The sequence below is a fragment of the Streptomyces capitiformicae genome, from assembly GCF_002214185.1.
Taxonomy (GTDB): Bacteria; Actinomycetota; Actinomycetes; order Streptomycetales; family Streptomycetaceae; genus Streptomyces; species Streptomyces capitiformicae.
The window spans coordinates 10,843,628-10,958,970 of record NZ_CP022161.1 but is presented as its reverse complement, the minus strand read 5'-3'; the positions used below and the strand labels follow the sequence as shown (position 1 = coordinate 10,958,970).

At 69.7% G+C, this 115,343-nt stretch carries 50 protein-coding genes, 1 tRNA gene, 40 pseudogenes and 3 other annotated features (1 of these 94 cut by a window edge); of the genes and pseudogenes, 50 read left to right on the top strand and 41 right to left on the bottom strand.

The window, feature by feature from the left end; all coding sequences use genetic code 11:
- Positions 1-9: 9 nt before the first annotated feature.
- Entirely contained in the window at positions 10-408 is a 399-nt protein-coding gene (locus CES90_RS48950) for a hypothetical protein (protein WP_208921823.1), read from the bottom strand.
- A pseudogene (locus CES90_RS48945) lies at positions 405-848 on the bottom strand (IS5/IS1182 family transposase); the annotation flags it as partial. The pseudogene CES90_RS48945 and the gene CES90_RS48950, both read right to left, overlap by 4 nt.
- Positions 849-1,000: 152 nt before the next feature.
- On the opposite strand from CES90_RS48945, the gene CES90_RS48940 reads away from it, so the two are divergent.
- Positions 1,001-1,270 (top strand): hypothetical protein, encoded by a 270-nt coding sequence (locus CES90_RS48940; protein ID WP_189782928.1) that lies wholly within the window; start codon positions 1,001-1,003, stop codon positions 1,268-1,270.
- Here the strand turns inward: CES90_RS48940 and CES90_RS48935 are convergent.
- The 4 genes and pseudogenes from CES90_RS48935 to CES90_RS48920 all read right to left on the bottom strand — a co-directional run.
- Positions 1,265-1,759 (bottom strand): annotated as a pseudogene (locus tag CES90_RS48935) (oxidoreductase C-terminal domain-containing protein); the annotation flags it as partial. The gene CES90_RS48940 and the pseudogene CES90_RS48935 overlap by 6 nt on opposite strands.
- Positions 1,760-2,102: 343 nt before the next feature.
- Positions 2,103-2,744 (bottom strand): annotated as a pseudogene (locus CES90_RS48930) (DUF418 domain-containing protein); the annotation flags it as partial.
- A complete protein-coding gene (locus CES90_RS48925; RefSeq protein ID WP_208921821.1) occupies positions 2,705-3,700 on the bottom strand; it encodes a hypothetical protein in 996 nt (331 codons plus the stop codon). The gene CES90_RS48925 and the pseudogene CES90_RS48930, both read right to left, overlap by 40 nt.
- A 40-nt stretch (positions 3,701-3,740) precedes the next feature.
- Positions 3,741-4,736 (bottom strand): annotated as a pseudogene (locus CES90_RS48920) (zinc-dependent alcohol dehydrogenase); the annotation flags it as partial.
- Positions 4,737-4,760: 24 nt separating this feature from the next.
- Here CES90_RS48920 and CES90_RS52400 point away from each other — a divergent pair.
- Positions 4,761-5,714 (top strand): annotated as a pseudogene (locus CES90_RS52400) (L-serine ammonia-lyase); the annotation flags it as partial.
- Positions 5,715-5,771: 57 nt separating this feature from the next.
- Positions 5,772-5,845, top strand: a tRNA-Pro gene (locus tag CES90_RS48910).
- Positions 5,846-5,944: 99 nt separating this feature from the next.
- Here the strand turns inward: CES90_RS48910 and CES90_RS48905 are convergent.
- Positions 5,945-6,799: pseudogene (locus CES90_RS48905) on the bottom strand (tyrosine-type recombinase/integrase); the annotation flags it as partial.
- A 71-nt stretch (positions 6,800-6,870) separates the two neighbouring features.
- Between CES90_RS48905 and CES90_RS48900 the strand changes: the two are divergent.
- Positions 6,871-7,862: pseudogene (locus tag CES90_RS48900) on the top strand (IS5 family transposase).
- Between the two features lie 9 nt (positions 7,863-7,871).
- On the opposite strand, the gene CES90_RS48895 reads toward CES90_RS48900, so the two are convergent.
- Complete coding sequence (locus CES90_RS48895; protein WP_332836421.1) at positions 7,872-8,933, bottom strand: flavodoxin domain-containing protein; 1,062 nt, start codon at positions 8,931-8,933, stop codon at positions 7,872-7,874.
- 34 nt (positions 8,934-8,967) lie between these two features.
- On the opposite strand from CES90_RS48895, the gene CES90_RS48890 reads away from it, so the two are divergent.
- The gene (locus CES90_RS48890; RefSeq protein ID WP_332836420.1) at positions 8,968-10,113 is read left to right on the top strand and encodes a flavodoxin domain-containing protein; all 1,146 of its coding nucleotides are present in this window, start codon (positions 8,968-8,970) and stop codon (positions 10,111-10,113) included.
- 11 nt (positions 10,114-10,124) lie between these two features.
- Here the strand turns inward: CES90_RS48890 and CES90_RS48885 are convergent.
- From CES90_RS48885 to CES90_RS48875, 3 genes and pseudogenes are all read right to left on the bottom strand, one after another.
- Positions 10,125-11,008: pseudogene (locus CES90_RS48885) on the bottom strand (IS982 family transposase).
- A gap of 62 nt (positions 11,009-11,070) precedes the next feature.
- On the bottom strand, positions 11,071-12,171 hold the full coding sequence (locus CES90_RS48880; RefSeq protein ID WP_208921819.1) for a polyketide synthase dehydratase domain-containing protein: 1,101 nt from the start codon (positions 12,169-12,171) through the stop codon (positions 11,071-11,073).
- Between the two features lie 175 nt (positions 12,172-12,346).
- Positions 12,347-13,491, bottom strand: a pseudogene (locus CES90_RS48875) (IS3 family transposase).
- Here CES90_RS48875 and CES90_RS48870 point away from each other — a divergent pair.
- Together CES90_RS48870 and CES90_RS52395 are read left to right on the top strand one after the other, a co-directional pair.
- Positions 13,490-15,016: a flavin monoamine oxidase family protein gene (locus CES90_RS48870; RefSeq protein WP_408646670.1), complete on the top strand. Its 1,527-nt coding sequence runs from the start codon at positions 13,490-13,492 to the stop codon at positions 15,014-15,016. The pseudogene CES90_RS48875 and the gene CES90_RS48870 sit on opposite strands and share 2 nt — an antisense overlap.
- Positions 14,943-16,100: pseudogene (locus CES90_RS52395) on the top strand (SDR family NAD(P)-dependent oxidoreductase); the annotation flags it as partial. The gene CES90_RS48870 and the pseudogene CES90_RS52395, both read left to right, overlap by 74 nt.
- A 47-nt stretch (positions 16,101-16,147) precedes the next feature.
- On the opposite strand, the pseudogene CES90_RS51150 reads toward CES90_RS52395, so the two are convergent.
- Together CES90_RS51150 and CES90_RS51145 are read right to left on the bottom strand one after the other, a co-directional pair.
- Positions 16,148-17,473: pseudogene (locus tag CES90_RS51150) on the bottom strand (beta-ketoacyl synthase N-terminal-like domain-containing protein); the annotation flags it as partial.
- Positions 17,452-18,690 (bottom strand): annotated as a pseudogene (locus CES90_RS51145) (cytochrome P450); the annotation flags it as partial. The pseudogenes CES90_RS51150 and CES90_RS51145, both read right to left, overlap by 22 nt.
- A gap of 171 nt (positions 18,691-18,861) precedes the next feature.
- Here CES90_RS51145 and CES90_RS48860 point away from each other — a divergent pair.
- Both CES90_RS48860 and CES90_RS48855 read left to right on the top strand, forming a co-directional pair.
- Entirely contained in the window at positions 18,862-19,170 is a 309-nt protein-coding gene (locus CES90_RS48860) for a transposase (protein WP_179436216.1), read from the top strand.
- Positions 19,167-20,084 carry an IS3 family transposase gene (locus CES90_RS48855; RefSeq protein ID WP_208921817.1) on the top strand — a complete coding sequence of 306 codons (918 nt, stop codon included), beginning with the start codon at positions 19,167-19,169 and terminating at the stop codon, positions 20,082-20,084. The genes CES90_RS48860 and CES90_RS48855 overlap by 4 nt, the downstream gene beginning before the upstream one ends.
- Before the next feature lie 30 nt (positions 20,085-20,114).
- On the opposite strand, the pseudogene CES90_RS48850 reads toward CES90_RS48855, so the two are convergent.
- Positions 20,115-21,458, bottom strand: a pseudogene (locus CES90_RS48850) (maltotransferase domain-containing protein); the annotation flags it as partial.
- Between CES90_RS48850 and CES90_RS48845 the strand changes: the two are divergent.
- Complete coding sequence (locus tag CES90_RS48845; RefSeq protein WP_332836446.1) at positions 21,400-22,860, top strand: beta-ketoacyl reductase; 1,461 nt, start codon at positions 21,400-21,402, stop codon at positions 22,858-22,860. The pseudogene CES90_RS48850 and the gene CES90_RS48845 sit on opposite strands and share 59 nt — an antisense overlap.
- Here CES90_RS48845 and CES90_RS48840 read toward each other — a convergent pair.
- Together CES90_RS48840 and CES90_RS48835 are read right to left on the bottom strand one after the other, a co-directional pair.
- A pseudogene (locus tag CES90_RS48840) lies at positions 22,821-24,062 on the bottom strand (IS3 family transposase). The gene CES90_RS48845 and the pseudogene CES90_RS48840 overlap by 40 nt on opposite strands.
- 158 nt (positions 24,063-24,220) lie before the next feature.
- Positions 24,221-24,402: a sequence feature (23S ribosomal RNA rRNA prediction is too short), on the bottom strand.
- A 58-nt stretch (positions 24,403-24,460) separates the two neighbouring features.
- Positions 24,461-25,322, bottom strand: a sequence feature (23S ribosomal RNA rRNA prediction is too short).
- A 131-nt stretch (positions 25,323-25,453) separates the two neighbouring features.
- Positions 25,454-25,561, bottom strand: a sequence feature (23S ribosomal RNA rRNA prediction is too short).
- Between the two features lies 1 nt (position 25,562).
- Positions 25,563-26,867, bottom strand: a pseudogene (locus CES90_RS48835) (family 43 glycosylhydrolase); the annotation flags it as partial.
- A 284-nt stretch (positions 26,868-27,151) separates the two neighbouring features.
- On the opposite strand from CES90_RS48835, the gene CES90_RS48830 reads away from it, so the two are divergent.
- Positions 27,152-28,354, top strand: a complete 1,203-nt coding sequence (locus tag CES90_RS48830; RefSeq protein WP_208921813.1) for an IS110 family RNA-guided transposase — start codon at positions 27,152-27,154, stop codon at positions 28,352-28,354.
- 382 nt (positions 28,355-28,736) lie between these two features.
- Here CES90_RS48830 and CES90_RS51140 read toward each other — a convergent pair.
- Positions 28,737-29,531 (bottom strand): annotated as a pseudogene (locus CES90_RS51140) (polyketide synthase dehydratase domain-containing protein); the annotation flags it as partial.
- A gap of 417 nt (positions 29,532-29,948) precedes the next feature.
- Positions 29,949-31,187: an IS110 family RNA-guided transposase gene (locus CES90_RS48825; protein WP_208921811.1), complete on the bottom strand. Its 1,239-nt coding sequence runs from the start codon at positions 31,185-31,187 to the stop codon at positions 29,949-29,951.
- Positions 31,188-31,539: 352 nt separating this feature from the next.
- On the opposite strand from CES90_RS48825, the pseudogene CES90_RS48820 reads away from it, so the two are divergent.
- Positions 31,540-32,103, top strand: a pseudogene (locus CES90_RS48820) (RICIN domain-containing protein); the annotation flags it as partial.
- A 281-nt stretch (positions 32,104-32,384) separates the two neighbouring features.
- Positions 32,385-33,167: pseudogene (locus tag CES90_RS48815) on the top strand (heparan-alpha-glucosaminide N-acetyltransferase domain-containing protein); the annotation flags it as partial.
- Between the two features lie 118 nt (positions 33,168-33,285).
- Here the strand turns inward: CES90_RS48815 and CES90_RS48810 are convergent.
- Both CES90_RS48810 and CES90_RS51135 read right to left on the bottom strand, forming a co-directional pair.
- Positions 33,286-34,257, bottom strand: a complete 972-nt coding sequence (locus CES90_RS48810) for a D-alanyl-D-alanine carboxypeptidase family protein (RefSeq protein WP_189788812.1) — start codon at positions 34,255-34,257, stop codon at positions 33,286-33,288.
- A gap of 143 nt (positions 34,258-34,400) precedes the next feature.
- Entirely contained in the window at positions 34,401-34,766 is a 366-nt protein-coding gene (locus CES90_RS51135) for a hypothetical protein (protein ID WP_232791410.1), read from the bottom strand.
- Between the two features lie 68 nt (positions 34,767-34,834).
- On the opposite strand from CES90_RS51135, the pseudogene CES90_RS48800 reads away from it, so the two are divergent.
- The 4 genes and pseudogenes from CES90_RS48800 to CES90_RS48785 form a co-directional block, all read left to right on the top strand.
- Positions 34,835-36,523 (top strand): annotated as a pseudogene (locus CES90_RS48800) (beta-ketoacyl synthase N-terminal-like domain-containing protein); the annotation flags it as partial.
- A gap of 35 nt (positions 36,524-36,558) precedes the next feature.
- Positions 36,559-36,678: an RICIN domain-containing protein gene (locus tag CES90_RS48795; RefSeq protein WP_274757665.1), complete on the top strand. Its 120-nt coding sequence runs from the start codon at positions 36,559-36,561 to the stop codon at positions 36,676-36,678.
- Positions 36,679-36,707: 29 nt separating this feature from the next.
- The gene (locus CES90_RS48790) at positions 36,708-38,399 is read left to right on the top strand and encodes a ThuA domain-containing protein (RefSeq protein WP_232791409.1); all 1,692 of its coding nucleotides are present in this window, start codon (positions 36,708-36,710) and stop codon (positions 38,397-38,399) included.
- A gap of 74 nt (positions 38,400-38,473) precedes the next feature.
- The gene (locus tag CES90_RS48785; RefSeq protein WP_189788810.1) at positions 38,474-39,430 is read left to right on the top strand and encodes an AraC-like ligand-binding domain-containing protein; all 957 of its coding nucleotides are present in this window, start codon (positions 38,474-38,476) and stop codon (positions 39,428-39,430) included.
- 396 nt (positions 39,431-39,826) lie between these two features.
- Here the strand turns inward: CES90_RS48785 and CES90_RS48780 are convergent, their stop codons facing one another.
- The 3 genes and pseudogenes from CES90_RS48780 to CES90_RS48770 form a co-directional block, all read right to left on the bottom strand.
- The gene (locus CES90_RS48780) at positions 39,827-41,722 is read right to left on the bottom strand and encodes a condensation domain-containing protein (protein WP_408646669.1); all 1,896 of its coding nucleotides are present in this window, start codon (positions 41,720-41,722) and stop codon (positions 39,827-39,829) included.
- 1 nt (position 41,723) lies between these two features.
- Positions 41,724-42,983 (bottom strand): annotated as a pseudogene (locus CES90_RS48775) (reverse transcriptase/maturase family protein); the annotation flags it as partial.
- A gap of 535 nt (positions 42,984-43,518) precedes the next feature.
- A pseudogene (locus CES90_RS48770) lies at positions 43,519-45,354 on the bottom strand (vitamin B12 dependent-methionine synthase activation domain-containing protein); the annotation flags it as partial.
- Positions 45,355-46,027: 673 nt separating this feature from the next.
- On the opposite strand from CES90_RS48770, the pseudogene CES90_RS48765 reads away from it, so the two are divergent.
- The 4 genes and pseudogenes from CES90_RS48765 to CES90_RS48750 all read left to right on the top strand — a co-directional run.
- A pseudogene (locus CES90_RS48765) lies at positions 46,028-46,846 on the top strand (S8 family serine peptidase); the annotation flags it as partial.
- Positions 46,756-47,073, top strand: a complete 318-nt coding sequence (locus CES90_RS48760) for a protein-arginine deiminase family protein (protein WP_189788765.1) — start codon at positions 46,756-46,758, stop codon at positions 47,071-47,073. The pseudogene CES90_RS48765 and the gene CES90_RS48760, both read left to right, overlap by 91 nt.
- A 309-nt stretch (positions 47,074-47,382) precedes the next feature.
- Positions 47,383-47,841: an acyl carrier protein gene (locus tag CES90_RS48755; protein WP_208921805.1), complete on the top strand. Its 459-nt coding sequence runs from the start codon at positions 47,383-47,385 to the stop codon at positions 47,839-47,841.
- A 69-nt stretch (positions 47,842-47,910) separates the two neighbouring features.
- A pseudogene (locus CES90_RS48750) lies at positions 47,911-49,089 on the top strand (beta-ketoacyl synthase N-terminal-like domain-containing protein); the annotation flags it as partial.
- 161 nt (positions 49,090-49,250) lie between these two features.
- On the opposite strand, the pseudogene CES90_RS52560 reads toward CES90_RS48750, so the two are convergent.
- From CES90_RS52560 to CES90_RS48730, 4 genes and pseudogenes are all read right to left on the bottom strand, one after another.
- Positions 49,251-49,412: pseudogene (locus CES90_RS52560) on the bottom strand (hypothetical protein); the annotation flags it as partial.
- A gap of 93 nt (positions 49,413-49,505) precedes the next feature.
- Positions 49,506-50,873, bottom strand: a pseudogene (locus tag CES90_RS51130) (acyltransferase domain-containing protein); the annotation flags it as partial.
- A 23-nt stretch (positions 50,874-50,896) separates the two neighbouring features.
- Positions 50,897-51,703: pseudogene (locus CES90_RS52390) on the bottom strand (ABC transporter permease); the annotation flags it as partial.
- 3 nt (positions 51,704-51,706) lie between these two features.
- Positions 51,707-52,711, bottom strand: coding sequence for an ABC transporter ATP-binding protein (locus CES90_RS48730; RefSeq protein ID WP_208921988.1), 1,005 nt, complete (start codon positions 52,709-52,711; stop codon positions 51,707-51,709).
- Positions 52,712-52,848: 137 nt separating this feature from the next.
- On the opposite strand from CES90_RS48730, the pseudogene CES90_RS48725 reads away from it, so the two are divergent.
- Positions 52,849-53,061 (top strand): annotated as a pseudogene (locus CES90_RS48725) (Tn3 family transposase); the annotation flags it as partial.
- Between the two features lie 176 nt (positions 53,062-53,237).
- Here CES90_RS48725 and CES90_RS48720 read toward each other — a convergent pair.
- Entirely contained in the window at positions 53,238-53,756 is a 519-nt protein-coding gene (locus tag CES90_RS48720) for a hypothetical protein (protein WP_189788809.1), read from the bottom strand.
- 910 nt (positions 53,757-54,666) lie between these two features.
- Positions 54,667-56,367: pseudogene (locus CES90_RS48715) on the bottom strand (type I polyketide synthase); the annotation flags it as partial.
- Between the two features lie 353 nt (positions 56,368-56,720).
- Here CES90_RS48715 and CES90_RS51125 point away from each other — a divergent pair.
- Positions 56,721-56,966: pseudogene (locus CES90_RS51125) on the top strand (aldo/keto reductase); the annotation flags it as partial.
- On the top strand, positions 56,957-57,679 hold the full coding sequence (locus tag CES90_RS48710) for a FadR/GntR family transcriptional regulator (RefSeq protein WP_208921801.1): 723 nt from the start codon (positions 56,957-56,959) through the stop codon (positions 57,677-57,679). The pseudogene CES90_RS51125 and the gene CES90_RS48710, both read left to right, overlap by 10 nt.
- A 64-nt stretch (positions 57,680-57,743) precedes the next feature.
- On the opposite strand, the gene CES90_RS48705 is transcribed toward CES90_RS48710, so the two are convergent.
- The gene (locus tag CES90_RS48705) at positions 57,744-58,352 is read right to left on the bottom strand and encodes a hypothetical protein (protein ID WP_408646668.1); all 609 of its coding nucleotides are present in this window, start codon (positions 58,350-58,352) and stop codon (positions 57,744-57,746) included.
- Between the two features lie 719 nt (positions 58,353-59,071).
- Positions 59,072-59,329 (bottom strand): transposase, encoded by a 258-nt coding sequence (locus CES90_RS48700; RefSeq protein ID WP_189788006.1) that lies wholly within the window; start codon positions 59,327-59,329, stop codon positions 59,072-59,074.
- A 776-nt stretch (positions 59,330-60,105) separates the two neighbouring features.
- Here CES90_RS48700 and CES90_RS48695 point away from each other — a divergent pair.
- The 4 genes and pseudogenes from CES90_RS48695 to CES90_RS48680 form a co-directional block, all read left to right on the top strand.
- A pseudogene (locus CES90_RS48695) lies at positions 60,106-60,336 on the top strand (transposase); the annotation flags it as partial.
- A gap of 149 nt (positions 60,337-60,485) precedes the next feature.
- The gene (locus CES90_RS48690) at positions 60,486-60,632 is read left to right on the top strand and encodes a hypothetical protein (RefSeq protein ID WP_189788005.1); all 147 of its coding nucleotides are present in this window, start codon (positions 60,486-60,488) and stop codon (positions 60,630-60,632) included.
- Between the two features lie 63 nt (positions 60,633-60,695).
- Entirely contained in the window at positions 60,696-60,821 is a 126-nt protein-coding gene (locus CES90_RS51540; RefSeq protein WP_268257072.1) for a hypothetical protein, read from the top strand.
- Positions 60,822-61,849: 1,028 nt separating this feature from the next.
- On the top strand, positions 61,850-62,203 hold the full coding sequence (locus tag CES90_RS48680) for a cupin domain-containing protein (RefSeq protein WP_189785488.1): 354 nt from the start codon (positions 61,850-61,852) through the stop codon (positions 62,201-62,203).
- Between the two features lie 1,758 nt (positions 62,204-63,961).
- On the opposite strand, the gene CES90_RS48675 is transcribed toward CES90_RS48680, so the two are convergent.
- The 4 genes and pseudogenes from CES90_RS48675 to CES90_RS52385 form a co-directional block, all read right to left on the bottom strand.
- The gene (locus tag CES90_RS48675) at positions 63,962-64,282 is read right to left on the bottom strand and encodes a hypothetical protein (RefSeq protein ID WP_189788803.1); all 321 of its coding nucleotides are present in this window, start codon (positions 64,280-64,282) and stop codon (positions 63,962-63,964) included.
- A gap of 36 nt (positions 64,283-64,318) precedes the next feature.
- Positions 64,319-64,558, bottom strand: a pseudogene (locus CES90_RS48670) (IS701 family transposase); the annotation flags it as partial.
- Positions 64,559-64,587: 29 nt separating this feature from the next.
- Complete coding sequence (locus tag CES90_RS48665; RefSeq protein WP_189788804.1) at positions 64,588-65,298, bottom strand: AAA family ATPase; 711 nt, start codon at positions 65,296-65,298, stop codon at positions 64,588-64,590.
- Between the two features lie 459 nt (positions 65,299-65,757).
- Positions 65,758-65,844 (bottom strand): peptidoglycan-binding domain-containing protein, encoded by an 87-nt coding sequence (locus CES90_RS52385; protein ID WP_208921919.1) that lies wholly within the window; start codon positions 65,842-65,844, stop codon positions 65,758-65,760.
- 9 nt (positions 65,845-65,853) lie between these two features.
- Between CES90_RS52385 and CES90_RS48655 the strand changes: the two are divergent.
- Positions 65,854-68,373 (top strand): annotated as a pseudogene (locus CES90_RS48655) (type I polyketide synthase); the annotation flags it as partial.
- Here the strand turns inward: CES90_RS48655 and CES90_RS51120 are convergent.
- Positions 68,372-70,918, bottom strand: a pseudogene (locus tag CES90_RS51120) (type I polyketide synthase); the annotation flags it as partial. The pseudogenes CES90_RS48655 and CES90_RS51120 overlap by 2 nt on opposite strands.
- 170 nt (positions 70,919-71,088) lie before the next feature.
- Between CES90_RS51120 and CES90_RS48650 the strand changes: the two are divergent.
- The 16 genes and pseudogenes from CES90_RS48650 to CES90_RS51535 form a co-directional block, all read left to right on the top strand.
- Positions 71,089-71,851 (top strand): annotated as a pseudogene (locus tag CES90_RS48650) (Mu transposase domain-containing protein); the annotation flags it as partial.
- 608 nt (positions 71,852-72,459) lie between these two features.
- Positions 72,460-73,284 (top strand): annotated as a pseudogene (locus CES90_RS52380) (cutinase family protein); the annotation flags it as partial.
- Positions 73,285-73,880: 596 nt separating this feature from the next.
- Positions 73,881-74,372, top strand: coding sequence for a hypothetical protein (locus CES90_RS48640; RefSeq protein ID WP_189780461.1), 492 nt, complete (start codon positions 73,881-73,883; stop codon positions 74,370-74,372).
- Between the two features lie 6 nt (positions 74,373-74,378).
- Positions 74,379-77,690, top strand: a complete 3,312-nt coding sequence (locus CES90_RS48635) for an SDR family NAD(P)-dependent oxidoreductase (RefSeq protein ID WP_208921795.1) — start codon at positions 74,379-74,381, stop codon at positions 77,688-77,690.
- 37 nt (positions 77,691-77,727) lie between these two features.
- Positions 77,728-83,190, top strand: coding sequence for an SDR family NAD(P)-dependent oxidoreductase (locus CES90_RS48630; RefSeq protein WP_208921793.1), 5,463 nt, complete (start codon positions 77,728-77,730; stop codon positions 83,188-83,190).
- A gap of 300 nt (positions 83,191-83,490) precedes the next feature.
- Positions 83,491-83,718, top strand: a complete 228-nt coding sequence (locus CES90_RS48625; RefSeq protein WP_189781031.1) for a helix-turn-helix domain-containing protein — start codon at positions 83,491-83,493, stop codon at positions 83,716-83,718.
- Between the two features lie 82 nt (positions 83,719-83,800).
- A complete protein-coding gene (locus CES90_RS48620) occupies positions 83,801-85,087 on the top strand; it encodes a tyrosine-type recombinase/integrase (RefSeq protein ID WP_189781032.1) in 1,287 nt (428 codons plus the stop codon).
- A 136-nt stretch (positions 85,088-85,223) separates the two neighbouring features.
- Positions 85,224-85,703 (top strand): acyl carrier protein, encoded by a 480-nt coding sequence (locus CES90_RS48615; RefSeq protein ID WP_208921791.1) that lies wholly within the window; start codon positions 85,224-85,226, stop codon positions 85,701-85,703.
- A gap of 135 nt (positions 85,704-85,838) precedes the next feature.
- A pseudogene (locus tag CES90_RS48610) lies at positions 85,839-91,775 on the top strand (type I polyketide synthase); the annotation flags it as partial.
- Between the two features lie 137 nt (positions 91,776-91,912).
- Complete coding sequence (locus CES90_RS51115; RefSeq protein WP_232791408.1) at positions 91,913-94,183, top strand: SDR family NAD(P)-dependent oxidoreductase; 2,271 nt, start codon at positions 91,913-91,915, stop codon at positions 94,181-94,183.
- 145 nt (positions 94,184-94,328) lie between these two features.
- A pseudogene (locus tag CES90_RS48605) lies at positions 94,329-95,159 on the top strand (beta-ketoacyl synthase N-terminal-like domain-containing protein); the annotation flags it as partial.
- Positions 95,160-95,164: 5 nt separating this feature from the next.
- Positions 95,165-96,208 carry a zinc-dependent alcohol dehydrogenase gene (locus tag CES90_RS48600; RefSeq protein ID WP_208921785.1) on the top strand — a complete coding sequence of 348 codons (1,044 nt, stop codon included), beginning with the start codon at positions 95,165-95,167 and terminating at the stop codon, positions 96,206-96,208.
- The gene (locus CES90_RS48595) at positions 96,205-96,966 is read left to right on the top strand and encodes an SDR family oxidoreductase (protein WP_189786881.1); all 762 of its coding nucleotides are present in this window, start codon (positions 96,205-96,207) and stop codon (positions 96,964-96,966) included. Before CES90_RS48600 ends, CES90_RS48595 begins: the two co-directional genes overlap by 4 nt.
- Entirely contained in the window at positions 96,963-97,595 is a 633-nt protein-coding gene (locus CES90_RS48590) for a bifunctional 4-hydroxy-2-oxoglutarate aldolase/2-dehydro-3-deoxy-phosphogluconate aldolase (protein ID WP_189786880.1), read from the top strand. The genes CES90_RS48595 and CES90_RS48590 overlap by 4 nt, the downstream gene beginning before the upstream one ends.
- The gene (locus tag CES90_RS48585) at positions 97,592-98,629 is read left to right on the top strand and encodes a sugar kinase (protein ID WP_208921783.1); all 1,038 of its coding nucleotides are present in this window, start codon (positions 97,592-97,594) and stop codon (positions 98,627-98,629) included. Before CES90_RS48590 ends, CES90_RS48585 begins: the two co-directional genes overlap by 4 nt.
- 12 nt (positions 98,630-98,641) lie before the next feature.
- Positions 98,642-102,193 (top strand): annotated as a pseudogene (locus CES90_RS51535) (SDR family NAD(P)-dependent oxidoreductase); the annotation flags it as partial.
- Here CES90_RS51535 and CES90_RS51530 read toward each other — a convergent pair.
- Positions 102,084-105,650, bottom strand: a complete 3,567-nt coding sequence (locus CES90_RS51530; protein WP_408646654.1) for an SDR family NAD(P)-dependent oxidoreductase — start codon at positions 105,648-105,650, stop codon at positions 102,084-102,086. The pseudogene CES90_RS51535 and the gene CES90_RS51530 sit on opposite strands and share 110 nt — an antisense overlap.
- A gap of 526 nt (positions 105,651-106,176) precedes the next feature.
- Entirely contained in the window at positions 106,177-107,184 is a 1,008-nt protein-coding gene (locus tag CES90_RS48570; protein WP_189788798.1) for a stage II sporulation protein M, read from the bottom strand.
- Positions 107,185-107,322: 138 nt separating this feature from the next.
- Between CES90_RS48570 and CES90_RS48565 the strand changes: the two genes are divergently transcribed.
- Entirely contained in the window at positions 107,323-108,423 is a 1,101-nt protein-coding gene (locus CES90_RS48565) for an RDD family protein (RefSeq protein WP_189788797.1), read from the top strand.
- Between the two features lie 35 nt (positions 108,424-108,458).
- On the opposite strand, the gene CES90_RS48560 is transcribed toward CES90_RS48565, so the two are convergent.
- Both CES90_RS48560 and CES90_RS52375 read right to left on the bottom strand, forming a co-directional pair.
- Complete coding sequence (locus CES90_RS48560) at positions 108,459-109,073, bottom strand: hypothetical protein (protein WP_189788796.1); 615 nt, start codon at positions 109,071-109,073, stop codon at positions 108,459-108,461.
- Between the two features lie 230 nt (positions 109,074-109,303).
- Positions 109,304-109,387: pseudogene (locus CES90_RS52375) on the bottom strand (adenosylhomocysteinase); the annotation flags it as partial.
- Between the two features lie 336 nt (positions 109,388-109,723).
- On the opposite strand from CES90_RS52375, the gene CES90_RS48550 reads away from it, so the two are divergent.
- The 3 genes from CES90_RS48550 to CES90_RS48540 all read left to right on the top strand — a co-directional run bounded on the left by CES90_RS48550 (position 109,724) and on the right by CES90_RS48540 (position 112,467).
- Complete coding sequence (locus tag CES90_RS48550; protein ID WP_189784323.1) at positions 109,724-109,939, top strand: hypothetical protein; 216 nt, start codon at positions 109,724-109,726, stop codon at positions 109,937-109,939.
- A 113-nt stretch (positions 109,940-110,052) separates the two neighbouring features.
- A complete protein-coding gene (locus CES90_RS48545) occupies positions 110,053-111,840 on the top strand; it encodes an ABC transporter ATP-binding protein (protein ID WP_189784324.1) in 1,788 nt (595 codons plus the stop codon).
- A 99-nt stretch (positions 111,841-111,939) separates the two neighbouring features.
- Positions 111,940-112,467 (top strand): hypothetical protein, encoded by a 528-nt coding sequence (locus CES90_RS48540; protein WP_189784325.1) that lies wholly within the window; start codon positions 111,940-111,942, stop codon positions 112,465-112,467.
- Between the two features lie 404 nt (positions 112,468-112,871).
- On the opposite strand, the pseudogene CES90_RS48535 reads toward CES90_RS48540, so the two are convergent.
- Positions 112,872-113,093: pseudogene (locus CES90_RS48535) on the bottom strand (ATP-binding protein); the annotation flags it as partial.
- Between the two features lie 96 nt (positions 113,094-113,189).
- Here CES90_RS48535 and CES90_RS48530 point away from each other — a divergent pair.
- Positions 113,190-115,343: the 5' portion of an SDR family NAD(P)-dependent oxidoreductase gene (locus tag CES90_RS48530; RefSeq protein WP_208921781.1), read on the top strand. Its footprint extends 159 nt past the window's final position; only the first 2,154 of its 2,313 coding nucleotides appear in the window; its start codon is at positions 113,190-113,192; the stop codon falls past the right edge of the window.

Genomic DNA, 115,343 nt, shown 5'->3' with positions numbered 1-115,343 from the left:
TTCCGTCGGCTATTGCTTCCGGGCGAAGTTGCCGGTGTCGGCCTCGGAGAGGATCCCGAGTTTGACCAGGCGTTTCAGCTTGGCGCGGGTGCCTTCGACGTTCTTCGGCAGCAGTTCGTGGCCGAGGGCTTCGCAGACGTCCTTGGCCCGCAGCGGCCCGGTCGCGTGGTGGAGGACGGCGAGGATGCGGGGGTAGTCCGGGTGCTCGGGCAGCTCTGGCGGGGATGCGGGGAGCCGGTCGGCGAGGCCGGTGACGGTCTTGCGTGTGATCGCGAGGTGTTCCAGGTGCGTCTCGGCCTCCCGCAACCGGGTCTGCAGGCCGTCGATCTGTGCGCGGAGGTCGTCGGCCAGGGCCCGGGCGGCGTCTGCCTGGAGGTCCAGGGCATCGAGCAGGGGCTGGATGTTCACGCTGCCGCCGCCGGTTCTTCGCGCCAGGTGGGGGCGTTCGCGCCGGTGAGGCGTCGGGTCATGACGTGGGTCATCGCCCAGTAGACGCGGGAGGCGGAGGAGGAGGGGCGGTGCTCGTAGTCGCGGACCAGACGCCGGTGCAGTATCAGGATCCCGTAGGTCTGCTCGGCCCTCCACCGCTTCGGCTGCGGCACGAACCCCTTGTCCTGCGGGTTGCGTGCGACGATCTCGACGTCGATCCCCAGGCCGGCGCCGTGCAGGACGACCTGGTTCTTGAAGCCCTGGTCGACCAGGGCTTTGCGGACGGTGCCGCCGGCGTGCTCGGCGACCTGGTCCAGCAGGAGGATGCCCGCGGCGTTGTCGTGGGTGTTCGCCGCGAGGACGACGACCGCGATGACCAGGCCGAGGACGTCCACGGCCAGGCCCCGCTTGCGCCGCGAGATACGGCTGGACGCCTACGCCGAGCGTTTCGGGTTCGGGCACCAGGAACGGCGACGGTGCCCAGGCGCCGTCGAGGCGCTGGCGCAGCACGAACCACTCCCCCATTCGCCGAACCCATGGCAGATGTCCGCTGTCCGGCGCGGCGGTGTGCATGGCCGCGGCACCCCAGCCGAATGTGCAGATCTGCACCGAATCGGGATCGTCGAACTGCGCTGCTGCCGTTGATATTGAGCGCCAGGTAATCCTGGCCGAGGCGCAGTGCGTCCGGGGCCTGGTGAGGCTGGTGACAGCCGGCCAGGAACGCACCTGCGATGCCCGGCTGGTAGTACGCCTGCCGAGCGGTGGTGAAATCGACGACGCGCATAAAACTCTGCTGCTCATCGACTCGGTGACGAGCCCTTCGCCCCGTCGGCTTCTATAGAGCCGGTTCGGCAGATCGGGTTGTGCCGATGGCGTCCTGCCAGCGGGCGCGCAGGGCGATGGATTGCCGCCAGGCCAGGGTGCTCTTGGGTGGCATGCCGATGGACAGGACGCCGGTGAGGCGGTCGCCGGTGCGGTAGATGGCGGTGAACTTGCGTTCTTTAAGGCTTCCTTCGGCGATCCGCATCTCGTCGTGGCCGCGCAGGTAGCCGTAGGCGCGGATCTTCAGGTCGTACTGGTCGGACCAGAAGTAGGGGACGGGTGCGAACGGCCGCTGGGCGCCCAGGAGGTTGCGGGCGGCGGCCATGCCCTGCTCGGCGGCGTTCGTGCGGTGCTCGATCCGCATCGACGTGTCGAAGAGCGGGTTGTGCCAGCGGGCCACGTCACCTGCGCCGTAGACACCGGGTGCGGCGGCGCAGAACTCGTCGCAGACCAGCCCGTCTTCGAGGGTGAGGCCGCTGCCGGTCAGCCATTCGGTGTTGGGCCGGGAAGCCGCCGGTGGCCGCTTTCGCCTGGAGCCGCACGAAGCCGACGTTCCGGGCGGGCCATTCGACCACCTTGAGGGTCTGGTTGTCGGCCCAGGTGCCGGAGGCGACCTGGGTGAAGTTCGTGCCGTCGGTGCTGGTGGAGATGAGAAGGCGTCTTGGAGGTGGCGCAGCCGCTCGGCAGTGAGATCGAGGGCTCCATGTCGGGCGGGACTTCTTCAGGGCCCGCAGTGCGCCCTGTCGAGGGCCGACAAGGGCTCGGAGTCGGAGTCTGGGAAGGGTATGAGGAACTGCTCGGGCATGGCGGTGCCGGGGTGGAGCGAGGGGGCGTCCCACCCCGGCCGGGTCTCATCGGATGTGCTTCGCCGGCTTGGTGGCGGCGTTGAGGAGGTATTCCAGGGGGCCTCGGCGGAAGAAGCGGGACCAGATCGCGGCGAACACGATCGCGCCCAGGATGTAGGTGAGTACGGGTATCCAGGAGCCTGGGGTGTCGGTGCCGGGGGCCGCGGGCAGCAGGGACTGGGCGAGGAAGTGGCCGACGTAGGCGGTCAGGGACATGGTGCCCACGGCGATGACCGGCTTCGCCAGGCGGCGCAGTCGCGGCAGGCGGTCAATGAGCACCGTCGCGCCCACGATCACGAGGATCGCGACGCCCACGCTGCCGATGATGTCGAACGTGGTCCCGCTGTGCGGCCCGGCCTTCAGCAGGAACGACGCGGACATCTCGGGGAACGACCCCCCGTCCGGGGACATCGAACCGCTGGCGGGGGGCATCGCCCCGGAGCTGCCGGACGACGACCCGTCTTCCGCGAGGCTCCTCAACGCGCCCGATCCGGCGAGCAGCAGGGACATGCCGTAGGCGGCCGCGGTGAGGGAGGCGCCGAGCGCGGCCAGGCGCTTCTGAACGGTGCCGGAGGACAGGTCGAGGCGGCCCAGGGCCATGCCCGCGATCACGAACGACATCCACGTGAGCGCCGGGTAGAAGCCGGTCCGGCATCACCCAGAGCCTGCACAACCACCAACGCACCCACCGACGGCACAAACCCAGCGTCATCCCCCAACGCCAGCAGGGACACCACACCCACCGGACCGTCCGCCAACTCCCGCAGCTGGACAGCCAGTTCAGCCCGGTCAAGGCCACCCACGTTCACCTCGACCGGCACAACCTCCGCACCAGCCGCACTCAGAGCAGCCAACACCTCACGGATGTCGTTCCGCTCACCGCGACCGGACGGGACCACGACCAGCCAACGCCCCGACAACCCCAGACCCGCACCCGACCCGGCCCCCACCGGACGCCACACCGCCCGATAACGCCAGCCCTCCACCTCAGACCGCTCACGCCGCCCCCGGCGCCACAACGCCAAAGCCGGCACCACCTCACCCAACGAGGCATCACCCGACACCTCCAAAACCCGCGACAACTCCTCCGCATCACCCCGCTCAACCACATCCCAAAAACCGGCATCCGGCCCGAAGTCGGTGGCGGCACTCTTGCTGCCCGCTACCGCGGCAGGCCAGTAACGCTCGTGCTGGAAGGCGTAGGTGGGCAGGGGAACCTGGCGAGGTGAGGTGCCGGGCAGTGTCTTCGTCCAGTCCACCGGGGTTCCCTGGACGAACAGTTCGGCCAGCGCACGCAGCGCGGTCGTCGTCTGGTCCTGCTCCCGCCGCTGCAACGGCACCACAGCGGCCCCGTCGTCCAGGCACCGTGCGGCCATCGGACTCAGCGCGGCATCCGGCCCCACCTCGAGGAACGCCGACACGCCCTGTCCGGCCAGGCACTGCACCGCATCAGCGAACCGGACCGCCTCCCGCACCTGACGCACCCAGTACTCCGGCGTGCAGAACTCCGCACCCGCCACACCACCCGACAGCGTCGACACCACCGTGTACCGCGCCGGAGCGAACGACACCCCCTCCACAACCCGCCGGAACTCCTCCAGCATCGGCTCCATCAACACCGAATGAAACGCATGACTCACCGGCCATCACATCACCGCCGCCCTCCAGGGCCTCAAAAGCGGCCGGCGCCTGCGTGAGCGGCACGACCTTGCTGATCAGCCGCTCGGTGGGGATCGTGCCGTCCGCGACCAAGGCCACGGCGCGCTCGAAGTCGGACCGGTCGTACAACCGGGCACCGACGAGGGTGAGTTCGCGCCAGAAGAAACGGTGCAGGTTCACCTCACGGGGCCGGGGGTGGATGGCGACCAGACACAGCCGGCCGCGCACGCCCAGCACATCGACCGCCGTGTCCACACCACCCGCCGCGCCGGACACCTCGAAGGCGACGTCCGCCCCCGCGCCCCCGGTCCACTCCCCGACCAGCCCCGGTACGTCGGCCGCCATCGGGTCCCAGGCCGTCAGTCCCAGCTCCCCGGCGAGCAGCCGACGGTGGGCGCTCAGCTCCACCACCCGGACCTTCGCACCCGCAGCCCGCGCGACCAACGCGATCAGAATGCCGACCGGGCCGCCGCCGACCACAACCACCTTCTCGCCCTCGGCGACCTCGGCCCGGCCCACGTCGTGCACGGCGACCGCCGTCGGCTCGACGAGCGCGGCCCGGTCCAGGGACAGCGACTCGGGCAGCCGGATGAGCGTCGAGGCGGGCACGGTCCAGCGCTGCTGCATCGCGCCCGGGGAGTCGATCCCGATGAAGTCCAGCTGCTGGCAGATGTGCTGGTGGCCGGCTCGGCAGGCCGGGCAGGTGCCGTCCCAGCGCAGCGGCATCACGGTCACCGCGTCCCCGGCCTCCCAGCCCTCCACGCCAGGGCCGACCCGCACGACACGGCCGGACATCTCGTGCCCCAGGACAGCGGGCGTATGGACCCGGGCGTCCATGTCACCGTGGAAGATGTGCAGATCGGTGCCACAGATACCGACAAAGGCGGGAGCCAGCTCCACCTCACCCGGACCGGGCCGCGCACTGAGTACGGCAGCCGTGTCCAAGGTACGAGCGGCTGTGTAACGGACGGCGAGTGTCATCGTGTTTTCGACTTCGACAAGGATCTGGTCCTGCACCGCCGCAAGACCCTGCCGTACCACGCCAACGGGATGACCGTGTGGGCGTACGACGCGACGGGGACGGAACTGCTGACGAAGACCTACTACTCCGTCGGCGGCGGCTTCGTCGTGGACGAGGACGCGGTCGGCGCGGACCGCATCAAACTCGACGACACGGCCCTGAAGTACCCCTTCCGCACCGGCGACGAGCTGCTCCGCCTCACCAAGGAGACCGGCCTGTCGATCTCCGCGCTGATGCTGGAGAACGAACGCGCCTGGCGCACCGAGGAGGAGATCCGCTCCGGCCTCCTCGACATCTGGCGGGTGATGCAGGCCTGCGTCTCACGCGGCATGTCCCGCGAGGGCATCCTGCCCGGCGGCCTGCGCGTCCGCCGCCGCGCCGCCGTATCCGCCCGCCAACTCCGCGCCGAGGGCGACCCGCTGGCCCGCTCCATGGAGTGGATCACGCTCTACGCGATGGCCGTGAACGAGGAGAACGCGGCGGGCGGCCGTGTGGTGACCGCCCCCACCAACGGCGCGGCCGGCATCATCCCCGCCGTCCTGCACTACTACATCAACTTCGTCCCCGGCGCGGACGAGGACGGAGTGGTCCGCTTCCTGCTGGCCGCCGGCGCCATCGGCATGCTCTTCAAGGAGAACGCCTCCATCTCCGGCGCCGAGGTCGGCTGCCAGGGCGAGGTCGGCTCCGCCTGCTCCATGGCCGCCGGCGCCCTCGCCGAAGTCCTCGGCGGCAGCCCCGAACAGGTCGAGAACGCCGCCGAGATCGGCATGGAACACAACCTCGGCCTCACCTGCGACCCCGTCGGCGGCCTCGTCCAGATCCCCTGCATCGAACGCAACGGCATGGCCGCCGTCAAAGCCGTCACCGCCGCCCGCATGGCCATGCGCGGCGACGGCACCCACAAGGTCTCCCTCGACAAGGTCATCAAGACCATGAAGGACACCGGCGCCGACATGAGCGTGAAGTACAAGGAAACCGCCCGCGGCGGGCTGCAACGGGACGTGGCGCAGCTTGGTAGCGCACTTGACTGGGGGTCAAGGGGTCGCAGGTTCAAATCCTGTCGTCCCGACTCGTATGAGTCGCAGGTCAGGGCCGGTTTCGGAGGCATCCGAAACCGGCCCTTGATCATTCTTGGGGACCAGTTGGGGACCGGCGTCCTTGAGCGGGGTCAGCGGGTCATGACGATCGGGCTCGGTAGGGAGCGCGGTGCGCGCAGCACGCTGAGGTGGGCGGAGAGCGCTGCGCCGGCGGCCGTGATTTTGTGTACGTGCGGGTGCGGGTAGCGTTGGGTGGTGGTCAGTGAGCCGTGGCCGGGGATCCTGCGGAGGACGTGCACTTGGACTCCGGCGTCGGCGAACCAGGTCAGTCCGGTGTGCCGGAGGTCGTGGCGGCGCAGGTGCTCGTAGCCGAGTCTGGTGACCACGTCGTCCCAGTGTGTGGCGTCGCGCAGGACGGCGGTGGAGATGCGTCCGCCGCGCGGGCCGGTGAACAGGCGGGCGTCGGGATCGGGGCCGGCGGACAGGATGCGCTGGGCGACGAGGGGGCGGATCTCCTCGACGATGGGAATCTTGCGGGCTCGCTTGCCCTTGGTGCCCTTGGTGCCCTTGTCGGTCAGCCCGCCGGGCGTGAATGTGGTCTGACGCCGCACGGTGCAGATCCACTGGCTGGTGTCGATGTCGCCGACGCGGCATCCCGAGACCTCGCCGATCCGGGCGGCGGTGCAGGCGGCGAAGGGGACGGCATCTCCCCAGCCGCGGTAGTGGTCGTGGGAGGCGGCCACGGGTGCGTCGGCCAGAGCGAGGAGGGTCTCCCAGTCGGGCAGGGGCAGCGTGCGTGGGTCGAGGAGTTCGTCCTCGGCCTGCTTGTAGAGTTTCTGCCGGCCGGTCACCCGGGCGGGGTTGACCTTGATGATGCCGTCACGGACGGCTTGCTCCATGGCGCGGACCAGGACGGCGATGGTGTTCTTCACCGTCGAGCGGCTGTGCTCGTCGGCGATCCGGTTCTGCACGGTGCGGTCGACGACGCATTGGTGCTAGAGCCTGTCTTCAGTTGTGATCAAACCCGGGATGAGTGCCGGTCCGGTAGGACTGTGGTGTGACGCGTGCGCAACTCACTGACGATGAGTGGGAGTTCATCGGGCCGTTCGTGCCGGTGGGCAGGTTCGGCCCGTACCCCGAGCGGCTGCGGGAGCAGTTCGAGGGGGTGATCTGGCGGTTCCGCACCGGCAGCCAGTGGCGGGAGATGCCCGAGCGGTTCGGCGCCTGGCAGACGGTCTACAACCGCTTCATGAGGTGGCGAGACGCGGGTGTCTTCGAGGCCCTCCTGGAAGAGGCGATTGCCGAGGCCGCCCGCAGGGGTGAGATCGACATGTCCCTGGTCAGCGTGGACTCCACCACGGCACGGGCTCATCATGACGCGGCCGGCATGCGGGTCAGCGAGGAGACTCTGGCTGCGCTCGAGGAGGCAGCATCGCAAAAGGGGGAGCGTCCGAGGAACAAGACGGGCAGGACGGCGAAAGCGATCCGATCGGCGCCGAACGCCGACGCATCCGCCGCAGGCGGCGGGCCCGTCTGAAGGCCGCCCTGCTCGGCCGGTCTCGTGGCGGACTGACCAGCAAGATCCATCTGGCCGCCGACCGGCGCTGCCGGCCGATGGCGCTCCTGCTGACCGCCGGGCAGGCCGCCGACAGCCCCCAATTCTTCGCGGTGCTGAGCAAGGTACGGGTCCGCCTGCCCGTCGGCCGTCCCCGTACCCGGCCCGCCGCCGTCGCCTGCGATAAGGCCTACTCGTCCCGTGCCAACCGCGCGCACCTGCGCAAACGCCGCATCAAAGCGGTCATCCCGGAGAAGAAGGACCAGGCCGCCAACCGCAGGAAGAAGGGCAGCCGGGGCGGCAGGCCCGTCACTCACGACACGGACCTCTACCGCGGCCGCAACACGGTCGAGCGGGCCATCAACAGGTTGAAGGACTGGCGCGGCATCGCAACCCGCTACGACAAAACGCCCGAGAGCTACCTCGCCGGACTCCATCTCCGCGCAGCAACCATCTGGATCGGCAGCCTCTGCAAGCCTGTTGATCACAACTGAAGACAGGCCCTAGAGTTCGACGAAGTCGGTGAGCAGGCGGCGCAGGGTCAGCGGACGGTCGACGGGCAGGGCGCCCCGGCTGCGGCGGCGGGCACGGAGCCGGACCGTGCGGTCCAGGTCGAGGGAGAAGCGGTCGGCCACGCGCTGGACGAGGTCGTGCGGGTTGCTCGGGAGGACGGCGATGTGGTCTCCGGTGCGGTAGGTGACGCCCTCGGGCAGCCGCAGCTTGAGGAAGCGCTTGGAGCGGCCCAGCTCATGCTCCATGTCGGCCAGTTCGTAGGCGTCGAGGACCTCCATCGGCTGCACGCCGTGGCGTGCCGCGAGCTCGCCGATGACCGAGTCGGTGGTGTCCTGAAGCTCGTACAGGCCCGTCTCCTGGTCGGCGGCCGGCTCGGTCTCCTGTATGTCTGCGGCGGTCCCGTACTGCTCCAGCAGGGCGGTCCACAACTCGCCGGTCCAGCGGTCGACGGTGCCGGCGAAGTCACCGGCGGCGTCCGCGGCGCCGCGCTCCAGCAGTGAGGTGGCGCCCGCGGCGGTGAGCCGCTCGTCGATGAGGGTGGGGACGCGCTGGTAGGTGGCGGCCCAGTTGCGGTCGCCGACACCGAGTACGGCGTACTGCAGGCCGTCGAGCGCGCCGGGCTCCAGGCCCTCCAGCCAGGTGACGAACTCCGTGGCGTCGTCGGTGGGGCGGCCGTTGTAGGAGGCGGCCACGATCACCACCGGCCCGCCACCCGCGGAAAGCTTGCCCACGGCGTCGTTGAGGGACGCAACAGACGGGGTGAACCCGCGCTCGTCGCCGTCCTCGGCCAGGTCGCCGGCGATGCCCGCGCAGGTGCCCAGGTTGGAGCCGTGCAGCAGGGTCAGCGCGGTCCCCGTGGCACGCCGGACAGCGGGCCGGTCCTGGCCGGCGGGGGCGTTGCCCGCGACGAGGGCCGCGGCGGTGGGCAGGCGGCGCTCGCCGCTGGTGCGCCGGGCGAGGTTCAGGGTGAACTCGTCGGGCTTGATGGTGAGGGACTGCTTGATCTTCAGCTGGTAGTTGGTGTGGTCGATCAGGCGGTAACGGTGGATCACCAGCGCGAGGACCAGCGCGCTGGTCCTCGCGCTGGTGATCCACCGTTACCGCCTGATCGACCACACCAACTACCAGCTGAAGATCAAGCAGTCCCTCACCCTCAAGCCCGACGAGTTCACCCTGAACCTCGCCCGGCGCACCAGCGGCGAGCGCCGCCTGCCCACCGCCGCGGCCCTCGCCGCGGGCAACGCCCCCGCCGGCCAGGACCGGCCCGCTGTCCGGCGCGCCACCGGGACCGCGCTGACCCTGCTGCACGGCTCCAACCTGGGCACCTGCGCCGGCATCGCCCGCGACCTGGCCTCGGACGGCGACGAGCGCGGGTTCACCCCGTCTGTTGCGTCCCTCAACGACGCCGTGGACAAGCTTTCCGCGGATGGCGGGCCGGTGGTGATCGTGGCCGCCTCCTACAACGGCCGCCCCACCGACGACGCCACGGACTTCGTCGCCTGGCTGGAGGGCCTGGAGCCCGGCGCGCTCGACGGCCTCGAGTACGCCGTACTCGGTGTCGGCGACCGCAACTGGGCCGCCACCTACCAGCGCGTCCCCACCCTCATCGACGAGCGGCTCACCGCCGCGGGCGCCACCTCACTGCTGGAGCGCGGCGCCGCGGACGCCGCCGGTGACTTCGCCGGCACCGTCGACCGCTGGACCGGCGACCTGTGGACCGCCCTGCTGGAGCGGTACGGGGCCGCCGGGGAAGCGACCGCCGCGGAGTCGGAGGACGACCGGGAAGCGGGACTGTACGAGCTTGAGGACGCGACCGACTCGGTCATCGGCGGCCTCGCGGCACGGCACGGCGTCCAGCCCATGGAGGTGCTCGACGCGCACGAACTGGTCGACATGAACCACGGGTTGGGCCGCTCCAAGCGGTTCCTGAGGCTGCGGCTGCCCGAGGGCGTCACCTACCGCACCGGAGACCACATCGCCGTCCTGCCGAGCAACCCGCACGACCTCGTCCAGCGGGTGGCCGACCGCTTCGGCCTCGACCTGGACCGCACGGTCCGGCTGCGTGCCCGCCGCCGCAGCCGGGGCGCCCTGCCCGTCGACCGTCCGCTGACCCTGCGCCGCCTGCTCACCGACTTCGTCGAACTACGACGGCTTCACCTGTCCGGGCCTTGGCACACCACACCCAACGACCCGAAAGCCCCAAAGTCACCGGTATTGCGGCTAGATGAATGAGTCCGATGTTCTCAGTGGTCGTAGGCGATGAGGGATCGTTTGATCTTGGCGCCGGTGGTCCAGTTGTGCCAGATGCCAGCGGCGAGGGCGAGGAGTCGTTGTCCGGTGCGGGCGAAGACTCCGGCCGGAGTTCTGCCGCCGTGTTGTTCCAGGCTGAGCTGGCCTTTGAGGGTGTCGAAGACAGCCTCGATCCACTGGCGGACGTGGGCCAGGCGACCGTGCCGGACCGGCTCGTCTTTGCGGTCCGGCCGCACCAGGTGGACGCCCAGGCGCTCGGTGAGGAACGCTTCGAACTCCCGCCCGGCGAAGCCCTTGTCCGCGAGGATCACCTGCCCGCTGCGGATGAGGTGGTGGTCGCGTTCCAGCAGCGCGGTCATCACCTCCCGCTCGCCCAGTTTCGGGTGGGCCAGGCACCAGGACACGGGCATGCCCTCGGCCGTGGTGAGGAGGTAGAGCCGGAATCCCCAGAAGAAGCGGGAGTGGCTTCGGCAGTAGCCGTATCCGGCGTGGCCGGCCAGGTCGGAGCGTTTGACGGTCTCGCGGGAGGCGGCGCAGGGCAGCGGAGTGGAGTCGATCAGCCGCAGGTCGTCGTTCCACGTCGGCACCTGCCTGGCCAGAGCTTCGATCACGCGGCTGATCAGCGGTCCGGCGGCGTTGAGGCGCTTGTTGTAGGCGGACTGCTGGGGCAGGTAGCGAAAGAGGTGTCCCAGCCGGGCGTGGGCGAAGCGAATCCAGTGCCGGGCCGAGGGGAAGCCCAGCAGCACTTGTGCGACCGCGAGGCACAGCAGTTCGGCGTCCGTCAGTTTCGGGGGTCGCCGATCCGGCGGCGGGGGGCCACATGGTCGTCGATGAACACGTACAGTGCCGCAAGAAGGGCGTCCAGGCTGGTAGTCACACACGAGCCAACGGGCGCCCTTCGCCATGGTCGCGGCCAGCACAAACATCGGACTCATTCATCTAGTAGGGCTCCGTTAGGTGTGCGTATCGGTCCTGTCTGAGGGCACTCGGGGGATGTGGATGCACATGAAGTAGAGCGGGCTCGGTGGTGGCGACGGCTCCGGAGGTGAGGACGAGCAGGGGGGTCTTCTCGAGCCGGTCGTCGGCCAGCCACCCGCGCACCAGGTCCAGGGCCCGCCGGGTCGCGGAGTGCGTGGCGGTGACCGTGTCGTCCCCGGCGGCGGGCCAGGACAGCAGCGCGGCGTCGGCACCGGCGCCGACGGCGGCCTCGGCGGCCGTGGCGATGTCCTCCGGAGCGTCCAGCACCGTCCAGGTGGACGGCTCGTCCGGCTCACGGAGGTCGGCCGGCAACCAGTCCAGGCGGAACAGCGCGTCGCGCGGGATTCCACCGGGAACCGCTGCGAACCGCTCGCCCGGCACCTCCTCGAAGGTGACCGAGGCGACTGATGCCACCGCGTCGCCGACGGCATCGGCGAGGTCGAGCCGGAAGGACCGCTCCCCGGTCCGCGTGGCCCGCACCCGGACGACGGTGGCCCCCGTGGCATGGAGCCGCACCCCACGCCATTGGGCGGCGACCGGAACGGTGTCCGTGCCCACGGCGCCGGGCAGGCCGGACACCGCCGCATCGAGCAGCGCGGGATGCAGCCCGTACCCGGCTGCCTCCCCGAGGAGCCCGTCGGGGAGCCGGACCTCGGCGGTGTGCTCGGCCGCCGCGCCCTCGTCGGCCCGAACGTCCGACGGACCGTCTTCGGCGTCGTACAGGCCCTCGGCGTGCGGGGCCCACGAGGCTTGGGGCTCGTCCGACCGGGCGTACAGGGCCAGCGGACGACGCCCGGACTCGTCGGGCGCGCCGACCCGCAGCTGGAGCAGGACCTCGCCCTCCTCGGGCAGGACCAGCGGACCCGTCACATCGAGCTGCGCCACCGCGCGTGCGCCGACGAGATCCCCGGCCTGGACCACCGCCTCCACGACGGCCGCCGCGGGCAGCACCGGCACGCCCAGGACCCGGTGGTCGGCAAGCCAGGCATGGGTACGCAGGGACACCCGGCCCGAGAACAGCACCTCGTCGGTACCGGCCAGAGCTACGGCCGTCCCCAGCAACGGATGGCCGCTGTCATCCCCGTGAGCATCCGCCGGGAGGGCCTCGAGCCAGTAGCGCTGGTGTTGGAAGGGGTAGGTGGGCAGGTCGGTGGTGGTGGTGGCGTTCGGGTAGAGGGATGCGGGGTCGTGGAGGCTCCGGACTGTCCCGAGTTGCGTGGAGTCGAGTTGCCTGGTTTCAGGCTACCGGCGGGGTGCGGAGTTCGTACTCCACCGGACTGAGCATGCCCAGCGCGGAATGCCTGCGCTGTCGGTTGTGGAAGATTTCCAGGTACTCAAAGAGTGCGGTGGACAGCTCCAGACGCGTTCGCCACCGTCTGCGGTTGAGCAGTTCAACCTGGACCCGGGCCCAGAAGGACTCCATCATCGCGTTGTCCACGCAGTCCCCGATGGAGCCCATCGAGGGCAGCAGGCCGGAGGCCCTCGCGCGCTGGGTGAACGCCCAGGACCCGAACTGCACTCCGTGGTCGGAATGGATGATGGTGCCACCCGGCCGCGGGGAGCGGTTGCCGATGGCCATGGCCAGGGCGTTGGTGGTCAGGGCCGCAGTGGGCGAGGCGTCGATCGACCAGCCCACCACGCGTCGGGAGAACGTGTCCAGGACGACCGCGCAGTACACCCTTCCTTCCAGAGTGGGGTGCTCGGTGATGTCCGTGACCCATAACTGGTCGCGGGCGTGACGGGTGAAGTTGCGCTCCACCAGGTCGGTGACGGACGGGGTCACGTGCTTGGCGCGGTGGCGCCGGTTGCCGGGCAGGCCGTGCAGGCCGGCGCGCTGCATCAGCAGTTCCACGGTGCCGTGGCTGACATGGATGCTCAGGCCCAGACGGAGCTCGGCGTGCACCCGGCGGGAGCCGTAGGTACCGCGGGAGGCGGTGTGGATGCCCACGATGGCCTCGGTCAGCCACGCGTGCTTGACCAGCCGGTTCGACGGCGGACGGTCCCGCCAGGCGTAGTACCCGGACTCGGCGACATGCAGCACCCGGCAGGCCAGCTGCACCGGAAGGTGCTCACGGGCCATCACGCGGATGGCTTCGAACCGTCTTTTGGGGACGTCACCTCACCCAGCAGTTCGGCAGCCCGCCGGTGGATGGCCACCTCAGCCTCCAGCTCGGCGATACGCTTGCGGGCCGCAGCGAGCTCGGACAGGTCGCTGCTGTTCGTGCCGGGCAACTGCCCCGTATCGATGAGGTACTGGCGACGCCAGACATAGATCGTCTGGTCGCTGATGCCCAGGAGCCGGGCGACCTCAGCGACCTTCCTTCCGGATGCGACGAGATCGAGAACCTTGCGGCGGAATTCGGGCGGATATCTGCGGGGCATCACGGCCTCCGGAAGCTGCTGGATCGTCAATTGTCCAGCAATCCGACTCCATCAGACCCAGGGCAGACCACTCGTCGCGGCGGGCAAGTCGGTGGCCGTGCTGGAGGCCCGTGACCGGGTGGGCGGCCGGCTGCTCAACCACGACCTCGGCGACGGTCAGGTGACCGAGATCGGCGGGCAGTATGTGGGTCCGACCCAGGACCACATCCTGGCGCTGGCCAAGGAGGTCGGCGTGGAGACCTACCAGGCTGCCATTCCCGGCGAGGCCGTCTACGTCAACGACGGCAAGGCCAAGCGGTTCACGGGGCACACCCCGCCGGACCTGCTCGCGCTGCCGGACATGGGTATTGCGCTGGCCCGGGTCGGCCAGGCCGCGGCCAAGGTGGACCCGGCCGCACCGTGGAAGGCGGCGAACGCCCGTGAGCTGGACGCCATGACCTATGAGACCTGGCTGCGCAAGGCCGAGATCACCGGTGACGCCGTCGACATGATCAGCCTTTTCCTGAACTCCGCCTACGGCGGCGAGGCCCGCGACGCGTCCGCCCTGTTCAGCCTCTGGTACGTCTCGACGTTCGGCAACGAGACCCACCCCGGCACCATGGAGCGCGGCACCGGAACGACCGGTGGCGCCCAGGACAGCCGGTTCGTCGGCGGTTCACAGCTGGTCGCCCAGCGTCTCGCCGAGGAACTCGACGGCCGTGTCCACCTGTCGGCGCCGGTGCGGCGCATCAGCCAGGATGCCACTGGTGTCACCGTGGTCTCCGACGCCGGTGACTGGCGGGCCGAGCGGGTGATCGTCGCCGTGCCGCCGCTGGTGGCCTCGCGGATCGTGTGGGACCCGCTGCTGCCCGCCCAGCAGGACCAGCTTTTCCAGCGGCTGCCGTTCGGCACCCTCATGAAGTGTGTCGCCGTCTACGACAAGCCGTTCTGGCGCCAGGACGGGCTGTCCGGGATGGGCCTGCTGCGCGGCGGCTCGCCCATCCGCGAGATGTTCGACAACACCCCGCCCGACGGCGGGCCGGGCGTCCTGATGGGCTTCCTCGGCGGCCGGGAATGGCGCAAGTGGGCCCACCGCCCGGCCGCCGAGCGCCGCGGCGCGGTGCTGCGCTGCTTCGCCCAGGTCGTCGGGGACCGTGCCTTCGACACCGTCGAATACGTCGAGCAGGACTGGACCGCCGAGCAGTGGACCCAGGGCGGCCCCACCTCCGTCGCCGCCCCCGGCGTGCTCACCGACTTCGGCCAGTGGAGGGACCGCCCCCACCACCGCGTGCACTGGGCGGGCGCCGAGTTCTCCCCCTACTGGAACGGCTACATGGACGGCGCGGTCCGCTCCGGCCGCCACACCGCCACCGAACTCCTCCGGTGTCGTGGTGCCGTTGCAGCGACGCGAGCAGGACCAGACCGTGACCGCGCTGCGTGCGCTGGCCGAACTGTTCGTCCAGGGAACCCCGGTGGACTGGACGAAGACACTGCCCGGCGTATCGCCTCGCCAGGTTCCCCTTCCGACGTACGCCTTCCAGCGTGAGCGTTACTGGCTGCCGAGTTCGGCGCGGCACGGCTCCGGGGACGGCGTGCTGGATGCCGGTTTTTGGGATGTGGTTGAGCGGGGTGATGCGGAGGAGTTGTCGCGGGTTTTGGAGGTGTCGGGTGATGCCTCATTGGGTGAAATGGTGCCGGCTTTGGCGTCGTGGCGCCGAGGGCAGCGTGAGCGGTCTGAGGTGGAGGGCTGGCGTTATCGGGCGGTGTGGCGTCCGGTGGGGGCCGGGTCGGGTGCGGGTCTGGGTTTGTCGGGCCGGTGGCTGGTTGTGGTCCCGTCGGGTGGCGGTGAGCGGAATGTTATCTGTGAGGTGTTGGCGGCCCTGAGTGCGGCCGGCGCGGAGGTTGTGCCGGTCGAGGTGGGTGCCGACGCCGACCGGAACACCCTGGCTGGGCGACTGCGCGAGGTGGCCGAGGAGGTGGTCGGGGCGGTCTCCCTGCTGGCGTTGGGGGACGGTGAGGAGGAGGCGGCTGTTGCGGCGCCGGTGACCGATGCTCTCGTCCTTGTGCAGGCTTTGGGTGATGCCGGGGTTGGTGCTCCGTTGTGGTGTGTGACGCGGGGTGCGGTGTCGGTTGGGGGTGTTGAGCAGGTCGTTTCGGTGGCTCAGGCTGGTGTGTGGGGTTTGGGGCGGGTTGTCGGTCTGGAGCAGCCGGGGCGCTGGGGTGGGCTGCTGGACCTGCCGGACGTGGTGGATGCGGCTGCGGTGGAGCGGCTTGTCGCTGTCCTTGCGGGTGGGTTCCCGGCGGAGGACCAGGTGGCGGTGCGTGCTGCTGGTGTGTTCGTGCGGCGGATGGTGCCTGCTCCGGTACAGGCCAAGGCGGCGTCTTCTGGTGCGTGGCGCGCTGGTGGCACGGTGCTGGTGACGGGTGGTACCGGTGGGCTGGGTGCTGAGGTGGCGCGTTGGCTTGCGGGTGAGGGTGTGGGGCGTCTGCTGCTGGTGAGCCGGCGGGGTGTGGAGGCTCCGGGGGCGGCTGAACTTCTCGCTGAGCTGGCGGAGTTGGGTTGCGCGGCGAGTGCGGTGGCGTGTGATGTGTCGGATCGTGCGGCATTGGCGGGGGTGTTGGCGGGGGTTCCGGCGGAGTTTCCGTTGTGTGGTGTGGTGCATGCGGCGGGGGTGCTGGATGACGGTGTGGAACCCAGCCACAACGGCCGGTCCGCGGGCCGCTCCTTGCCGTACGTCGCCAGCAACGCCTGCGCCTCGATCGGATCCCCGAGTGGGGTGCCGGTGCCATGTGCCTCGACCGCGTCCACCTCGGCCGCCGTCAGCCCCGCCGAGACGAGCGCCTGACGGATCACCCGCTGCTGCGACGGACCGTTCGGAGCCGTGAGCCCGTTGCTCGCGCCGTCCTGGTTGACCGCACTGCCCCGCACCACTGCCAGGACCTGGTGGCCTCGCTCCCGCGCCAGGGACAGCGGCTCCACCAGCAGTACGCCCACGCCCTCCGCCAGTCCGAATCCGTCGGATTCGGTGGAGAACGCCTTGCAGCGGCCGTCGACCGACAGTCCGCGCTGCCTGGAGAAGCCGGTGAACCCGGCAGGCGTAGCCATCACCGTGACCCCACCGGCCAGGGCAAGGTCACATTCCCCGGCTCGTACCGCCTGGATCGCGAGGTGCAGGGCGACCAGCGAGGACGAGCACGCCGTGTCCACCGTCACCGCCGGCCCCTCCAGGCCCAGGGTGTAGGCCACCCGGCCGGAGATGATCGAAGTGACGCTGCCCGTCAGGGCGTAGCCCTCCAGTTCCGGCGACTGCCAGACAGCGTCGTAGCCCTGGTTCCAGGCTCCGGCGAAGACGCCGGTCTGGCTGCCGCGCAGCGAGGCCGGATCGATCCCCGCGCTCTCCAGCGCCTCCCAGCAGGTCTCCAGCAGCAGCCGCTGCTGCGGGTCCATGGCGAGCGCCTCGCGCGGCGAGATACCGAAGAAGCCCGCATCGAATCCGCCGGCATCGGCGAGAAACCCGCCCTGCCGGGTGTACGTCGTACCGCTGCGCTCCGGATCCGGGTCGTACAGCCCGTCCAGGTCCCAGCCACGGTCGACCGGGAAACCTGAGACCGCGTCACCGCCCGCAGCCATCAGGTTCCACAGCTCCTCCGGGGAACCGACGCCGCCCGGGAACCGGCAGGCCATCCCGACGATCGCCACCGGTTCGTCGGTCGACGCGGCGAGGGCAACCCGGGGCTTCGGCGCCGGGGCCACACCTATCAGTTCGGAATGCAGGTATACGGCAAGGGCGTTGGGGGTGGGGTAGTCGAAGACGAGGGTGGGCGGGAGACGGAGTCCGGTGACGGTGTTGAGCCGGTTGCGGAGGTCCACCGCCGCCAGCGAATCGAAGCCGAGCTCGTTGAACGCCTGGTCGGGGCGGACGGCGTCGGGGGTGGTGTGGCCCAGGACGGTCGCGGCGTTAGAGCGCACCAGTCCGGTCAGCACACTGCGTGCCTCGTTCTGAACGGCTTGAACAGGTGGACCGGGCGCTCCTCCTCGCGCTCGGGCAGGAACCGGTCGGGGTCGAACAGCTCGACGTTCTCGCCCCAGGCGGGGTCGCGGTGCAGCTGCGGGATGAGGATCTGGATCGACTCGCCCTTGCGCACGGCGTACTTGCCGCCGATGACCGTGTCCTCCAGCGGCTCCACCGCGAAGGCGGGCGCCGTCGGCCACAGCCGCAGGCTCTCGTTGAGTACCTGGCGGATGTACGTCAGCTTGCCGATGTCCCCGTAGTCGGGCTCGGGGGCGTCCGAGTCCCCCCACAGTGCGTCGACCTCGGCCTGGGCGCGGGCGAGGACCTCGGGGTGCTTGGTCAGGTAGTAAAGGGCGAAGGACAGGGCGCCACTGGTGGTCTCGTGGCCGGCGATGAGGAACGTGATCGCCTGGTAGCGGATGTTGATGTCGTCCAGGGGCTCGCCCGTCACCGCGTCACGGGTGTGCAGCATCCGCCCGAGCAGGTCGTCGGTGCTGGTGTCGCCGGACGCCCGGCGCTGCCGGATCACGTCGTCGACCAGGCCCTCCATCAAGGCCACGTCCTCGCGGAACTGCTCCGCCTCCTTCCACTTGAACAACTCCGCGCCGGGAATGGACTCCCCCTTGTCCTGGGCGAAGCCGAGCGCCCGTGACAGGGCGGTGATGAAGGGGTGCGGCTCGTCGCGGCTGAAGGACTCGAAGTCGTAGCCGAAGCCGCACAGGCCGATCGTGTCGAGGGTCAGCCGTGTCATGTCATCGGCGACGTTCACAGCCTCCGCACCGGCAGCCTGGTCCCACTTCCCGATCAGCTCACGGGCGACCTGAAGCATCGTCGCGTGGTAACCGCGCATCGCGCCCAGGGAGAACGCCGGCATCAGCACGTCGTGCGCCTTGCGCCAGTTGGGCTCGTCGTTGTACGCGGTGAACAGCCCGTCCCCGCCGATGCCCCGGAGGATCACGAGATCGGGGTGCACGTTCTTGCGGAACCGGCTCTCGTCCGCCAGCTCGGTGACCAGGTCGAGGCCGGAGGCGAAGTTGATCTCATTGCCGAAGACGCGGAGCTTGAACAGCGGCCCCAGCTCCTTGGCCTCCTTCATCACGTAGAGCAGGCCGTCGGCGCCACTGGGGATGTCGAACGCGTGGCCGACCAGGGGCAGGGCGGGACGCTGGGGAATCGGTTCGGTTCCACGCAGGGCCTCGTGAGTCATGAGCTTGCCTTTCGTTCCGGCGCAGGCTGTCGCTGGCCAGAACCATACACACGACATTGTCACTCGACAATGTCGCTCGATTGTGACGAGTGACACAGTCGATGAGGTTCCCCCGAGATGCGGAGGATGGTGACAGAGGGTCAGATGGGACTCATGAGAGGACCTATGACCATGGCTGCGCCCAGAAAGTACTCGTTGGAGTTGCGTGAGCGAGCGGTGCGGATGTACCGCACCTCCGATCCAAAGCCGCAGATCAAGAAGCTGGCCGTCGATCTCGGCGTGCACCCCGAGGCCCTGCGCGGCTGGATCCGGCAGGCCGAGGCCGACGCCGGCGAGCGCGACGACCGGCTGACCACCGACGAACGCGCCGAGCTCGCGGCGCTGCGCAAGGAGAACGTCCAGCTCAAGCGGGCGAATGAGGTCCTTCGGACGGCCTCGGCTTTTTTCGCGGCCCAGCTCGACCCGACCCGGCCCAGGTGACGGCGCTCCTCGACGAGCACCCGCACCTGGGGGTCGAGCCCGTACTGCGGGAACTGTCCGTCCCCTCCTCCACCTACTACCGGTGGCGCCGTGCCGAGCGTGAGCCGTGCGAACGCGTGCGCCGGGACGCGGAACTCACCGAGCAGATCAAGGAGATCCACGCCGACTCGGGTGGTGTCTACGGCTCGCCGCGCGTGCATGCCGTGCTCAAGCGCGAGGGCGTCCACGTGGGCCGCAAGCGGGTCGAGCGACTGATGCGGGAGGCCGCGATCGAGGGGATCAGCCCGCGCCGGAAGGGCTTCACACGCCGGGACCCCAAGGCCACCCTGGCCCCGGACATGGTCCAGCGCGACTTCACCGCGAGTGCGCCGAACCGGCTGTGGGTCACCGACCTGACGATGATCGCGACCGGCGAGGGCCCGCTGTGGCTCTCGGCGATCCGGGACGCGTTCTCCCGCCGGGTGGTGGCCTGGGAGACCTCCGCCCGTGCGGACGCCGACCTGGTGCTGTCCACGCTCGAGTACGCCCTCGCCTCCCGCGAGGTCGAGCCCGGACAGCTCATTCATCACGCGGATCACGGCTGTCAATATACGTCGATCAAGCTCACAACTCGCCTGCTGCGAGCGGGAGTTCAGGCATCCATGGGCTCGGTCGGAGACTCGTACGACAACGCCCTCGCGGAGAACCTGTGGATGATCACCAAGACGGAGTGCATCCGCGGCCGCGTCTTCGCCACCCGGGCCGAGGCGAACCTCGCGCTGTTCGAGTACATCGACGGCTTCTATAACACCCGGCGCATCCAGAAACGGCTCGGCTACCTCAGTCCGATCGAGTTCGAGGAGAAGCACTACGCCGACCAGGCAACGGCCGAACGAACGAACCTGAAACCCCGTCAACCCGCCCTGACCAGCTGATCAGCGCCTCCCGCACACCGGGGGAACCTCAGGGGCGATCGTTCGGCCGTCGCGTTCGGCCGCGTCCCAGTCGCGGGGGCGGAGTTGGTACTTCTCCGAGTCGAGGTACTCCTCGCTGCCCGGCTTGAGCGGGGTGTTCTCGCACAACTCGTAGCCGGAGTACACGCCCCAGGTCGGCGAGAGGGTCGCGGCCAGGACCGCGCGGAGTTCGAAGGCGGGGCGGCCGCCGTGCTGGAGGAAGGCGTGCAGGATGTCGGGGGTGTTGACGAAGAAGTTCGGCCGCATGTACGCCGCCGCCTCACCGGCCAGCTCGGTGGCGTACTCGGTGAGTTCGGCCTTGGTGTTGCGCCAGGTGAAGTAGGTGTAGGACTGCTGGAACCCGGCCGCGGCCAGGGTGTGCATCATCGCCGGGCGGGTGAAGGCCTCGGCCAGGAAGATCACGTCCGGGTCGGTGCGGTTGATGTCCGCGATCACCTGTTCCCAGAACACCACCGGTTTGGTGTGCGGGTTGTCGACCCGGAAGATCCGCACCCCGTGCTCCATCCAGTACCTGAGCACACGGGTGGTCTCGGCGATCAGGCCGGGCATGTCCGCGTCGAAGGCGATGGGATAGATGTCCTGGTACTTCTTCGGCGGGTTCTCCGCGTACGCGATCGTGCCGTCCGGGCGGTGGTGGAACCACTCCGGGTGCTTGTGCACCCAGGGGTGGTCCGGGGAGCACTGCAACGCGAAGTCCAGCGCCACCTCCAGCCCCACCGCCCGTGCCTCGGCCACGAAATGGTCGAAGTCCTCGATGGTGCCCAGATCGGGGTGGACGGCGTCGTGGCCGCCCTCGGCAGAACCGATCGCCCAGGGCACACCGACATCGTCGGGGGTGGGCGAGAGGGTGTTGTTACGGCCCTTGCGGAAGGTGGTCCCGATCGGATGGATGGGCGGCAGATAGACCACGTCGAAGCCCATCCCGGCGATCGCGGGCAGACGGCGGGCGGCGGTGCGGAAGGTCCCGTGGGGCTGCTCGGGGGTGCCCTCGGAACGCGGGAAGAACTCATACCAGGAACCGAACAGCGCCCGCTCACGCTCCACCAGCAACGGCAGCGGATCGCTGGACGTGACCAACTCCCGCAACGGATGGCGGGCCAGCACCTCATCCACCTCCGGCGTCAACGCCCCCGCCAGACGCGCCGCCACCGGCAGAGCATCGTCCCGCAGCCGCTCCGCAGCCGCCAACAGGGCACCCCGCGAAGCACCCTCGGGCACTCCCGCGGCGGCGCGCGCGTACAAGTCGGCGCCCTCCTCCAGGACCAGCTCGGTGTCGATGCCGGCCGGGATCTTGATCTGGGCGTGGTGCCGCCAGGTGGCCACCGGGTCGCCCCAGTCCGGGCGTTGGCTGGTGGTTGAGCCGGCTGGCGGTGCGGGTGGTGATGAGTGGGTCGAGTCGGTCGTCGGTGGTCTGGTGGCGTGTGGTGCCGAGGTGGAGCGGGTGGTGTGTGAGCCCGGCCTTGAGCGTGCCGAACTGGCCGCGCGTTGTGAGGGTATGGCGTCGGTCGTGGGTGTGGTGTCGCTGCTTGCCCTGTGCGATGGCGCGGCTGGTGGCGGGGTGCCGTATGCGGTGTCCGGGGGCGTGGAGTTGGTGCAGGCCCTTGGTGATGTGGGTGTGTCGGCTCCGTTGTGGGTGCTGACGCGGGGTGCTGTGTCGGTGGGTCGTTCGGATGGGCCCGTTGATCCGGTGCAGGGTGCGGTGTGGGGCTTGGGCCGTGTGGCGGCGCTGGAGTTCCCGGGCCGGTGGGGTGGTCTTGTTGACCTGCCTGTAGAGGTCGGTCGTCGTGTGTTCGGGCGGTTGGCTGCGGTGTTGGCGGGTGTTGGTGGTGAGGATCAGGTCGCGGTGCGGGCGTCGGGTGTGTTCGGGCGGCGACTTGTCCGGGCGGCTGTGGACCGTACGGTTCCTGGTGCCGAGGGGGGTGTCGGCTGGTGTCCGCGGGGGACGGTGTTGGTGACGGGTGGTACGGGTGCTTTGGGTGGTCAGGTGGCTCGGTGGGCTGCCGGAGCGGGTGCTTCCCATCTCGTACTGGTGAGCCGTCAGGGTCCGGATGCGCCGGGTGTGGCGGAACTGCGCGATGAGCTGGTCGAGTTGGGTGCGCGGGTCACTGTGGTCGCGTGTGATGTGACGGACCGCGCGGCGGTGGCCGTGTTGCTGGCGGAGCATCCGGTGGACGCTGTGGTGCATGCGGCGGGCACGGTGGTGAACCTGCCCTTCGATGAGGTGTCCGCCGAGAGCCTGGCGGCTGTGTGGTCCGGGAAGGTGGCGGGCGCGGCGAACCTGGATGCAGTGTTGGGTGACCGTCCGCTGGACGCGTTCGTGGTGTTCTCCTCCATTGCTGCCGTGTGGGGCAGTGGTGGCCAGGCGGGTTACGCGGCGGCGAACGCTTTTCTCGACGGGCTCGTCGAGGCGCGTCGGGCGCGCGGGCTCTCTGGCACATCGGTCGCGTGGGGTCCTTGGGCCGAGAGTGGTATGGCGGCCGGTGCGGACTCGGTCGAGGCGTTGCGGCGGCGTGGTCTGGAGCCGTTGGCGCCGGAGCGGGCCCTCAACGCGCTGGGCCGGGTGGTGGTGCCGGGCGGCGACGCGGTCGCCGTGGTCGCGGATGTCGACTGGGCACGGTTCACGCCCGCGTACACCAGCAGCCGCCCCAGCGCGCTGCTCACCGACCTCCCCGAAGCACACGCCCAGGGCAGACCACTCTATACGCTGACTCCCGCCGCCGGTTGGGGCTGGTGTTGAGCGTAGTAGTTGATCTCGTGCTCGTGGGGCGGGATGTGCCCGATCGCGGTGTGGAGACGCTGGTAGTTGAACCAGTCGGCCCATTCCGCTGTGGCGAGTTCGACGTCGGCCAGGCCATGCCAGGGCCTGCGGGGCTTTATCAACTCGGTTTTGTAGAGGCCGATCTGGGATTCCATGAGGGCGTTGTCCAGAGCGTCTCCGACCGTACCGATCGAGGCGTCGATGCCGGCCTCGAGGAGGTGCGCGGTGAACGCGAAAGACGTGTATTGACTGCCCGCATCCGAATGATGAACCAGCCCCGGACCAGCGGGAGTTCCGGCTCGGTCACGGCGCCACAAGGCCATGTCCACGGCGTCGAGGACGAGCTTGGCCCGCTTGCTGGTGGAGGCGGACCAGCCGACGATCGCCCGGGAGAACACATCCACGACGAACGCGACGTAGACGACCCCGGACCAGGTGGCGACATACGTGAAGTCGGCGACCCACCGCTGATTCGGGCGAGACGCGGTGAAGTCGCGCCTGAGCAGGTCAGCGGCCCGCTCGTGGCCGTCGTCCCGGATGGTGGTGCGGATCTTCCTCCCTCGTCGGGCGCCCTGGAGACCGAGGCCTTGCATCAGCCGGGCGACCGTGCAGCGGGCCACCGGTATGCCTTCACGATGCAGCTGCCGCCAGACCTTCCGCGACCCCGTAGACGCCGAAGTTGTCCGTGTGGACACGGCTGATCTGCCTCCTCAGCTCCGCGTCGCGGACTGTCCGGGTCCTGGGAGCGCGGTTCTTCGCCGCGTAGTAGGTGCTCGTCGCGATCTTGAGTCCGTGGCTGGTCAGGACTCGACAGATCGGCTCGACTCCGAACACCTCGCGGTGAGCGTCGATGAACGCTACGAGCGCTTCGACGGCCGGTCGAGCTCGGCCGCGAAGAAAGCCGACGCCGCCTTCAAGATCTCGTTCGCCCGCAGCTCGGCGTTCTCGGCCTTGAGCCGCTTGATCTCCGCGGCCTCGTCTGACGTGGTGCCGGGCCGCCGGCCGGCGTCGACCTCGGCCTTGCGGACCCACGTCCGCACCGTCTCTGCGGCACCGATGCCCAACTTCGCCGCAATTGCCTTCATCGCGGCCCACTCGGTCGGGTAGTTGGGACGGATCTCCGCGACCATGCGCACCGCACGCTCACGAAGCTCGGACGGATAGGGGGACGGACGCGCCATGACTCGATCCTCTCAGGGAATCGAGTGGTCTGCCCTGGGTCTGATGGAGTCGGATTGCTGGACAATTGACGATCCAGCAGCTTCCGGAGGCCGTGATGCCCCGCATTGCCAACCAGGCTGAGGGAACCTTTGGGCGCCTCCGTTACCCTTTGGGAGGCAACCGCCCCAGTTAAACTACCCATCAGACACTGTCCCCGATCCGGATCACGGACCCGGGTTAGACATCCAGCACGACCAGACTGGTATTTCAACGACGACTCCACCCGAACTGGCGTCCGAGCTTCACAGTCTCCCAGCTATCCTACACAAGCCGAACCGAACACCAATATCAAACTGTAGTAAAGGTCCCGGGGTCTTTCCGTCCTGCTGCGCGAAACGAGCATCTTTACTCGTAGTGCAATTTCACCGGGCCTATGGTTGAGACAGTCGAGAAGTCGTTACGCCATTCGTGCAGGTCGGAACTTACCCGACAAGGAATTTCGCTACCTTAGGATGGTTATAGTTACCACCGCCGTTTACTGGCGCTTAAGTTCTCAGCTTCGCCCCACCGAAATGGAGCTAACCGGTCCCCTTAACGTTCCAGCACCGGGCAGGCGTCAGTCCGTATACATCGCCTTACGGCTTCGCACGGACCTGTGTTTTTAGTAAACAGTCGCTTCTCGCTGGTCTCTGCGGCCACCCCCAGCTCAGAGCGCAAAGCTCATCACCAGGTGTGGCCCCCCTTCTCCCGAAGTTACGGGGGCATTTTGCCGAGTTCCTTAACCATAGTTCACCCGAACGCCTCGGTATTCTCTACCAGACCACCTGAGTCGGTTTAGGGTACGGGCCGCCATGAAACTCGCTAGAGGCTTTTCTCGACAGCATAGGATCATCCACTTCACCACAATCGGCTCGGCATCAGGTCTCAGACATATAGTGCGCGGATTTGCCTACACACCGTCCTACACCCTTACCCCGGGACAACCACCGCCCGGGATGGACTACCTTCCTGCGTCACCCCATCACTCACCTACTACCAGCTCGGATCAGCGGCTCCACCACTCCCCTTCACCCGAAGGATCCGGGGCGGCTTCACGGCCTTAGCATCACTGGATTCAATGTTTGACGCTTCACAGCGGGTACCGGAATATCAACCGGTTATCCATCGACTACGCCTGTCGGCCTCGCCTTAGGTCCCGACTTACCCTGGGCAGATCAGCTTGACCCAGGAACCCTTGGTCAATCGGCGCAAACGTTTCTCACGTTTGTATCGCTACTCATGCCTGCATTCTCACTCGTCAACCGTCCACAACTACCTTCCGGTGCTGCTTCACCCGGCAGACGACGCTCCCCTACCCATCACGATCCCCGTTAGGGGTACATATCGCAATGACACGACTTCGGCGGTACGCTTGAGCCCCGCTACATTGTCGGCGCGGAATCACTAGACCAGTGAGCTATTACGCACTCTTTCAAGGGTGGCTGCTTCTAAGCCAGGCCGACGGTGGTGGTCACCGGCTGGGTGTAGAGCAGGTGGTTGTAGTGCCGGATGTACCGGCCGGGGAAGTTGTACGACTCGTACGACACGGCCGCGGGGTCGGCGAGACCGGCCCGCTCGTGGAACGAGGCGTCATTGTCGAACAGGGTGGTGCCGTCGTCCTTCTCCACCCACACCTCGTTGAACTTGTGGCGCAGGTAGTAGCCGGGGAAGTTGGCCGATTCCAGGGAGACGGTGCCGTTGCCGGCCAGGCCGGGGACGACGCGGAACTGCGAGTCGGCGAGTTCGGTGACGTTGGACTCGGTCTTGGCCCGGAACTCCCAGTGCCGGATGTACTTGTCCGGGAAGTTGTACGAGGAGAAGCGGACGGGGGTGACACCGTCGGCGACGGGGATGCCGAAGTTGGGTGTGCCGTCGGCGTTCCAGTAGATCTTCTGGTAGCGGGTGCGGCGGTTGGGGTCCTTGAGCGGGTCGCCGACGATGTCCCGGTAGTTGCGGGCGTGGTAGACGAGGATGTCCGACTTGCCGTCCTCGGAGACCGTGAAGGTGTTGTGGCCGGGGCCGTACTGGCTGGTCTTGTCGTTGCTCTTGAGGACCGGCGTGGGGGTCTTGCTCCAGGAGGCCGGGTTCATCAGGTCGGCGGTGGCGTCGGCGGTCAGCAGGCCGAGGCAGTAGTTGGCGTTGGTGGCGCTGGCCGAGAAGGTCATGAAGACCTTGCCGTTCTTCTGGATGACGGCCGGGCCCTCGTTGACGCGGGCGCCGGCGGTCTCCCAGGCGTACTGGGGCTTGGAGATCATGGCCGGGGTGCCCTCGATGGTCCAGGGGTTGGCCATCTTCGCCAGGTAAATTTGCGTGCCCTTGCCGAACGCCGGGTCCTCCTGGGCCCAGCTCAGGTAGCGGGTGCCGTTGTGCGTGAAGGTGGTGGCGTCCAGCGAGAAGGTGTCCATGGGCAGGCTGATCCTGCCCTTCTCGGTCCAGGTGCCGGTGATCGGGTTGGCGGCGCTGGTCTCCAGGACGTACGGGCGGATCCGCCAGATGTCGTTGGACCAGCCGGCCGTGAAGTAGATGTACCACTTGCCGTCGATGAAGTGGATCTCCGGGGCCCAGATGTGGGCGCCCATCTCACCGGTGGCGTGCTTGGTCCAGATCGTGGTCTCCGGGGCCGTGGCGAGGCCCTGGAGGGTGGTGGCCCGGCGCATCACGATCCTGTCGTACGCGGGGACCGTGGCGGTGAAGTAGTAGAAGCCGTCGGTGTGCTTGAAGATGTGCGGGTCGGCGCGCTGCTCGGCTATCGGGTTGGTGAAGGTGACGGCGGGGGACGCGGGCACGGCGGCCTGGGCAGGGGTCGTCACGGTGGTGAGCACGGCGAGCGCCGCCGCATTACCTTTTTGGTGGCCCCGCAATGGGGCGCCCGGCCTTCGGAGTTGGTATGACTTTCTCCCCCTGTCGATCGCATGTCTTGGGGGGTGGTGTCACCGGCTCCGGAGGCATCGACAGACCGCTGATTAGGGGCATGACCACCGGCTTCTTCGCAGGTCGGGAGGCTCTTCGTAATGTGGATGTGGCGATCGGTGCCGTGGGACGGCCGGGCGAGGACGACCGAAGGACGCACGTGATCGACGTCAGTGACATCGGCGCCTTCCTCGGCCTGGACGTCGGCAAGGGCGAACACCACGCCACCGCCGTCACCCCGGCCGGGAAGAAGGCCTTCGACAAGCGGCTGCCCAACAGCGAGCCGAAACTCCGCGAAGTGTTCGGCAAACTGCAGGCCAAGCACGGGACCGTGCTCGTGGTGGTCGACCAGCCGGCCTCCATCGGCGCCCTGCCGCTGGCGGTGGCCCGGGACATGGGCTGCCCGGTCGCCTACCTGCCCGGCCTGACGATGCGACGGATCGCCGACCTCTATCCCGGCGAGGCCAAGACCGATGCCCGCGACGCGTTCGTCATCGCCGACGCGGCCCGCGTCATGCCCCACACACTCCGCTCGGTCGACCTCCAGGACGAGACCATCGCCGAGCTGGAGATGATCGTCGGCTTCGACGACGACCTGGCCGGCGAAGCAACCCGCACCAGCAACCGCCTGCGCGGCCTGCTCACCCAGATCCACCCGTCACTGGAACGCGTCCTGGGCCCGCGCGTCCAGCACCCGGCCGTGCTCAAACTCCTCGACCAGTTCGGCTCCCCGGCCCAGATCCGCAAAGCCGGACGCCGACGGCTCATTGCGCTGATACGCCCGAAGGCGCCGCGGATGGCCGAGCGACTCGTCGAAGACATCTTCACCGCACTGGACGAACAGAGCGTCGTCGTCCCGGGCACCGACGCGGCCGCTCTGATCGTCCCCAGCCTCGCCAACTCGCTCCAAGCAGTGCTTGACCAGCGGAAACTCCTGGCCACCCGGATCGAGGAACTGCTGGAGAACCACCCTCTTTCGAAGGTCCTGACGTCCATGCCGGGGATCGGCGTCAGGACCGGAGCCCGCATCCTCATCGACGTCGGCGACGGCAGTTCGTTCCCGACCGCCGCCCACCTCGCCGCCTACGCCGGCCTCGCCCCCACAACCCGCAGTTCTGGCTCCTCGATCCGCGGCGAACAACCCTCCCGCCGCGGAAACAAACAGCTCAAACGGGCCTTCTTCCTGTCCGCGTTCGCAGCTCTGGCCGACCCGGTCTCCCGGACCTACTACGACAAGAAGATCAGCCAGGGAAAGCACCACACCCAAGCCCTCCTCTGCCTCGCGAGACGACGAGCCGACGTGCTCTTCGCGATGCTCCGCGACGGCACCTTCTACGAACCCCAGCCCGCCCCACCAGCTTGACGAAACCCATAGGGGCACCCCCCTCGGTGGTGGCGACGGCTCCGGAGGTGAGGACGAGCAGGGGGGTCTTCTCGAGCCGGTCGTCGGCCAGCCACCCGCGCACCAGACGCAGCACCTCTTCCGTTCGCCGGTGCGTCGCCACGGCCGGTGAAAGGCCCGGCTCGGTCTCCGGGCGGTACACCACGAACCGCGGCGAACGCCCGGCCGCAGCGGCGGCGCCCGCCTCCTCCACCGTCGCGAAGCGCTCGGCACCGGCCGACGCCTCGCCCAGCACAGCACACGGCACCTCGTCGGCGTCGACGGGGTCCGGGAGGAGCAGCGGCGTCCAGTCCATATGGAACAGGGCGTCGTGGAGCCGGTGCGCGGTGGCGGAGACGGCTCGGTCCGGAACCGGGCGAGCGCTCACCGAACGGACCTCCGCGACGGGGCCGCCGCCCGCGTCGGCCAACTGCACCGCGGCGGCGCCGTCCTCGCCCACCGCGATCCGTACGCGCAGCACCGAGGCACCGGTGGCGAACAGCCGGACGCCGCGCCACTCGTCGGCCGAGCACGCGGCCCCGCCCGCCGACGTCGCGGACAGCACCGGCCGCACCGCCGCGTCGAGCAGCGCCGGATGCAGGGAGAACCCGGCATCTGTCTGCTCCTCCTCGAGCCGGATCTCGGCGAACAACTCGCCGTCCCGCCGCCAGGAGGCGGTCACGGCGCGGAAGACCGGCCCGTACGAGACACCGGTGCCGTGCAGCACCGCGTCCGCCTCCTCGGGCATGACCTCCTCCGCCCCGGCGGGCGGCCAGGCGCAGAGGTCGAACGGAACCCCGGACGCGGTGGCGCTCAGCAGACCGCGTGCGTGCTCGGTCCACGGCGCGTCACCGTCGTCGGCGCGGCTGTGCATGGTGACGGTACGACGGCCTGCGGCGTCCGCGGCACCGACAGCGACCTGCAACTGCACCGCACGGTCGTCCGGCACGGCCAGCGGAGCGGTCACGGTGAACTCGTCGAGCAGCGTGGCCCCGACCTCGTCACCGGCCCGGACCGCCAGCTCCACCAGCGCCGCGGACGGCACGACACAGACGCCGTGCACCCGATGGTCGGCGAGCCAGGAGTGGGTGCGCAGGGACACCCGGTTGGTGAACAGGGTCCGGTCGGCCCCGGCGACCGGCACGACCGTACCGAGCAACGGATGCCCGGTCGACCGTCCCGCACCGGGCGCCGCTGTCGAGGCCGCCGTGCTGTCCAGCCAGTAGCGCTGGTGTTGGAAGGGGTAGGTGGGCAGGTCGGTGGTGGTGGCGTGGGGGAAGTGGTGGTGCCAGTTGAGTGTGGTGCCGTGGGTATGGAGTTGGGCGAGGGTGGTGAGGACGGAGTCCGGTTCGGGCTGGTTCTTGCGCAGGAGCGGGAGGGCGTGGTCGATGGTGGCGCTGGCCAGGGCGGTGAGGGTGGGGGTGGGGCCGAGTTCGAGGGTGGTGGTGACGCCGTGGGTGGTCAGGGTTTGGATGGCTTGGTGGAAGTGGACGGTGTGGCGGAGTTGGTTGGTCCAGTAGTGGGGGGTGGTGAGGTCGTGGGGGGCGATCCACAGACATCCGAGCTTGCTAAGAAGTCAAGCCGCGAGCGTTACCGGCGCCGTGGACACGGCGGGGAACGCCTTGCCGGGATCGAACTTCTGCCCGGTCTGCAGGCAGTGGTGGAGACATCCCAGGAAGCGGTTGAAGACGTTGCGCATGGCGGCGGTGTGCCGGTCGCCGAGGTCCCGGCGTCGGTCGTATTCGGCCTTGACCTGTGGGGAGGGTAGTGCGCCGAAGATCCATACGTAGCCTGCGGCGGCCAGGCGCTGGTTCTTCACCCGCCGATGGCGCACGAGGTGGCTCTTGCCACTGGCGATGGTGACCGGTGCCGAGCCGTCATACGCCTTCAGGGCGCGGGCGTCGGCGAAGCGGGTGCGGTCGTCACCGATCTCGGCCAGGACGCGTGCGCCGGTGAGCGGCCCGATTCCGGGGAAGCTGGCCAGGATTTCGGCGTCCGGATGCCCGGCGAACGCCTCGGCCGCAGCCTCGGCGAGGTCGTCGGCTGCCCGGCAGGCGGCATCCAACTGGGCGACCAGCGCGAGGGTTTGGCGCCCCATCGCCCGTTCAACGAGCGGCGGCTGGTGCAGGTAGTCGCCGGTGAAAATGGTGCGCAGCCGTTCCACCCAGACCTCGATGTTCCGCTGTCGTCCGGATCTGCGCAGGGCGGCCCGCAGCTGGGCACGGGTCAGGCGGGCGGCCGTGTCCGGGGCGGGTGCCGTGGCGAGGACCGCGCGTGCTTCCCGGGAATCCAGCCCGACGCCGCGGACGGCGAACGCCGCGAGGGCCGCCGGGTAGTACTGCTTGAGGTGCGAGCGCAGCTGGTTGTTGAGCTGGGCGCGGTTCCACACCGTGTCCTGCTGGGCGCGGGCGAGGACAGCGATCGCCCGGACCAGTTCGGAGTCGGCGGGCAGCGGTCTGTGCACGTCGGCGTCGGTCCGCAGGATATTGGCCAGCGTCATCGCGTCGGCGTGGTCGGACTTCGCGCGGGCACTGCGGTGCCGCTCGCGGTAGCGGGCCACCGCCATCGGGTTGATCGAGTACACCTTGCGGCCGGTGGTACGCAGGCAGGCGAACACCAGGCCGCGGGCGGTCTCCACCGCGACCGGTATCGGGGCTTCAGCGCAGTCACCGGCTTCTGCGAGCAGGGCAAGCAGCTGGCGGAAGCCGTCCGCGTCGTCCTTGATGCGCTGCTTGGCGACCAGCTTTCCCGTCTCGTCGACCAGCGCCACGTCGTGGTGGTCTTCCGCCCAGTCGATCCCGCAGGTGATCGTCAACTTCCGGCTCCCTACTCTTCGTGCTCGTCCTGGTGTGTGAGCCTGCGCAGGGCGCGCCGCGACCTAATAGGAGGGCTCGATGGCCCGACATCCGATGAGCAGTTCGCAGCCCCAGCTCCCCGCACGGTCCCCGGTCTCTGGAAGGAGCTCGGCGGCTCGCGTGGTGAGGGAGAGGTGGCCGTACGGACGGCTCAGGTCACGATCATGACGTCATCGTGGAGATGTGCGACGTACTCCGGCAGATACACGGTGACGGGGCCCTCTGCCTGTGGAGAGGAGTCCAGCTCCAGGTCTTGAGTAGGGGTCACCCGTCACCGCGCACTGCTATTAGGTCTTGAGCATTGCTCGGGAGGGCACCACGACCGTCACCACCACGGCCGCGCAGGTCGGCCTGTCCGGCAGCTCGTTCACCCTCACCGACCTGTGGACCGGTGGTACGTCGAGCACGTCCGGCCAGATCTCGGCGAGCGTTCCCGCGCACGGCGTGGCCGTGTTCAAGATTTCCGGCGGCAGCCCGCTGGCCTCGACCACCGGGCGCCTGCGCGGTACCGGGTCCGGCCGCTGCCTGGACGTGGAAGGCGCCACCACCGCCGCCGGGTCGAGGACGCTGATCTGGGACTGCCACACGGCCGCCAACCAGCTGTGGACCACGTGGGCCGGAGGCGAGATCCGCGTCTACGGCGACAAGTGCCTGGACGCCTCAGGCCAGGGCACCGCCAACGGCACACCGGTCGTCATCTGGCCCTGCAACGGCCAGAACAACCAGAAGTGGACCGTGCAGGCCGACGGGTCGATCCGCAACGTCAACGCCGGGCGGTGCCTCGACGTCAACGGGGCCGGCACCGCCAACGGGACCCCAGTCATCCTGTGGGACTGCAACGGCCAGAACAACCAGAAGTGGACCACGCTCCCTTAACCCGCCACCCCTACCACCGCGCGGGGAGACGCCCGATCGGTTGAGGGCAGTCCCACGACAGCATGCCAAGTTGCGGGGACTGCCCTTTCCCACCGGGACCGGGACTTCGAACCCATCGCCGCAGGCACCGGCCGGGCGGGAGTCGTCCGCTCGTCGATACACCACCTCGGCGGACGTGACCGGCCCCCGCCGATCGGAGGGGGCCGGTCGGCCGACCGGCGGGACACCTCCCGAAGCCCGGCGGATGGTCGACCGCCCCCGCCTCGGCAAGGTTGTCCCGGGTGACCGAGATCGAAAGCGCCAAGGAGGCGCCTCCCCAGCCCTTACCCGCACCCGAGTCCGCCACAGCGACGGAACGCCCTTCGTCGGCGGCGCGGCTGGTCGGGGTGGACCTCGCCCGTGCGGTGGCCGTGTTCGGAATGTTCGCCGTGCATGTCGGCCCCTTCAACCCCTTCCCCACGTCCGGCGACGGTGTTGGCACCTGGTCCGTCTGGCTGGCGAGCGGCCGGGCCTCGGCGCTGTTCGCCACCCTCGCCGGGTTCTCGTTGGTGCTGATCGCCGGCCGCCTGGAGCCGAAGACCGGACTGGCCGGCCGGCAGGCGAAGGCCAGGATCGTGATCCGGGCCGTGATCCTGCTCGTGGTGGGCACCGCGTTGGCGATGACCGACTTCGGCGGCGCCGGGATCCTCAACTTCTACGCGGTGTACTTCCTGCTGGCCCTGCCCCTGCTGCGGCTGCGGGCCAGGGCGCTCGCGACCATCGCGGTCGCCCTCGCGCTCGTCACGCCGCAGGTGGCGTACGCCCTGCGGGCGCTGCTCAGCGAGTCGACCGTGAACACCATCGACTCGTACGACCCGATCGCGCGACTCTCCGGCGTGGGCGTGCTCGACTTCCTGCTCACCGGCTTCTACCCGGCGATCACCTGGATGACCTTCGTGGTCACCGGCATGGCGTTGGGCCGGCTGGATCTGGCCTCCGGCGCGGTGCGGCGGCGGCTTGCCGTGGTCGGTCCCGCGCTGATCGCGTTCGGATACGGCGTCTCGTGGCTGGCGCTCCGGGTGACCACCATCCAGGACCTGCTGAACTGCTGGACCGGCACCTGCACCACCTGCCACCGCCCCCTGCCCAGAACATCCACCACCAGCCAGAACCCAAGAGCCAGAGCAACCTAACGGAGCCCTACTAGCCGAAGTACGCCTTCTCGTTCACGTGGAACATGTAGTTGCGCCAGTTCTCCTTGATGTACGTGAACCGCGTCGGGTCGTAGCTCCACAGCTGGTCCAGCGAAGCGGAGATCACGTCCTGGTTCGCGCGGACGAAGTCCAGGACGGCCTCCGAGACCGGCGCGTACGACCAGTGCCAGCGCTCCTCGCTGATCGCCGGCTTGGTCCTGGCCGACTCCGCTGTGTACGGCTGGAGGAAGCCGAAGCGGGCCGCGTTGCCGCGCAGCCACCTGTAGTTGGCGGCCTCTGGGCCGTCGTCCGCCCAGTCCTGGGGCGTTGTGCCGAAGAAGTCCGCATCGGAGCCCAGGTGGTGGCGCGAGACACCGGGCGCCGTTGACGTGCGGAGTATCTCGATCTGGCGTTCGTCGGCGGTCAGGGACTCCCACACCGAGCGGTGGGAGTCCCTGTCGGGATCCCACTGAGGGTCCGAGCCCAGCTGGGTGGCGTACTTGGCGCGTACCTCGTCGGTGATGATGCCGAAGGTTCCGGCGCCGCCCGAACCGGTGCGCAGGAACTCGTACTTACGATCCCATATCTTGCGTTGCGTCGCCGCGGCGCGCACCCAGGAGACGACGACCGCGTCACGGGCGGTGCCCAGGTCGGCCGCTGCCGCGTCGGCCAAGGCGTTGACCTGGGTGTCCATCTCCTTCTTGATCATGTCGGGGGCGGACCCTGTGCCGGTTATCCAGGCGGCGACGGCCGTCGGGTCGGCGGCGTTCAGGATCCTCCTGACGGACCGCTTACGGCGGTCGATGCCCCACTGCGAGCGAAACTTCCGCGGCGGCGGGACCGGGTCCGAGGCAAGGGCCGCCCGGCCGATCCCGGCCGCGCCGACCGCGGCCGCCCCCGCCGCGGCCAGCCCGATGAACCGGCGTCGGCTGGGCGTCCTGCGGCGGTGAGCGGCGAGTGACTTGTCGTGTGAGCTGTGCATGGTCTTCCGTCCTCGACACCGGCTCCGTACACCGGTGGTGGCCGAGCTTCGCACGGCGTCCTGTGCGCCGACAGAGGAGAATGTCGTCTAACAGCGCCTGAAATTGCACAAATTCGGTGAACCACCTGTGTGCACGGCCTACGTTAGGTCGGCAGTGTCGCCGGACGACCGAGCGCGCCGCTCACGGCGCGTCGCCGCGACGGACTCGTACCTGCGGACCGAGTCGCGCCACGAACGGCCTTCCGGGCACGCTCTCCAACCGTAGTGACGGCGTAGACGCTCTCACGGGTCTCACGCCGGCCGGTCTGCTTGCGGCGGCGGTGGACGCGGATGGCCAGGCGGGCGTGGGGAAAGGCGATTCCGCCGAGTTCGTCGGCGATCCCGCAGGTCTTGATCGAGCGGGACTCTCGGCGTCCGTGCCCCGTCCCGGAGGCGGTGTGCTGGACCGCGATGGACGGCCAGGGCAGGGCGGCGAGTTGGGCGTGGGCGGTGGGCGTAGGGTCGGCCACGCGGCGAGGTACCAGCTGCGAGCTGATCCTTTTCCGCGTGGCCTCCCTCCGAACCGGACGTGCGAGCTGTGTTGGCGGGGGTTCCGGCGGAGTTTCCGTTGTGTGGTGTGGTGCATGCGGCGGGGGTGCTGGATGACGGTGTGGTGGAGGCTCTGTCGCCGGAGCGGTTTGCGGGGGTGTGGGGGGCGAAGGTTGATGCGGCGGTTCATCTGGATGAGTTGACTGCTGGGCTTGTGGAGCCGTTGTCGTTGTTTGTGGCGTTCTCGTCGGTGGCGGGTTCGTGGGGTGGTGAGGGTCAGGGCAACTATGCGGCGGCGAATGCCGCGTTGGAGGCGTTGGTCGAGCGGCGGCGTGCGCGGGGGCTGGTCGGGTCGTGTGTGGCGTGGGGTCCGTGGGCCGGTGTGGGTATGGCCGCTGACGAGGCTGTGGTGGGTCGCCTGCACCGCATGGGCACGAAGCCGATGCGAGCGTCGGACGCGATGCGTGAGCTGGGGCGTGTGATCGCCGAGGACGAGGGGCTGCTCACGGTTCTGGCGGTGGACTGGGAACGTTTGCTGCTGACCTTCACCGGTAGTCGCCCCAGCGCGCTCTTCGATGAGATTCCGCAGGTGCAGGTGGTTCGGAGGGTGGATCCCGCGTCGGGTGCGGGTGCGGGCTCTGAGGGTCTGCGGGCGCGGTTGGCGGGGCTGTCGGAGTCGGATCAGCGTGGGTTGTTGCTGGCGTTGGTGCGGGAGCAGGCTGCGTTGGTGTTGGGGCATGCGTCGAGTCAGGCGGTGATGCCGGGGCGTGCCTTCAAGGATCTGGGCTTCGACTCACTCTCGGCCGTGCAGTTCCGGAACCGGGTGAATGCTGTGACGGGTCTGGCGACGCCGCCGTCGTTGGTGTTCGACTATCCGACGCCGAACGAGCTTGCCGGGTATGTGTGGGGTGAGCTCGCCGGGGTTGTGGACGCGGCTGCTCAGCTGCCGGTCAGGACCGTTTCGGTGGCCGACGATCCGGTGGTGATCGTGGGTATGGCGTGCCGTTTCCCGGGTGGGGTGGGTTCGCCGGGTGAGTTGTGGGATCTGGTGGTGTCGGGGGCCGATGCGGTGTCGGGGTTCCCTGTGGACCGGGGCTGGGATCTGGAGGGGCTGTTCGACCCGGACCCGGAGAACCACGGCACGTCGTATACGCGGCATGGGGCGTTTCTGTCGGATGTGGCTGGGTTTGATGCGGGGTTCTTCGGTATTTCGCCGCGTGAGGCGTTGGCGATGGATCCGCAGCAGCGGCTGTTGCTGGAGACGTGCTGGGAGGCGTTGGAGGATGCCGGGATCGATCCGGCGTCGTTGCGGGGTGGTCGGGGTGGTGTGTTCATGGGCACCAACGGCCAGGACTACGCCAGTCTGCTGGAGCACACCTCAGATGGTGCCGAGGGGTACGCGGGCATTGGTAACGCGGCCAGCGTGATGTCGGGCCGTATCGCGTACACGCTGGGGTTGGAGGGGCCGGCGGTGACCGTAGACACGGCCTGCTCGGCGTCCCTGGTCGCTCTCCACTGGGCTGTGCAGGCGTTGCGGTCGGGTGAGTGTGATGTGGCGCTGGCCGGCGGTGTGACGGTGATGTCCACGCCGGGGGTGTTTGTGGAGTTCTCGCGGCAGCGGGGGCTTGCTGTGGACGGCCGGTGCAAGGCGTTCGGGGCGGGTGCGGACGGTACGGGCTGGGGTGAGGGTGCGGGCGTGCTGCTGGTGGAGCGGCTGTCCGACGCCGAACGGCTCGGTCAAACCAGAACTGGCAGGCGTACCCGGACGGGTCGCTGCGGAACCCGCAGTCGGGCAAGTGCCTGGACGTGTCGGGCGCCAACTCGTCGGACGGCACCCTCGTGCACCTGTGGACCTGCCACGGCGGAGCCAACCAGAAATGGACCCTGCCCTGATTTCTGTCACCGAGAAGAGAGCGACGGACATGCGCAGACAACCCCGAACCCTGCTTGGTGGGGCGGCCGCGACACTCGCCGCCCTGGCCCTCCTCGGGCAGCCCAGCCCCGTCAACGCCGCGGACACGTCCTACGACGTCCTCGTGTTCTCCAAGACGGCCGGTTTCCGGCACGACTCGATTCCGGCAGGGATCCAGGCCATCCGCGACCTCGGCGCGGCGAACAGTTTCACGGTGACGGCGACGGAGGACGGCAACCACTTCACCTCCAGCAACCTGAGCCGTTACGAGGCGGTGATCTTCCTCAACACCACCGGCGACGTCCTGAACGACGCCCAGCAGTCGGCGTTCCAGTCGTACATCGGCTCAGGCGGCGGCTTCGTCGGCGTCCACTCGGCCGCGGACACGGAGTACAACTGGCCGTTCTACGGCGATCTGGTCGGCGCCTACTTCGCCTCGCACCCCGCTGTCCAGCAGGCCAACGTCAAGGTGGAGGGGCGGGCGCACGCGGCGACCGCCCACCTGCCGCAGACATGGACCCGCACCGATGAGTGGTACAACTTCCGGACCAACCCCCGTACCACCGCGCGCGTGCTCACCACGCTGGACGAGTCGTCGTACTCGGGCGGCTCGATGGGCGCCGACCACCCGCACACCTGGTGCAAGACCTACTCGGGGGGCCGGTCCTTCTACACCGGCGGCGGGCACAGCCAGGCGTCGTACGCGGAGCCGGCGTTGCGGGCCCACCTGCTCGGCGGCATCCGGTACGCGGCAGGCCGGACCAAGGCCGACTGCCGGCCCGAGACCGGCTATACGACCCTCTACAACGGCTCGACCACCGGCTGGTCGCAGGCCGGCCCAGGCGGCTTCACCAACTCGGACGCCACCCTCGCCTCGTACGGCGGCATGGGCATGCTCTGGTACAGCGCCCGGCAGTTCACCAACTACTCGCTGAAGCTGGACTGGAAGATGCCCGGCGACGACAACTCCGGTGTGATCGTGGGCTTCCCACCGACGAACGACCCGCAGTCGGCACTGAACAACGGCTACGAGGTCCAGATCGACGCCACCGACGCGCCCGACCGCACGACCGGCTCGATCTACGCCGTCAAGGCCCCGGACACGGCTGCCCGGGACACGGCGCTCAACCCACCGGGCGAGTGGAACACCTTCGAGTTGCTGGTGGAGGGCGAGCGGCTCCAGGTCTGGCTCAATGGCGTGAAGATCAATGACTTCACCAACACCGACCCCGCCCGCTCGCTCGCCGGCCACGTCGGCATCCAGAACCACGGCACGGGGGACGACGTATCGTTCCGCAACGTCCGGATCAAGGAGCTGGGCGGCAGCCCGCCGCCCACCCCCGGCGCGGGTCCGGTCGTGGGGCCCGCGGGTAAGTGTCTGGATGTCCGTAACGGCAGCTCGGCGGATGGGACGGCGGTGCAGATCTCGTCGTGTACGGGCTCGGCGCGGCAGCAGTGGACGGTGACGCCGGGGTCGACGGTCAAGGCGTTGGGCAAGTGCCTGGATGTCAGCGGTAACGGCACGGCGGACGGGGCGACCCTCCTCCAAGGCGTACTTGTCCCGCATGCGGTCCACGCGCGCCTCGGTCGCGACGTACTGCGCCATGATCTCTTCGGACGTAGTCATGTCACCTTGCCTCATTGCCTGGGTGGGTCTGTGGGTGCGAACGTACGGTCCGACCTGCGGCGGGGGCTTGACTGAGGCCGCACGGTTACTTGAACCTGAGCGCACCCACGACCGGGTCCCCGGAAGGTGCGCAGTGAGGTGGCACCGGTATGACGCTCGACTTCTCCACGGCGCCACTCGAAGGCCGAGCTCGGCTCGACTACTGGCGTGAGGTGGTCTGCACGACGTTCGTCCAGTACGAGATGGACGTGCCGCAGCCCACGTCCGCCGGGTTCCGGGGCAGGGTCACGGCCCAGACGCTCGGAGACCTGGGCGTCGCGAGGGTGGTCTCCGACCCCCACACGGTGTTCCGGTCCCCGACGCTGATCCGGAGATCGGGCGAGGACGACCTCCTGGTCAACCTGGCCGTCCAGGGCTGTGTGACGGTCTCCCAGCAGGCGCGGGACGCGGTCTTGCGCCCAGGCGACTTCACCGTCTACGACAGTGCCCGGCCCTGCCGTATCGTCTGCGCCGACCCGTTCGAACTGCTGGTGCTGAAGGTGCCCAGGCCGCTGTTCGACGCGCACTGCCCGCTGGCGCGGGACGCGATGGCGACCACGGTGCCGGGCGACCACGGGGTGGGCGCGCTCTTCGCGCCCTTCTTCCACTCTCTGACCGCCCACTCCGCCGGTCTGTCTCCCGACGCGGGGGCACGGATCGGCGCCACGCTGCTGGAGCTGCTGGCCACAGCTCTGTCCGAGCGAACCGATTCAGGCGCCCGGCTCGGTGTACCCAGAGCAGCCCATATGGACCGCGCCCGCCGGTACATCATCGACCACATCGCCGACCCCGACCTGTCGCCCGCCATGGTCGCCCGGGCGCTGGGAATCTCCGTCCGCTACCTGCACGCGATCTTCAGAGCCGAGGACACCTCACCGTCTCGCTGGATCCTGCAACAGCGGATCGACAGGGCCGCCGGGCTGCTCGCCGACCCGGGCCGGGCGGGCCGCAGTGTCACGGACATCGCCTACGCCGTCGGCTTCAAGGACGCCTCGCACTTCACCCGCGCCTTCAAGGACCGCCACGGGTTCAGCCCGCGCGAGTACCGCAGAAGGCTCGCGGGCTGAGCCAGGTGGGAACGATCGCCGGCCGACGCTTGCACGGTCGGATGACAGTGATGACCATGGTGGCCACCCGCTGTCAGGCGCTTGCCTCGGCCGCCTCTTCGATCAGGTCGGCGACCGGTCCGGGGTTGGCTTCGACACCCCCGAGCTACCGCGAGGCCCTGCCTTCATGCGCCGACTTGATCGGTAAGCGGATGGCTTCTAAGGCCGCACAGAAGCCGGAGACCGGCGAGAACCGGGTTGAGGCCGTCGACGAACTCAGACACCACCGCAGGGTCTACCCGGGTCCTCCTCTTGCGCGGCCCTCGCATTCCGTAGCGGCGCGTGGAAGGACGAGTTCGCCCCTGCTGAGTCGTCGACCTTCCTCGCGAAGGGCCGCAAACCGGGTGGATGGACGAGTCACGGCATCCCGGTGTCACAGACCCGGTCGGGTCCGAATTTCAACGGCGACCCCGGTGATGGCTGGGTCGATCCCGGCTGTAAGTTCCGGAGCCAGCAGCGCGGAGCCGACCATCCCGTCGGTGAACCCCTGGGGGCCGGTCTGGGCGTGCGCAGCGACAGAGGCGCCCAACGGTTGTCGTCGGTGAGGTCATGGGCAGGCAGCGCGGCCAGCGCGGCAGCCGTGTCCGGCGCGTCGAGCAGCAGGTGCGGGGTGTCCGTGACCGGCAGCTGCGCGGCCGCCCCGACGGTGGTGAGCACAAACAGTGGACGGGCGTCGGCCAGAGTGGAGGAGATCCGTCCACCGGGGTGGGTGAGGTCGATCGGCAGATACGCAGCACCGGACTTGAGCACGGCCAGCACGGCGACCAGCGTCTCCACCGAGCGCGGCACGGCCAGCGCGACCAGACGCTCGGGACCCGCCCCGAGGGCCACCAGGTGGCGGGCCAACTGGTTGGCGGCGGCGTCGAGTTGGGCGTAGCTGAGCGCGCCGGTCTCGCAGATGACAGCGGTGGCGTCGGGGGTGCGGGCCACCTGGGCGGCGAACAGCTCCGGCAGGGTCCGGCCGGGGAGGGCGCGCGACGGCCCGTTCCAGTCGGTGAACAGGGCCTTGCGCTCCTGCGCGGTGAGCAGGTCGATGTCGAGGAGAGGGGTGTCGGGGTGTTCGGCGGCGTTGCGCAGGATCCGCTGGAACTGCTCGGCCAGCCGCGCGATGGTGGCGGGCTCGAAGAGGTCGGCGGCGTACTCGATCGTCACGGTCAGCCCGCCGGGCCCACCGTCGGCGGTGTGGTGCTCGGCGACGGTGAAGGACAGGTCGAACTTGGCCGCACTCTCCGACTCGGCGTCGATCGTGGTGGGTTCGCCTTCCGCCTCGGTGGTGCTGTTGAACGTGAGGATGGTTTGGAAGAGGGGGTGGCGGTGGGGGGTTCGGGTGGGGTTCAGGGCCTCGACGAGACGCTCGAAAGGCAGATCCTGGTGGGAGAGGGCCGCCAGGCCGACATCCCGGGTACGGCGGAGCAACTCGGTGTGCGTGGGATTGCCTGAGGTGTCCGTACGCAACACCAGCGTGTTGACGAAGAACCCGACGAGCTGATCCAGCTCACGATGCGCACGGCCCGCGGTCGGCGTGCCGATCGGCACATCCGTACCGGCACCGTTGCGCGTCAGCAACACCGCCAGAGCCGCGTGCACGGAATGGAACAGAGTGGCCCCGTGCGCACGGGCATGAGCCACCAGGTCCCGATGCACGGTGACCCCGGTGCGGGTGGTGTGGGTACGGGCCCGGTGGGTGGGGTGGACAGGCCGGGTGTGGTCGGCGGGAAGGGCGATCTCCTCCGGCAGATCCGCCAGTTCGGCCATCCAGTGAACAAGCTGCTGATGCAGAGGACTCCCGGGGATCTCCGGGTCACCGAGATTCCGGTGCTGCCACAACGCAAAGTCCGCGTACTGCACCGGCAGCGGCGACCACTCCGGCACCTCCCCACACCCGCGGGCCTCGTAGGCAGTGGTGAGGTCGTGCGCCAGAGGTCGCATGGACCAGCCGTCTCCGGCGATGTGGTGCAGGACCAGGACGAGCAGGTGATCGTCCGGCGCGAGGGTGAAGAGAGCGGCGCGCAGAGGGAGTTCGCTGTCCAGGTCGAAAGGACGGGCAGACAGCTCGGCGATCCGCACCCGCGCACCGCTCTCGTCACACTCGACACGGTCGAGGGGCACAAGAGCCGGGGCCTCCGGCAGCACCAGCTGGTACGGCTCGCCACCCGCCTCGGGAAACACCGTGCGCAGAGTCTCGTGCCGCGCCACCACGTCATCCAGGGCCACCTGCAACGCATCGGCGTCCACCGCCTCGGCCAGCCGCAGCACCACCGGATTCCATCCCGAACGTGGCGACGATGTTGTGGTCGCTGGTGCGGATCAGGTCGTTGCGGATCAGAGGTTTGCCCTGTCCGCGCTGGTAGGCCCGGCATCTGGTGTTGACGGTCTCCGGCGGGATGCCGAGGGCGATGGATCCGTTGAGGACTCGTCGTCCCTTCGTCCGCCAGGTGTCGTTGTGCTTGGTCCAGATGTCGTAGCCGAGGAACCGCGCCTTGTGGGTGCGGGCGTGTGTGATCAAGGTTTTCTCGGCGGAGAGCCGGAGTTTCAACTCGTCGTGCAGGAACACGGCGAGCTTGTCCTTGATCTCTTCGGCTTCGGCCTTCGGACCGACGAACCCCAGCAGGTGATCGTCGGCGTATCGGACATACCTCAGCCGCCGGTAGCCGGGGTCGTTCACATCGATGCTCGGAATCGACTGCTGGATCTTGCGCAGCGACCGCACCTTGGCGCGGTCGCCTCTGCGTCTCCAGTAACCGATCGTCGCAGTGACGTTCACGTGCTCCCGGTTTCCGCGGCGCGTGGCACCCCGGGTGAAGGCCGGTGCCAGTTCCTCTTCCACAAACCTGTCGAGACGGTCGAGGTAGATGTTGGACAGGATCGGCGAGACCACTCCTCCTTGTGGTGCACCGGAGTAGGTAGCGTGCCAGATCCAGTCCTCCATATATCCCGCCCGCAGCATGTCCGAGACCAGGGCCAGGAAGCGTCCGTCATGGATGCGTTCGGCCAGGATCGCGAGCATGACCTCGTGGTCGAGACTGCCGAAGCAGTCGGCGATGTCGCCTTCGATGAACCAGGTGGTGCCCGTCCATGTCGAAGCGATCTCGTCGAGCGCGGTGTGGCAGCCCCGGCCGGGGCGGAAACCGTGCGACCTGGACGAGAACTGCGGTTCGTAGTACGCCTCCAGCAGGAGACGCACCACCTCCCCGACCAGTTTGTCCGACCAGGTCGGCAGCCCCAGGGGCCGCAGACTTCCATTCTTCTTCGGGATGTGCACCCTCCGGACCGGGGAGAACCGGTAACGCTCAGCCTTCAACAGGCCGATGATCTCCCGGATTCTCCCCAGGCTCATCCCGTCGGGTGTCTCCCCGTCGACCCCGGACGTCATCGCTCCGCCGTTGGCGTAGATGCGCCCGTAGGCCATCAGGAACAGCTGTTCGCTGAACAGCTGCCGATACAACCGTTCCAGAGACAGACCGCGTCTGCCCCTGTCGCTCAGGACACCGAGCACTGTGTCAGCGCTCTGCATTTCGCATACCTCCCCGGTGTCGCCGGTGTCCGTACCACCTGTGCCCCTTCGCCCTGCGAGCGGCTTTCCCGCTCTCCCCGGCCGGGCGTGACTCCGGCGACTACTACGGGCACTCCGTCACCGCCAGCCGTACTGGGACGGTGATCCCACGTTCGTCTCTGACACACGATCAGCGCGGCCCAGGCGCCCCACTCATCTCCTTCAATGCCCTCGTTGGGCATCGCTCCCGCCGCGAAGGTTGACCAGGGCGAACCAGTACGTCCCCGGTCACGACGGGCACCGGTTTCAGGTGCCGTTCCGGTCGCAGTAAATTGCTGCCGCTGGAGATTGGGGTTCAGGCAGTCAAGCTTTCGCCATACCGCGCGGGTCCCCCGGCGCACCGTCCCAGGCACCTGGGCCCGGCCGCTGGTTTCCTGGCATGCTGTGGTCCCCTTCACCTTTCGGATCCAGGTAAGCCATCGGACCCAGCAGACCTCCCTTCGAGTCTGTCCCGCCTGCGGCGGGGATGTGTCAAAGCGCCTCGTGGCGCACTGGTTGCGATCTTGGCGCGGTCCTCCAGGTCGGGGCAGGCGCCGTAGCCGAGGGAGAAGCGAGCGCCGCGGTACTTGAGGTCGAACATGTCCTCGATCGCGGCCGGGTCTTCGCCGGCGAAGCCGAGTTCCGCGCGTACGCGTGCGTGCCAGTACTCGGCGAGTGCCTCGGCCAACTGCACGGACAGACCGTGCAGTTCGAGGTAGTCGCGGTAGGAGTTGGACTCGAAGAGCTTGGCGGTCTCCTCGCCGATCCGGGAGCCGACGGTGACGACCTGGAGGCCGACCACGTCGGTCTCGCCGGACTCCTCCGAGCGGAAGAAGTCCGCCAGACACAACCGGCGGCCACGGCGCTGGCGAGGGAAGGAGAAGCGCGTACGCTCGTTGCCGGCGTCGTCCAGGATGATCAGGTCGTCGTCCTTGGACACGCACGGGAAGTAGCCGTAGACCACGGCCGCTTCGAGGAGGTTCTCGGTCTGCAGCTTGTCCAGCAGGCCGCGCAGCCGGGGCCGGCCCTCGGTCTCCACCAGTTCCTCGTAGGTCGGTCCGTCGCCGGTGCGGGCCTGCTTGAGACCCCACTGGCCCTTGAACAGCGCACCCTCGTCCAACCAGGTCGCGTACTCCTTGAGCTGGATGCCCTTGATGACGCGGGTGTCCCAGAACGGCGGGGTGGGGATGGGGTTGTCGGTGGTGACGTCGGAGCGGACGTGGCCTTCCTCGGGCCGTTCCTCGACCATGGTCTGCGCGGCGGTGGGGCGCACCCTGCGCTGCTTCAGGTCGGGCAGCTTCGCGCCGGGCACACCGCGCTTGACGCCGATGAGGGCGTCCATCAGGCGCAGGCCCTCGAAGGCGTCGCGGGCGTAGCGGACCTCGCCCTGGTAGATCTCGTGCAGGTCCTGCTCGACATAGGCCCGGGTCAGCGCGGCGCCGCCGAGGATGACCGGATAGTCCGCGGCCAGACCCCGCTGGTTGAGCTCCTCCAGGTTCTCCTTCATGATCACCGTGGACTTCACCAGCAGCCCGGACATGCCGATGACATCGGCCCGGTGCTCGGCGGCAGCCTCCAGGATCGCGGAAACCGGCTGCTTGATACCCAGGTTGACCACGTTGTAGCCGTTGTTGGACAGAATGATGTCGACCAGGTTCTTGCCGATGTCATGCACATCACCGCGCACGGTCGCCAGGACGATGGTGCCCTTGCCCTCCGCGTCCGACTTCTCCATGTGCGGTTCGAGATAAGCAACCGCGGCCTTCATCACCTCAGCCGACTGCAGCACGAACGGCAATTGCATCTGCCCGGAACCGAACAGCTCACCCACGACCTTCATACCGTCCAACAGCGTCTCGTTGACGATGTCCAGGGCGGGGCGGGTCCGGAGGGCCTCGTCCAGGTCCTGCTCGAGGCCGTTGCGCTCGCCGTCGATGATGCGCCGCCCCAGACGCTCCTCCAGCGGCAGCGCGGCCAACTCCTCGGCCTTGCCCGCCTTCAGCGACTTGGCCGTAGCCCCCTCGAACAGCGCCATCAGCTTCTGCAACGGGTCATAGCCCTCACTGCGGCGGTCGTAGATCAGGTCCAGTGCCGTCTGCACCTGCTCCTCGTCGAACCGGGCGATCGGCAGGATCTTCGAGGCGTGCACGATCGCCGAGTCCAGACCCGCCTTCACACACTCGTCCAGGAACACGGAGTTCAGCAGGATACGGGCGGCCGGGTTCAGGCCGAAGGAGATGTTCGACAGCCCCAGGGTGGTCTGGACATCCGGGTGACGGCGCTTGAGCTCACGGATCGCCTCGATGGTGGCGATGCCATCGCCCCGGGACTCCTCCTGACCGGTACAGATCGACTGCGCTCCTGCAGCAGGGCGTCCAAGGGCACCAGCAGGTTCAGATCCACACCCATGGCGCCAAGCCTCCGCGACGACATCGGGGGGCCTATCCGGGGGCGTAGGTCTTTCCAGGGGGCCGGCAATTGTCGTAGTACGTGCGGGATGCGGGGTTCGTCAGTCGTATGTGGGCGACCGCCACCAGGCAATGGTCGTGCACTTGGCCCCCGCGGCGGGGTCAGGACAGGTCGCCGTACTGGAGGTAGCGTCCGCTGGTGCCGACGTAGACGCGGCCATAGAGGTCGAGGTCGCCGGTGATGACGCCGACGCCGCCGATGGCGCCCCACGTGTGGTGAAGATGCGGCCGCCGTCAGTGGAGGAAGCACCGTCCTTCTCGCCGCCCCGGCCGACGCGGATCATCAGCTCGGGCTCGGACTGGGCGAAATCAGTGGTGGTGCCGCTGCTCATCCGTGTGTTCTTCAACTGCGCGGCGGGGCCCCGCTCTTGGAGACTCGCCCTGACGGCGTGTGTGGAAAATTTGTGTCAGGTCGCGGCCTCGATTCGTGAACTCTCAACAAAGTAGGTTTCTTCTGCAAGACTGGCGATCATCCGCGCGCATGTCCCGGACCGCGGTGGTCGAACGTGTTCGTTCCCACCGCCCATGTCTTCGTTCCTTCCGCACCAAGGATCACGCATGCCCCCCACCCCCCACCCGGCCCCGATACCGGGCGCGAGACGCGTCGCCCGTATCGCCGTGGCCGCCGGTCTCGTCGCCGCGCTCGCCGCGACCGGCCCCATACCCGCAGCCTTCGCCACGGACGGCCCCACCGCCACCGCGGCCGACCCCGGCGTCAAGTCCGCCCACGAAAAGCTTGGTTCGGACGACGCAGAACTCCTCGCGCAGGCCAAGGCGCACCGCCAGAAGAACGTCACGATGATGATCGCCACGGCGCCGGGACAGACCGAGCAGGTCGCGCGGGAGCTCGACGCGGTCAAGGGCGGCTCCGTGGGTCGTACGTACGACAAGCTCGGGTACGTACGGGCCACCGTTCCGACCGGCAAGGCGGAGTCGGCCATCGCCGCCGCCGCGAAGCTGTCCTCCGTGCGAGCCATCGACCTGCGGGACGAGATACCCCTGGAGGAGCCGAGTCTCGAGAAGGGCAAGTCGAGCGCCTCCGCGTCCACTTACCCCGGCCCGGGCAAGAACACCCCCGCGAAGAACCCGTACAACCCGTCCTTCGAGACGGGCGCCGTCGACTTCGTGAAGAAGAACCCGAAGGCGGACGGCCGCGGCATCACCATCGGTGTCCTCGACACCGGCGTCGACCTCGCCACACCCGCGTTGCAGAAGACGACGACCGGTGAGCGCAAGATCGTCGACTGGGTGACCTCCACCGACCCGATCACCGACGGGGACGGCACCTGGCGCCCGATGACGACCTCCGTCACCGAGCCCACCTTCACCCACGAGGGGAAGACCTGGAACGCCCCGGCGGGCTCGTACCGGGTCACCCCCGGGCCGTCAACGGCGTCGTACTGACCCCCACCACCTACCTCGCCCCCAAGCAGTGGCGCCCGGTCATCGGTGGCAAGGACATCCTCGCCGAGGCGGTGACCCGGGCGTACGCCAAGGCCGGCATGCGGGTGCGCTACCTGGACGACTGGCGTACCCACCACGTCGGCGGCGGCGAGGTGCACTGCGGCACCAACACCATCCGCGCCGCGGGCACCCCCTGGTAACTCCCCCAAGTAGGAACCGGACTGACCGTACATAGGAGACTGAAGTGAGATACCGCAAGACTCTGCCCTGGCTCGCTGCCGTGGCCTGCTTCGCGACCGCCTGCAGCAGCGCGTCCGGATGTCGACTGGGCACGGTTCACGCCCGCGTACACCAGCAGCCGCCCCAGCGCGCTGCTCACCGACCTCCCCGAAGCACACGCAGCCCTGGACACCGCCGCGGAACCGTCCGGGCAGCCGGAAGGGAACGGGCTGCGGCAGCGGCTCGGCGGGCTGCCCGCGGGCGAGCGGCGGCAGGCACTGCTGGACCTCGTGCGCGGGCGTGCGGCCGTCGTGCTGGGGCACGGAGACGCCGGCCTCGTGGGGTCGGGGCAGGCCTTCCGGGAGCTCGGTGTGGACTCGTTGACGGCCGTGGAGCTGCGCAACGGGCTCGCCGCCGAGACGGGGCTGAGGCTGCCCAGCACGCTGGTCTTCGACCACCCGACCCCCCGCCATCTGGCGGCCCTCCTCGACGAGGAACTGTTCGGCGCCGAGGAGGCCGACGCGGAGACCGTCCTGCTCGCCGAGTTGGACCGGCTGGCCGCCACGATTTCAAGGCTTTCCCCAGTGAACGGCGCAAGGACTCTCGCGAAGACCCGACTGCGCAGCATGCTGACCGAGCTGGGTGATCAAGCCGAGGGGGATCCCAAGGCCGCCGTCTCCGAGCAGCTCGACGCCGCCTCGGACGACGAGATCTTCGACTTCATCAATCGGGAACTCGGCCGCTCCTGACCGCTCGTGTCGCAGCAGGCCGACCGTTCGACCGTTCCTTACCGCTACCAACGTATGGGGCAAGTTCCAATGGCGAATGAAGACAAGCTCCGGGACTACCTCAAGTGGGTCACCGCCGACCTCGCCGAGACCCGTCGGCGGCTCCAGGAGCTGGAGACCCGCGGGGATGAGCCGATCGCGATCGTCGGGATGAGCTGCCGGTTCCCCGGTGGCGTCCGGTCCCCCGAGGACTACTGGCAACTGCTGGCCGCCGGCGCCGACGCGATCACCGAGTGGCCCACCGACCGTGGCTGGGACGCCGAGGCGCTCTACGACCCGGACTCCGCGCGCGTGGACGGCAGTTACGCCCGAGAGGGCGGCTTCGTCCACGACGCGGGCGACTTCGACCCCGCGTTCTTCGGGATCTCCCCGCGCGAGGCCCTCGCCATGGACCCGCAGCAGCGGCTGTTGCTGGAGACCTCGTGGGAGGCCTTCGAACACGCGGGCATCGACCCGGAGTCGGCCCGGGGCGGTCGCGCCGGTGTCTTCGTCGGCTGCGCCAACCAGGAGTACGGCGCAGGGCTGGGCGACGTCCCCGACGACGTACGCGGCCACCTGCTCACCGGCAACTCCACCTCCGTGGTCTCCGGCCGGGTGTCGTACGCGCTGGGGCTTGAGGGTCCGGCGGTGACGGTGGACACGGCGTGTTCGTCGTCGCTGGTGGCGCTGCATCTGGCGGTGCAGGCGCTGCGGAACGGTGAGTGTGATCTGGCGTTGGCCGGTGGTGTGACGGTGATGTCGACGCCGGGTGCGTTCGTGGAGTTCTCGCGGCAGCGGGGGCTCGCGGTCGACGGGCGGTGCAAGGCCTTCGCCGAGGCCGCCGACGGCACCGGGTGGGCCGAGGGCGTGGGCATGCTCCTGGTGGAGCGGCTGTCCGACGCCCGGCGCAACGGGCACCAGATCCTGGCCGTGGTGCGCGGCAGCGCGGTCAATCAGGACGGCGCCTCCAACGGTCTTACGGCGCCGAACGGCCCCTCCCAACAGCGGGTGATCCGGGCGGCGTTGGCCGGTGCTGGGCTCTCACCCGCCGACGTGGACGCGGTGGAGGCGCACGGTACGGGGACCACGCTGGGTGACCCGATCGAGGCGCAGGCGCTGCTGGCGACGTATGGGCAGGACCGGCCGGACGAGCGGCCGTTGTGGCTGGGGGCCACCAGACCACCGACGACCGACTCGACCCACTCATCACCACCCGCACCGCCAGCCGGCTCAACCACCAGCCAACGCCCGGAGAGAACGCCCGCAGAGCCTGTGACCTCGGTGAGCGGACGCCACTGGACCCGGTAGCGCAGGCCGTCCACCGCGGCCTGCTCCTTGGTCTGGCGCCGCCAGGACGTCAGGGCCGGCAGTACCGCGCCCACGACCTCCTCTCCCACCTCCAACTCCCCGGCCAGGACCTCCAGGTCCTCGCGCTCGACCGCCTCCCAGAAGCGGGCGTCGATCTCGCCGCCGGAGGCCGGGGCCGCCGCTTGCGTACGTGTGATGGTCGGCCAGTAGCGCTCCTGCTGGAAGGCGTACGTAGGCAGCTCCACGAGCGGCGCGGCGGCCGGGAAGAAGCTCGACCAGTCCGTGTCGGCCCCTCGGGTGAAGGCCGCAGCGACGGCGTCGATCGCCGACCCGGGCTCCGGCCGGTCCTTGCGCAGCACAGCAGCGAACAGCCGGCCTTCGTCCTCGACACAGCCCTGGGCGAGGGCGGTGAGGGTGCCGTCGGGGCCCAGTTCGAGGAAGCGGGTGACGGTCTGCTCGGCGAGGGTGCGGACGGCGTCGGCGTAGCGCACGGTCTGCCGTACGTGGTCCACCCAGTAGTCCGGGGAGGTCAGCTCGTCGGAGACTAGGGTGCCGGTCACCGTGGAGACGACGGGCAGCTCGGCCCGCTCGTAGGAGAGTTCTTCCGCGACGGCCCGGAAGTCGGCGAGCATCGGCTCCATCAGCGGCGAGTGGAAGGCATGGCTCACCCGCAGCGCGGTGACCTTACGGTCCTGGGCGCGGAAGTGCGCCGCGATCTCGTCGACCGCGTCGGCGGTGCCGGAGACCACAACGGCCCGCGGTCCGTTGACGGCGGCGATACCGACCTGGTCGTTCAGCAGGGGCAGTACCTCGTCCTCCGCCGCCTGCACCGCGACCATCGCACCGCCCTCGGGCAGCGCCTGCATCAACCGGCCACGCGCCGCCACCAGACGGCACGCGTCGGCCAGCGACCACACCCCCGCCACATGCGCCGCCGCGATCTCACCGATCGAATGCCCGGCCAGCACATCAGGCCGAACCCCCCACGACTCCAGCAACCGGAACAGCGCCACCTCAAGCGCGAAGAGAGCGGGCTGCGCGAACTCCGTTCGGTTCAACAGGTCGGCGTCGTCTCCGAACACCACCTCCCGCAGGGGATGGGACAGTTCGGCGTCCAGGTGCGCGCAGACCGCGTCGAAGGCGTCCGCGAAGACCGAGTACGTGTCATACAACTCCCCGCCCATGCCGAGCCGTTGCGATCCCTGGCCCGCGAACAGGAAGCCCGTACGGCCTCCTTCGCCCACGTCGCCGGTCACGGCACCGGCGGTCGGCGCATCGGCCGCCACCGACTCCAGGGCACGCAGAAGCTCGTCCCTGTCGGCACCCCACACGACGGCACGGTGCTCGAACACCGACCGCGCACGCACCAGCGACGCGCCCACCTCGTCCGGTGACAGCGAGGGCCCCTCGGCAACGAACCGCGCCAGTCGCCCGGCCTGTGCCCGCAGCGCGGCGCGGCTGCGCGCCGACACGACCCAGGGCACGAACGGCGACATGGACGGGCCGGCGGTCGTGGCGACAGCCTCGTCGGGTACGGGCTGTACGGACTGTGCGGGCTGTATGGGTTGTACGGGCTGTACGGGCTGTACGGGCTGCTCCAGGACGACGTGCGCGTTCGTGCCGGAGACGCCGAAGGCGGAGACGGCGGCGCGGCGCGGCCGTCCCTCCTCCGTGGGCCATGCGCGTGCCTCGGTGAGCAGACGCACGTCCCGGCGAAGGTGAGCAGCAGCAGGATGACGCCCTGCGCGGCCGCCCCGTTCCACTGGTTTTCCTTCGTCACCTGCTGGTTGATGAGGGTGGCGATCATCGTCTGGTTGGGTCCGCCCATCAGGGCGGGGGTGATGTAGTAGCCCAGGGAGAGGATGAAGCTGAGCAGTCCGGCGCTGGCCAGACCGGGGGCGACCAGCGGCAGGTAGACGCGGCGGAAGATGGTCACCCGGCCGGCGCCCATGCTGGACGCGGCCGCCAGCAGGCGGCGGTCCACCCCGCGCATCACCCCGTACAGCAGCAGCACGGTGTAGGGGAGCATCATGGAGGTGGTGCCGATGACGACACCGAGCTCGTTGTAGAGCAGCTGGTACGGGGCGCCCGGTGCCCAGGTGAGGGTCTCGTTCACCATGCCCTTGTCGCCGAGCATGATGATCCAGCCGTAGGTGCGTACCAGGGCGCTGATGAAGTGCGGGACGACGACGATCAGCATGGCCAGGCCGGCCAGGATGGGCTTGAGCCGGGTGATCGCCTGGGCCAGGATGAACCCGAAGACCAGGCTGAGGACGGCTGTTTCGGCGGAGATCCGCAGCGTGGTGATCAGGACGGAGAGGTTGACGCCGGTGAGGGCGTCGGCGTACCAGTGCAGGGTGAAGGAGCCGTCGGCGTCCTTCAGGCTGAGGAGCAGGGTGCTGAAGATCGGGTAGACGAACAGCACCAGCAGATAGACCACGACCGGCAGCGCGTAGAGGATGCCGAGGCGGGTCTTGCGTGAGGCGAGGAGCTTGCGCGGGCGTGCGGGAGCCCCGGCGGTGAGGGTGGCTGCCATGGCTCACCCCGCCTGTTCGTCGGCGAAGAGGTTGACGTCCTCGGGGTCGGCGGTGATCCCGACCCGCTCCCCGGCAACCGGGCCCCGGCCGGCCGGTACCTCCAGACGCACCAGCGGCGCGTCCTTGCCGTCGATGCGTACGCCGGCGCGGACCAGGGTGCCGACGTAGGTGGCGGTCTCCACCGTGCCCGTACAGAACCCGTCATCGGCGGCCGAGGCGCGCAGCCGGCCCGGCTGCACAGCCACCTTCACCTGCGTGCCGGGAGCCAGATCGTGGCGGCGCGCCTTGATCAGGCCGCCACTGGCATCCAGGCGGACCAGGGTGTGCTCGCCGTCCTGCTTCTCGATGCGGCCGGGCAGGAAGTTCGCCGCGCCGAGGAAGTCCGCCACGAACGGCGTCTTCGGCCGTTCGAACAGCTCACGGGGGGTGTCGAACTGCTCGATCAGACCGTTGCGCATCACCGCGATACGGTCCGACATGACCAGTGCTTCTTCCTGATCGTGCGTCACATAGATGACGGTCAGGCCCAGTTCCTGCTGGATGGACTTGATCTCGACCTGGAGCTGGTCACGCAGCTTCTTGTCCAGGGCGCCCAGCGGTTCGTCCATGAGGATGACCGGCGGGCGGTAGACCAGCGCCCGGCACAGAGCGACGCGCTGCTGCTGACCACCGGACAGCTCGCGCGGCTTGCGGCCGCCGAACCCGGACAGGCCCGCGATCTCCAGCGTCTCCCCCACCCGGCGGCGGATCTCGTCCTTCGCCACCCCGCGCAGGGTGAGCGGGAAAGCGACGTTCTCGCTCACGGTCATATGCGGGAAGAGCAGGTACTGCTGGAAGACGAAGCCGAGGTTTCGTTTCTGCGGCGCCAGCCGCGTCACATCACGGTCCCCGACGGTGATGGTCCCGGAGTCCGGTTCGCAGAACCCGGCGATCATCATCAACGTCGTGGTCTTGCCCGACCCGGAGGAGCCGAGGAAGGTGACGAACTCACCCGCCGCGATCTCCATGGACGCCTCGTCGACGGCCTGCACCACCTGCGGACACCCCCTGCCCAGCCCTCGGAGCAGCCGCAGACAGCCCACAACCTAACGAAGCACTACTAGCTGCTGGTTGCGCCAGCCCGTGATCATCGCCTCGAAGACCTATCGATGCCGCAGTCGCCCAACTGTGCGCCGAGGGGCACGAGATCCGCGACGAGGACGTGGCCCGGCTGTCCCCGCTCAAGCACCGGAATCTCAATGTGCTGGGCCGCTACAGCTTCACTGCCTCCACCCCGGCCGCCGGCGCCCTGCGCCCGCTGCGTGACCCGGACGCGCCAGAGCTGGACGAGGACGACGACGGCAGCGGGCAGGACTAATCGTGGCCGACCAGGGCGGTGATGAGCTTGCGGGCCCTCGCCTTGGTCAGCCGCTTCGCGGCCGTCGCGCAAGGGTCCCTGTACGGACGCCGGCGTCACCTACCGGGCCCCGGTCGGTGACGCGGGAAGCCGGACACGCCCAGCGGCGGCTGTGGTGTCCGTACCCCGCGGCACGATCATTTGTGGTCGACGTACCACTTCGTGCAGCTCTTGCCCCCGCTCTTCGGGAAGAGACAGGTACGCACGGCGTAGCTGTAGCCGTCGCCGGTCTGCAGCCGCACAGCACGCGTCGCCAGCTGGTCCTCGACGTTTGCCTCGTAGGCGTTCGCTGTGTCCCCGCAACTGTCGTAACCGCCCACCGTGGCGGGATGCTGCGGTTTGCTGCTCATCTTGAACTTCTTGTCGCTGCGATGGACCTCGACCCGGTCACCCTTCACGATGTCCTTGGCATAGGCGCGGGCCTTGTTGTCCTTAATCCGCTCGGTCCACAACTCGGCGTGCTTTCCCTTGTAGTCCAGCTCACCCGAGACCCCGTAGATCCCCGCGACGCTCCCGCAGAACTCCGCCGCCGCCCGCGCCGACGTCCCCACGCCCTTGGTGACAGCGCTCGCCGGCGCCCCGGCCACAGCGATCCCGGCGCCCGCGAGCAGGAACGACGACACCACCACGCCGCCGGCCATACGCTTCTTCCTCATAACTCTCCCCCGTACGTCCTGAATTACGGCGCCCCCTCCGGGGACGCCCCGGCGGAACAACGCGTCCCTTGAGCAACGCGTGACCCGCACCCATACACGCCGGCCACACCGGAACCGGTTCCCGCCCGGCCTGCCCGCCCACACGATCGGCACCGATTCGTACGATCCCCGCCCCGGACACTCGCGTTCAAGGTGTCTTCCTGATCGTTCGGCGGTGGACCGGCGCGCTCCGATCCCCGTGCCGGTCCGTCTTGACGGTACGGCGGCCCGGTGACAGCGGGTGCCTGCTCCGCACCAGGTCGACTCCCGGGGGCGCGCGCCGACTTCATCCTGGGGCTCCGACCCGAAGATCCCCGTGGCCGCTCACCGAGTCCGGCTGTCATGGCGGCGTGCGGGTCGTTGGTCAAGCCTCCAACCCGCCGCAGGGCCGCCTTCACCTCGCCTACCCAGGCTCTCCTCGACCGGAATCGGCCCCTCCGCCGTGCTTTCCGGCCTATAGCCCACGTCCGGGCACCCAGCGAACAACACGCGCACCTAGCATCATTCCGGCCCTCGGGAGCCTCTCGAGGGCATGAGGCAGGGAGACGTTTCTATGCGCATCACCAGAGCCATTGGCACCGTCGCCCCCGCATTACTGGGCGTGATCCTCGCTTTCTCCAGCTCCGCGACCGCCGCCGACCGCGGCTCCGCTGACGACCCGAGCGTGCGCGCCACCCCGTTCAGCGGTTTCATCCTCCAGACAGGAACGGCCCTCCACCAGACCGACGCCACCTTCGCGAGCCTGGTCGCTGACTGGGACCGGGACGGCCGCCCGGATCTCATAGAGGTGAAGAAGAGCAACACGGGTACGAATTCGACCGAGGTTCACATTCTCTCGGGTGCCAGCAACTTCCAGCGGTTCGTCTTGCATGGAGACCAGCCAGGGCACCAACGACACCCCCACCACCGGCGCGGAACCCTCCGCGTCCCCGGCCCGGCGCTTCGGTACGTCCGCGGGCGCCTGCTCGCCCTCTTCGACGATCACATGGGCATTGGTGCCGCTGATGCCGAAGGAGGAGACAGCGGCCCGGCGCGGGCGGTCCGACCGGGGCCAGGGGCGGGCCTCGGTGAGCAGCTCCACTGCGCCCGCGCTCCACTCGACGTGCGGCGTGGGCGTGCTCACGTGGAGGGTCTTGGGCAGGACTCCGTGGCGCATCGCCTCGATCATCTTGATGACGCCGCCCACGCCGGCGGCGGCCTGGGCATGGCCGATGTTCGACTTGAGCGAACCGAGGAACACCGGGTCGCGGCCGTCGCGGGCACTGCCGTACGTGGCCAGGATCGCCTCGGCCTCGATCGGGTCTCCCAGCCGCGTGCCGGTGCCGTGCGCCTCGACCGCGTCCACGTCGGCCGCGGTGAGGCGCGCGTCGGCCAGTGCCTGGCGGATCACACGCTGCTGAGACAGACCGTTGGGCGCGGTCAGACCGTTGGAGGCGCCGTCCTGGTTGACCGCCGAGCCGCGCAGTACGGCGAGCACCGGGTGGCCGTTGCGGATCGCGTCGGACAGCTTCTCCACCAGCAGCAGCCCCACACCCTCACCCCAGGACGTGCCGTCCGCGTCGGCGGAGAAGGACTTGCTGCGGCCGTCCGCCGCCAGGCCGCGCTGCCGGGAGAACTCCACGAACATGCCCGGTGTCGACATCACGGTGACCCCGCCGGCCAGCGCTAGGGTCGACTCGCCCTGCCGCAGCGACCTGATAGCCAGGTGCAGCGCCACCAGCGACGACGAGCAGGCGGTGTCCACGGTGACGGCGGGCCCGATGAGGCCCAACTGGTAGGCGATGCGTCCGGACATGACGCTGCTGGTGCTACCGGTGAGCAGATGGCCCTCCACACTCGGAGGCGCCTCGTGCAGCCGCGGGCCGTAGTCGAGCGCGGTCGCCCCGACGAAGACGCCCGTACGGCTGCCGCTCAGACTGGTGGGGTCGATGCCCGTCCGTTCCACCGCCTCCCAGGCGGTTTCCAGCAGCAGCCGCTGCTGCGGGTCCATGGCGAGCGCCTCGCGCGGCGAGATCCCGAAGAAATCCGCGTCGAACAGCGCCGCGTCGTGCAGGAACCCGCCCTCGCGCACCGAGCTCTTGCCGGAGTGCTCGGGGTCCTGGTCGTACAGCTCCTCGTCCCAGCCACGGTCGGTGGGAAAGCCGGAGATCGCGTCACGTCCCTCGGCGAGCAGCCGCCACAGGTCCTCGGGCGAGGTCACACCGCCCGGGTAGCGGCAGGCCATGCCGACGACGGCGATGGGCTCGTCCTCCCGGGACCCGGCGGGCACGGGCAGCCCGTCGTCGCTGCGCGCGCCGAGCAACTCTGACGCGACGTACGAGATCAGCGCGGCGGGCGTCGGGTGGTCGAAGAGCAGACCGCTGGGCAGGCGCAGACCGGTGGCCGCACCCAGGCGGTCGCGCAGCTCCACCGACATCAGCGAGTCGAAGCCGAGTTCCTTGAAAGGCAGCCGCCGGTCGACGGCGTGGTCCTCCCCGAACCCGAGTACCGAGGCGATGTGCGCGGTCACCAGGTCGGTGACGGCACGCGTCCGGTCGACCTCCGGCAGCCCGGCCGGCCGCGTCCCGAGTTCGCCGCGCGGCACCGCCTCGGCGACGGGCGTGTGCGGGGTCACCTCCGCCGGGGCGTGGTCGGAGGGCTGCCCGCCGATCCAGTGGTGGCTTCGCTGGAAGGCGTACGTCGGCAGCGCAACCCGCGACGGAACTCGCCCGCCGTGCACCCGGGACCAGTCGACGGCGTGTCCGCGGACGTCGACCGTGGCGAGGGCGGAGAACAGGCTGCGGACCTCGTCGCGGTCCCTGCGCAACGTGGCCACCGCCGTGCCGCCGTCGCCCAGGGCCTCATTGGCGAGGGTGCTGAGGACGGCGTCGGGGCCGACTTCGATGAAGACGGTGACGCCCTCGGACTGTTCCAGGGTTTGGATGGCTTGCCCAGATCTGCGAGGCGCACGGCACCACCCTGCCCGCCGCAGCGATCGCCTTCCCGCACACCCACCCCAGTATCATCAACGTTACCCTCGGTATGCGGACTGCGGAGCAGGTCGAACGGAACGTGGAACTCCATGATCAGCATGTCCCCGACGGTCTCTGGGACGATCTTCGCGCCCGGGGACTCATCAGATCGGACGTGCCCGCGGGGCACGGTGGGGGGAGGGATGCGCGATGTCTCTGACGGACAAGGCCATCGAGCAGATTCGTGAGCTGATCCGGACCGGTGCGCTGCCTCCGGGCTCGAAGCTACCGCCGGAGCCGGACCTGGCCGCCCAGCTGGGACTGTCCCGCAACCTCGCCCGGGAAGCGGTCAAGGCACTGGCCGTCGCGCGGGTTCTGGAGGTCCGACGAGGCGACGGCACCTATGTCACCAGCCTGCAGCCGAGCCTGCTCCTGGAAGGTCTCGGCGGCGCGGTGGAGCTGCTGCAGGGCGACTCGGTCGCCCTGCAGGACCTCATGGAGGTACGGCGGCTCCTCGAACCGATGGCCACGGCCCTTGCCGCCACCCGGATCTCCGACACCCAACTGGCCGAAGTGAAGCGGCACTTGGATGCCATGCGCGACGCCCGCGACGACGTGGAACAACTCAACGCCCACGACGCCGCCTTCCACCGCGCCGTCGTCTCGGCCACGGGCAACGAGACCCTCCTCACCCTCCTGGAAGGGATCTCCGGCCGCACCCTGCGCGCCCGCATCTGGCGCGGTCTGGTCGACGACAAGGCCGGGGGCCGCACCCTCGCCGAGCACGAGGCGATCTTCAACGCCCTGTCCACCCGTGACGCCGCCCTCAGCCAGGCCGCCGCACTGCTCCACGTGAGCAACACCGAGCTGTGGCTGAGGGAACACCTGCGTTCGGGCGAACCCCTCCCCGTCGGGACGACAGCGCGAAAGTGACGGGCGGGCGCCACCAGCCCAGCCAATGGGTGGGAGCCGATACGCAGGCGTCGGAAGTAGTAGGTCAGCAGCTCCTGGAGGACGTCGAGGATCTGGCGTGGTGCCAGCCGTTGAAGGAGCGGCCTTCGAAGGGCCCAGGCCCGGGCCGTGCTTGAGTTCGCCGTAGTGGTGCTCGATGCGCCACGGATCTTTGCCAGCCGGACCAGCTCCGGGATCGGGGCCTCGCCGGGCAGGTCGGACAGCCAGAAGCGGATCGGTCCGTCCTGGCCGTCGGGCCTTCGGCAGGCAGTCGCACCCGGGGCAGGACGCCGTCCCACCGGCCGCGCTCGGCCACCGCGGCTGCCTGTGCCAGCCGACGCGGGCGCGCCCCGGCCGGCCGGCCGGACCGCATCGCGAGGAAGCGCGAGGTCATCGGGGCCCGGGAGCTTTCCCGCCAGGTCACCTCCCTGAAGGCCTTCCCGTCCGGCGGCCGCTGCCAGGTCCGCCACCGGCACCAGGCGGCTGCCGGTAACGGGGCACCGGCGGGCGGCCGGTGCCGGACCAGGCGGGTGCGGCGGGTGCGCCTCGTGCGGCTGGACGTGATATCGCCGCGGATGCCGATTACGTACGCGTGTCCCCGCTCGGCCAGGTCGGTGCGGAAGTCGGAATTCTGGCCGTAGCCGGCACCGGTCACCACGACTGGCGGCACCAGTTGTCATCCCGGCCAGGTCATCCAGGGCGTCCAGCCGCCACTTCTCCCGATACCCGACATCCTTTGGAGCAGGCTGGGAACGGAGGAGCCGAGGTTGTCGAATCCACGCCGATACGAGGCCTGGTGGGCGAAGCGGATTCCTGTCGGCCACGGTCATGTCGCCTGATGGACGCGGGAAGTGGCCATTGCCACGCGAGCGGTGTGGTAGATGTGCCGGTTCGTTCGGGCAGCTCCGGCCCGTGGGGTCGGAGCTGCCCGAGGGAGTAACGGGCGGACTCGTACGAGACGCCGGCGGGAGGTTCGCCGGCCGGCACAATCGAGACCGGCGAGGCCGGCGGCGGCACGATGTCCCTGTCAAAGCATCCGGACCATCGGGGGTGAGGAAGCGGCCCGGACAACCGCGAGGTTCGCAGAACCGGCCCCCATTCCCTTCTTTGTGGCGCCGCGATGGGGCTCGACGAAAGCCGACCGACGACGGGCGTCGCCGGTCGGGATCGTCAGACGGCGATGATCTGCCACTGCTGCCGCGTCAGTGACGCGTACGGTTGCTGCTCGATGTTGGCTCCGTCGGGCCCGGACCACGGACACGATCCGTGTCGCCGCCCCGGGGTCGAGTACGCCGGGGACCAGTACGCCCAAGACCGTTCGGGGCGTGCGGCTGAGTGGACTCGCTTCTGCTCAGTCCAAAGGAACGGTTGGGGTCAGCAGTCGATGGCATCGTTGCGGGCCGGTTCCACGGGCTTTGCCTCGAAAGGGTGGGCGCTCGCATCCGATCGGACGGCCAGGACGTAAACACCGCGCTCGGACAGTGCGGTACGCAGGTGCACGTTGGTGCCGTAGGTGGCGTCGGCCACCCCGATCAATCGCGCCATCGGCGCGGCGGCTTCCGTCACCGTGGCGGACTCGGGTGTGGGTAAGTGTCGCGAAGGCGTCTTCTCGGCGCTTTCGCTCTCGGTCACCGGGACAACATTGCCGGGATGTGGGAGCGGTCAGCCATCCGGCGGGGCTACGGGAGTTGCCCCGCCGGTCGCCCCGCCACCACCCCGCCGATCGGCGGGGTTCGGGCGGCCGTACACGAACGCCTGTGGTCACCGCTCTGATCGACGCGGTCGCCACCGGACACGGTCTTGATCTCGGCATGCCGTTGATGAATGGCTGCGCAACATGCGTCGGCAGGCGAACAGCGCATGACATAGCATCAAGTATGTGAAGATTTAGCATACTTTAAAACACATAGCTTTGGTCGAGCTTTGCTTGACGGGTGAGCGAACCATGCTCGACGATGCAGCCACCCCTAATCATCCCCGCACATCCGGTACAGGCCGAACGTGTCAGGGGCCGCGTAATTCCAAACCGGGCGCTGGCCGGTTACCCCAATCCATCTCGCAGCGTGACTGGGTTCATCCCAATGGATACGTCCAGCGGACAAGTGTTTGAGCGTGAACGGAGCAGCCGATGTTGCCTAATCATGTCAGGGTGCTGACTGATAACGAACTGGAGGCTATCGCCGGTGGCGCCAGCCTCGACACCGACGCCACCTCCATGGCGCGTGTTGATCAGGACACAGCGCCGTCAGCCGCATCTTCAGCACACGGCGCACCCCGCGGTGAATGGGTTGCCCCCAAGCTGAGAGGGCGTTAAGTCCGATCTTCCTCGTTTCCTGATCGCTCGATCATGGTATTGAACCTCGTTCGGGCGACCGTTCATCATGTGCATGCCGTGATTCGGGGCAAGGGCCGAAGGCAAGACCGGGCGCAAGCGCGGGCTGGCCGTCGATGTGCTGGGACTGGTCATCGGCGTCGTTGTCCTGGCCGCCTCCGCCCACGACAACACCGCCGGCACCGCCCTCCTCGACCAGGCGGCCGAGCGGTGCGGCAACCGTCTTGAGAAAGCCCTGGTGGACCAGGGTTTCAAGGACGAAGTCATCATCCACGGCGCCCTGCTGGACATCACCGTCGAGGTCGTCCCCGCAACCTGGCCGACCACCCCGACCAGTATTGGGCTCCCAGCCCAACAACGAGGCATTGGGCCGGGAGCCCAATGCCTGGACGTTCCCGAGGATCTAACGTTCCCGACGTCAAGACTGTTCGTGACAGGCAGGAACGGAAGGCGATCATGGGTACTCCCGACGAGAAGAACTCCAAGGTCCAGGAAATTCCCGACGAGCAGCTCAACGAAGTTGCCGGTGGGGCTGACTACAAGGCCCTACCGCATCCGCTAAAGCCCGACCACAAGTACCACATCGAACCGAATCCGCGTTAGCCCGACTACGAGGAGCACCGAGGTTGGAAAAGGCTCGGTACCGAGCTCCCAGCCCGATGTGGCGTGCTGTACAACTATGGTGATGAACCGAATCCCATATGGGAGAAGGCCGCAGACGAGGAGTGCGTGATCGTCTTCACCGTGCTGCGTGACATCGAGCTCGGACAGCTCATCGGCGGCATCCATTGACAACACATTCGGTGAATGAAGCTGTCGGGGTGCCGAGGGGGCAATTCACAGATACGTAGTCACTTTGGTCGGCAAAGCGCTCGGAATATCGGCACGGTCTGTGACCCGGTCGACCGAAAGCCTCAACAGGGAACGGCATGGCACCGATGGAGCCTGACCAGAGGGCCGTGTTCGCCACAGCTACACCAAGGTTCTCACCCGTTCGTGGTCGAGCGAGGAGTTCTCGCTGCGGTTGGAGGCCGAACCGGGCAACGGGTTCAAGGCGGCGTTGCGGGTGTTGCACGGCAAGGGAACCCAGTTGGTCCGCACGGTGAAGCCGGGTCCGCCGCAGGCGTTCGCGCTGCGCACGGCCGACGGCGGCGCGCCTTCGCTCGAGCGGGGGGACCCCCATGACGCCGCTCGGCCCGCCCTCCGGGCGGACGACGGGACTTTCGCAACACGCCCTAGGGCCGAAGGGCTCGTGAATGCCGCCTCAGCCCCAGGGGCTTGACACAATGTCCGATTATCGTGCCCGCAGCGGACAGATCGCGCGTGGGTTCCGCGCGGGGCGTCGGAGATACTCGATGGACCGCAACAGTCGCACGATCCACGCCGCCGGTGCAGGCCCGTTCGAGCATCATGCCCGGGCAAGGTCAATCCGGTGATTGCCGAAGTCGCCCATCAGGTCGCCTCCGGTGATCGGCGCGCCGTCACCACCACCATGGCGGCGGAGGCCGGACAGCCTCCCCTCACGCCTTCGAGCCGATCATCCGGCACTTCGTGTCGGAGTCCACACCCACCTGTGCGCCGCCTGCACGCAACATGGTCGAGGAGGCCCCCGCCGCCGGCTAGTGCGTGGGCCAACTCGCTCAGGAGAAGGGCCCGTTGCCCGCCTGGAGGCTCGCCGACCTGCTGCGCGCCGAGACCATGGCGGGCAGCCGTCAGGCCCTGGCCCGAGATGCGTGATGAGCCCGGTCGCACTCGGCCCGCTGACGCTTGGTATGTCCGCTCCCGATGTGCGTCGTTCCCAGAACCAGTAGAGGAAAAGCATGTCGCTCCTGAAGACCATCGATACCAATCCCTCCTTCGCACCCCGCGAGTCCGGCCCGCTGCCGGAGCGCCTGATTTCCGGCGACCCGACCTACAAGACCTGGGCCCAGGACGCCGCCCGCGGGGGAACGATCAATACGGGCGTCTGGGAAGCCACACCCGGCGAGACACGCTCGATCAAGGGCGAGACCTTCGAGTTCTGCCACATCCTTTCCGGCGTCATCGAACTCACGCCGGAAGGTGGCGAGCCGGTGGTCTACAAGGCAGGCGACAGCTTTGTCATGAAGCCGGGCTTCGTCGGTGTCTGGAAGACCATCGAAACCGTGCGCAAGATCTACCTGACCGTGTCGTGACGCCGATGCCGCAGGGCACGATCGTCGTCGAGACCTCTCGCGAGGGCGGCCTGTCCAGAAGGCGCATGTTCTCGATGCCCTGAGGACCGCGCTGTGGCAGAAATCCAGCTCAGCGATGGCGTATGTGGCGATGGAACCGGAGGCTGCCGGTCCCATCCGTACTGCTCGGCGTCGCCGCGCAGAAAGCAGGCGGGCACACGGAGAGGCCCAGATCGAAGGGCCCTCCGTGCGCCGCGGTCGTCGCCTGCGCGGTCCGCAGGCGGTGAGTGGCGAAGCGCGCCGCCGGTTCTCCAGCGCCTCGTACAGAACCCCGGGTCTCTGACCCGGGGGTTTCGCATGGAGCGGGTGACGAGAACCGAACTCGCGCTCCCAGCTTGCGAAGCGACGGCGCTTGGGTGGGCCGTATGGCTCCGACGTGCGCAGGCGGCTTGTGCTCGGGTGGTCGTGCGGGTCGGATCGCACCGCTGTTGACCGTGGTTGCCCGCTCTTACGGGCACGTTGTGGGCACGGGCGCAACCAGCAGCCGGGGCCCCGACATGGAGGCTTTGCGGACTTCGTGATCGACTTCGTGGACCAGGCCACCGATGACCCGGCCATGCGGCTGTCCCCCGGGGGGGGCGGATCCGGGACGTTCCCCGCTGTGCCGCCGATACCGCGCCAACTCCCCGACCAGCTGTCCGTTCCTCACCCAGCACCTGATGTCACCGCCGCACACGTACGGCCCGTGGAAGGCACCCGAGACCGAGGTGTTGTTCGCCCGCGGCCCGGCGCCCGGGACAGGTGCGGAGTCCAGTGTTGTGTTGTCCAACTCCGGGGAATCGGTGGACCGGATCAGCCTCCAGCGTCTACATTCTGCGATCGGTGTCATTCGGCCCGTCGAACACGAGCCCCGGCGCTATTCGGCCCGTCGAACGCGAGGCCAACTACTACGCTGAACACCAGCCCCGACCGGCAGTTGGACTTAACCCGTAGAGCTTCCACTGATCCCGGAGCCGTGTAGTCCTTGCAGGTGGGTTGCCTGCCCGCGAGGGATATTCAACCCAGTTGATCACTCAGCGAATGGCTACGAACGAGTCGGGTCACCAATTCCCTACCGACCAAGCCCTTTTGATGGTTACACGTGTCGTGGTGATCGTCGTTTTGTTGTCCTCCCATACCCAAGGCGGTTTTCAGCCTGCTAGATTGACGTCCGTGTCTCCGAAGTGAAGTCGGGCAAATCCCGCGGTCTCGCGCGCCACTCCGCGCACCGAATCCGCCCCTCGGCCGGCCGTCATCGCCTCCCGCAAACCCCAGACAGCACGAAACCCCCGCCCCTGCGGGGGCCGACACCAGGGCTTCAACGCAGGGAGTCTGTGGTGCTCAACGAGCCGGTCCTGGCGCTGGCTGCGGCGGGCCGGACGCTGCCCGGCGTGATGGACTGTTGTCCGCGATGTGGCCGTTGCGGTTCGAGTCCGGGGTGCCGACGCGGTCCCTTCTACCGAATCAGGGGCAGCGGAACTTCTCGGGCTTGTACTGGTCGGTGAAGTGTCGGCGTCTGACGGCATGCCTCCGCGTTCTGGCGAAACTCGGCCTGGGCGCGCGCCAACTGCTCCTCCGCCGCGACGCGTCCGACGAGAGACCTCGATCGCTTCCGGTGCCCATGACTCTCTCCCGCCTCACTGCATTTCACTGAACTCGCAAACGACGACCGCTCCCCGCGCCCGGTGGAGGTGCAGCCCGGGGGCGGGGAGCGGTCCGTGTGGTGTGGGTTCGGGTGCGTCAGTTCTCGTGGACGTGGAGCGAGCCGCAGATCACGAAACCGTCGTCCGACCCGTCCGAGACGAGCAGTGTGGTGTACCTGGACCGATGTCTGTCCGGGATGTCCACGAACTCGTCGATGCCGGTGGTGGCCGTGTCAGGGGCGGGGGAGATCAGGAGCTCGGGGTACTGGGACTTCAGCTTCATGCCCAGGACGTTCAGGAACTCGATCTCCACCGTCCCGTCCAGTCCGCCTCCCGGGCGCGCGCGCAGCACGAGACGGCGATGGGACACCTGGTAGGACCAGAGCTGGAAGGGCCGCTTGAAGTGGAGAGGAAGCATTCGTCGTACCAGTACTCCAGTTGTAGATCGCGATCTTCACGCCTGAGTGGCTTGTCGTTGATAGTGGCTGGTTTGGGATTGGGCCTGGTGGCGGCGTCGCCAGTGGGACCAGTCGAGCCGGTGGGCCGTGTCGTGGGTGCGTCGGACGACTGGTGCGTTGAACAGGCGCTGGATCTCGTTGCAGGTGAGCGGTATCAGCTCGTCAGGCCTGGAGTGGCGGGCGTGTTCGTCGGCGCGGACGACGGTGAGGAAGGCGTGGGCGAGCATCGCGAGGGTGCCCGGGTGACAGTTGAGGGGGACCGCCCCTACGGTTCGACGATGTGCCGCAGGTAGACGTGCGGGTTGGCGAGATAGCGGCGCCAGTGATCCACGACGCCGAGCTCCCGCCAGGCGACCCTCCGTATGCCGTGTTCACCGACCTCGACGATGTCCGCGCCCGGCAGGGCAGTCAGCAAGGGTGAGTGCGTGGCACAGATGACCTGGCCGCCCTCCTTGGCCAACCGGTCGATGTGCCCGATAAGTTCGAGGCACGAGGAGAAGGAGAGCGCCGCCTCCGGCTCGTCGAGAACATAGAGCCCGGCGTGTAGGAACTTACCGCGGAATGCCGCGAGAAAGCCCTCGCCGTGGCTGACCGAGTCCGGCGAGAACCCCTCCCTGTTCAGGGCGTCCAGCGCGGTCTCGGCCCGCAGGAAGAAGCCCTTGCGGGCCGACCAGCTGGTGACCATACGGCGCCCGCGCGAGGCCGCGTCGAACCTCATCCGCTCGCCGAGCGCCGACTTGCCACGCGGGGAGGCGTAGCGCCAGTCGTGGGAGCCGCCATAGGAGTCCAGACCGAACCCCTCCGCCAGCGCCTCGACCAGGGTCGACTTCCCCGAGCCGTTCTCACCGACCAGAAAGGTCACCGGTGCGGTGAAGCGCAGCCCTTCGTTGAGCAGCTGCCGGACGCAGGGCACGGACCAGGGCCAGGTGTCCTCGTCGTACGAGGAGAGGTGGGCATACGCGCGTTCGACAATCACTCGATCAGTGTCGCCCAGGACTCGGACGACGTACGTGCCTCCAGGTCGTCGGACCAGCCCCTCTTACTCGTTGCTGCCGTGCGTCCGGTCGGTCGCGCAGCCGTTCCCATGCGTGCCGAGGCGGCTCCTCAACGTCCCCAAGCTGAACTCTGAGCGTCCGGGTCGGCGAAACTCGCCAACTGAGGCGCTCAGTCACACCGGTCCGGGGAGCGCTCACATATCCGCCCGGTCCCACGCGCGCCGTCCAGCGCATCCGCGTTCAGTCTCACCACCGTGCGCCCCCGATCGGGTCCTGCTCCGACCAGCCCGGCGAGTCGGCGTACGAGCGTGCCGTGCCCAGCCAGTAGCCCTCGGGACGCTGCCACGCCTCCATCGGCTCCACGGATGTACAGCGACGGCTCCTTCCCACTGCGGGTGCGGTGGGAAGGAGCCGTCGGCCGGCCGCCGGGACCGCTCGAGTCAGCGGGTGCCGAGCAGGGCGCGCCAGGTCTGCGGGCCGATGACGCCGTCGACCTGCAAGTGGTGCTTCTTCTGGAAGTCGACCACCGCCGACTTTATGCGGCGGCGAATGCCGCGTTGGAGGCGTTGGTCGAGCAGCGTCGGGCCCGCGGGCTGGTCGGGTCGTGTGTGGCGTGGGGTCCGTGGGCGGATGCCGGGATGGCTGCTGATGAGGCGGTGGCCGGGCGTATGCGACGGCTGGGCGTGAAGCCGATGCAGCCGTCCCGGGCGTTGGCGGTTCTTGGACAGGTCGTGGCGGCGGACGAGGGCAGCCTCACGGTCGTGGAGGTGGACTGGGAGCGTTTCCTGCCGACCTTCACCGGCAGCCGTCGCAATGCGCTCTTCGATGAGATTCCGCAAGTCCAGGCGGTCCGGAAGGCGGAGCCCGCGGCGGGTGCGGGTTCGGAGCATCTCCGGGCGCGGCTGTCGGGGCAGTCGGAGTCGGACCAGCGGGCGCTGTTGCTGGCGTTGGTGCGGGAGCAGGCTGCGCTGGTGCTGGGGCACGCGTCGGCGGAGATGGTCGTACCCGGGCGTGCCTTCAAGGATCTGGGCTTCGACTCCCTTTCCGCGGTGCAGTTCCGTAACCGGGTGAATGCTGTGACGGGTTTGGCGACGCCGTCGTCGTTGGTGTTCGACTATCCGACGCCGAAGGAGCTTGCCGGGTATCTGTGGGGTGAGCTCGCCGGGGTTGTGGACGCGGCTGCTCAGCTGCCGGTCAGGCCCCTTTCGGTGGCCGACGATCCGGTGGTGATCGTGGGTATGGCGTGCCGTTTCCCGGGTGGGGTGGGTTCGCCGGGTGAGTTGTGGGATCTGGTGGTGTCGGGAGCTGACGCGGTGTCGGGGTTCCCTGTGGATCGGGGCTGGGATCTGGACGGGCTGTACCACCCGGACCCGGAGAACCACGGCACGTCGTATACGCGGCATGGCGCGTTTCTGTCGGATGTGGCTGGGTTTGATGCGGGGTTCTTCGGTATTTCGCCGCGTGAGGCGTTGGCGATGGATCCGCAGCAGCGGCTGTTGCTGGAGACGTGCTGGGAGGCGTTGGAGGATGCCGGGATCGATCCGGCGTCGTTGCGGGGTGGTCGGGGTGGTGTGTTCATGGGCACCAACGGCCAGGACTACGCGAGCCTGCTGCTGAAGACCCCCGAACCCGCCGAGGGTTACCTGGGCACTGGGAACTCGGCGAGTGTGATGTCGGGCCGGATCGCCTACACCCTGGGGTTGGAGGGGCCGGCGGTGACGGTGGACACGGCGTGCTCGGCGTCGTTGGTCGCGCTGCATCTCGCCGTGCAGGCACTGCGGTCGGGTGAGTGTGATGTGGCGCTGGCCGGCGGTGTGACGGTGATGTCGTCGCCGCTGTCGTTCGTGGAGTTCTCGCGGCAGCGGGGGCTGGCGGTGGACGGCCGCTGCAAGGCGTTCGGGGCGGGTGCGGACGGTACGGGCTGGGGTGAGGGCGCGGGTGTACTCCTCGTGGAGCGGCTCTCGGATGCTGAGCGGCTTGGTCACCGGGTGCTGGCGGTGGTGCGGGGCAGCGCGGTCAATCAGGACGGTGCGAGCAACGGGCTGACGGCTCCGAATGGTCCCTCGCAGCAGCGGGTGATCCGGCAGGCCCTGGCCGCTGCGGGTGTTTCTGCGGCTGAGGTGGACGCTGTCGAGGCGCACGGTACGGGTACTCGTCTCGGTGACCCGATCGAGGCGCAGGCGCTGCTGGCGACGTACGGCAAGGAGCGCAGTGCGGACCGGCCGCTGTGGCTGGGCGCGGTGAAGTCGAACATCGGTCATACGCAGGCGGCTGCGGGTGTGGCTGGTGTGATCAAGATGGTGCAGGCAATGCGGCACGGAGTCCTTCCCGCCACCCTGCACGCCGAGGAGCCCACCGACCAGGTCGACTGGTCGTCCGGTACCGTCCAGCTTTTGACACAGGCGCGGGAGTGGCCGGAGGGCGACCGTCCGCGCCGGGTCGGTGTGTCCGCCTTCGGGGTCAGTGGCACCAACGCGCACGTGATTCTGGAGCAGGTGTCCGAGCCCGAGTTCGACGGTGTGGCTGGGTCGGAGACGTCCGGTCCGGTGGCGTGGGTCGTGTCGGCTCGCAGTGAAGTGGCGTTGCGGGAGCAGGCAGTGCGGCTTGGTCAGCGGGTTGAAGCCGACGGTCTGCTGGATCTGGCCGATGTGGGGTTCTCGCTCGCGAGTGGTCGTTCGGTGTTCGAGCACCGGGCGGTTGTCGTGGGTGACGGGCGTGCGGATCTGGTGGCTGGTCTGGGTGCGGTGGCGTCGGGGTCGGATGTGCCGGGTGTGGTGCGGGGTGTGGCGGGGGCTGAAGTGCCTGATGTCGCTGTGCTGTTTTCGGGTCAGGGTGCGCAGCGGTTGGGTATGGGGCGGGGTTTGTATGAGGCGTTCCCGGTGTTTGCGGGGGCGTGGGATGCGGTGTGTGAGGTGCTGGATCCGCTGCTGGGGGCACCGCTGACGTCGGTGGTGTGGGCTCCGGAGTCTGATGGTGGGGGGTTGCTGGATCGGACGGTGTGGGCTCAGGCGGGGTTGTTTGCGTTCGAGGTGGCGGCGTTCCGGTTGGTGGAGTCCGATCGGCCTCCGGCCACTCCCGCGCCTCCGTCAGAAGCTGGACAGTGCCGGACGACCAGTCGACCTGATCCGACGGCTCATCCGCATGCAGAGTGGCGGGCAGCACGCCGTGCCGCATCGCCTCCACCATCTTGATCACACCAGCCACACCCGCAGCCGCCTGCGTATGGCCGATGTTCGACTTCACCGCGCCCAGCCACAGCGGCCGGTCCTCGGGACGGTCCTGTCCGTAGGTGGCCAGCAGGGCCTGCGCCTCGATGGGATCCCCGAGACGAGTACCCGTGCCGTGTGCCTCGACGGCGTCCACCTCGGCGGCGGACAGCCCGGCGACGGCCAGGGCCTGCCGAATAACCCGCTGCTGCGAGGGGCCGTTGGGCGCGGTGAGCCCATTACTGGCGCCGTCCTGGTTGACCGCACTGCCCCGCACCACCGCCAGCACCCGGTGACCAAGCCGCTCAGCATCCGAGAGCCGCTCCACCAGCAGCACACCCGCACCCTCACCCCAGCCCGTACCGTCCGCACCCGCCCCGAACGCCTTGCACCGGCCATCCACCGACAGCCCCCGCTGCCGCGAGAACTCCACGAACGACAGCGGCGACGACATCACCGTCACACCGCCTGCCAGCGCCACATCACACTCACCCGACCGCAGTGCCTGCACGGCGAGATGCAGCGCGACCAACGACGCCGAGCACGCCGTGTCGACAGTGACAGCCGGGCCCTCCAGACCCAGGGTGTAGGCGATCCGCCCGGACATCACACTCGCCGCGTTCCCTGTACCGAGATACCCCTCAGCCGGCTCGGCGGTCTTCAGCAGCAGGCTCGCGTAGTCCTGGCCGTTGGTGCCCATGAACACACCACCCCGACCACCCCGCAACGACGCCGGATCGATCCCGGCATCCTCCAACGCCTCCCAGCACGTCTCCAGCAACAGCCGCTGCTGCGGATCCATCGCCAACGCCTCACGCGGCGAAATACCGAAGAACCCCGCATCAAACCCAGCCACATCCGACAGAAACGCCCCATGCCGCGTATACGACGTCCCCAGACTCTCCGGATCCGGATCGAACAGCCCCTCCAGATCCCAGCCCCGGTCCACCGGGAACCCCGACACCGCATCGGCCCCCGACACCACCAGATCCCACAACTCACCCGGCGAACCCACCCCACCCGGGAAACGGCACGCCATACCCACGATCACCACCGGATCGTCGGCCACCGACACCGAACCCGTCCCGAACGGCACCAGCCCAGCCAAACCCACAACCCCCGCGAACTCACCCCACAAATACGCGGCAAGTTCATTCGGCGTCGGATAGTCGAACACCAACGACGGCGGCGTCGCCAGACCGGTCACAGCGTTCACCCGATTCCGGAACTGCACCGCGGAAAGCGAGTCGAAGCCCAGATCCTTGAACGCACGCCCGGGTACGACCATCTCCGCCGACGCGTGCCCCAACACCAGCGCAGCCTGCTCCTGCACCAATGCCAGCAACAGCGCCCGCTGCTCAGCCTCCGGCAACGCGGCCATCCGCGACCGCAGCGACGGTGCGCCCGAACCCTCCGCCGTCCCCTCAGGACGAAGCGCCTGGACCTGCGGAATCTCATCGAAGAGCGCGCTGGGGGCGGTGGTCACCGTCGGCAGATAGCGTTCCCAGTCCACCTCCACGACCGTGAGGCTGCCCTCGTCGCACGCAGCGACCTGCCCCAGAACCACCAACGCCCGGGACGGCTGCATCGGCTTCACGCCCAGCCGTCGCATTCGCCCGGCCACCGCCTCATCAGCAGCCATCCCGGCATCCGCCCACGGGCCCCACGCCACACACGACCCGACCAGCCCGCGGGCCCGACGCTGCTCGACCAACGCCTCCAACGCGGCATTCGCCGCCGCATAGTTGCCCTGCCCCTCACCACCCCACGAACCCGCCACCGACGAGAACGCCACAAACAACGACAACGGCTCCGCCAGCCCAGCAGTCAGCTCATCCAGATGAACCGCCGCATCAACCTTCGCCCCCCACACTGCCGCGAACCGCTCCGGCGACAGAGCCTCCACCACACCGTCGTCCAGCACCCCCGCCGCATGCACCACACCACGCAACGGGAACTCCGCCGGAACCCCCGCCAACACCCCGGCCAGCGCCACACGATCCGACACATCACACGCCACCACACTCGCCGCACAACCCAGCTCCGCCAGCTCAGCGAGAAGTTCAGCCGCCCCCGGAGCCTCCACACCCCGCCGGCTCACCAGCAGCAGACGCCCCACACCCTCACCCGCAAGCCAACGCGCCACCTCAGCACCCAGCCCACCAGTGCCACCTGTCACCAGCACCGTGCCACCAGCGCGCCACGCACCAGAAGACGCCGCCCCGGCCGGTGCCGGAGCAGGCACCATCCGCCGCACGAACACACCAGCAGCACGCACCGCCACCTGATCCTCCGCCGGGAACCCACCCGCAAGAACCGCAACAAGCCGCTCCACCGCAGCCACGTCCACGACATCCGGCAGGTCCAGCAGCCCACCCCAGCGCCCCGGCTGCTCCAGACCGACCGGAGAGTGGCGGGGTGTGAGGCTGCCTCCGGCAGGACCAACGCCCGGAGGACACAGAGAGACAGAGGGAGAGACAGGAAGAGGCAGGGGTGAGGAGTTACCCCGGTAGAAGGGATTGCAGGAAACACCCCACGGACCGCCCACCGGTCCACCACACCCCCATCCCCGACAACGTGAACCTGCGCGAGCATTACACCTTCGCTGAGCTGGAGGCAGCCTGCCGGTCGTTCTGCGAGGAAGCCAACTCCGTACTCACAGGGCAAGTCGGCGCAGGCCCGCCGAACGCCTGGCGGAAGAACAGCAAAGGCTGCATCCCCTGCCCCGCAGTCCGTTCACCGCCGCGTTCGGCACCACCGGGCAGGTCAACTGGGAGTCGACGATCTCGGCCGAGGCGGTGCGTTACTCGGTCCCGCACGAGCTGATCGACACCCGGGTCTGGGCCCGCTTCCACGGACGAGCTGATCGTCACCGCGATCGGCAAGGACGGCTCGGCCCGTGAAACCACCCGCCACCGGCGCGGGCAGCCCGGCACCCCCGTCCTTAACGACGCCCACTAACCGCCGCGCGAGGACAAGAACAGCCCCGAAGGCCACGAGCGCGGAAGAGGCCGCCTTCCTCGCGCTCGGACCGGGCGCCGCGTCCTGGCTCATCGAGGCCGGCGCGGCCGGTGTCCGCCGCATCAAGGCGAAAATGGCCGAGGCCGTCGCCCTGTCAAAGCTGTATTCAGCAGCGGAAATTGATCGCGCCCTCGGCACCGCAGCAGTCACCGGGCGCTTCGCGGAGAAGGATCTGCTGTCGATCCTCGACTATCAGGCCGTCCACGAACAGGCCGAGCCAGCCCGCCGCAGCGAGAACCACTCCCTACAGCCGGGCACCTCCACCCGGTCCACCTTCGGCATCCCCACCACCTCGGACGTCACCGACGTCTCCGAGGGGGAGAACAAAATGGCCGTTGACACCCACACCACGCCAGCAGGCCGCCCCAGAGACCGAGGCCGTACGGGGACCCCTCACCGACGCTGCCCAGTGTGTCCCGTCAGCCTGGGGGCCCTGAAGGCACCCCCAACATGATTTTGAGCTGCCCCCGTAACAGCACGGGTTCCGCGGCTGGCGGCGACTTCCGTGATGGGCAGTCAGGTATTCCTGCTCGCCCCACTCGCAGCGGTTCGATGACATCGTCGGCCCACTCCTCGCTAAAGGCCTCGTCATCATCACTGGCCCAGGGCCCAACGCACCGGTCCCAGCGGCAGACGTTTGGCGTACGGAGGTCCACCACCCGCTAGCGAGGCCCGTGGACCTGTGCCTGATTAAACCGGTGAATCTCCACCCACGCGCCTCAGCCTTCTCGGTTGAAGCGGTAGAGCATGCAGCGGGCGATTCGGAGCACGGCAAGCGGTCTCGCGCCATCCGCCTCAGCACCAGTGCTCGACGCTCGGCTGTTCGGCCGAACCCAACGCGCGCCTCTCTTCGCCTCTAATTAGCGTTCAAGATTGCCGGGGGGAATTCTCATTCCGCTGAAAGGCAGAAGTTGCATGCGCCGAAAAATAACTTGGGTAACTGTCAGTTGCCTGATTTCCCTAGCAATGGTAGGGGTCTCAGGAGCCTCCAGTGTCGCTCAGCCGGAGCCCGACGCATCTGAATCCCACTCACCCGTCCCCGTGCCTCCCCCGGCACCTGTTCAGCCGTCGGAACCTCCGCACTGTACGGACTATGTGTTCATCGGTGTCCGAGGCGTAAGCGATGCCGCTCCTCCGAGGGGTGCCTTCGACAGGGTGATCGAAGCACTGCATGACAGGTCTCTAACTGTCACTGGCCAGGACAGTGTGGACGTCCAATACGTCAACTACACCCCATCTTCTTCAACTGTCTTCAACGACCCGATCGTAGATCGGGCCGTAGCCGCTGCCAGGGCAGGTACACCGCCTGCTCGGGAGCTTCCGGAGGACCTGCTGAGAACGCAAAGGGAAGGCGTTACTCGGACAATCGACAAGCTCAAAGCCCAGTCGAGTCTTTGCCCTGATCAGCGCATCGTTGTGGCCGGGTACTCGGAGGGCGCGTGGGTTTTGGGTGATGCCCTGTCGGATCCGGAGCTCCAGCCGATCTATGACCGGATCGAGACGGTGCTGTTGTTCGGTGACCCCATGTTCGATCCGAACTCGGATGCCGCAGTACGAACCGTACCTGGCCAAACAGGGCCCGAAGCGGGACCACGGAATTCCATCGGCATCGCCGCCTACGCGAGGGACCCAAGTCCAGAACCACCCTCGAGGCCGAGGCCGCGAAGCCCCTACCTGCCCGAGACACTGGAGCGCCGCGCGCAGTCTTACTGCTGGAACACACCGGTGGATCCTGTCTGCACAACGCCTGGTGCGAACGTCAGCGGAACGGAGTGGGCCCAGGAAATGGACACCTGCAGAAACACCAGCGGACTCCTCGAACAACTCGCCCGACTCGGGTGTCGGCACGCCTGGTACACGGGCGATTACGCGGCCGAGTACATGCGGCTTCAGCCTGCCCTCTAGGGCCTGTCTTCAGTTGTGATCAACAGGCTTGCAGAGGCTGCCGATCCAGATGGTTGCTGCGCGGAGATGGAGTCCGGCGTCCCAAGAGAAACCCCAGGCACCCGGCCCCGAAAACGAACCCTGGCCACCCGACCCCGAAGACGAACCATGGGCGGCGCCCGGCGCTGCCGCCGCACGGCTGGACTCCGCCGGTGCGCGAGGAGGGCGAGCCGGAGTGCCAGCGCCCTCCGAAGACCAGCCTTGGCCACCCGACCCCGAAGAAGAACCCCAGCCGTCCACCGGCAAAAACCGCGGCGTACCCCGATCGAGTGAGGAAGGCGGCGTATCCGATGACGCAGCCCTTGAAGGCCCACGCTGGGGCGGCGGCCCCGCGTTCTGAGGCGATGTGCCGGGAGGTGCGCCGGTCGCCCGTGTTTCATCGGCTGGTGCCGATGGAGTCGGGGATCGGGTGGCCGCTGCCCGTGCCGGTCGTGCAGGACGGGGTGCCCCGGGTGTACGTACGGCTGCCGCTGTTCGTGTTGCGGCCCGACCCGGCCGGGGGCGCCGATCTCTTTCCGCCGTTCGCGACGGCGACGCTGGACTGGTCGACGCGGCGGCTGGTCGAGTACGCGGATCTGCGGTTCAAGGAGCCGCAGCGGTCCCGGGCGGAGTGGTCCCAGCCGGTGGGCCGGTTCCCGCACCCGGCCGTGGAGGGCCTGACCACCGACGTCTACCGGGACCTCCGCACCCGGCTGTTCGGCCTCTACGACGAGTTGTTCGACGAGCTGACGGTCGGGCGGCAGCCGGGCGGCGGCTGGGCCGAGGAGTTCGGCGGTCTGCTGGGCCGACTGCTGGAACCGGCCCTCGTCCCCTACTACCGGCGGCTCGCCCCCAAGTTCCTCGGCCGGCACCTGCCCGACCGGCACCTGCCCGACGAAAGGTGAACCACCATGCCGGACAACGTCTTCAGCCGTCTACGCACGGACGTGCTGGCCACCTTCCCGAAAATCGTCCAGCAACTGGCTGAGGAACTCGGGCCCCGTCAACGGGAGTTGCTCGACCAGTCCAAGGCCCGGCTGGAGCGGGGCACCTGCCATGTCGTGGTCTGCGGTGAGTTCAAGCGGGGCAAGTCCATGCTGCTCAACGCCCTGGTGGAACGGCCCGGCCTGTTCCCCGTGGATGTCGACGTGGCCACCTGTGTCGTGTGCACCCTCGCCTGGGGACCGCGCGAGCTGGCCGTCGTGCACCTCGGCGACCCGGAAGGCGGTGGCGGCGCCACCCGCCCAGTGGAGATCGCTCTCGACCAGCTGCCCGAGTACGTCACCGAACAGGGCAACCCTCGCAACCACAAACGGGTCCAACTGGTGGAGATCCAGGCCCCGGTACCCCAGCTCGAGACCGGCCTGGTCCTGATCGACACCCCCGGCGTCGCCAGCGTCAACCCCGAGCACACCGCCGCCACCCGCGCCTTCCTGGAACGGGCCGACGGCCTGGTCTTCGTCTGCGACGCCATCGAACCCCTCGCCACCTACGAACTCGACTTCCTCAGTGAGGCGTTGGAGAAGTGCGAGGTGGTGATCACGGTGGTCACCAAGACCGACAAGGTCGTCGATCCCGCGCCCGTCGTCGCCGGGGCCCGCGAGAAGATCGCCGCCCGTACCGGCCTGCCCGCCGACCGGCTGGTCGTCGTCCCCGTCTCCTCCTTCCGCAAACACAAGTGGCTCCGGAACCGCACGGACGAACGGCTGCTCACCGACTCCGGCTTCGCCGAACTGGACCACGCGCTGTGGGAGGGACTCGCCACGACCAGCGGCGCGGTCCAGCTGCGCCGGGCCCTGGACGCCCTCGGCGACGCCGTCGCCACGGCAGGCTCCCCCGTGGTCAACGAACTCGCGGCCCTGGAGTCGGACGAGTCCCTGCGGCGGATCCGCGACGAGGTCGCCGAGACCACCGCCCGGCTCAAGCAGCTGTCCACCGGCAGCGCCGAGTGGCGGACGGACCTGCGGCAGCGCTTCGAACGTGACACCCGGGCGGCGCGTACGGCACTGCAGAACGCCTTCACCTCGGCGCTGCGCGCCTACCAGGAGGCGGTGACCAACGGAGCCGACCCGGGCGCCGACGAACTGGTCGGCCAGGTCGCCTCGGACATCCTCAAGGCGCTGACCACCGCCCACGAGCAGCTGGCCGCCACCGCGGTGGCCATCATGGAGGACTTCGCGCGGCGCACCAGCCTCGACCTCACCTCGCCCGAGGTTCCCAAGCCGCCCTTCACCCCTGCCATCTCGGTGCCCACCGTGCCGCTCAATGTGCGCCCCGCCCGGTTCTTCGACCAGTTCCGGGCCAGCTGGTCCACCGGGATGGCGGCGGTGGGCGCGGGCACCGCCGTCGCCTTCGTGGAACCGTTCAGCGGGGTCGCCGTCATGGTGGGCCTGGGCACGATGGGCTTCGTCCACGGGGTCCGCAACCACCGCAAGGACCTGCGCGAACGCGCCGAGCGGGAACGCGCCGCCCGGCTGCAACAGCTGATCACCCAGGAGATCGCCGAGACCCGCAGGCTGGCCACCGAGTCCTTCAACCAGGCCCACGGGGATGTCGCCCAGGCCCTGATCGCGGAGCTGAACGCCCAGCTCGCGGCCCAGCAGGAATCCCTCGCCGAGTCCGGCCGCAGGCTCCAGGCCGCGTCCGGCCAGACCAAGACGGAGCTGACCAGGCGGCGCGGCGAACTACTGGCCCGACAGCAGACGTACCGGAACCTGCAGAGCGAACTCGACCGCCTGCGCAGCCGCGTGGAACGAGTCACCACCGCCCCACAGCCACGCCCCGCCCCCGCAGTCGGGTCGGCCGGGTCGGCCGGGTCGGCCGGGTCGGCCGGGTCGGCCGGGTCGGCCGGGTCGGCCGGGTCGGCCGGGTCGGCCGACCCCCACGGCACCGTGCTCATCACCGGAGGCACCGGCAGCCTCGGCGCTCTGTTCGCCCGACACCTCGTGACGGAACACGGGATCGCCCGGCTGCTTTTGGTCTCCCGTGACGGCGAAAGCACCGAGGGGGCTGAGGAGTTGGCGGACGAGCTGCGGATGCTCGGCGCCGAGGTGTCCCTGGCCGCCTGCGACGTCGCCGACCGCGAGGCCCTGGCCGAGGTGCTCGCGAAGATCCCTGCCGAGCATCCGCTGACCGCGGTGGTGCACACGGCGGGCGTCCTCGACAACGGCCTCGTGCCCGCGCTCACCCCCGACCGGTTGCGGACCGTGCTGCGTCCCAAGGTCGACGGGGCCTGGAACCTGCACGAGCTCACCCGCGACCGGGAGTTGACGGCCTTCGTGCTCTTCTCGTCCGCGGTGGGCGTCCTGGGGGCGCCGGGCCAGGCCAACTACGCCGCCGCCAACGCGTTCCTCGATGCGCTCGCCTCCCACCGCCGCGCCCACGGACTGCCCGCCACCTCCATCGCCTGGGGCGTGTGGGAGACCGGAGGCCTCAACGCGGACCTGGACCGGGCCGATCTGGACCGGCTGGCGCGCGACGGGTTCCGTCCCGTTTCGCAGACCGTCGGCCGGGCTGTGTTCGACCGGTCGACGGCCGACGGGCCGGCGACGCTCGTCGCCCTGCCGCTGGATCCGGCCGCCGTCCGTGCCCAGTCCCAGGTCCCGGCGCCGCTGCGCGCACTGGCGGACCCCACGGGCCGAAGCACCGCCCGCTCCGCCGGTTCCCCGGGCGGCGGCCCGACGGCCCGCCTCACGGAGCGGCTGGCCGCGGCGAGCGCGGTGGAGCAGGAGCAGCTGCTGCTCACGCTGGTACGCACCGAGGTGGCGGCGGTGCTCGGCCGTAGCGAATCGGAGGGCATCGAGCCCGGCCGCGCCTTCCAGGAGCTGGGCTTCGACTCGCTGACCGCCGTGGAACTGCGTAACCGGCTCGAGTCGGCCACCGGCCTCAAACTGCCGCCCGCCCTGGTCTTCGACCACCCCACCCCGGCGAACCTCACCGGCTATCTGGGCAGTCGGCTGGCTCCGCCGGCCCCGGAGCCGCACACGGCCGTACTCGCCGAACTGGATCAGCTGGAGGGGCTGCTGTCCGCGCTCCCCGAGGATGCTCCCGGCCGGTCGGACGTCACCGCACGGCTGCGGGCGCTGTTGTCCCGGCTGGAGAAGGGCGGCGCCGCGGGCGGTACGGCCACGCCGGACGGTGCCGCCGACGCGGGCGAGGAACTCGCCGCGGCGTCGCTGGACGAGCTCTTCAGCTACATCGACCACGAACTCGGCCGTTCCTGAGCCGACCGCGTCCCGCACGAGGAGAGTCAAGAACGCGATGTCCAACGAAGAGAAACTGGTCGAGTACCTCAAGCGGGTCACCGTCGACCTGCAGAAGGCGAACCGCCGTGTCGCCGAGCTGGAGGCGGCCGAGTCCGAGCCGGTGGCGATCGTCGGCATGGCCTGCCGCTTCCCCGGTGAGGTGTCCTCACCGGACGAGCTGTGGCGGCTGGTGGCTGACGGCACCGACGCCATCTCGGGCTTCCCCACCGACCGCGGCTGGGACCTGGAGCGGCTCTACCACCCCGACGCGGACCGGCCGGGCACGTCGTACACCCGCGAAGGCGGGTTCCTGCACGACGCGGCGCTGTTCGACGCGGCCTTCTTCGGGATCTCGCCGCGCGAGGCGCTCGCCATGGACCCGCAGCAGCGGCTGCTGCTGGAAACCGCCTGGGAGACCTTCGAACAGGCGGGCATCGCCCCGGACTCACTGCGCGGGAGCCGGACCGGGGTCTTCGCGGGTGTCATCGAGCAGAGCTATCTGGGCCTCGAAGGCCCCTCGGAGTTCGAGGGGTACCTGCTCACCAGCAAGCTCAGCAGCGTCGCCTCCGGCCGCATCGCCTACACCTTCGGCCTGGAGGGGCCGGCGGTGTCCGTCGACACGGCCTGCTCGTCCTCACTGGTGGCGCTGCACCTGGCGGTCCGGTCCGTGCGCTCGGGTGAATCGGACCTGGCGCTGGCCGGCGGCGCGACCGTGACGGCCACGCCCGGCGGGTTCGTCGACTTCTCCCGGCAGAGCGGTCTGGCGCCCGACGGACGCATCAAGTCCTTCTCGGCCGATGCGGACGGCACCTCGTGGTCGGAGGGGGTCGGTCTGCTGCTGGTGGAGAAGCTGTCCGACGCGATCCGCAACGGCCACCGTGTCCTGGCCGTCGTCCGCGGCTCGGCCGTCAACCAGGACGGCGCCTCCAACGGCCTGACCGCCCCCAACGGCCCCTCCCAGGAACGCGTCATCCGCCAGGCCCTCACCGACGCCGGCCTCGCTCCCGCCGACGTCGACGCCGTGGAGGCGCACGGCACCGGCACGCGGCTGGGGGATCCGATCGAGGCCGAGGCCCTGCTCGCTACGTATGGTCAGCACCGCCCCGACGACCGCCCCCTCTACCTCGGCTCCCTGAAGTCGAACATCGGGCACACCGTCGCGGCGGCCGGCGTCGGCGGCGTCATCAAGATGATCCAGGCCATGCGCCACGGGGTGTTGCCCAAGACCCTGCATGTGTCCGAGCCGACCCCCATGGTCGGCTGGGAGGCGGGCGCGGTGGAACTCCTCACCGAACCCCGCCCATGGCCCGAGACCGGCCGCCCCCGCCGCGCCGGCGTCTCCGCGTTCGGCGTGAGCGGCACGAATGCGCACGTGATCCTGGAGCAGGCGCCCACGGACGTACCGAAGCGCCGGGCCGGGGACGCGGAGGGTTCCGCGCCGGTGGTGGGGGTGTCGTTGGTGCCCTGGCTGGTCTCCGTGGTGCCGTTGCAGCGGCGGGAGCAGGACCAGACGACGACCGCGCTGCGTGCGCTGGCCGAACTGTTCGTCCAGGGAACCCCAGTGGACTGGACGAAGACACTGCCCGGCGTATCGCCTCGCCAGGTTCCCCTGCCCACCTACGCCTTCCAGCGTGAGCGGTTCTGGCCTGCTGCGGTGACAGGGGTGAGGGGAGCTGCCGCTGACTTCGGGCTGGGTGAGGCCGGGCATCCGTTGCTCGGCGCGGTGGTGGAGTCGGCTGTTGACGGGCGGGTTCTGCTGTCGGGGCGGCTTTCGGTTGCTGCGCAGCCGTGGCTTGGTGATCACGTGGTGCATGGGGCTGTGGTGTTTCCGGGCACGGGGTTTGTGGAGTTGGTGGTGCGGGCTGGGGAGCAGGTGGGGTGTGGGCGTGTTGAGGAGCTGGTGATCGAGGTTCCGTTGGTGTTGCCGGAGCGTGGGGGCGTTCGGGTGCAGGTCGTTGTGGAGAGGGCTGCCGATTCTGCCGATGTTGCTGACTCGGCTGGTGTTGGTGGTGAGCGGTGGGATGTGCGGGTGTTCTCGTTGCGGGAGGACGCGTTGGAGGGGGAGGTGTGGACGCGGCATGTGAGTGGTGTGCTGACGGGCGGGTCTGATGTGTTCGGGCCTGAGGTGTCTGGGTCTGGGGTGTCTGGGTCTGGGTTTGGTGAGTTGGTGGGGGTGTGGCCTCCGGTGGGTGCGGAGGTTGTGGGGGTTGAGGGGTTTTACGAGGGTGTGGCTGAGGTGGGTTTGGCGTATGGGCCGGCGTTTCGTGGGTTGAGGGGTGTGTGGCGTCGGGGGGAGGAGGTTTTTGCTGAGGTCGAGTTGGGTGCGGACGGGTCTGGGTCTGGGTCTGGGTCTGGGTCTGGGTCTGGTTTTGGGGTGCATCCGGCGTTGCTGGACGGGGCGTTGCATGCGGTGGGTGTGGGTGGTGTGGGGGGTGTTCCGGTTGGTGTGAGTTTGTTGCCGTTCTCGTGGTCGGGTGTGGTGGTGCGGGGTGTGGGTTCGGGTGTGTTGAGGGTGCGGTTGGGTGGGGTTGCGGGTGGTGAGGGGGTGTCGTTGTGGGCGGTTGATGGTGCTGGTGTGCCGGTGGTTTCGGTGGAGCGGTTGTCGTTGCGTGCGGTGAGTGCTGAGCAGGTTGGCCGGGCTGGTTCGGTGGTGCGGGACGAGGCGCTGTTCGGGGTGGACTGGGAGGCGTTGGCGGTGCCGCCGGTGCCGGTGTCGGGGGTGGGGCGCTGGCTTGTGGTGGGTGACGACGCGGTGAGTCGTGATGTGGCGGCCGGGTTGGTGGCGGCTGGCGTTGAGGTGGATGCGGTGCCTGGGTGGGGGGCGGTGTCGGGGCCTGAAAGTACGGGGGACGGTGCTGGGCTGACGGTGGTGTTGTGCTGCCCCGCGGGCTCGGGCTCGGAGGAGGGCTCGGCTTCGGGGTTGGTTGATGGTGTGTGGTCGTTGGTGGAGGTGTTGGGGGCGTGGCTGGGTGATGGGGGTTGGGAGGGTTCGCGTCTGGTGGTGGTGACGCGGGGTGCGGTTGCTGCTGGTGTGGGTGAGTCGGTGGATGTGGGGGGTGCTGCGTTGTGGGGTCTGGTGCGGTCGGCGCAGTTGGAGAATCCGGGGCGTCTGTCGCTGGTGGATGTTGATGGGGGTGTGGGTGCGGGGGGTCTGCTGCCGGGTGTGGTGGTGTCGGGTGAGGACCAGGCCGTGGTGCGGGATGGCGGGTTGAGGGTTCCCCGGCTGGTGCGTGTCGCGGTACCCGAACCTGCCTCCGTGTCCGAGCCCGTGCCCGGGTCCGGGCCTGCCTCCGACTCAGACTCCGACTCCGACTCCGACTCCGTGTCCGAGCCCGTGCCCGGGTCCGGGCCTGCCTCCGTTTCCGACTCTGTGCCCGTCTCTGTTTCTGGTGTGTGGGGTTCGGGGCCGGTGTTGGTGACGGGTGGGACTGGTGGGTTGGGTGCTTTGGTGGCGCGGCATCTGGTGGTGGTGCATGGGGTGCGGGATTTGGTGTTGGTGAGTCGTCGGGGGTTGGGGGCTCCGGGGGCTGTGGGGTTGGTGGGGGAGTTGGAGGGGTTGGGTGCGGTGGTGGAGGTGGTGGGTTGTGATGTGTCGGATCGGGAGGCTGTGACGGGTCTTCTGGCGGGGCGGCGTTTGTCGGGTGTGGTGCATGCGGCGGGTGTGCTGCGTGATGGTGTGGTGTCGTCGTTGTCGCGGGGGCAGGTGGAGGAGGTTCTGGCGGCGAAGGCTCGGTCGGCTTTGTTGTTGGATGAGTTGACTGCGGGTATGGGGTTGTCTGCGTTTGTGATGTTTTCGTCGGTGGCTGGTGTGGTGGGTTCTGCGGGGCAGGGGAATTACGCGGCGGCGAATGCGGTGCTGGATGCGGTGGCGGTGCGGCGTCGGTCGGTGGGGTTGCCGGGGTTGTCGTTGGCGTGGGGGTTGTGGGAGCAGGAGTCGCTGTCGGCGATGACGGCGGGTCTGGGGGTGGGGGACCGGCAGCGGATCGCGCGGTCGGGGATGGTGCCGCTTGGTGCGGTGGAGGGTCTGGCGTTGTTCGATGCGGCGTTGTCCGTCAGGGAGCGGGCGGTGCTGGTGGCGGCGCGGTGGAATGCTGCGGTGTTGCGTGCGCGGGCGGTGGCGGGTGAGCTGGCGCCGGTGGTGGAGGGGCTGGTGCCGGCTTCGGTGCGGCGTGGGGTGCGGGGGCCGGACACCGCGGCCGCGACGATCGCCGCCGGTGGTGGCGGTGGTGGTCTGCGGGAGCGGCTGGCGGGGCTTGGGCAGAACGAGGCACGCAGTGTGCTGACCGGACTGGTGCGCTCTAACGCCGCGACCGTCCTGGGCCACACCACCCCCGACGCCGTCGTCGAAGCGGAACTGACGGCGAGACTGGCCAAGGAAGCGGCAGACAAGGCCGCCGCCAAAGCCGCGTCCGCCGACGGCGACAAGCGGGACGACATGGTGGCCACAGCCGTGGGTCTCGCGCAGACGGCCGACACGCTCACCGTCCCCGCCGAACCGGTGCTCTTGGCGGACGACTCCACACCCGAGACAGTCACCTCGCTCATGGCAGAACAGGGCGGCCGACTGTCGGTGATGAGCGCGGAGGGCGGCATCTTCGACATCATCGCCGGACGCTACTCCGGGGCCCCCAACATGGAAGTCTTCCTGAAGGGGCATGCCGGGGATCGGCTGAGGGTGAACCGGCAGACCCGCCGCGAGTACATTGACGCCCCCGCCCTGACCATCGGCCTCGCCGTACAGCCGGACGTGCTGCGGGACATCGGCAAGGTGAAGGGGTTCGAGGGACGCGGACTACTGGCCCGCTTCCTATACTCCCTGCCGGTGTCCACGGTCGGCGACCGCGAGATCATCACCGACCCGGTCCCGGAGGAGACGGCCGCCACCTACACCGCCCGGGTCATCGACCTCACCCTGTCCCTGGCGGAGTGGACCGACCCGGCCGTCATCCAACTCACCCCAGAAGCCGACGCGGCCCTGATCACCTACCAGAAGCGCATCGAACCACAGCTCAAGGCACGCGGCGGCACGCTGGGCCACATCTCCAATTGGGCCGGAAAACTCGCGGGAGCGACCGCCCGCATGGCCGCGCTGCTCCACCTCGCCGAACACGGCGGCAACGGCTACGCCCACCCGGTCACCGAAGACACCATGAGCGCGGCCATCGAGCTGGGGGAGTACTACACCGCCCACGCCCTCGCTGCGTTCGACGTCATGGGAGCCGACAACACCACCGCGCGCGCTCAAAGCGTCCTGGAAGCCCTGCGCACCCACCGGTGGGCCGAGGTCAGTAAGCGTGACCTGATGGTCAAGCTCTCCCGCTCGGAGTTCCCCACCGCTGCGGACTTGGACCCGACGCTGACTCTGCTGGAAGACCACGGTTACGTGCGGGCACAACCCATCGTCCGCACCGGAGGACGCGGCCGACCGCCCTCGCCGCGCTACCTGGTACACCCCCGGCTGACCGACCCGACCACCTGAGCCCGTCTACAGAAACCACAGAATCACAGAAGTACCCGCTGTGTGCCCCTGACCTGCGTAGACAGTCATGTCAGGGGTGCACGGCGCCCCTGCCACAGAAACTCGCAGAGAAGCCACAGAAATAGGCCCGACCCGGCCGCGTCGGGCCTGCCTCCTTATTTCTGTGGGACCTTCGGCGATTTCTGTGGCAGCGGCCACCGCGCAGTATCGCCGCAGGTCAGAGCCGCGATCCCAGGTTTCTGTGTATTTCGTGGTTTCTGTGGCGGCACTCCCCGTGAACCTTGCCCACCAAGGGAGCGAATGTTGAACGACCACGGAGCCCCGGCACCCACCGACGAAGACTCCACGTTGGTTCTCCTCACCGTCGAAGAGGCCGCCCGCCGCCTCCGCATCGGCCGGACCACGTGCTACGGGCTCATCCGCTCCGGAGAGCTGGAGTCCGTACCCGTCGGCCGTCTCCGACGAGTCCCTGCCGATGCGCCGGCCGCCTACGTGACCCGTCTCCGCACCGCCCAACGCGCCGCTTGACGACACCGGGGCGGCGGCTCCCGGACAAGGACAACCCGCCGCCCCGGTGCCCATCCCGACATCAAGAATCAGGAGCCTGCCTGTGGCAGAGAAAAAGAAGAAGGGCACCCGCCGCGCCAACGGTGAATCCGCCATCTACTTCGGGGCGGACGGCCGTTGGCACGCGCGCGTTCCGATGGGCTACAAGGACAACGGGGACCCCTACCGCCGACACATCACGCGCAAGACGCGCGATGACTTGGTGGAAGAGGTCAAGAAGCTGGAGAAGCAGCGCGATGCCGGTTCGGCGCAACAGCCGGGCAAGCCATGGACGGTTGAGAAGTGGCTGTTGCACTGGGTTGAGAACATCGCCAAACCGACCGTCAGCGAGAACACGTACGACGGCTATGAAGTCGCCGTTCGCGTCCACCTGGTGCCCGGTGTCGGCAAGCACCGCCTTGACCGCTTGCAGCCCGAACACCTGGAAAGCCTGTACCGCCGTATGCAGGCGAACGGGGCGCGCAAGGCCGGTACGGCTCACCAGGCTCACCGCACCGCCCGTACTGCCCTCGGGGAGGCGGTACGGCGTGGCTATGCGGCCAAGAACGCTGCCGCGTTGGCCAAGCCACCCCGGATGGAAGAGGACGAATCAGAGGTTGAGCCCTACTCCGTGGAGGAGGTTCAGTGCCTGCTACTCGAAGCCAACAAGCGCCGAAACACGGCCCGTTGGATGCTGGCACTGGCGCTCGGACTGCGGCAGGGCGAAACGCTCGGACTGCGCTGGTCTGACGTCGACCTGGACAACGAGTACCTGAAGCTACGCCGGAACCGTCTGCGCCCCCGGTACGAGCACGGGTGCCCGGAAGCCTCGCCGTGCGGCCGGAAGGCGGGGTACTGCCCGGCCAAGGTGCAGGTGCGACGCGAGACCAAGAACACCAAGTCCCGAGCGGGCCGCCGCGCCGTGCCTCTGCCGGGCCCGCTGGTCGCCATGCTCCGTGCCCACGCCGAGACACAGGAGCGTGAGCGCAAGGCGGCCGGCGACCTGTGGACCGAGTCGGACTACGTGTTCACCAAGCCGCTGGGTGGCCCTTTGAGCCCGAACACGGACTATCACGACTGGAAGCGCCTGCTGGAAGACGCGGGGGTCCGGAAGGCCCGGCTGCACGATGCTCGGCACACCGCGGCCACCGTGCTCATGCTGCTCGGAGTCCCGGCCCGCGTCATCGATCAGATCATGGGATGGGAGCCGGGTACCTCCCCGAGCATGCGGGCCCGGTACCTCCACGTTCCGGACGCCATGCTCAAGGACGTGGCCAAGAAGATCGCCGAAGCCATCTGGGGACCCCCGGAAACACCCGCTGTGGACAAAAACCAGGACAACGAGGTCTGAGGACAACGTCGAAGGGCCCCACCTTGCGGTGGGGCCCTTCGACATCGTGCCCGGTGAGGCACTGGCGGAGGATACGAGATTCGAACTCGTGAGGGGTTGCCCCCAACACGCTTTCCAACAGAACGAGGCACGCAGTGTGCTGACCGGACTGGTGCGCTCTAACGCCGCGACCGTCCTGGGCCACACCACCCCCGACGCCGTTCCCCTGGACGGAGGGTTCCTGGACAACGGCTTCGATTCGCTGGCGGCGGTGGACCTCCGCAACCGGCTCAACACCGTCACCGGACTCCGTCTCCCGCCCACCCTCGTCTTCGACTACCCCACCCCCAACGCCCTTGCCCAGCACATCGCCGAGGAGATCCTGGGTGAGGACGGCGAGGACAGTGAGGTGGAAACGCTGGGGGATCTCTCGGTCCTCACCATGCTCAACGCACTGGAGAAACAACTCTCCTCGGACACACTCGACAGTTCGCTTTTCGCCGATGTCGCGAGTCGGCTGAATGGTCTCGTCACTTTGGTCCGCAGCAAGGCGGACGAGGGAGGCGAGGACGAGGACATCGAATTCGCCACGGATGAAGAACTCTTCTCCATGCTTGATGAGCATTTCGACAAATAGTTTCGGCGATGCGCGTCGGTCTGCCGTGCGGCCCCCTTCGTAGTGGGCCCGGCAATTTCTGAATTCTGCCCTCGCGCATTCCTTCTCCCCTCCATCTCACCTTCTCGGGCATGCCCAAACGGACAAGGAATCTTGATCATGGCTACTGCGGACGAACTGCGGGAATACCTCAAGCGTGCGGTCACTGATGCCCGTCAGGCCCGTCGACAGCTGCGTGAGATGGAAGAGCGGTCGCGGGAGCCGATAGCCATCGTCGGCATGGCATGCCACCTGCCCGGGGGCGTGGACACTCCGGCGCAGTTGTGGGAACTGGTCTCCTCGGGCGGGGACGCCATCACGGAGTTTCCAGCCGATCGCGGCTGGGACCTGGAGACGGTGTACGACCCGGACCCTGAGCACAACGGCACGAGCTACAGCCAGTACGGCGGATTCCTGACGGATGTGGCCGGGTTCGACGCGGCGTTCTTCGGTATCTCACCGCGTGAGGCACTGGCCATGAGCCCGCAGCAGCGGCTGCTGCTGGAGGCCTGCTGGGAGGCGCTGGAGAGCGCCGGGATCGACCCGGTCTCGCTGCGCGGCAGCCAGACCGGCGTCTTCGCCGGGATCATGCACAACGACTACCTGGCCCATCTCCAGCACGCCCCCGAGGAACTTGCCGGCTACGTCGGAAACGGCAACGTGTCCAGCGTGGCCTCCGGCCGGGTGGCCTACACCCTGGGCCTGGAGGGGCCGGCGGTGACGGTGGACACGGCGTGCTCGTCCTCCCTGGTCGCCCTGCACCTCGCCGTACAGGCACTGCGGGCGGGGGAGTGCCACCAGGCGCTCGTCGGTGGCATCACCATCAACTCCACCCCCGGTGTCTTCATCGAGTTCTCGCGGCAGCGGGGGCTGGCGGTGGACGGCCGCTGCAAGGCATTCTCCGTTGACGCGGACGGTACGGGCTGGGGCGAGGGTGTGGGCGTACTGCTGGTGGAGCCGCTGTCCCTGGCGCGGGAGCGAGGCCACCAGGTCCTGGCGGTGGTGCGGGGCAGTGCGGTCAACCAGGACGGGGCCAGCAGTAAGTTGACTGCCCCGAACGGTCCGGCGCAGCGCCGCGTGATCCGCCAGGCCCTGGCCGCCGCGGGTGTTTCTGCGGCCGAGGTGGACGTCGTGGAAGCACACGGTACGGGTACCCGTCTCGGGGATCCGATCGAGGCGCAGGCGTTGCTGGCGACGTACGGCAAGGAGCGGCCCGCGGACCGGCCGTTGTGGCTGGGTTCCGTGAAGTCGAACATCGGGCACACCCAGGCCGCCGCGGGTGTGGCTGGTGTGATCAAGATGGTGGAGGCGATGCGCCACGGCGTGCTGCCCGCCACTCTGCATGCCGCTGAGCCGACGGATCAGGTGGACTGGTCGAGTGGCGGGGTGGAGTTGCTGAGCCAGGCGCGGGAGTGGCCGGAGGCCGGCCGGCCGCGCCGGGCGGGTGTGTCGTCGTTCGGGATCAGCGGTACGAACGCGCACGTGATCCTTGAGCAGGCTCCCGAGTTCGCGCCCGTGCCTGAGTCCGGCGTCGGGCAGGCCGGTGATCCCGAGCCTGCTGGGGCTGGGTTTGTGGGTCCGGTGTCGTGGGTGGTGTCGGGTAGGTCCGAGGGTGTGGTGGGGGAGCAGGCGCGTCGTTTGCGGGCGCGGGTGGAGGCGGATGCGGGGTTGGCGCTGGTGGATGTGGCGCATTCGTTGGTGGCGGGGCGTTCGGTGTTCGAGCATCGGGCGGTGGTGACGGGCCGGTCGCGTGGTGAGTTGCTGGCGGGTCTGGGTGCGCTGGTTTCGGGTGAGCCCGCGGTGGGTGTGGTGCGGGGTTGTGCGTTGCCGGTGGGGTCGCGGTCGGTGTTCGTGTTCCCGGGCCAGGGTTCGCAGTGGCTGGGGATGGGTGTGGAGCTGTATGAGTCCTCGCCGGTGTTCGCGCGGCGGCTGGATGAGTGTGCGGCGGCGTTGGAACGCTGGACGGGCTGGGATCTGCTGGAGGTTTTGCGGGGTGGAGATCTTGAGCGGGTTGAGGTGGTGCAGCCGGCGTTGTGGGCGGTGATGGTGTCGCTTGCGGAGGTGTGGCGGGCGCACGGTGTCGTTCCGGATGCCGTGGTCGGCCACTCCCAGGGGGAGATCGCGGCGGCGGTGGTGGCGGGTGGTCTGTCGTTGGAGGACGGGGCGCGGGTGGTGGCGTTGCGCAGTCGTCTGCTGACCGGTCTCTCCGGTGGTGGCGGCATGCTGTCGGTACGTCTGTCGGCTGACGGGGTGCGTGAGCGCCTGACGGAGTGGCCGCTGGTGTCGGTCGCCGCGGTCAACGGCCCGTCCCAGACCGTCGTGGCAGGCCCCCCGGAGGCGCTGGAGTCCCTGCGGGAGGAGTTCGAAGCCGGCGGGGTGCGGGCGCGGATGGTTCCGGTGGACTACGCGTCGCATTCGGCGCAGGTGGAGGTGCTGGAGGCGGAGCTGGTGGCCGAGCTGGAGGGGATCCGGCCGCAGCCCGGCAGTGTGCCGCTGTATTCGACGGTGACGGGCGACCGGCTGGACATGTCCGAGATGGATGCCGGGTACTGGTATCGGAATCTGCGGGCCACGGTGCGGTTCGAGGACGCGGTGCGTGGTCTGCTGGCCGAGGGGCATCGGGCGTTTGTCGAGGTGAGTCCGCATCCGGTGCTGGTACCGGGGTTGCAGGACACGCTGGACGACACTCCGGGCGGGGGTGTGGTGCTGGACGACCCCGCATCCCTCTACCCGAACGCCACCACCACCACCGACCTGCCCACCTACCCCTTCCAACACCAGCGCTACTGGCTCGCCCCGCAAACCCGCACGGACGCCCAGGGGCTCGGGCTCGCCCCGGGGGGCCACCCGCTGCTCGCCACCGCTGTCGACCTCGCGGACCGCGAGGAGCTGGTGCTGACCAGTCGTCTGTCGCTCGCCGGCCAGCCCTGGCTGGCCGACCACCGCATCAACGGCATCGTGCTGGTTCCGGCGACCGCCTTCCTCGACATGGCCGTGGCCGCGGGCGACCAGGCAGGCGCGGGGCATGTGGCGGAGCTGACCCTGGAGGCGCCGCTGGCCCTGTCCGAGCAGCAGACGGTGCGGGTGCAGGTCGCCGTGGCACCGCCGGACGCCGCGGGGCTGCGTGCGTTTACCGTGCACTCCCGGCCCGACACCGCGGACGCCGCCGTGCAGCCGTGGACGCGGCACGTCTCCGGCGTGCTGAGCCCCGACCCGGCCCCGGCACCCGCCGCTGGGGCGGCGCCATGGCCGCCCGAGGACGCGACCGCCGTACCCCTGGACGACGTATACGGGCAGCTCGCCGAGCTCGGTTATGAGTACGGCCCGGTGTTCCAGGGGCTGCGTGCCGTCTGGCGCGGTGGCCGGCACACGTACGCCGAGGTGGCGCTGGACGCGGACCAGCACGAGGCCGCCTCGCGCTTCGGGCTCCATCCGGCCCTGTTCGACGCGGTGCTGCATCCGCTCGTCCTGGAGACGGCCGACCCCACTCGTCCCGAGCTGATCCGGCTGCCGTTCGCCTGGCACGGCGTTACCCTCCACGCCACCGGGGCGACCGTGCTGCGGGTGCGCATCACCACGACAGGCCCCGACACGGTCGCGCTGCGGCTCGCCGACGGCACGGGCGCGCCCGTCGCCACCGTCGAGTCGCTGACCCTGCGGCCCGTCGCCAAGGACCGGATCGCCCCGGCGGCCGGGCGGCACGTGGACGCCCTGTTCCACGTCGACTGGCCGACGGTCACGCCCGTCGACGGCCCCGTGCCGCGCATCGCCGAGCACCCCCTCGACGCCGAACTGCCCGACGCGTACGACGCCGACATCCTGCTGGTGCGGCTCGACCGGCCGGAGCCGCACTCTCCGGAGGCCGCCCGCGCCACCGTCCGGCGCGCGCTCGAGCTGACGCAGCGATGGCTGGCCGAGGAGCGGTTCGACGGCGCGCGCCTGGTGTTCGTCACCACGCGTGCCGTGGCCGCCGGTCCCGACGACGACGTGACGGGCCTGGACGCGGCACCGGTGTGGGGTCTGGTCCGGTCCGTCCAGTCCGAGCATCCGGACCGGGTCGGGCTGGTCGACCTCGACGGCGACGACGGACGTCTGGCGGCTGCCGTCGCGACCGGTGAACCGCAGATCGCCGTGCGCGGCGGCGAGCTCCGCGTGCCCCGGCTGGCCCGGGCTCACGCCGGGGCACGGCGGGAGATGCCCGCCTTCGCCCCCGACGGCACCGTCCTCGTCACGGGGGGCACCGGCGGACTCGGCGCGCTGTTCGCCCGCCACCTGGTCGTCGAACGAGGCGTGCGGCACCTGCTGCTCACCAGCCGCCGCGGCCCCGACGCACCGGGGGCCGACGAGCTCGCCGAGGAGTTGGCGGGGCACGGCACCCGGGTGAGCATCGTCGCGGCCGACGTGGCCGAGCGCGACGAGTTGGCCGCGTTGCTCGGACGCGTCGATCCGGATCACCCGCTGACCGCCGTGGTGCACACCGCGGGTGTCCTCGACGACGCCACCATCGGCTCCCTCACCGCCCGGCAACTGGACGCCGTGCTGCGGCCGAAGGCGGACGCGGCCTGGCATCTGCACGAGCTGACCCGGGACATGGACCTCGAGGCGTTCGTACTGTTCTCCTCCATCTCCGGGATCACCGGTACGGCAGGGCAGTCCAACTACGCCGCAGCCAACACCTACTTGGACGCGCTCGCCGCGCACCGCCGGGCCCGCGGCCTGGCCGCCGTGTCCCTGGCCTGGGGCCTGTGGGACGGCACGCACGGCATGGGCGGGCGGCTCGGCGACGCCGATCTCGCCCGGTGGACGCGCGCCGGCATCACCCCGCTCGACCCCGGCACGGGACTGGCGCTGTTCGACCGGGCACTGGCGGAGGACTCGGCGCTCGCGGTCCCCGCCGCGCTGAACCTGGCCCGGTTGCGCGCCTCGGACTCCGCTCCGCCCACGGTGCTCCGCTCGCTGGTGAGCGTACGCCGTACCGCGCGCGCCGCCGATGCCCCCGCCGCGGGCGGGGCGTGGGCGGAGCGGATCGCGGCCCTGCCCGAGTCTGAGCGGCAGGGCGCTGTCCTGGAGCTGGTGCGCTCGGTCGTCGCCGGTGTGCTCGGCCATGCGAGCCCGGACAGCGTCGACGCGACACGCGCCTTCAAGGACATCGGCTTCGACTCGCTCTCCGGGGTGGAGCTGCGCAACCGGCTCAACGCGGCGACGGGTCTGCGGCTGGCCGCGACCGCGGTGTTCGACCATCCCTCGCCCGAGGCGCTGGCGGCGTTCCTGTACCGGCAGATCGCCGAGGCGCAGCCGGCCACCGCGCCCGTCGAGCCGCGCCGGGCCTCCGACGCTGACGAACCGATCGCCGTCATCGGCATGGCCTGCCGCTTCCCGGGCGGTGTGCGCTCCCCCGAGGACCTGTGGCGGCTGGTGGCCGACGGTGTGGACGCCATCAGCGAGTTCCCGGACAACCGCGGCTGGGACCTGGAGTCCCTCTACGACCCAAATCCGGAGAAGCCCGGCACCTCCTACACCCGGCACGGCGGATTCCTGCACGACGCCGACCAGTTCGACCCGGACTTCTTCGGCATGTCGCCGCGCGAGGCGACCGCCACCGATCCGCAGCAGCGGCTGCTGCTGGAGACCGCCTGGGAGACCTTCGAGTGGGCGGGTATCGACCCGGCGACGCTGCGGGGCACCAGCACCGGGGTGTTCACCGGTGCCATGTACGACGACTACGCCTCACGTCTGCCCAAGAGCCCTGAGGAGTTCGAGGGCTTCCTGCTCGCGGGCAACCTCTCCAGTGTGGTCTCCGGCCGCATCGCCTACACCTTCGGCCTGGAGGGGCCGGCGGTCACCGTCGACACGGCCTGCTCGTCCTCCCTGGTGGCGCTGCACCTGGCCGCGGGGGCGCTGCGCCGGGGCGAGTGCGAGCTGGCGCTGGCCGGCGGGGTCACCGTGATGTCGGGGCCGAGCACGTTCGTGGAGTTCTCCCGGCAGCGCGGTCTGTCCGAGGACGGCCGGTGCCGCTCGTTCTCGGCCGACGCGGGCGGCACGGGCTGGGCCGAAACTGGACCGCAGTCCTCAACGGACAACAAGCACAGACGGTCGACCTCCCCACCTACGCCTTCCAACACCGCCGCTACTGGCTCGACCTGCCCGCGCCCTCCCCCGTCGCCGAGTTCGGAACCCCCTCGGTCGATGACGTGGACGCGCGGTTCTGGGAAGCCGTCGAACGCGAAGACCTCGAAGCGCTCGCCGAGACGCTCGACCTGGCGCCGGAGCGGCGGGAGACGCTGGGCTCGGTGGAGCCGGTGCTGCCGGTGCTGGCCGAGTGGCGGCGACGCAAGCGGGAGAGCTCGGTGCTGGACTCCTGGCGGTACACGGTGACTTGGCAGCCGGCCGGCGCGTCGAGGGCCGGGGCGAATCCGTTGCCGTCGCAGTGGCTGGTCGTGGTTCCCGGTGGTGAGCGTGCGGCCGAGGGCACGGTCGGTGAGTTGGTGGAGCGGTTGCGCGGTCGGGCGGGAGTCGAGCGGGTCGTCACCGTCGACTTCGATGTGACGCGGGAGGACCGGGCCGTTCTCGCGGGTCGCCTCCGCGAGGCCCTGGCCGGGGAACCGCTCAGCGGTGGCGTGCTGTCCCTGCTGCCGCTCGCCGAGGCCGCCCCTCGCGACGCCGATGGACCGCAGGACTCGACCGTGCCGGATGGTGTCAGGGCGTCTGTCCTGCTGATGCAGGCCCTGGCGGACGCCGGGGTGGAGGCACCCCTGTGGACGGTCACCCAGGGCGCGGTCGTCGTGCCCGGGTCCGGCGACGCCGGACCCGTTCCGGAGCAGGCGGCGGTCTGGGGGCTCGGCCGTGTCTTCGCGCTCGACCACCCGGATCGGTGGGGCGGTCTGATCGACCTCCCCGCGCCTTCCACCCATGGCGCCGAGTCGGCGTGGGACGGCCTGTTCGCAGGTCTGGCGGACGACGAGGACGAGGACCAGTTCGCGGTGCGCGCGGACGGGCTTCACGTACGCCGCATGGTGCGCAAGCCGCTCGACGCGGCAGGCGCGGCGGGCGCGGCGGGCGCGGCGGGCGGCGAGCGGCGTGAGGTCGGCTTCTCCGGTACGACGCTCATCACGGGCGGCACCGGAGCCCTGGGCGCGCATCTCGCCCGGCGGCTGGCCGCGACGGGTGCCGAGCATCTGCTGCTGGTGAGCCGGCGGGGCCGGGGCGCACCCGGGGCGGACGAGTTGGAGGCCGAGCTGACCGGGCTCGGTGCGCAGGTGACCATCGCGGCCTGTGACATCACCGACCGGGACGCGCTGGCGAAGCTGCTGGCCGACGTGCCGGAGGGCGCCCCGGTCAGGGCCGTGGTGCACGCGGCGGGTGCCGAGCCGCCGACCGCGCCGATCGAGGACACGGACTTCGTCGGCCTGGAGGAGGTGGCGGGCGCGAAGATCGCGGGTGCCGTTCATCTCGACGCGCTGCTCGCGGACCGTCCGCTGGAGGCGTTCGTCCTGTTCTCCTCGGGCGCCGGCGTCTGGGGCGACGGCGGTCACTACGGCTACGCGGCCGCCAACGCCTACCTCGACGCGTTCGCCGAACGGCGACGTGGCCGCGGTCTGGTGGCGACCTCCATCGCGTGGGGCGCCTGGGCGGGCGGCGGCATGGTCCACGAGGCCGAGGGCGACCGGCTGCGGCGCTACGGCGTACCGACGATGGACCCCGAGGTGGCCGTGGGCGCCGTACAACAGGCCCTGGCGTACGACGAGACGTTCCTCGTCGTCGCCGATGTGATCTGGGAGCGGTTCGCGGCGACCTATACGGCCACCCGACGCCGCCGTCTCTTTGACGAGATCCCGGAGGTACGGCTCCTCGCCGCCCGGGCGGCCCGCGCGGGTACCGAAGGGAACGGGGCCGGTCACGACGCCGACGCCGTGCCCGGCGGCGAGTCGCGGCCGTTCGCCCGTCAGCTGGCCGGAGTGGGCCGGGCCGAGCGGGAACGGATGGTGCTCCAGCTCGTCCGTACGCAGGTCGCGGCGGTCCTCGGTCATGACGGCACCGGCGCGATCGGTCCGAACCACGCCTTCCGCGACCTCGGTTTCGACTCGCTGACCGCTGTGGAGCTCCGCAACCGCCTCAAGGAGGCCACCGGTCTCGGGCTGCCCGCCACCCTGGTCTTCGACCACCCGACCCCCGCCGCCCTCGGCAAGCGGCTGCTGTCCGGACTCGCCCCGGAGACGGAACCGACGACCGGTCAAGACCTGGCGCCTCTGGACGACTTGGAGGCCGCGGTCGCCGTACTCGACCCGGCCGACGACGTCTCCCGCACCCGGATCGCCCATCGGCTGCAAGCGCTGCTCTGGCGGCTCACCGACGGTCAGGCCGATCAGTCGGCGGGCGTCGGCGAGGCCGACGGCGAACTGCTGGAGGCCGTTTCCGACGACGAGATGTTCGACCTGATCGACAAGGAACTCGGTCTCGGCTGAGCTCGGTCTCGGCTGAGCTCGGTCTCGGCTGAGCTCAGTTTCGGCTGAGACCGCTCTTCCCCGTCCGATCTTCCCCGTCCGAATCCCCACCTTCCACTTCCTCACCTCCCCACTTCCCCGCCTGCTCTAGGGACTGATGACGTTCATGGCTAACGAGGACAAGCTCCGCGACTACCTCAAGCGGGTCACGACCGACCTGCGGCAGACCCGGCGACGCCTCCAGGACATCGAGGCCCGGCAGCAGGAGCCCATCGCCATCGTCTCGATGAGCTGCCGCTTCCCGGGCAACGCCCATACCCCGGAGGACTTCTGGGAACTGCTCGTGACGGGCGTCGACACCGTCTCCGAGCTGCCCGCGGACCGGGGCTGGGACCTGGAGGGCCTGTACCACCCCGACCCCGAACATCAGGGCACCACGTACACCCGCTCCGGCTCGTTCCTGTACGACGCGGCCGAGTTCGACCCGGGCTTCTTCGGTATCTCGCCGCGCGAGGCGACGATGATGGACCCACAGCAGCGGCTGCTGCTGGAGACGTCGTGGGAGGCGCTGGAGCGGGCCGGTATCGACCCCGACACGCTGCGGGGTGAGAAGGCGGGCGTCTTCGTCGGCAGCAGCGACCAGGGGTACGGTGCCGCGGCCGCGCACGCCCGGGACCGCGTCGAGGGCCACATGCTGACGGGCGGCTCCGGTGCCGTGCTGTCCGGCCGTATCGCCTACACGCTCGGCTTCGAGGGGCCCGCCGTCACCGTCGACACGATGTGCTCGTCGTCGCTGGTAGCACTGCACCTCGCCGTCCAGGCGCTGCGCCAGGACGAGTGCGGTCTCGCGCTCGCCGCAGGCGCCACCGTCATGGCCGGCCCGCGCAACTTCGTGGAGTTCAGCAGGCAGCGGGGGCTCGCGCCGGACGGCCGCTGCAAGCCGTTCGCGGCGGGCGCCGACGGTACGGGCTGGGGCGAGGGTGTGGGTGTGCTGCTAACACGATGACACTCGCCGTCCGTTACACAGCCGCTCGTACCTTGGACACGGCTGCCGTACTCAGTGCGCGGCCCGGTCCGGGTGAGGTGGAGCTGGCTCCCGCCTTTGTCGGTATCTGTGGCACCGATCTGCACATCTTCCACGGTGACATGGACGCCCGGGTCCATACGCCCGCTGTCCTGGGGCACGAGATGTCCGGCCGTGTCGTGCGGGTCGGCCCTGGCGTGGAGGGCTGGGAGGCCGGGGACGCGGTGACCGTGATGCCGCTGCGCTGGGACGGCACCTGCCCGGCCTGCCGAGCCGGCCACCAGCACATCTGCCAGCAGCTGGACTTCATCGGGATCGACTCCCCGGGCGCGATGCAGCAGCGCTGGACCGTGCCCGCCTCGACGCTCATCCGGCTGCCCGAGTCGCTGTCCCTGGACCGGGCCGCGCTCGTCGAGCCGACGGCGGTCGCCGTGCACGACGTGGGCCGGGCCGAGGTCGCCGAGGGCGAGAAGGTGGTTGTGGTCGGCGGCGGCCCGGTCGGCATTCTGATCGCGTTGGTCGCGCGGGCTGCGGGTGCGAAGGTCCGGGTGGTGGAGCTGAGCGCCCACCGTCGGCTGCTCGCCGGGGAGCTGGGACTGACGGCCTGGGACCCGATGGCGGCCGACGTACCGGGGCTGGTCGGGGAGTGGACCGGGGGCGCGGGGGCGGACGTCGCCTTCGAGGTGTCCGGCGCGGCGGGTGGTGTGGACACGGCGGTCGATGTGCTGGGCGTGCGCGGCCGGCTGTGTCTGGTCGCCATCCACCCCCGGCCCCGTGAGGTGAACCTGCACCGTTTCTTCTGGCGCGAACTCACCCTCGTCGGTGCCCGGTTGTACGACCGGTCCGACTTCGAGCGCGCCGTGGCCTTGGTCGCGGACGGCACGATCCTGGCCGAGCGGCTGATCAGCAAGGTCGTGCCGCTCACGCAGGCGCCGGCCGCTTTTGAGGCCCTGGAGGGCGGCGGTGATGTGATGAAGATCCTCGTGGACTGCACCGACGACACTCAGGGAGCCGCCGTATGACCCCCTTCGACCTCACCGGGAAGCTCGCGGTCGTCACCGGGGCCCGGCGTGGCATCGGACGGGCCATGGCCCGCGCGCTCGCCGAGGCCGGCGCGGACGTCATCGGCGTGAGCGCCTGGCTGGAGGAGAGGGGCAGTGCGGTGGAGAAGGACGTCGTCGCCGCGGGCCGCGCCTTCGAGGCGATCCGTACCGACTTCGCCGACCCCGCCGCGGTACGGGCCCTGGGCGCGGACCTGGCCGGGCGGGAGCGGCCGGTGGACATCCTGGTCAACAACGCGGGCACGATCCGCCGCGCCCCGGCCGCCGAACACGCCGATGATGACTGGGAGTTGGTGCTTCAGGTCAATCTCAGTGCGCAGTTCGCGCTGGCCCGTGCGGTGGGCGCGTCGATGGTGGCCCGCGGCCAGGGGAAGGTCATCTTCACGGCGTCGCTGCTCAGTTTCCAGGGCGGTATCACCGTTCCCGGCTACACCGCCGCCAAGCACGGCATCGCCGGTCTGACCAAGGCGCTGGCCAACGAGTGGGCGCCGCGGGGGGTGAACGTCAACGCCCTCGCGCCCGGTTACATCGCCACCGACAACACCCAGGCCCTGCGGGACGACCCGGTGCGCAGCAAGGCGATCCTGGACCGTATCCCGGCCGGCCGCTGGGGCGACGCCGACGACCTGGCGGGCGCCACGGTGTTCCTCGCCTCGGACGCGGCCCGCTACGTCCACGGCGTCGTCCTGCCCGTCGACGGCGGATGGCTGGGCCGATGACCGACACCGACCTGCCCCGCGTGCTGGCCGGCGCCCGCGTGCTGCCGGTACTGACCGTGCCGTCCGTCGCGACCGCCGGCCCGCTGGCCGACGCGCTCGCGGCGGGCGGTGCCCGGTGCGCCGAGGTCACCTTCCGCACACCGGACGCCGAGCTGGTGGTCAAGGCCATGGCCGCCCACGGTGGCCTGGTCGTCGGCGCCGGCACGGTCCTCACGCCCCAGCAGGCGGAGCGGGCCGTGGCGGCCGGGGCCCGCTTCGTGGTCTCGCCCGGCTTCGATGAGGAGGTCGTCGCGAAGTGCCGGGAGCTGGGGGTGCCCGTGGTGCCCGGCGTCGCCACCGCCACCGAGCTGATGCGCGCCCTGAAGGCGGGCCTGGACACCGTGAAGCTCTTCCCCGCCGAGCCGCTCGGCGGCCTTCAGACGCTGCGAGCGCTCGCAGCACCCTTCCCCCGGACGCGCTTCGTACCGACCGGCGGTATCGACGCCTCACGCCTGGCCGCCTACCTCGCCCACCCGGCGGTTCTCGCTGTCGGCGGCAGCTGGATGGCCACCCCCGACCACCTGGACCGGGGCGACTACGGCGAGATCCGCCGGCTGACCGCGCAGGCGGTGGAGAGGAGCATGACGTGATCGACGTGGTGGCCCTCGGCGAGGTGATGCTGCGCTTCGACCCGGGCGAGGGACGCATCCGCACCGCCCGGTCCTTCCAGGTCTGGGAGGGCGGCGGCGAGTACAACGTCGTACGGGGACTGCGGCGCTGCTTCGGCCTGCGCACAGCCGTCGTCACCGCGCTCGCCGACAACGCGGTGGGACGGCTGGTCGAGGACCTGATCCTCCAGGGCGGCGTCGACACCTCGCTGATCCGCTGGGTGCCCGCCGACGGCATCGGCCGCACCACCCGCAACGGCCTCAACTTCGTCGAACGCGGCTTCGGGGTCCGTGGTGCGCTGGGCGTCAGCGACCGCGCGCACACCGCCGTCTCCCAGCTGCGCAAAGGGGACGTCGACTGGGACACCGTGTTCTCGGCCGGGGTGCGCTGGTTCCACACCGGCGGCATCTTCGCGGGCCTGTCCGACACCACCGTCGACGTCGCGGACGAGGCCATGGCCGCCGCCCGCCGCCACGGTGTCACCGTCTCCTACGACCCCAACTACCGCCCCAGCCTGTGGGCCGGCCGTGGCGGCGCCGACCGCGCCCGCGAGACCGATCTGCGCCTTGCCCGGCAAGCCGACGTCGTGGTGGGCGCCCTGGGTCTGGCCGGGACGTACCCGGGCGACGTGCGGGTCAGCGCCGACGAGGTGCCCGACGCACTCGCCTCCGTCGCCGTCCTCCTGCCCGACACGAAAGTGCTGGCGACGACCCTGCGCGAGGTCCCCTCGGCCGGGATCAACGACTGGTCCTCGGCCGCCTGGTCCGCCGAAACCGGCTTCCTCACCGGACCACGGATGCCCGGCCTGCAGGTCCTGGACCGCATCGGCTCCGGCGACGCCTTCGCCGCCGGCCTGATCCACGGACTGCTCGACGGCGCCGGCCTGGAGCGCGCCCTGGCCTACGGCACCGCCCACGGCGCCCTCGTCATGACCACGCCCGGAGACGTCTCCATGGCCACGCTCGCCGAGGTCGAGGCGCTCATCGCGGGCGGATCGGCCCACGTCAGACGCTGAACCGGCGCCCCATCGCCCCTCAACGGACAACAAGCACAGACGGTCGACCTCCCCACCTACGCCTTCCAACACCGCCGCTACTGGCTGGAGAAGACCACCCCGACCTCCGCTCCGACCCTCGACCCCCGACAGTCCGTCGACGCCCGATTCTGGGAGGCGGTTGAGCGGGAGGATCTCGAAGCGCTCGCCGAGACTCTGCGGCTGCCCGGCAGCGAACCGCTGGCCGAGGTCCTGCCCGCCCTGTCGAACTGGCGCAAGCAGGAAGCCACCCGCTCGGCGATCGACGGCTGGCGCTACAAGGTCGTCTGGAAAGCGGTCGGCCGGAGCACGGAGTCCCCGCGGCTCGCGGGCAGTTGGCTGCTCGTCGTCCCGGCTGAGTACGTCGGAGCTACCGACACCGACCTCACGTCCTCCCTTTCCGAGGCGCTGGCCGGCCACGGAGCCGACGTACATGTGCTCAGGCTGACGTCGAGCCACGCCGATGCCGGTGCCCTTGAGGGGGCGCTGGGCGAGGTGTTGGGCGGAGTGTCCAAGCCTCTCGCCGGTGTGTTGTCGGTGCTGGCTCTGGATGAGAGTCCGTTGCCGGGCCATCCCGTGCTGCCGGTCGGTGCGGCGCTGACCGTGCGGCTCTTGCAGGCGCTCGGGAGGGGCGGGCTGAGTGCACGGTTGTGGTGTGCCACTCGGCGGGCGGTGGCTGTGGGTGACGGGGAGCACGTCACGGGGTCGGCGCAGGCGGCCGTGTGGGGGCTGGGCAGGGTCGCCGCGCTGGAGTTCCCTGAGCGGTGGGGCGGGCTGGTGGATCTTCCCGAGCGGTTCGAGGGGCCCCGGGACGCCGCTCGGCTCTGCGCCGTGCTGGCGTCGTACGGCGACGGTGGTGACGGTGGGAACGGTGGTGACGGTGGTGACGGCGTGGAGGACCAGGTCGCCCTGCGCGGCCACGGCACCTTCGTACGGCGTCTCGTCCCCGCGTCCCCGTCCGGCAGCCCGTCCGGCAGCGTGCGATGGACGACTCGTGGCACGGCCCTCGTGACCGGGGGCACCGGTGCGCTCGGAGCGCATGTCGCTCGTTGGCTGGCGGGCTGTGGGGCGGAGGATGTGGTCCTGGTCGGGCGCCGTGGTGCGGTCGGCGATCCGGAGCTGGTGGAGTTGGAGGCCGAAGTCGCCGCCTCGGGCGCCCGGTTGAGCGTGGTGGCCTGTGATGTGGCGGACCGTGAGGCGCTGGCCGGTCTGCTCGGCTCCCTGCGTGCGGAGGGGCGTACGGTACGGACGGTCGTGCACGCGGCCGGTGTCGGTACGCTCGGGGCGCTCGACGAGCTGAGCCTCGCGGAGTTCGCCGAGGTCGCGGCGGGCAAGGTGGCCGGGGCCCGGCATCTCGTCGATCTGCTCGATCCGGCCGAGACCGACGCGTTGGTCTTCTTCTCATCGATCTCCGGGGTGTGGGGCGTCGCCGACCACGCGGCGTACGCCGCCGCCAACGCGTCCCTGGACGCGCTGGCCGAGCGTGCCCGCCGTGTGCACGGGCTGCCCGCGCTGTCGGTGGCCTGGGGTCCCTGGGACGGCGGTGGAATGATCGCCGAGGACATGCGTGACCCGCTGCGTCGGCGCGGTGTCCCCGTCATCGCGCCGGAGCCGGCGATGGTGGCGCTGCAGGACGCGTTGGATCGCGATGAGACGGTCGTTGCGGTCGCCGATGTCGACTGGGCGCGGTTCGTCCCGGTCTTCAGTACGGCACGGCCCGCACCGCTCATCGCCGACCTCGAACCGAAGGGCGACGCCGTCGTCGGTGCCGGGGCGGTTCGTGGGGGCGGCGAGGCGGACAGGCGCGGTGAGGGGGGTGCCGGGTCGACGCTCGCCCAGCGGCTCGGTGCGCTGCCCGCCGCCGAGCGGGACCGCTTCGTGCGGGATCTCGTCAGGGCCGAGGCGGCTGCCGTGCTCGGGCACGCGTCGGCGGACGCGGTGGACGCCGGGTACGCGTTCAAGGAACTCGGTTTCGACTCGGTGAGCGCCGTCGAGCTGCGCAATCGCCTCAATTCCCGTACTGGGCTGAAGATCCCGACGACCGTGGTCTTCGACCATCCCACTCCGACCGCTCTCGCCGCGTACCTGCGCGAGCTGGCGCTCGGCGACGACGCGGCTGCGCGGCACGACAGGGACTCGGACTCCTTTGCCGTCACGGCCGGTGGGCCCGGCGGCTTCGTCGACGACGATCCGATCGCCGTCGTCGCCATGGGCTGCCGTTATCCGGGCGGTATCTCCTCACCCGACGACCTGTGGCGGGTCGTCACCGCCGGGGAGGACCACATCACCGGTTTCCCCACCGACAGGGGCTGGGACACGACCCGGCTGTACGACCCCGACCCGGACCGGCACGGCACCAGCTACGTCCGCCACGGCGGGTTCCTGCACGACGCCGGGGAGTTCGACGCCGCCTTCTTCGGGATCTCACCGCGTGAGGCGGCGGCCATGGATCCGCAGCAGCGGCTGCTCCTTGAGACGTCGTGGGAGACGCTGGAGCGGGCCGGCATCGACCCGAAGTCCCTGCGGGGCAGCAGCACCGGCGTCTTCACGGGGCTCACCGACCAGAACTACGGCACCCTCCTCACCCGTGGCGCGGCCGACGGCACCGAGGGCTACCTCGTCACCGGCGGCTCGACCGCGGTCGCCTCGGGCCGGGTCTCGTACGTCCTCGGCCTGGAGGGACCGGCCGTCACGGTCGACACCGCGTGCTCGTCGTCACTGGTGGCCCTGCATCTGGCGGTCCGGGCGCTGCGGTCCGGTGAGTGCTCGATGGCGCTCGCGGGGGCCGCGATGGTCATGGCGGACCCGGCACCGTTCGTGGGCTTCAGCCGACAGCGGGGGCTCGCTCCTGACGGACGCTGCAAGCCGTTCGCCGAGGCCGCCGACGGGTTCTCCCTCGCGGAGGGTGTGGGTGTGCTGCTCGTCGAGCGGCTGTCCGACGCCCGCCGCAACGGCCACCCGGTCGTCGCCGTGATCCGCGGTTCCGCGATCAACCAGGACGGCGCCAGCAACGGGCTCACCGCCCCCAACGGACCGTCGCAGCGACGCGTCATCCGCGCCGCCCTCGCCGACGCCCGTCTCACCGGCGGTGACGTGGACGTCGTCGAGGCCCACGGTACGGGCACCCGGCTCGGGGACCCGATCGAGGCGCAGGCCCTGCTCGCCACGTACGGGCAGGACCGGCCGGACGACCGGCCGCTTCTCATCGGCTCGGTCAAGTCGAACATCGGGCACACCCAGACCGCGTCCGGTATGGCCGGCGTGATGAAGATGATCCTGGCGATGCGGCACGGCCTCGTGCCCGGCACACTGCACGTGGACGCGCCGTCGTCGCATGTGGACTGGTCCGCGGGCGCGGTGTCCCTGGTGACGGAGGCAGTTCCGTGGCCTCTGGCCGAGGGGCGTCCGCGGCGCGCGGGTGTGTCGTCGTTCGGGATCAGTGGGACCAACGCGCACGTGGTGCTGGAGGAGGCGCCGCGTGGGGCGGATGTGCCCGACGCCCGGCCTGCCCGGCCAGCGCATCCGCACCCCGCCCGGACACCACCCACGGCACCACACCCCCCTCGGCGAACACCGAAGCGGCGGTGTCGTCGTCGGTGGTCTCCGGTACATCGGGACGGCCTGGCGCCTCCTCCAGCACCACGTGCGCGTTCGTCCCGCTCACGCCGAACGACGACACACCCGCGCGGCGGAGGCGCCCCTCGGTCTGCGGCCACGGCACGGGCTCGGTCAGCAGGGACACCGCACCGGCGGACCAGTCGACGTGCGGGGTCGGCTCGTCGACGTGCAGGGTCTGCGGCAGCACACCGTGGCGCATCGCCAGCACCATCTTGATGACGCCGGCGACACCGGAGGCGGCCTGGGAGTGACCGATGTTGGACTTCAACGAGCCGAGCCACAGGGGCCGTTCGGGGTCCCGGCCCTGGCCGTACGTGGCGAGCAGCGCCTGGGCCTCGATGGGGTCGCCCAGGGTCGTACCCGTACCGTGTGCCTCCACCGCGTCCACGTCCGCCGTCGAGAGCCCGGCACCGGCCAGGGCCGCGCGGATGACCTGCTGCTGGGCGGGGCCGCTGGGGGCACTGAGGCCGTTGCTGGCGCCGTCCTGGTTGAGGGCGGTGGAGCGGATGACGGCGAGGACGGGGTGGCCGTTGCGGCGGGCGTCGGACAGCCGCTCCAGCAGGACCATGCCGGCGCCCTCGGCGAGGCCCATGCCGTCGGCGGCCTTGGCGAACGCCTTGGAGCGGCCGTCCTTGGCGACGCCCCGGGTGCGGGCGAAGCCGATGAAGCCGATGGGCTCCACCATCACGGCGACCCCGCCCGCGAGAGCCATCGAGCACTCGCCGGAGCGCAGCGCCTGGACGGCCATGTGCAGGGCGACCAGTGACGACGAGCAGGCCGTGTCGATGGTCACCGCGCTGCCCTCAAGACCGAGGGTGTAGGCGATACGGCCGGACAGGACGCTGGTCGCACTGCCCGTGACGATGTGGCCCTCGACGCCCTCGGGCAGGTTGTCGAGGCCGCCGAAGCCCTGGTTGGCGGCGCCGACGAAGACACCGACGGGCGTGCCGCGCAGGGTCTCGGGGACCAGCCCCGCCTGCTCCAACGCCTCCCACGACGTCTCAAGGAGCAGCCTCTGCTGCGGGTCCATGGCGATCGCCTCACGCGGCGAGATCCCGAAGAAGCCGGCGTCGAAGTCACCGGCGCTGTGCACGAAGCCGCCTTCGCGGGCGTAGCAGGTGCCCTCGCGGTCCGGGTCGGGGTCGTAGAGGGCGTCGAGGTCCCATGCCCGGTCCTCGGGGAACGCGTCGATGACGTCGCGGCCCTCGGCGAGGATGCGCCACAGCTCCTCGGGGCTGTCGGCGCCGCCCGGGTAGCGGCAGCTCATGGAGACGATGACGATCGGGTCGTCGTCCGCTGCGGGACCGCGCGCCGTCCCCGCCACGGACGACGGGGCGGGGACGGGGAGGGCGTCGGACCGTCCGACGAGTTCCTCGCGCACATGCCGGGCCAGCGCGGTGACGGTGGGCCGGTCGAAGATCACGGTGACCGGCAGCCGCAGGCCGGTCGCGGCGTTCAGCCGGTTGCGCAGTTCGACGGACGTCAGCGAGTCGAAGCCCAACTCGCGGAAGGCACGGCCGAGTTCGATGCTGCCCGGCGAGCTGTGGCCGAGCACTCCGGCGACCTGGGCGCGCACCAGATCCCGTACGACCTGATCCTGTTCCTCGGCCGGCAGGCCGCGCAGCCGCGAGACGAGACCGGTGTTCTCCGTGTCCGAGGCGTCCTGACGGTGGCGGTCCTCCTCGGCGCGCAGCAGTGCGGCGACCTCGGGTACCTCGGTGAGCAGGGGACGGGGGCGGGCGGCGGTGAAGACGGGGACGAAACGGTCCCAGTCGATGTCGGCGACGGCGATGAAGCACTCGTCGCGGTCGAGGACCTGCTGCATGCCTGCGACGGCGAGCGCCGGGTCCATGAAGGGGATGCCGCGCCAGCGCAGCTGCTCCTGGACCACTTCGAGGCCCATGCCGCCGCCCTCGTCGCTCCAGATGCCCCACGCGATCGACGTACCGGCCAGACCGCGTGCCCGCCGGTGCTCGGCGACCGCGTCGGCGTAGGCGTTGGCCGCCGCGTAGGCGCCGTGGTCGCCGCTGCCCCAGACCCCGGCGACGGAGGAGAAGACGATGAACGCGTCCAGCCGGTCGTCGCAGAAGACCGCGTCCAGGTTGGCGACGCCGCTGAGCTTCGCCTCCGCCCCGTCGGCGAACTCCTGGAGCGTCGTCGTGGCCAGCGGGATGAGGATGCCGACGCCCGCGGTGTGGACGACGGTACGGATCGGCGGCCCGTCGGCCTCGACCCGCTCCACGAGCGCGGCCAGCGCGTCCCGGTCGGCGATGTCGCAGGCAACGATGGTGACACGGGCGCCCAACTCGCCCAGCTCCGCCGCCAGTTCGGCGGCACCGGGGGCGTCGGGCCCGCGGCGGCTGAGCAGCACCAGGTGCTCGGTGCCGTTGCGGGCGAGCCAGCGGGCCGTGTGGGCGCCGAGGCCACCGGTGCCGCCGGTGATCAGCGCCGTACCGCGCGAGGTCCAGGTGCGGTCGCTGCCGTCCGTGGAGCCGGCGGGCGTGCGGACCAGTCGGCGGATCAGGACACCAGTGCGGCGGATGGCGACCTGGTCCTCGCCGCCGGTGCCGCTTCCGGCTCCTGTGCCCGTTCCCTTTTCGGCTCCGGCTCCGGCTCCAGCTCCGGCGAGGATCCCGCACAGTCGGTCGGCGGTGCGCTCGTCGGGCGTCTCCGGCAGGTCGACGAGGCCGCCCCAGAACTCGGGGTGCTCCAGCGCGGCGACCCGGCCCATGCCCCAGGTGCCGTTCTGCACCGGGTTGCGCAGCGGATCGCCGGCACCGGTGGTGACGGCTCCGCTGGTGGCCAGCCACAGCGGAGCGCGTACGCCGCTGTCGCCGCACGCCTGGATCAGCGCCAGCCCGGCCACGAGACCCGCTGCGAGGCCGGGCTGCTCGGGGTGCGGCTGCTCGTCGAGCGCGAGGAGGGAGAGCACCCCGCCGAACTCGTCGGCACCGGCGTGCCGCGCCGCCTCAGCGAGCAGCGCGGTCAGCCGCTCCCGGTCGATGTCCGCCGCGTCCACGAACAGCGGAGCGGTCTGCGCGCCATGCGTGGCGAGCGCGTCGAGACAAGCCTGTACAAGCGGCTCCCCCGCGTGGCTCGCCGGAACGACGACCAGCCAGGTACCGCTCAGCGCGGCGGCACCGGTACCGGCCAACGGCCGCCAAGCCACGCGATACCGCCAAGAGTCGATGGTGGCCGAGGCCCGCCGCCCCCGCCGCCATGCCGACAGCACCGGCAACGCCTCGGCCAACGCCTCCTGCCCGGCACCCTCGGCGACATCCAGCGCCCCGGTCAACGCCTGAAGATCCTGCCCCTCGACGGCCGCCCAGAACTCGGCGTCCGCCGTATCCTCCCCACCCCCGGCCACGCCAGTGAGCTGCGGCAACGGCGGCTCGAACCAGTACGGGCGGTGTTGGAAGGCGTAGGTGGGGAGGTCGACCGTCTGTGCTTGTTGTCCGTTGAGGACTGCGGTCCAGTTGACGGGGATGCTGTTGAGTTCTCAAGGAACGGACGCTTCCTTTGTACTCACCCAAGCTACTCTCGGGCTTTCCTCCGGGCGCTTCCCTTCGGTGTTTCCAATCTTACCAGATCCGTTTCCCGTTCCGTTCCCGGTCGGAATTCATTTCCGGTGGCCGTTGGAGGGCCTTGCCTAATTGATTGCCTTGCGGCTTTCTTTCGGCGAGTCCGACTTTATCAGAAGTTTTTGACCGAACTGACCGGCCGCTCATTCCTGAACCATCGGGTGGGGCTCACTCGAGAATCACATTCACGAGAAGCCGACAGATTTTCGCGGTCGTCCTGGGGCATCCACCTCCAGGCAACTGTGTAAATCTACCTCCCCACACGCGCCGTGTCAACAGCTCTTGCGGGAACGAAGAGGAGACTAACAGCCCGGCAGGGGTGTCCGCACATCAGGCGGCCGTGGGCACCGCGGCGCTGCGTTCGTGCTCCTCGACGTCGCCTGTGTCGCCGGCCCGCGCGGCTCGGCCGCCCAGGACGTAGACGTACGCGAGGAAGGCGAGCTCGGCGAGGACGCCGATGCTGATGCGGGCCCAGGTGGGGAGGCCGGACGGCGTGACGAAACCTTCGATGGCGCCGGACACGAAGAGGACCAGCGCCAGGCCTATCGCCATGCCCAGGGCGGCTCGCCCCTCCTCGGCCAAAGCCGAGCGGCGGGTTCGGGGGCCGGGGTCGATGAGCGTCCAGCCGAGGCGTAGGCCCGTGCCGGCGGCTACGAAGACGGCGGTCAGTTCCAGGAGGCCGTGCGGGAGGATCAGGCCGAGGAAGACGTCGAGGCGGCCGGCTGAAGCCATGAGGCCGATGCCCACGCCCAGGTTGAGCATGTTCAGGAGCAGGGTCCACAGGACCGGTAGTCCCAGAAAGATGCCCAGGACCAGGCACATCGCGGCGGCCTGGGCGTTGTTCGTCCATACCTGGGCGGCGAATGAGGTGGCGGGATGGCTGGAGTAGTACGTCTCGTACTGGCCGCCGGGGCGGGTCATCTCGCGCAGTTCGTCGGGGGCCGCGATGGTGGCCTGGACCTCCGGGTGTGTGCCGATCCACCAGCCCAGGAGGATCGCCACGAGTGTGGAGAGGAGAGCTGTGGGGACCCACCAGTGGCGTGAGCGGTAGACCGCGGCGGGGAAACCGTGGGTCAGGAAGCGGGTGACGTCGCGCCAGGAGGCTCGTCGGGTGCCCGTCACGACGCTACGCGCGCGTGCCACCAGTTGGCTCAGGCGGCCGGTGAGCTGAGGGTCGGGGGCGCTGGACTGGATCTGCGAGAGATGGGTGGCCGTGCGCTGGTAGAGGACGACGAGTTCGTCGACCTCGGCACCATTGAGGCGGCGCTGGCGGCGGAGCAGGGCGTCGAGACGGTCCCACTCGGCGCGATGGGCGGACACGAAGACATCGAGGTCCATCGGGTTTGCTGCTCCTCGTCCCTCTCGTACTGCGTGTCAGCTTGTCGTACAGGTAGTACTACGGCGCTATGTGCTCTCAGCTTGGCAGACTGGCCGGTCTCGGGGCAGGTCAGGGATGAAACCGGAAGGACTACGGGCGTGAGTGAGCTTGTGACTGGTGAGGCGGTGGCGCTGGAGCTGCGTCCCGCGAAGCTGCCGAGCCGTGCGCTGGCCGTGTTGCTCGACCTGATCGTGGCCATGACTGTCTACATCGCGGTGACGCTGGTCCTGGCCGTGACGGCGGCCGGGCTGGACGAGGCCGCGCAGATGGCGATATCCATCGCGGCCTTTCTGCTCCTGTTGGTGGGCGGGCCGATCGCGGTGGAGACGCTGAGTCATGGGCGTTCGCTGGGGAAGCTGGCGTGCGGGCTGCGGGTGGTGCGGGACGACGGTGGGCCGATCCGGTTCCGGCACGCGCTGGTGCGCGGTGCGGTCGGGATGGTCGAGATTCTGATGACGGTCGGGGTCGTCGCGTGTATCGCCTCGCTCGTGTCGGCGCGGGGACGGCGGCTGGGTGACGTGTTCGCGGGGACGCTGGTGGTGCGAGAGCGGGTGCCGGCGGGGCGGGCGCCGTTCGTGCCTCCGCCGCCGCCCTGGCTGGTGGGGCGGTTCTCCGGGCTCGACCTGTCGGCGGTTCCTGATGGTCTGTGGTTGGCCATTCGCCAGTACCTGACGCGGATGGGGCAGCTGGATCCGTACGTCGGTGGGGCGATGGCGGAACGTCTCGCCTCGGACCTCGCGGCGCATACGGGGACTCCGGCGCCGTATGGGGTGCCGGCGGGCGCGTATCTGGCGGCCGTGGTGCATGAGCGGCAGGCGCGGGAGGCGCGGCGGGCGTTCGGGGGCGCGGCGGGTGTCAGTGGTGCGCCGGTTGTGCCGAGTGCGCCGGGGGCTGCCGCGGGAGGGGGCTTGCAGGGTGCGCCGGTCGGTGGGCCGGGGTGGGGCGGGCCGGTGGCGCAGCCTCCCGTGGCCTCGGGGTATGCGCCGCCTGGGGGTTCTGCCGCGCAGGTTCCGTCTGCGGGGGCGTCAGGGTATGTACCGCCGTCGGGCCCGTCCGGATACGTATCGCCTGTGGGAACCGTCAGGGCGGCTCCCGGTGAGGGCGCCGGTGCGGGTGCTCCTGGGGCTCCGGTGGTGTCCGAGGCGGGGCAGGAGCCGCCGGTTGAGCGGCCGAGTACCGGGTTCGCGCCTCCTGCGTGAGTCCGCGTTCTTCGAACGTCGGGCGGGAGTCGGTGTCAGTCGAACGTCGACGGCGGTGATTCGAGGTGTTCGAGCTCGATTCCGGGTGCCGCGAGGACGACGTCGCCGGAGATGTGAACGGTGTGCTGCTCGCCTGTGTCCAGGGCTGTGACCTGGTATTCGTCCACGGTCAGGGGGTCGTTGTCAGTGGCGTGTGTTTGTCTTGCGATCAGGGCCCAGGACTGGTCCACGGTGCGCGGGGCGAGGACCGGGTCGGTGAAGGCGACGAGGCGTACGCGGGTTGCGGGCGCGGAGGAGGTGAGGCGCAGGAGGCGGGCGGTGGCGATGAGGAATGCCGGGGAGGTGCCGGTGAAGGCGTGGGCGCGGACATTGCCTTCGGTGGCATGCGTGCCGGTGGGGTCGGCGCGGACCCAGGTGACGCCGTCGAGGGCGGCGCCGCGGACCTGCCAGCTCGCGGTGTGGAGTTCGAGGCGGATGGGGCGGCCGAGGTCGTCGAGGGCAAGGTCGACGGAGCCGGCGGGGTCGCCGGAGGGGGTGGTGACTTGGGAGACATAGCGCCAGCCGGACGGGCCGGGCGCGCAGTGGAAGTGTTCTTCGGCGAGGAGGGTGTGGTCGTGGGTGTCGTGAAGCGAATACCGGCCGCGGGGCATGGGCGTCCTGGGTCTTGACGGGCTGATCCGGCCGAGGGGCGGTGTGGGGCCGAACGGACAGGCCCCCGGCACGGGGGTGCGGGGGCCTGTCCGGGAGCCGCTGTGCGAGTGCGTCAGCGCACCGACGTGCTCAGCGCGTGCGGCGGCACCGGCTCATTTACGACCGTGCCGCGGGCTCGCGTACGCAGGTCGGCGCCGACCTGCGTACGGTGCCTCGGCGTCGTGGGTGATCAGTAGCGGTAGTGGTCCGGCTTGTACGGGCCCTCGACCTCGACGCCGATGTACGCGGCCTGCTCGGGACGGAGGGTCGTGACGACGAGGCGTCCCATCGAGGGACCGGGCGAGGCCGGCGCGGCGGACTCGGGGGAGGTTCGGGGCGGCGGAGGCGAGTTCTCCTGCGGAGCTGACGTCTCCTGCGGCGGCTGTGTCTGTGTCATACGGAGAATCTCGCGCGGACGTCAGGGGGCGGACCATCCGGCAGGCTTCGGTAACGCCCCCGCCGACCGGCGGGTACCGCCCTGCCGATTGGCGGAGTCTCCTCCCCGGCCGGTCGGGTGCGGCCGGATGGCGGTCTTCTTCAGCCACTCGGCGGGGGTGGACCCGACGGTTGCCGGATGGGCGCGGGGACGCCGGGCTTCCAGGCTGGAGGCATGACACACCGTGCGCGACACAACGAGCGTGAGGACTTCCTCGGATCATCGGCAGACGTACCGGGCCGCGACGCCACGCCTGGCAGGGGCGAGTTTCTGGAGTTGCTCGGTCTGGCGCTGGCGGCGGGCGCCTTCGTTCTGCTCGTCGTCCGTCCTGAAGTCTCCGAGGCGTTGGTGCACGCCTTCGCCACGGGCACAGCCGGACTCGTCCACTGACCCGAAACATGCTCACGCGACCGAAACGTGCTCATGCGACCGAAACATGCTCGTGCACTGGTGTGCCGGACCGCTGATGCGGTGCCCGGCACACCGCAGAAGAAAGGAACTTCGTGAACACCGCATCCGCCCCGACGACGGATGAGACGTCCCCGTCCGCCCGAGAGACGCTCAAGGCACTGGGCGCGTACGTCCGGCCGCACCGGTGGGCCGTCGCCCTCGGCCTGCTGTGCGCCCTGGTCGGGGCCGCCGGAGGGCTGCTGCAGCCGCTGGCCACGAAGGCACTGGTGGACCGGCTCGCCGCCGGTGAGACCATCGCCGGGATCCTGATCGCGCTCACCGCGCTGGTGCTGGTGGGTACGGCGGTCGAGGCGTTCGGCGCGTATGTGCTGGAGCGGACGGCGGAGTCGGTGGTCCTGGCCGCGCGGCGCACCCTGGTGGGGCGGTTGCTGCGGCTGCGGATCGCGGAGTTCGAGCGGATCCCGCCGGGCGATCTGATGTCCCGGGTCACCTCGGACACCACGCTGCTGCGGGCGGTCAGCACCCAGGCGGTCGTCTCCGCGGCCACGGGCGCGGTGTCCTTCGTGGCGGCGATCGTGATGATGGCGTACCTGGATGTCGTACTGCTGGGTGTGACGCTCGGGGTGGTCGTGCTGGTCGGCGGGGCCGTCGTCCTGGTGATGCCGAAGATCGCGCAGGCCACCGAGCGGGCGCAGGAGGCGGTCGGGGAGATCTCCGTAGCGCTGGAGCGGTCTCTCGGAGCGTTCCGCACGGTCAAGGCGTCCGGCGCCGAGGAGCGGGAGACCGCCCAGGTGGAGGCGGCGGCGCGGCGGGCGTGGCGGCACGGCGTGAAGAGCGCGAAGTGGGAGTCCGTGGCGGGCTCGGCCGACGAACTCGCCGTCCAGCTGGCCTTTCTCGCGGTGCTCGCGGTCGGCGGGGCGAGGGTGGCGTCCGGGGACATCCCCGTGTCCACCCTCATCGCCTTCCTGCTGTACCTCTTTTATCTGATCGAGCCGGTGTCCACGCTGGTCGAAGCCGGGTCCTCCTATCAGGAGGGGGCGGCCGCGCTCTCCCGGATCGCGCAGGTGGAACGCCTGGCGACGGAGCCGGTAGACCGGCGGACGGGCGCCCTGCCCGGGCAGAAGGCAGCGATGCCGGGTCCGGCGTCGGTCCGCTTCGAGGACGTGTCCTTCCACTACCGGGCCGGCCTGCCGAATGTCCATACGGGGGTGAGCTTCGAGGTGCCGGGCACTGGGATGACGGCCTTCGTGGGCCCCTCGGGCGCGGGCAAGTCGACGGTCTTCGCGCTCATCGAGCGGTTCTACGAGGCCACCGGCGGCCGGGTCCTGGTCGACGGCAAGGACGTGCGGGACTGGTCACTGCCCCAACTGCGGTCCGTCATCGGGTACGTGGAGCAGGACGCGCCCGTGCTGGCCGGCACTCTCAGGGAGAACCTGGTGTTCGCGGCGCCCGGCGCGACGGACGACGACATCCACGACGTCCTGGCCCGGACGAAGCTCGACACGCTCGTCGACCGACTGCCCCACGGCCTGGACACCCCGGTCGGACACCGCGGCTCGAAGCTGTCGGGCGGCGAGCGGCAGCGCATCGCCATCGCCCGAGCCCTGCTGCGCAAGCCCCGGCTGCTGCTCCTTGACGAGGCGACCTCGCAGCTTGACGCCGTCAACGAGCTGGCGCTGCGGGACGTCGTCACGGAGGTGGCCCGCGAGACCACCGTGCTGGTGGTGGCCCACCGTCTGTCGACGGTGACCGGCGCCGACCGGATCGTCGTGATGGACGCCGGCCGGGTTCGGTCGGTGGGCACCCATGAGGAACTGGTGGTCCAGGACCGGCTGTACGCGCAGCTGGCGGCCACCCAGCTCCTGGCCCCCACGCGATGACCCACCACACGTAGGGTTGTCCGGTCGTCAACTACCATTGCCGGCCGGACAACCCCACGTACCGACACCCACAGAGACCAAGACCGCGAAAGGCCCTGTATGCACGCCGAGTCCGCCATCCGTTTCAGACCTGCGGTCTGGGACTGGCTGGCCCAGCCGACTGCCCTGTTCGGCGGCGTGTATGGGCTCCTGGTGTCGAGTTCGGCCGTCGCCGCGCTCACCCAGTCCGGCGAGACGACCCGAGCGGCACGCATGGACGACGCCCTGTGGGTCCTGTTCACCGCCCTCGCCTCGGCCCTGGCCCATGGTTACGCCCACCAGATCGCCTACCGCGACGCGCAGGGACGTCCCGGCGTGCGGGGTGTGGTGCGTGCCGTGCTCGGCGAATGGCCGCTGGTAGCGGCGGCGCTGCCCACGACACTGCTGCTGTGGGGGGCGGGCCTTGGCTGGTGGCGCTCGGCAGGCATCGAGTACGTCGCCTTCGGCATCAACACCGTCCTGCTGCTGGGCTGGGGCGTGCTGGCCTCACGGGCCGCGGGCCGCACGTGGGGGCGAGCCGTCATGATCGGCTGTGCGGACGCGCTCCTGGGAGTGGCCGTCGCTTTGGTCAGCACCCTGCTGAAGTGACGGCGACTTGTCGCAGACGCCGGTGAGGAGGGTGTGGCCGATGTCGCTGAGTCGTACATCGGCCCTGCCCGGTCTCCGCCAGACCGCTGACGCAGACCACAGGCGTCGGTGAGCCCGCATGCGAGATCCACGCTGATCAGCCGACCGACCAAGGATTCAGCACCCTCATGAAGGGGCCATCGGGAGGGTACGACCGCTGCCAAGGCATGGCCACGCCGACGTGCACGTCCAGCCACCACCACGGCATGTTGAATCGTGGCCGCCTGGGACGCCTCGTCAAGCTCCCGTCGTCCACCCGTGGCCGAGGCGGGAACAAGGGCTGTCAGCGCTCGTGCCGGCCACGGACCACGAGTTGGCCTCGTGAGCCGGCGCAAGCCGACGGGACAGCATGAGCTGCTGGTCGGTCAGTCCGTGCTGAGGGGAATCCGCATCCGCACCTGGTAGCCGCCCTCCGCGGTCGGGCCCGACTCCAGGGTGCCGTGCAGGATGTCGGCCCGTTCCCGCAGGCCGACCAGGCCCTGCTGTGAACCGGGGAGGGAGAGGGAGGGGCGCGTGGGCGTGGTGTTGGTGACGGTCACTCCGATGCTGTCGCCGTCCTGCCACAGCTGGACGCGGGCGACTGGACCACCACCTACCCCGCCGACACGGCACACCAAGTACCCCTGCCCACCTACGCCTTCCAGCGTGAGCGGTTCTGGCCGCTCGAGCAGCGGCTCGACGTTGTGAACGGTGCGAAGAGCGAGGTGGACGCGGACTTCTGGCGGATCGTGGCGGAGACGGACCGTGAGCAACTCGCCGATGAACTCGGTGTGGGGCAGGGGTCGTTGGATGCCGTGCTGCCCGCCCTGTCGTCCTGGCGGGAGCGACTCAACGAGCAGTCCGCGCTGGAGCGTTGGCGTTACAAGGTGACGTGGACGCCGGTCACCGGAGCGACCGGTACCGACGTGGCCGAGTCGGCCGGAACCTGGCTGGTGGTGACCCCCTCCGACGGTTCCGCACAGGACTGGACGGACGCCTCGGTCCGTCGGCTCACCGAGTCCGGGGCAGCGGTCGTCCGCCTGGAGGCCGATGCCCTCGGCGCCACCCGCGCTGAACTGGCCGACCGGATACGGGATGCCCTGGCAGGGGCGGACGACGCCCCCACAGGCGTACTGTCGCTGCTCGCCCTGGCCCAGGACACCTCCGTGACGCAGGTGTCGGCCGGTGCCATCGGCACCCTGACGCTCGCCCAGGCACTCGGTGACGCCGGGATCCAGGCCCCGCTGTGGTGCCTGACCCGGGGTGCGGTCTCCGTCACTCCCGACGATGACGTCGATGCCGACCAGGCCCAGGTCTGGGGCATGGGCATCGTCGCGGCGCTGGAGCACCCCGACCGTTGGGGCGGCCTCATCGACGTACCGATGAAGCCCGGGACCGCCGACGAATCGGACGTATCGATGGCGGGCGCACCGCAGTCACACGAGCAGCGCGTCCTCGACCGCCTCGTCGCCGCACTCGCCGGTCTGCCGGCCGAAGGGCAGGTCGGGGGGCAGACCGGTGCCGCGTACGAGGACCAGCTCGCCATCCGGTCTTCCGGCCTCTACGCTCGCCGCCTGACCCGCGCCCCGCGACCGCGGAGCGCCGCCACCTCTGCCGCCAAGTGGCAGGCCCGTGGCACCTACCTCGTTACGGGGGGAACCGGTGGTCTCGGCGGTCGGCTCGCCGCAGATCTGGCCCGTTCGGGTGCCGAACACCTCGTACTGATCAGCCGTAGCGGCCCCGACGCCCCGGCGGCCCCGGCAATCCGCGCCGAACTCGAGGAGCTGGGCGCCCGGGTGACCATCGCCGCCTGTGACGTCGCCGACCGCGCGGCGCTGGCCGCACTCGTCGCGGACCTCGACGCGGACGAGTCCGCCGGGTCCGGGATCCGGGGCGTGGTGCACGCGGCCGGCGTCGGGCAGCTAGTCGAGCTGGCGGCGATGGACGTACCGGAGTTCGCGCGGGTCGTCGCGTCGAAGGTGTCGGGCGCCCGTAACCTCGACGAACTGTTCGGTGACCGTCCGCTGGACGTGTTCCTGTGCTACTCCTCCATCTCCAGCGTCTGGGGCGGCGGCGGGCAGGCCGCGTACGCGGCGGGCAACGCCTACCTGGACGCACTGGTGCGAGGGCGACGCCGTCGCGGTGTGACCGGCACCTCCGTCGCGTGGGGCGCCTGGGCCGAGGCAGGGCTGGCCACCGGCCGTACCGGGGAGGACCTGCGGACCCGGGGTGTTGTGACCATGGCAACCGAACTCGCCGTCGAAGCACTGCGCCAGGCACTGGCGGACGACGAGACGGAGCTAATGGTGGCCGACATCGACTGGGAGCGATTCGCCCCCGTGTACACGATGTCCCGCCCCAGCCCGCTGTTCCTTCAACTCGCCGACGCCCAGCGAGCCTTGATGGCGACCTCGGCGGCCGACACCGAGGAGCAGGGTGCGGAGCGGCAGCGGCTCCGGGACACCCTGACGGCTCTGCCGGCCCCCGAACGGCTGCGGAAAATCACGGAGTTGGTGCGTACCCATGCCGCACTGGTCCTGGGCCACACGGCATCGGACTCAGTGAAGAGTGAACGGCCCTTCCGTGAACTGGGCTTCGACTCCCTGACCGCGGTCGACTTCCGCAACCGGCTCGGCGCCGCCACCGGCCTTGCCCTGCCCACCACCCTCGTCTTCGACCATCCGACTCCTGACATCCTCGGCCGTCATCTGCTCGGTGAGTTGCTCGGCGACGGGCCGGACGCGACGGCCGCCGAACCGGTCTTTGCCGAACTGGGCAAGCTGGAACTCGCCTGGTCCGCCGCGGCCACCGACTTCGACGCCGAGACCCGGTCGAGCATCACCGCTCGCCTCCAGGCA

What these genes read in the sequence shown, in the direction of transcription:
- CES90_RS48940 (WP_189782928.1), top strand. Translation starts at nt 1,001, where the DNA reads ATGGCCGCGGCACCCCAGCCGAATGTGCAGATCTGCACCGAATCGGGA.
- CES90_RS48925 (WP_208921821.1), bottom strand. Translation starts at nt 3,700, where the DNA reads ATGCTGGAGGAGTTCCGGCGGGTTGTGGAGGGGGTGTCGTTCGCTCCG.
- CES90_RS48860 (WP_179436216.1), top strand. Translation starts at nt 18,862, where the DNA reads ATGGCTGCGCCCAGAAAGTACTCGTTGGAGTTGCGTGAGCGAGCGGTG.
- CES90_RS48845 (WP_332836446.1), top strand. Translation starts at nt 21,400, where the DNA reads ATGCCGGCCGGGATCTTGATCTGGGCGTGGTGCCGCCAGGTGGCCACC.
- CES90_RS48810 (WP_189788812.1), bottom strand. Translation starts at nt 34,257, where the DNA reads ATGCACAGCTCACACGACAAGTCACTCGCCGCTCACCGCCGCAGGACG.
- CES90_RS48790 (WP_232791409.1), top strand. Translation starts at nt 36,708, where the DNA reads ATGCGCAGACAACCCCGAACCCTGCTTGGTGGGGCGGCCGCGACACTC.
- CES90_RS48785 (WP_189788810.1), top strand. Translation starts at nt 38,474, where the DNA reads ATGACGCTCGACTTCTCCACGGCGCCACTCGAAGGCCGAGCTCGGCTC.
- CES90_RS48730 (WP_208921988.1), bottom strand. Translation starts at nt 52,711, where the DNA reads ATGGAGATCGCGGCGGGTGAGTTCGTCACCTTCCTCGGCTCCTCCGGG.
- CES90_RS48720 (WP_189788809.1), bottom strand. Translation starts at nt 53,756, where the DNA reads ATGAGGAAGAAGCGTATGGCCGGCGGCGTGGTGGTGTCGTCGTTCCTG.
- CES90_RS48710 (WP_208921801.1), top strand. Translation starts at nt 56,957, where the DNA reads ATGTCTCTGACGGACAAGGCCATCGAGCAGATTCGTGAGCTGATCCGG.
- CES90_RS48690 (WP_189788005.1), top strand. Translation starts at nt 60,486, where the DNA reads ATGGGTACTCCCGACGAGAAGAACTCCAAGGTCCAGGAAATTCCCGAC.
- CES90_RS48680 (WP_189785488.1), top strand. Translation starts at nt 61,850, where the DNA reads ATGTCGCTCCTGAAGACCATCGATACCAATCCCTCCTTCGCACCCCGC.
- CES90_RS48675 (WP_189788803.1), bottom strand. Translation starts at nt 64,282, where the DNA reads ATGCTTCCTCTCCACTTCAAGCGGCCCTTCCAGCTCTGGTCCTACCAG.
- CES90_RS48640 (WP_189780461.1), top strand. Translation starts at nt 73,881, where the DNA reads ATGGAGTCGGGGATCGGGTGGCCGCTGCCCGTGCCGGTCGTGCAGGAC.
- CES90_RS48635 (WP_208921795.1), top strand. Translation starts at nt 74,379, where the DNA reads ATGCCGGACAACGTCTTCAGCCGTCTACGCACGGACGTGCTGGCCACC.
- CES90_RS48630 (WP_208921793.1), top strand. Translation starts at nt 77,728, where the DNA reads ATGTCCAACGAAGAGAAACTGGTCGAGTACCTCAAGCGGGTCACCGTC.
- CES90_RS48625 (WP_189781031.1), top strand. Translation starts at nt 83,491, where the DNA reads ATGTTGAACGACCACGGAGCCCCGGCACCCACCGACGAAGACTCCACG.
- CES90_RS48600 (WP_208921785.1), top strand. Translation starts at nt 95,165, where the DNA reads ATGACACTCGCCGTCCGTTACACAGCCGCTCGTACCTTGGACACGGCT.
- CES90_RS48595 (WP_189786881.1), top strand. Translation starts at nt 96,205, where the DNA reads ATGACCCCCTTCGACCTCACCGGGAAGCTCGCGGTCGTCACCGGGGCC.
- CES90_RS48590 (WP_189786880.1), top strand. Translation starts at nt 96,963, where the DNA reads ATGACCGACACCGACCTGCCCCGCGTGCTGGCCGGCGCCCGCGTGCTG.
- CES90_RS48570 (WP_189788798.1), bottom strand. Translation starts at nt 107,184, where the DNA reads ATGGACCTCGATGTCTTCGTGTCCGCCCATCGCGCCGAGTGGGACCGT.
- CES90_RS48560 (WP_189788796.1), bottom strand. Translation starts at nt 109,073, where the DNA reads ATGCCCCGCGGCCGGTATTCGCTTCACGACACCCACGACCACACCCTC.
- CES90_RS48550 (WP_189784323.1), top strand. Translation starts at nt 109,724, where the DNA reads ATGACACACCGTGCGCGACACAACGAGCGTGAGGACTTCCTCGGATCA.
- CES90_RS48540 (WP_189784325.1), top strand. Translation starts at nt 111,940, where the DNA reads ATGCACGCCGAGTCCGCCATCCGTTTCAGACCTGCGGTCTGGGACTGG.